At 70.8% G+C, this 115,343-nt stretch carries 100 protein-coding genes, 1 tRNA gene and 1 pseudogene (2 of these 102 cut by a window edge); 49 read left to right on the top strand and 53 right to left on the bottom strand.

Annotated features, from left to right (window positions below; translation table 11 throughout):
• Together OG344_RS11065 and OG344_RS11060 are read left to right on the top strand one after the other, a co-directional pair.
• On the top strand, positions 1–165 hold the final stretch of the coding sequence (locus tag OG344_RS11065; protein ID WP_405088136.1) for a hypothetical protein. It extends 438 nt beyond the left edge of the window; 165 of the gene's 603 nt are visible here — the last part of the coding sequence; the start codon falls outside the window, past its left edge; the stop codon is at positions 163–165.
• Between the two features lie 122 nt (positions 166–287).
• Positions 288–848, top strand: a complete 561-nt coding sequence (locus tag OG344_RS11060) for a hypothetical protein (protein ID WP_327049148.1) — start codon at positions 288–290, stop codon at positions 846–848.
• 90 nt (positions 849–938) lie between these two features.
• Here the strand turns inward: OG344_RS11060 and OG344_RS11055 are convergent, their stop codons facing one another.
• Both OG344_RS11055 and OG344_RS11050 read right to left on the bottom strand, forming a co-directional pair.
• On the bottom strand, positions 939–1,937 hold the full coding sequence (locus OG344_RS11055) for a lysophospholipid acyltransferase family protein (protein ID WP_405088135.1): 999 nt from the start codon (positions 1,935–1,937) through the stop codon (positions 939–941).
• Positions 1,934–2,704: a GNAT family N-acyltransferase gene (locus OG344_RS11050; RefSeq protein WP_327049146.1), complete on the bottom strand. Its 771-nt coding sequence runs from the start codon at positions 2,702–2,704 to the stop codon at positions 1,934–1,936. Before OG344_RS11050 ends, OG344_RS11055 begins: the two co-directional genes overlap by 4 nt.
• Before the next feature lie 148 nt (positions 2,705–2,852).
• Between OG344_RS11050 and serB the strand changes: the two genes are divergently transcribed.
• Entirely contained in the window at positions 2,853–4,076 is a 1,224-nt protein-coding gene (gene serB / locus OG344_RS11045) for a phosphoserine phosphatase SerB (RefSeq protein ID WP_327049145.1), read from the top strand.
• A gap of 6 nt (positions 4,077–4,082) precedes the next feature.
• Here the strand turns inward: serB and OG344_RS11040 are convergent, their stop codons facing one another.
• The 5 genes from OG344_RS11040 to OG344_RS11020 form a co-directional block, all read right to left on the bottom strand.
• Positions 4,083–6,311, bottom strand: coding sequence for an FUSC family protein (locus tag OG344_RS11040; RefSeq protein WP_405088134.1), 2,229 nt, complete (start codon positions 6,309–6,311; stop codon positions 4,083–4,085).
• Positions 6,312–6,467: 156 nt separating this feature from the next.
• On the bottom strand, positions 6,468–6,953 hold the full coding sequence (locus OG344_RS11035) for a histidine phosphatase family protein (RefSeq protein ID WP_327049143.1): 486 nt from the start codon (positions 6,951–6,953) through the stop codon (positions 6,468–6,470).
• A 222-nt stretch (positions 6,954–7,175) separates the two neighbouring features.
• Positions 7,176–9,509, bottom strand: a complete 2,334-nt coding sequence (locus OG344_RS11030) for a sodium-translocating pyrophosphatase (protein WP_405088133.1) — start codon at positions 9,507–9,509, stop codon at positions 7,176–7,178.
• A 456-nt stretch (positions 9,510–9,965) separates the two neighbouring features.
• Positions 9,966–10,394: an ATP-binding protein gene (locus tag OG344_RS11025; RefSeq protein ID WP_327049141.1), complete on the bottom strand. Its 429-nt coding sequence runs from the start codon at positions 10,392–10,394 to the stop codon at positions 9,966–9,968.
• Positions 10,395–10,413: 19 nt separating this feature from the next.
• Positions 10,414–10,764, bottom strand: coding sequence for an STAS domain-containing protein (locus OG344_RS11020; protein ID WP_030506779.1), 351 nt, complete (start codon positions 10,762–10,764; stop codon positions 10,414–10,416).
• A 146-nt stretch (positions 10,765–10,910) separates the two neighbouring features.
• Here OG344_RS11020 and OG344_RS11015 point away from each other — a divergent pair, with 146 nt between their 5' ends.
• Positions 10,911–13,496 (top strand): DEAD/DEAH box helicase, encoded by a 2,586-nt coding sequence (locus OG344_RS11015; RefSeq protein ID WP_405088132.1) that lies wholly within the window; start codon positions 10,911–10,913, stop codon positions 13,494–13,496.
• A 22-nt stretch (positions 13,497–13,518) separates the two neighbouring features.
• Here OG344_RS11015 and OG344_RS11010 read toward each other — a convergent pair whose 3' ends face one another.
• The 4 genes from OG344_RS11010 to OG344_RS10995 all read right to left on the bottom strand — a co-directional run bounded on the left by OG344_RS11010 (position 13,519) and on the right by OG344_RS10995 (position 16,672).
• Positions 13,519–15,102 carry a hypothetical protein gene (locus OG344_RS11010; protein ID WP_405088131.1) on the bottom strand — a complete coding sequence of 528 codons (1,584 nt, stop codon included), beginning with the start codon at positions 15,100–15,102 and terminating at the stop codon, positions 13,519–13,521.
• Between the two features lie 241 nt (positions 15,103–15,343).
• A complete protein-coding gene (locus OG344_RS11005) occupies positions 15,344–15,733 on the bottom strand; it encodes an Rv3654c family TadE-like protein (protein ID WP_405088130.1) in 390 nt (129 codons plus the stop codon).
• Complete coding sequence (locus OG344_RS11000; RefSeq protein ID WP_405088129.1) at positions 15,730–16,242, bottom strand: TadE family type IV pilus minor pilin; 513 nt, start codon at positions 16,240–16,242, stop codon at positions 15,730–15,732. Before OG344_RS11000 ends, OG344_RS11005 begins: the two co-directional genes overlap by 4 nt.
• Before the next feature lie 37 nt (positions 16,243–16,279).
• On the bottom strand, positions 16,280–16,672 hold the full coding sequence (locus OG344_RS10995) for a DUF4244 domain-containing protein (protein WP_405088128.1): 393 nt from the start codon (positions 16,670–16,672) through the stop codon (positions 16,280–16,282).
• Positions 16,673–16,950: 278 nt separating this feature from the next.
• On the opposite strand from OG344_RS10995, the gene OG344_RS10990 reads away from it, so the two are divergent.
• On the top strand, positions 16,951–17,355 hold the full coding sequence (locus tag OG344_RS10990) for a hypothetical protein (RefSeq protein WP_405088127.1): 405 nt from the start codon (positions 16,951–16,953) through the stop codon (positions 17,353–17,355).
• A gap of 249 nt (positions 17,356–17,604) precedes the next feature.
• Here the strand turns inward: OG344_RS10990 and OG344_RS10985 are convergent, their stop codons facing one another.
• The 5 genes from OG344_RS10985 to OG344_RS10965 form a co-directional block, all read right to left on the bottom strand.
• The gene (locus OG344_RS10985) at positions 17,605–18,354 is read right to left on the bottom strand and encodes a type II secretion system F family protein (RefSeq protein ID WP_327049134.1); all 750 of its coding nucleotides are present in this window, start codon (positions 18,352–18,354) and stop codon (positions 17,605–17,607) included.
• A 178-nt stretch (positions 18,355–18,532) separates the two neighbouring features.
• Positions 18,533–19,291, bottom strand: coding sequence for a type II secretion system F family protein (locus tag OG344_RS10980; protein ID WP_327049133.1), 759 nt, complete (start codon positions 19,289–19,291; stop codon positions 18,533–18,535).
• A complete protein-coding gene (locus OG344_RS10975) occupies positions 19,278–20,468 on the bottom strand; it encodes a TadA family conjugal transfer-associated ATPase (protein ID WP_405088126.1) in 1,191 nt (396 codons plus the stop codon). The genes OG344_RS10980 and OG344_RS10975 overlap by 14 nt, the downstream gene beginning before the upstream one ends.
• Complete coding sequence (gene ssd, locus OG344_RS10970; RefSeq protein ID WP_405088125.1) at positions 20,465–21,550, bottom strand: septum site-determining protein Ssd; 1,086 nt, start codon at positions 21,548–21,550, stop codon at positions 20,465–20,467. Before ssd ends, OG344_RS10975 begins: the two co-directional genes overlap by 4 nt.
• An 894-nt stretch (positions 21,551–22,444) precedes the next feature.
• Positions 22,445–23,221 (bottom strand): oxidoreductase, encoded by a 777-nt coding sequence (locus OG344_RS10965; RefSeq protein ID WP_405088124.1) that lies wholly within the window; start codon positions 23,219–23,221, stop codon positions 22,445–22,447.
• Between the two features lie 275 nt (positions 23,222–23,496).
• Here OG344_RS10965 and acs point away from each other — a divergent pair, with 275 nt between their 5' ends.
• The 4 genes from acs to OG344_RS10945 all read left to right on the top strand — a co-directional run bounded on the left by acs (position 23,497) and on the right by OG344_RS10945 (position 27,877).
• On the top strand, positions 23,497–25,473 hold the full coding sequence (gene acs, locus OG344_RS10960; protein ID WP_405088123.1) for an acetate--CoA ligase: 1,977 nt from the start codon (positions 23,497–23,499) through the stop codon (positions 25,471–25,473).
• 322 nt (positions 25,474–25,795) lie between these two features.
• Positions 25,796–26,296 (top strand): phage holin family protein, encoded by a 501-nt coding sequence (locus OG344_RS10955; protein ID WP_327049128.1) that lies wholly within the window; start codon positions 25,796–25,798, stop codon positions 26,294–26,296.
• Complete coding sequence (locus tag OG344_RS10950; protein ID WP_327049127.1) at positions 26,286–27,206, top strand: alpha/beta hydrolase; 921 nt, start codon at positions 26,286–26,288, stop codon at positions 27,204–27,206. Before OG344_RS10955 ends, OG344_RS10950 begins: the two co-directional genes overlap by 11 nt.
• Before the next feature lie 185 nt (positions 27,207–27,391).
• Positions 27,392–27,877, top strand: coding sequence for a DUF309 domain-containing protein (locus OG344_RS10945; protein ID WP_327049126.1), 486 nt, complete (start codon positions 27,392–27,394; stop codon positions 27,875–27,877).
• A gap of 124 nt (positions 27,878–28,001) precedes the next feature.
• On the opposite strand, the gene OG344_RS10940 is transcribed toward OG344_RS10945, so the two are convergent.
• On the bottom strand, positions 28,002–29,186 hold the full coding sequence (locus OG344_RS10940; RefSeq protein ID WP_327049125.1) for a MarP family serine protease: 1,185 nt from the start codon (positions 29,184–29,186) through the stop codon (positions 28,002–28,004).
• Positions 29,187–29,257: 71 nt separating this feature from the next.
• Between OG344_RS10940 and OG344_RS10935 the strand changes: the two genes are divergently transcribed.
• Complete coding sequence (locus OG344_RS10935; RefSeq protein ID WP_405088122.1) at positions 29,258–29,893, top strand: HEAT repeat domain-containing protein; 636 nt, start codon at positions 29,258–29,260, stop codon at positions 29,891–29,893.
• Here OG344_RS10935 and OG344_RS10930 read toward each other — a convergent pair.
• Positions 29,840–30,526 (bottom strand): NUDIX hydrolase, encoded by a 687-nt coding sequence (locus OG344_RS10930; protein WP_405088121.1) that lies wholly within the window; start codon positions 30,524–30,526, stop codon positions 29,840–29,842. The genes OG344_RS10935 and OG344_RS10930 overlap by 54 nt on opposite strands.
• Positions 30,527–30,719: 193 nt before the next feature.
• Complete coding sequence (gene nth / locus OG344_RS10925) at positions 30,720–31,469, bottom strand: endonuclease III (RefSeq protein WP_405088120.1); 750 nt, start codon at positions 31,467–31,469, stop codon at positions 30,720–30,722.
• Between the two features lie 351 nt (positions 31,470–31,820).
• Between nth and OG344_RS10920 the strand changes: the two genes are divergently transcribed.
• Entirely contained in the window at positions 31,821–32,501 is a 681-nt protein-coding gene (locus OG344_RS10920) for a Crp/Fnr family transcriptional regulator (protein ID WP_327049122.1), read from the top strand.
• Here the strand turns inward: OG344_RS10920 and OG344_RS10915 are convergent.
• From OG344_RS10915 to OG344_RS10900, 4 genes are all read right to left on the bottom strand, one after another.
• Positions 32,498–33,301, bottom strand: coding sequence for an MBL fold metallo-hydrolase (locus OG344_RS10915; RefSeq protein ID WP_405088119.1), 804 nt, complete (start codon positions 33,299–33,301; stop codon positions 32,498–32,500). The two genes, OG344_RS10920 and OG344_RS10915, sit on opposite strands and share 4 nt — an antisense overlap.
• On the bottom strand, positions 33,298–34,158 hold the full coding sequence (locus OG344_RS10910; RefSeq protein WP_405088118.1) for an NUDIX hydrolase: 861 nt from the start codon (positions 34,156–34,158) through the stop codon (positions 33,298–33,300). Before OG344_RS10910 ends, OG344_RS10915 begins: the two co-directional genes overlap by 4 nt.
• 96 nt (positions 34,159–34,254) lie before the next feature.
• Complete coding sequence (locus tag OG344_RS10905) at positions 34,255–34,716, bottom strand: RidA family protein (RefSeq protein ID WP_405088117.1); 462 nt, start codon at positions 34,714–34,716, stop codon at positions 34,255–34,257.
• Positions 34,716–34,868 carry a DUF4177 domain-containing protein gene (locus tag OG344_RS10900; protein ID WP_076440089.1) on the bottom strand — a complete coding sequence of 51 codons (153 nt, stop codon included), beginning with the start codon at positions 34,866–34,868 and terminating at the stop codon, positions 34,716–34,718. Before OG344_RS10900 ends, OG344_RS10905 begins: the two co-directional genes overlap by 1 nt.
• A 172-nt stretch (positions 34,869–35,040) precedes the next feature.
• On the opposite strand from OG344_RS10900, the gene OG344_RS10895 reads away from it, so the two are divergent.
• Positions 35,041–36,081, top strand: coding sequence for an ArsA family ATPase (locus tag OG344_RS10895; protein ID WP_405088116.1), 1,041 nt, complete (start codon positions 35,041–35,043; stop codon positions 36,079–36,081).
• A gap of 99 nt (positions 36,082–36,180) precedes the next feature.
• On the top strand, positions 36,181–37,320 hold the full coding sequence (locus OG344_RS10890) for an ArsA family ATPase (protein WP_405088115.1): 1,140 nt from the start codon (positions 36,181–36,183) through the stop codon (positions 37,318–37,320).
• 35 nt (positions 37,321–37,355) lie between these two features.
• On the opposite strand, the gene OG344_RS10885 is transcribed toward OG344_RS10890, so the two are convergent.
• On the bottom strand, positions 37,356–37,652 hold the full coding sequence (locus OG344_RS10885) for a WhiB family transcriptional regulator (protein ID WP_030506755.1): 297 nt from the start codon (positions 37,650–37,652) through the stop codon (positions 37,356–37,358).
• 366 nt (positions 37,653–38,018) lie between these two features.
• Here OG344_RS10885 and OG344_RS10880 point away from each other — a divergent pair, with 366 nt between their 5' ends.
• Positions 38,019–40,154 carry a transglycosylase domain-containing protein gene (locus tag OG344_RS10880; RefSeq protein ID WP_405088114.1) on the top strand — a complete coding sequence of 712 codons (2,136 nt, stop codon included), beginning with the start codon at positions 38,019–38,021 and terminating at the stop codon, positions 40,152–40,154.
• Positions 40,155–40,312: 158 nt separating this feature from the next.
• Here OG344_RS10880 and OG344_RS10875 read toward each other — a convergent pair whose 3' ends face one another.
• Entirely contained in the window at positions 40,313–40,768 is a 456-nt protein-coding gene (locus OG344_RS10875; protein ID WP_405088113.1) for a GatB/YqeY domain-containing protein, read from the bottom strand.
• Positions 40,769–40,849: 81 nt separating this feature from the next.
• Between OG344_RS10875 and OG344_RS10870 the strand changes: the two genes are divergently transcribed.
• Positions 40,850–41,782, top strand: a complete 933-nt coding sequence (locus OG344_RS10870; RefSeq protein ID WP_405088112.1) for a metallophosphoesterase — start codon at positions 40,850–40,852, stop codon at positions 41,780–41,782.
• A 35-nt stretch (positions 41,783–41,817) separates the two neighbouring features.
• Positions 41,818–41,894: transfer RNA gene (locus OG344_RS10865), tRNA-Pro, on the top strand.
• A 912-nt stretch (positions 41,895–42,806) separates the two neighbouring features.
• On the opposite strand, the gene OG344_RS10860 is transcribed toward OG344_RS10865, so the two are convergent.
• The gene (locus tag OG344_RS10860) at positions 42,807–43,409 is read right to left on the bottom strand and encodes a hypothetical protein (protein WP_405088111.1); all 603 of its coding nucleotides are present in this window, start codon (positions 43,407–43,409) and stop codon (positions 42,807–42,809) included.
• Between the two features lie 31 nt (positions 43,410–43,440).
• On the bottom strand, positions 43,441–44,280 hold the full coding sequence (locus OG344_RS10855; protein ID WP_405088110.1) for a hypothetical protein: 840 nt from the start codon (positions 44,278–44,280) through the stop codon (positions 43,441–43,443).
• 55 nt (positions 44,281–44,335) lie between these two features.
• On the opposite strand from OG344_RS10855, the gene OG344_RS10850 reads away from it, so the two are divergent.
• The 3 genes from OG344_RS10850 (at position 44,336) to OG344_RS10840 (ending at position 49,081) form a co-directional block, all read left to right on the top strand.
• Entirely contained in the window at positions 44,336–45,409 is a 1,074-nt protein-coding gene (locus OG344_RS10850; protein WP_405088109.1) for a hypothetical protein, read from the top strand.
• Positions 45,410–45,687: 278 nt separating this feature from the next.
• Complete coding sequence (locus tag OG344_RS10845; RefSeq protein WP_405088108.1) at positions 45,688–47,235, top strand: conjugal transfer protein TrbL family protein; 1,548 nt, start codon at positions 45,688–45,690, stop codon at positions 47,233–47,235.
• A gap of 127 nt (positions 47,236–47,362) precedes the next feature.
• Entirely contained in the window at positions 47,363–49,081 is a 1,719-nt protein-coding gene (locus tag OG344_RS10840; protein WP_405088107.1) for a VirB4 family type IV secretion system protein, read from the top strand.
• Between the two features lie 52 nt (positions 49,082–49,133).
• Here OG344_RS10840 and OG344_RS10835 read toward each other — a convergent pair whose 3' ends face one another.
• A complete protein-coding gene (locus OG344_RS10835) occupies positions 49,134–49,760 on the bottom strand; it encodes a nucleotidyltransferase domain-containing protein (RefSeq protein ID WP_405088106.1) in 627 nt (208 codons plus the stop codon).
• A 41-nt stretch (positions 49,761–49,801) separates the two neighbouring features.
• On the opposite strand from OG344_RS10835, the gene OG344_RS10830 reads away from it, so the two are divergent.
• The 5 genes from OG344_RS10830 to OG344_RS10810 all read left to right on the top strand — a co-directional run bounded on the left by OG344_RS10830 (position 49,802) and on the right by OG344_RS10810 (position 56,361).
• The gene (locus tag OG344_RS10830) at positions 49,802–51,883 is read left to right on the top strand and encodes a TraM recognition domain-containing protein (protein ID WP_405088105.1); all 2,082 of its coding nucleotides are present in this window, start codon (positions 49,802–49,804) and stop codon (positions 51,881–51,883) included.
• Positions 51,880–52,710, top strand: coding sequence for a replication-relaxation family protein (locus tag OG344_RS10825; protein WP_405088104.1), 831 nt, complete (start codon positions 51,880–51,882; stop codon positions 52,708–52,710). The genes OG344_RS10830 and OG344_RS10825 overlap by 4 nt, the downstream gene beginning before the upstream one ends.
• The gene (locus OG344_RS10820; protein ID WP_405088103.1) at positions 52,707–53,963 is read left to right on the top strand and encodes a C40 family peptidase; all 1,257 of its coding nucleotides are present in this window, start codon (positions 52,707–52,709) and stop codon (positions 53,961–53,963) included. The genes OG344_RS10825 and OG344_RS10820 overlap by 4 nt, the downstream gene beginning before the upstream one ends.
• 417 nt (positions 53,964–54,380) lie before the next feature.
• Complete coding sequence (locus OG344_RS10815; protein WP_405088102.1) at positions 54,381–54,587, top strand: cold-shock protein; 207 nt, start codon at positions 54,381–54,383, stop codon at positions 54,585–54,587.
• Between the two features lie 340 nt (positions 54,588–54,927).
• Entirely contained in the window at positions 54,928–56,361 is a 1,434-nt protein-coding gene (locus OG344_RS10810; protein WP_405089071.1) for a DEAD/DEAH box helicase, read from the top strand.
• Between the two features lie 275 nt (positions 56,362–56,636).
• Here OG344_RS10810 and tnpC read toward each other — a convergent pair whose 3' ends face one another.
• Together tnpC and OG344_RS10800 are read right to left on the bottom strand one after the other, a co-directional pair.
• Positions 56,637–57,692, bottom strand: coding sequence for an IS66 family transposase (tnpC, locus tag OG344_RS10805; RefSeq protein WP_405088101.1), 1,056 nt, complete (start codon positions 57,690–57,692; stop codon positions 56,637–56,639).
• The gene (locus tag OG344_RS10800; protein WP_405088100.1) at positions 57,578–59,017 is read right to left on the bottom strand and encodes a tyrosine-type recombinase/integrase; all 1,440 of its coding nucleotides are present in this window, start codon (positions 59,015–59,017) and stop codon (positions 57,578–57,580) included. Before OG344_RS10800 ends, tnpC begins: the two co-directional genes overlap by 115 nt.
• 520 nt (positions 59,018–59,537) lie before the next feature.
• Here OG344_RS10800 and OG344_RS10795 point away from each other — a divergent pair.
• The 8 genes and pseudogenes from OG344_RS10795 (at position 59,538) to OG344_RS10760 (ending at position 68,003) form a co-directional block, all read left to right on the top strand.
• Positions 59,538–60,827, top strand: coding sequence for an epoxide hydrolase family protein (locus OG344_RS10795; RefSeq protein WP_327049112.1), 1,290 nt, complete (start codon positions 59,538–59,540; stop codon positions 60,825–60,827).
• A 316-nt stretch (positions 60,828–61,143) separates the two neighbouring features.
• Positions 61,144–61,581, top strand: a complete 438-nt coding sequence (locus OG344_RS10790) for a VOC family protein (RefSeq protein WP_405088099.1) — start codon at positions 61,144–61,146, stop codon at positions 61,579–61,581.
• A gap of 23 nt (positions 61,582–61,604) precedes the next feature.
• On the top strand, positions 61,605–61,784 hold the full coding sequence (locus OG344_RS10785) for a hypothetical protein (protein WP_405088098.1): 180 nt from the start codon (positions 61,605–61,607) through the stop codon (positions 61,782–61,784).
• Between the two features lie 188 nt (positions 61,785–61,972).
• A complete protein-coding gene (locus tag OG344_RS10780; protein ID WP_405088097.1) occupies positions 61,973–62,440 on the top strand; it encodes a hypothetical protein in 468 nt (155 codons plus the stop codon).
• Positions 62,441–62,590: 150 nt separating this feature from the next.
• Positions 62,591–64,018, top strand: a complete 1,428-nt coding sequence (locus OG344_RS10775) for a dihydrolipoyl dehydrogenase family protein (protein WP_405088096.1) — start codon at positions 62,591–62,593, stop codon at positions 64,016–64,018.
• 424 nt (positions 64,019–64,442) lie between these two features.
• Complete coding sequence (locus OG344_RS10770; protein WP_405088095.1) at positions 64,443–64,829, top strand: C40 family peptidase; 387 nt, start codon at positions 64,443–64,445, stop codon at positions 64,827–64,829.
• Between the two features lie 1,058 nt (positions 64,830–65,887).
• Positions 65,888–66,394, top strand: a pseudogene (locus OG344_RS10765) (transposase); the annotation flags it as partial.
• Positions 66,395–66,530: 136 nt separating this feature from the next.
• On the top strand, positions 66,531–68,003 hold the full coding sequence (locus OG344_RS10760) for an amidase (protein ID WP_327049107.1): 1,473 nt from the start codon (positions 66,531–66,533) through the stop codon (positions 68,001–68,003).
• A 220-nt stretch (positions 68,004–68,223) separates the two neighbouring features.
• Here the strand turns inward: OG344_RS10760 and OG344_RS10755 are convergent, their stop codons facing one another.
• Positions 68,224–68,898 (bottom strand): GntR family transcriptional regulator, encoded by a 675-nt coding sequence (locus tag OG344_RS10755; protein WP_405088094.1) that lies wholly within the window; start codon positions 68,896–68,898, stop codon positions 68,224–68,226.
• Positions 68,899–69,050: 152 nt separating this feature from the next.
• Here OG344_RS10755 and OG344_RS10750 point away from each other — a divergent pair, with 152 nt between their 5' ends.
• Complete coding sequence (locus tag OG344_RS10750; RefSeq protein ID WP_405088093.1) at positions 69,051–71,834, top strand: ATP-binding protein; 2,784 nt, start codon at positions 69,051–69,053, stop codon at positions 71,832–71,834.
• A 265-nt stretch (positions 71,835–72,099) separates the two neighbouring features.
• Here OG344_RS10750 and OG344_RS10745 read toward each other — a convergent pair whose 3' ends face one another.
• Both OG344_RS10745 and OG344_RS10740 read right to left on the bottom strand, forming a co-directional pair.
• Positions 72,100–72,666, bottom strand: a complete 567-nt coding sequence (locus OG344_RS10745; protein ID WP_405088092.1) for a hypothetical protein — start codon at positions 72,664–72,666, stop codon at positions 72,100–72,102.
• Between the two features lie 23 nt (positions 72,667–72,689).
• Positions 72,690–74,117 carry an NAD(P)/FAD-dependent oxidoreductase gene (locus OG344_RS10740; protein ID WP_405088091.1) on the bottom strand — a complete coding sequence of 476 codons (1,428 nt, stop codon included), beginning with the start codon at positions 74,115–74,117 and terminating at the stop codon, positions 72,690–72,692.
• A gap of 179 nt (positions 74,118–74,296) precedes the next feature.
• Here OG344_RS10740 and OG344_RS10735 point away from each other — a divergent pair, with 179 nt between their 5' ends.
• The gene (locus tag OG344_RS10735) at positions 74,297–74,464 is read left to right on the top strand and encodes a hypothetical protein (RefSeq protein ID WP_405088090.1); all 168 of its coding nucleotides are present in this window, start codon (positions 74,297–74,299) and stop codon (positions 74,462–74,464) included.
• On the opposite strand, the gene OG344_RS10730 is transcribed toward OG344_RS10735, so the two are convergent.
• From OG344_RS10730 to OG344_RS10715, 4 genes are read right to left on the bottom strand one after another with little or no spacing between them, the layout of a single operon-like run.
• Positions 74,459–75,124: a VOC family protein gene (locus tag OG344_RS10730; protein WP_405088089.1), complete on the bottom strand. Its 666-nt coding sequence runs from the start codon at positions 75,122–75,124 to the stop codon at positions 74,459–74,461. The genes OG344_RS10735 and OG344_RS10730 overlap by 6 nt on opposite strands.
• Positions 75,102–75,911 (bottom strand): alpha/beta fold hydrolase, encoded by an 810-nt coding sequence (locus tag OG344_RS10725; RefSeq protein ID WP_405088088.1) that lies wholly within the window; start codon positions 75,909–75,911, stop codon positions 75,102–75,104. The genes OG344_RS10730 and OG344_RS10725 overlap by 23 nt, the downstream gene beginning before the upstream one ends.
• On the bottom strand, positions 75,908–76,807 hold the full coding sequence (locus OG344_RS10720; protein WP_405088087.1) for a Rieske 2Fe-2S domain-containing protein: 900 nt from the start codon (positions 76,805–76,807) through the stop codon (positions 75,908–75,910). The genes OG344_RS10725 and OG344_RS10720 overlap by 4 nt, the downstream gene beginning before the upstream one ends.
• Positions 76,804–78,018: a flavin monoamine oxidase family protein gene (locus tag OG344_RS10715; protein ID WP_405088086.1), complete on the bottom strand. Its 1,215-nt coding sequence runs from the start codon at positions 78,016–78,018 to the stop codon at positions 76,804–76,806. Before OG344_RS10715 ends, OG344_RS10720 begins: the two co-directional genes overlap by 4 nt.
• Before the next feature lie 51 nt (positions 78,019–78,069).
• Between OG344_RS10715 and OG344_RS10710 the strand changes: the two genes are divergently transcribed.
• The gene (locus OG344_RS10710; protein ID WP_405088085.1) at positions 78,070–79,269 is read left to right on the top strand and encodes a cytochrome P450; all 1,200 of its coding nucleotides are present in this window, start codon (positions 78,070–78,072) and stop codon (positions 79,267–79,269) included.
• A 9-nt stretch (positions 79,270–79,278) separates the two neighbouring features.
• On the opposite strand, the gene OG344_RS10705 is transcribed toward OG344_RS10710, so the two are convergent.
• From OG344_RS10705 to OG344_RS10695, 3 genes are read right to left on the bottom strand one after another with little or no spacing between them, the layout of a single operon-like run.
• Complete coding sequence (locus tag OG344_RS10705) at positions 79,279–80,133, bottom strand: ABC transporter permease (protein ID WP_405088084.1); 855 nt, start codon at positions 80,131–80,133, stop codon at positions 79,279–79,281.
• Positions 80,130–81,086: an ABC transporter ATP-binding protein gene (locus OG344_RS10700; protein WP_405088083.1), complete on the bottom strand. Its 957-nt coding sequence runs from the start codon at positions 81,084–81,086 to the stop codon at positions 80,130–80,132. Before OG344_RS10700 ends, OG344_RS10705 begins: the two co-directional genes overlap by 4 nt.
• Positions 81,087–81,121: 35 nt before the next feature.
• On the bottom strand, positions 81,122–81,493 hold the full coding sequence (locus OG344_RS10695) for a hypothetical protein (protein ID WP_405088082.1): 372 nt from the start codon (positions 81,491–81,493) through the stop codon (positions 81,122–81,124).
• Positions 81,494–81,815: 322 nt separating this feature from the next.
• Between OG344_RS10695 and OG344_RS10690 the strand changes: the two genes are divergently transcribed.
• Genes OG344_RS10690 through OG344_RS10680 form a run of 3 tightly spaced genes read left to right on the top strand, consistent with a single transcriptional unit; the run spans position 81,816 to position 84,123 of the window.
• Positions 81,816–83,084, top strand: a complete 1,269-nt coding sequence (locus OG344_RS10690) for a cytochrome P450 (RefSeq protein WP_405088081.1) — start codon at positions 81,816–81,818, stop codon at positions 83,082–83,084.
• Positions 83,081–83,941, top strand: coding sequence for a methyltransferase domain-containing protein (locus tag OG344_RS10685; RefSeq protein WP_405088080.1), 861 nt, complete (start codon positions 83,081–83,083; stop codon positions 83,939–83,941). The genes OG344_RS10690 and OG344_RS10685 overlap by 4 nt, the downstream gene beginning before the upstream one ends.
• Positions 83,938–84,123, top strand: coding sequence for a hypothetical protein (locus OG344_RS10680; RefSeq protein WP_405088079.1), 186 nt, complete (start codon positions 83,938–83,940; stop codon positions 84,121–84,123). The genes OG344_RS10685 and OG344_RS10680 overlap by 4 nt, the downstream gene beginning before the upstream one ends.
• A gap of 58 nt (positions 84,124–84,181) precedes the next feature.
• On the opposite strand, the gene OG344_RS10675 is transcribed toward OG344_RS10680, so the two are convergent.
• The 6 genes from OG344_RS10675 to OG344_RS10650 form a co-directional block, all read right to left on the bottom strand.
• A complete protein-coding gene (locus OG344_RS10675; protein ID WP_405088078.1) occupies positions 84,182–84,523 on the bottom strand; it encodes a YciI family protein in 342 nt (113 codons plus the stop codon).
• A gap of 247 nt (positions 84,524–84,770) precedes the next feature.
• On the bottom strand, positions 84,771–87,695 hold the full coding sequence (locus OG344_RS10670) for an NHLP bacteriocin export ABC transporter permease/ATPase subunit (protein WP_405088077.1): 2,925 nt from the start codon (positions 87,693–87,695) through the stop codon (positions 84,771–84,773).
• 86 nt (positions 87,696–87,781) lie between these two features.
• Complete coding sequence (locus OG344_RS10665; protein ID WP_405088076.1) at positions 87,782–89,929, bottom strand: NHLP family bacteriocin export ABC transporter peptidase/permease/ATPase subunit; 2,148 nt, start codon at positions 89,927–89,929, stop codon at positions 87,782–87,784.
• A gap of 241 nt (positions 89,930–90,170) precedes the next feature.
• Positions 90,171–90,983 carry an HlyD family efflux transporter periplasmic adaptor subunit gene (locus OG344_RS10660; RefSeq protein ID WP_405088075.1) on the bottom strand — a complete coding sequence of 271 codons (813 nt, stop codon included), beginning with the start codon at positions 90,981–90,983 and terminating at the stop codon, positions 90,171–90,173.
• Positions 90,980–92,377 (bottom strand): SagB family peptide dehydrogenase, encoded by a 1,398-nt coding sequence (locus OG344_RS10655; RefSeq protein ID WP_405088074.1) that lies wholly within the window; start codon positions 92,375–92,377, stop codon positions 90,980–90,982. The genes OG344_RS10660 and OG344_RS10655 overlap by 4 nt, the downstream gene beginning before the upstream one ends.
• A gap of 17 nt (positions 92,378–92,394) precedes the next feature.
• The gene (locus tag OG344_RS10650) at positions 92,395–94,677 is read right to left on the bottom strand and encodes a TOMM precursor leader peptide-binding protein (RefSeq protein WP_405088073.1); all 2,283 of its coding nucleotides are present in this window, start codon (positions 94,675–94,677) and stop codon (positions 92,395–92,397) included.
• Positions 94,678–95,019: 342 nt separating this feature from the next.
• Here OG344_RS10650 and OG344_RS10645 point away from each other — a divergent pair, with 342 nt between their 5' ends.
• Entirely contained in the window at positions 95,020–97,872 is a 2,853-nt protein-coding gene (locus tag OG344_RS10645) for an AAA family ATPase (RefSeq protein ID WP_405088072.1), read from the top strand.
• Positions 97,873–98,137: 265 nt separating this feature from the next.
• Here OG344_RS10645 and OG344_RS10640 read toward each other — a convergent pair whose 3' ends face one another.
• Positions 98,138–99,394 carry a hypothetical protein gene (locus OG344_RS10640; protein ID WP_405088071.1) on the bottom strand — a complete coding sequence of 419 codons (1,257 nt, stop codon included), beginning with the start codon at positions 99,392–99,394 and terminating at the stop codon, positions 98,138–98,140.
• A gap of 244 nt (positions 99,395–99,638) precedes the next feature.
• Positions 99,639–100,850 carry an MFS transporter gene (locus OG344_RS10635; protein WP_405088070.1) on the bottom strand — a complete coding sequence of 404 codons (1,212 nt, stop codon included), beginning with the start codon at positions 100,848–100,850 and terminating at the stop codon, positions 99,639–99,641.
• A gap of 67 nt (positions 100,851–100,917) precedes the next feature.
• Between OG344_RS10635 and OG344_RS10630 the strand changes: the two genes are divergently transcribed.
• Positions 100,918–102,183 (top strand): ATP-binding protein, encoded by a 1,266-nt coding sequence (locus tag OG344_RS10630; protein ID WP_405088069.1) that lies wholly within the window; start codon positions 100,918–100,920, stop codon positions 102,181–102,183.
• Here the strand turns inward: OG344_RS10630 and OG344_RS10625 are convergent.
• The 3 genes from OG344_RS10625 to OG344_RS10615 are packed head-to-tail and all read right to left on the bottom strand — an operon-like array spanning position 102,128 to position 104,191.
• On the bottom strand, positions 102,128–102,826 hold the full coding sequence (locus OG344_RS10625) for a response regulator transcription factor (RefSeq protein ID WP_405088068.1): 699 nt from the start codon (positions 102,824–102,826) through the stop codon (positions 102,128–102,130). The two genes, OG344_RS10630 and OG344_RS10625, sit on opposite strands and share 56 nt — an antisense overlap.
• 30 nt (positions 102,827–102,856) lie before the next feature.
• Positions 102,857–103,792 carry a M56 family metallopeptidase gene (locus OG344_RS10620; protein ID WP_405088067.1) on the bottom strand — a complete coding sequence of 312 codons (936 nt, stop codon included), beginning with the start codon at positions 103,790–103,792 and terminating at the stop codon, positions 102,857–102,859.
• 9 nt (positions 103,793–103,801) lie between these two features.
• Positions 103,802–104,191, bottom strand: coding sequence for a BlaI/MecI/CopY family transcriptional regulator (locus OG344_RS10615; protein WP_405088066.1), 390 nt, complete (start codon positions 104,189–104,191; stop codon positions 103,802–103,804).
• Between the two features lie 242 nt (positions 104,192–104,433).
• Here OG344_RS10615 and OG344_RS10610 point away from each other — a divergent pair, with 242 nt between their 5' ends.
• Together OG344_RS10610 and OG344_RS10605 are read left to right on the top strand one after the other, a co-directional pair.
• Complete coding sequence (locus OG344_RS10610; RefSeq protein ID WP_405088065.1) at positions 104,434–105,270, top strand: undecaprenyl-diphosphate phosphatase; 837 nt, start codon at positions 104,434–104,436, stop codon at positions 105,268–105,270.
• Positions 105,267–106,394: a glycosyltransferase family 39 protein gene (locus OG344_RS10605; protein ID WP_405088064.1), complete on the top strand. Its 1,128-nt coding sequence runs from the start codon at positions 105,267–105,269 to the stop codon at positions 106,392–106,394. The genes OG344_RS10610 and OG344_RS10605 overlap by 4 nt, the downstream gene beginning before the upstream one ends.
• A 229-nt stretch (positions 106,395–106,623) precedes the next feature.
• Here the strand turns inward: OG344_RS10605 and OG344_RS10600 are convergent, their stop codons facing one another.
• Complete coding sequence (locus OG344_RS10600) at positions 106,624–107,712, bottom strand: M20 family metallopeptidase (RefSeq protein ID WP_405088063.1); 1,089 nt, start codon at positions 107,710–107,712, stop codon at positions 106,624–106,626.
• 18 nt (positions 107,713–107,730) lie between these two features.
• Complete coding sequence (locus OG344_RS10595; protein WP_405088062.1) at positions 107,731–108,747, bottom strand: LacI family DNA-binding transcriptional regulator; 1,017 nt, start codon at positions 108,745–108,747, stop codon at positions 107,731–107,733.
• Positions 108,748–108,951: 204 nt separating this feature from the next.
• On the opposite strand from OG344_RS10595, the gene OG344_RS10590 reads away from it, so the two are divergent.
• From OG344_RS10590 to OG344_RS10560, 7 genes are all read left to right on the top strand, one after another.
• Positions 108,952–109,932 carry a substrate-binding domain-containing protein gene (locus OG344_RS10590; protein WP_405088061.1) on the top strand — a complete coding sequence of 327 codons (981 nt, stop codon included), beginning with the start codon at positions 108,952–108,954 and terminating at the stop codon, positions 109,930–109,932.
• 17 nt (positions 109,933–109,949) lie between these two features.
• A complete protein-coding gene (locus OG344_RS10585) occupies positions 109,950–110,729 on the top strand; it encodes an ATP-binding cassette domain-containing protein (RefSeq protein WP_405088060.1) in 780 nt (259 codons plus the stop codon).
• A complete protein-coding gene (locus tag OG344_RS10580; RefSeq protein ID WP_327049066.1) occupies positions 110,726–111,739 on the top strand; it encodes an ABC transporter permease in 1,014 nt (337 codons plus the stop codon). Before OG344_RS10585 ends, OG344_RS10580 begins: the two co-directional genes overlap by 4 nt.
• Before the next feature lie 23 nt (positions 111,740–111,762).
• Positions 111,763–112,806: a phosphotriesterase gene (locus OG344_RS10575; RefSeq protein WP_405088059.1), complete on the top strand. Its 1,044-nt coding sequence runs from the start codon at positions 111,763–111,765 to the stop codon at positions 112,804–112,806.
• A 33-nt stretch (positions 112,807–112,839) separates the two neighbouring features.
• Positions 112,840–113,589: a glutamine amidotransferase gene (locus OG344_RS10570; RefSeq protein ID WP_405088058.1), complete on the top strand. Its 750-nt coding sequence runs from the start codon at positions 112,840–112,842 to the stop codon at positions 113,587–113,589.
• Position 113,590: 1 nt separating this feature from the next.
• Positions 113,591–114,532 (top strand): nucleoside hydrolase, encoded by a 942-nt coding sequence (locus tag OG344_RS10565; protein WP_405088057.1) that lies wholly within the window; start codon positions 113,591–113,593, stop codon positions 114,530–114,532.
• Between the two features lie 136 nt (positions 114,533–114,668).
• Positions 114,669–115,343 carry the 5' portion of a ribokinase gene (locus OG344_RS10560; protein WP_405088056.1) on the top strand. 264 nt of this gene lie beyond the right edge of the window, so only the first 675 of its 939 coding nucleotides appear in the window; the start codon lies at positions 114,669–114,671; its stop codon lies beyond the right edge, outside the window.

The raw sequence follows: 115,343 nt of genomic DNA, 5'->3' as shown, positions 1-115,343 counted from the left end.
TTCTGGGCCAAGGCCTGGGTGAGCGGATCCGCGCGGGGCAAGCTCTACGGCTATTTCGGCGGAGCCGTGACCGACACGTCACTCAACACCGACCCCAAGCAACTGCTCAACGAGTTCGGCGGCAGCATCAGCTGGGTGAAGACGAAGAGCACAATCACCCGCTGACAATCGGATCCACAATCTTCACGATAAAGATCTTTACGGATGATGTGGGGGGATGGTACAAAATTTCCCCTATTGCGGGGGAACATCCATTTCCCCCCATCGTCCTCAGGAGACACACACCCATGCGTCACCCGATCGTGAAGATCGCCGGCCTCGCGACGGCCGCACCGCTCGCGGGGGCACTGTTCCTCGCCGCGGCCCCGGCGGCCTCGGCCGCCCCGGCGTCCACCGCCGCGGCGACCGCCAAGGCGGAGCCGTACTCGAGCTTCTACGTGGCCGCGAAGGGCCCGAAGAAGGCCAAGGCCGGCTCGCGGATCACCTACACCGTCAGTGCGGTCAACCGGGGCCCGCACCTCGCCGACACGTACTTCGTCGGCGGCCAGCTGCCCAAGGGCATCGAGAGCAAGGTGTACTACGGCGCTCCCAAGGGCACGCAGTGCGCCTTCTTCTCCGACGGGTTCTGGTGCATGATCCCCCGCGCGCTGGAGGTCGACGACGCGGTCTCGTTCTCGATCACCGTCAAGCTGAAGAAGGGCGCCCGTGGCACGGCCCTCGCCCGCGTCGGTGTGGACCAGTGGGACGTCCCCAACGGCGCCGAGGACCTCAACCGGCGCGCCTGGAAGGAACTGGGCGTCAAGCACTGGTACTTCCTCAAGACCGTCAAGACGAAGATCACCCGCTGATCTCGTCGTCCTGAGCCCCACGACGCCCGTCTGCCCCGGCAGGCGGGCGTCCGCCATTCCGAAGACCATCGCCCGGCTACGGCGATCGGCTCAGGCGGCCAGGGCAGGTCTGCCGGAGTCCGGCAGGAGTGCCGTTCTGACCTGGGCCTCGGCGATCCTGGCCAGTGCCGCCCGCGCCGCGCCCGGCCGGGGCCGTTCGCCCTGCCCCGGCTCGCCACGCGCGTCCGCCTGACGGAGGCCGCGCGGGGCCGGCTGCTCCAGGCGTACGCCGGGGAAGACGGTCACCTCCACGACCAGATCGCGGGTCGCGACGATGCGCAGGAGCGAGGCGACCAGGGTGTCGTCGCCGACGAACGACGGCCGGGTGGACGGCGTGGCCCACTCGCCCGCGCCCTCCACGAAGCGCAGCGCGACCGGCCGTACGGGCACTCCCGCGTCGAGCGCGGCCTGGAAGACGGCCGGGCGGAAGCGTCCCATCTCCCGGCCGCACCAGGTGGTGCCCTCCGGGAACGCCGCGACGCTCTCGCCGCGGCCCAGCGCGGCGGTCATGTCCGCGACGACCCGCGGCAGGGTGGACAACGCGTCCCTGTCGACGAACAGCGCGCCGCCGCCGGCGGCCAGAGTGCGGACCACCGGCCACCTGCCCACCTCCGCCTTGGCCAGCGGACGGCAGGGGAGGGTCGCGGCCATCACCAGGGGATCGAGCCAGGAGACGTGGTTGCCGACGAGCAGGGCCGGGCCGTCGTCGTCGCGTACGGCCCGCGCCCGGGCGGAACCTCCGAGGCAGGAGAACCCGCGGCGGGTCACCACCCTGATGCCGAGGGCCCGCAGGAACAGGCGCGACCAGCGGGCCACGGCCGTTCCCCGCCGGGCCGTACGGCCGATCACGAGCGCGACCGGCAGGCCGGCGGCGAGGACCGCGAGCGCACCCGCGATCCGGGCGGCCCGCCGCAGCGGCCCGGCCGTACGCGTCTGCGCCCGCAGGCACGCGGCGGTCGCGCAGGACGACACGGGCAGCCAGACCGAGCGCTCAAGGGCCCCCGAGGCGGGCGGCGAGGGGGCGGGCGGCAGGGGCGTGACCGCGCTCACCGCGTCTCTCCCAGGAAGTGCCGCAGGTAGCGCGGGTCGATCTCGGCCAGCGAGAGCAGCACGAAGAAGTCCGCCGTGCCGAAGTCCGGGTCGTACGCGGGCGCTCCGCAGATCCAGGCGCCGAGCCGTAGATATCCGCGCAGCAGCGACGGCAGCACGAACCGGTCGGGCCGGGGCACACCGGCGTCGCGCCAGGGCGTGCGCGGGGTCACCCGATACTTCTCCGGCCCGAGCGGCACCCGGTCGACCACCCCCGCGGCGATCACGCCGCCGTCGTCGAGCGGCACCGAGCAGCAGCCCGCCAGCCAGGTATGGCCGTGATCGGCCAGATAGCGGGCGATCCCCGCCCACATCAGCGCGACGACCGCCCCGCCGCGGTGCTCGGGATGCACGCAGGTGCGCCCCGCCTCGACCAGGCCGCCGCGCAGGCCCTTCAGCCCCCCGAGGTCGAACTCGGTCTCCGAGTAGAGCCGGTCGGAGCGGCCGGGCGGCAGCAGGCGGTAGGTGCCGACCACGGTGTCCCCCTCGCGGACGAGGAGATGGTCGCAGTACGCGTCGAACCGGTCCGCGTCGTGACCGTTCAGCGGCGAGTCGAGCCGGGCGCCCATCTCGACGGCGAAGACCTCGTGACGCAGCCGCTGGGCGGCGCGGACGTCGGCGGCGCTCTCGGCGAGGCGCACGGTGTAGCGGCCGGCGTCATGGCCTTCGCGGGGGCCGGTCCGCAGAGAGCCGGGCATGAGGGGCCCGGGGCCAAGGGAGATCGTCATAAGTCGTCACGTCCTTCCTCGGGGCAAGCGCCCATCACCATGACGACATGCGGAAATGACGCCGGCGCCTCAGGCCGGGGGCACGAAGGCGTCCGCATTGTGAACCTCGTGCGCGGCCACGACAAGCCGCACAGTAACCTCAAACAACGTGAACCAGCGCACGCTCCTGATCACGCTGACCGGTCCGGATCGCCCGGGCGTCACCTCCCGGCTGTTCGCCGTCCTGGCCGGGTTCCCGGTCGTCGTGGCCGATGTGGAGCAGGTCGTCATCCGCGGCCGTCTCACCCTCGGCGTGCTCGTCGCCTACGCCGGAGGGCCGCCCACCGGCACCGGAGGCACCATCGGCGGTCTGTGGACCGCCGTCGAGCAGGTGGCCGCCGATCTCGACATGGACCTGGAGATCGCCACCGGCACGACCTCCAAGGAGAAGAGACGGCGCGGACGCCTGCACGTCACCGTCCTGGGCGCGCCGCTGCTGCCCGCCGCGATGGCGGGGATCTCCGGGCGGATCGCCGCGAGCGGCGCCAACATCGACAGGATCGAACGGCTGTCGAGCTATCCGGTCACCTGCATCGAGCTCGCGGTCTCGGGGGCGGACCCGCAGGCGATGCGGGCCGAGCTCGCCGCCGAGGCGGCCGCCCAGCAGGTGGACGTGGCCGTCCAGCGCACCGGCCTGCACCGCCGCGCCAAGCGGCTCATCGTGATGGACGTCGACTCGACGTTGATCCAGAACGAGGTCATCGAGCTGCTGGCCCGGCACGCCGGGTGCCTCGACGAGGTCGCCCGGGTGACCGACGAGGCCATGCGGGGCGAGCTCGACTTCGCCGAGTCGCTGGTCAGGCGGGTCGCTCTGCTCGAAGGCCTGTCCGAGGAGGTCTTCGAGAAGGTCGTCAAGGAGGTCGTCCTCACCCCCGGCGCGCGCACGCTGGTCCGCACGCTCAAGCGGCTCGACTACCGCTTCGCGATCGTCAGCGGCGGCTTCACCCAGATCACCGACTCTCTCGTGGCGGACCTGGGCATCGACTACTCGGCCGCCAACACGCTGGAGGTCGTGGACGGCCGGCTCACCGGCCGGGTCGTCGGCGAGATCGTCGACCGGCCGGGCAAGGCCCGCGCGCTGGAGCGGTTCGCCGCCGAGGCGGGCATCCCGCTGAGCCAGACCGTGGCGATCGGCGACGGCGCCAACGACCTCGACATGTTCGCCGTCGCCGGGCTCGGCATCGCGTTCAACGCCAAGCCGATCGTCCGGCAGGCGGCCGACACCGCGGTCAACGTGCCCTACCTCGACTCGATCCTCTATCTCCTCGGCATCTCCCGCGAGGACGTGGAGGCGGCCGACGCCGAGGACGGCATGCCGCCCGCCGCCACCTGACGCCCCTCACCGTACGGCCGCGAAGGCGCCGCCCGCGGCGGCGCACAGCCGTACGGCGTCGGCGTCCAGCGAGCGCAGGGCCTGGTCGGCGGCGGCGGTCCGCAGGAGCGCACGGCGCGATCCGGCGGCCTCCGGCGCCGACTCCAGCTCGGCGAGCCGGCGCTCGGCCTGCGCGCCGACCCACATCGCGTCGTCGGCCAGCCCGCGGCTCACGCCCGCGCCCGGCTCGTACGGCTCCCCCGCCTGCACGGCCTGGGAGGCGGCCTGAAGCTGCCCGGCCACGGCGTCCAGCACGTCGGCGACCGGTCCCGCCCCGATCGGCTCGTCCCGGAGCAGCGAGACCATGGTCAGCAGGTCGTCGCGGACCCGCTGCGCGGCGTCGAGGGCCCCGCCGACGGCCTCCGGTGCGGCGCCGCCCGGTTCCCGCGCGATGTAGCCGAGCGCGCCCGCGACCGTCTCGGCGTCCACCCCGGCCTTCCTGATCCGGTCCTCGGCCCGTTCGGCGCCCGTCCTCCCCCGCGCCAGCTGGGCCAGCGCGCGGGCGGCCGCCGCGTGCGAGCCGAGCATCCGGCCCACCCGGTCGGCGAGCCGCCGTGTCTCGCCGCGCGGCCACAGCAACCGCGTGCAGGCGATCGCGATCGCCCCGCCCGCGAGGGTGAGGACGACCCGTGACTCGGCGATCCGCGCGGTCTGCGGCACCTGGAAGTCGAGCAGCAGCAGCACGCACATCGTCATGAACGTCGCCCAGTAGGCCTGGTGGGTCGGGGCCAGGCCGAACGCCAGCGCGGCCGACACCCCGATCAGCGCCACGAGCGCCCAGTGGCCGGGCGTGAGGTGCAGCACGGCGGCCGAGACCAGCCCGCCGACCGTGCTGCCGCCCACCCGCGCCCACACCCTCGCCCGCGTCTCGCCGTACGTCGGCTGGATGGTGACCAGCACCGCGATGACCAGCCAGTGCGGGAACGCCGGCTTGAAGAGCACGATGACCACCGAGGCGAAGGCCGTGCCGAGGACGACGCGCAGAGCGTGCCGCACCCGGGGGTCGTCGAAGGCGAGCGGCGGGGGCGCGGCGAGCCCGGCGAGCCCGGCGCGACCGGGCGCGGCTGCGTCGACCCTGGTGGCGTCGAGCCCGGGTGCGCTGAACCCGGGAACGCCGAACCCGGGAACGCCGAACCCGGGAACGCCGAACCCGGGTGCGCCGAGACGGCGGGCCTGCGCGGCGGACCCGTCCAGCGCCGCCTGGATCCGCCCCACACTGTGGGCGACCTGACGCAGCAGGACGAGCACGACCTTCTCCCGCTCCCCGCCGGCGGTCCGTTCGCGCAACCGGTCGACCCGGGCGCCGAAGTCGACCACCGGTTCCCGCAGCGGAGGGCAGTCGGCCAGGTAGGCCCGCAGCGCGCCGGCGAGCGACCCGGTCAGGGCGCCGATTCCGGCCTCCTCCACCGCGCGGGGCGCCCGGCGTCGCAGCGTGTCGCACAGGCCGCGCAGCGCGACGATCTCGTGGAACACCCGGCGAAGCGCGAGCGCGACGTCGTCCGCCGCCCGCGATCGTTCGCCGCGCAGCCGCCGGGCCCGGGCCGTGCCGACCTCGGCGAGCGCGTCCGCCACCGCCCGGCGGCGCGCGTCCCACTCGTCTGGGCCGGCCCCGCGGGTCGGCCCGGGGCCGGGCACCGCCTCCGCCAGCGCGGCCAGCGTGGCGGCCACCTCGTTCAGCGCCGTGATGACCGGGCGGGTACGCCGCCACGGCCAGGGCAGGGTGAGCAGGACGGCCGGCAGCAGCCCGCCGAGCAGCTGCAGGCCCGTGTGCGGCAGAGGATCGAGCGGCAGCGGGTTCGCGGCCGTCAGCAGCAGCGTGAGCGCCGGGGTGACGCCGATCGGCCGCACCAGCCCGCCGAGCCCCGCCAGGGCCGAGGCGGCGCCGATCATCATCCAGCTGCTGCCCGACACCAGGACCCCGAGCGACGTTCCCACGCCGACCGAGACCACCACCCCGAACAGGTACGGCGTCCGTACGCTCGCGGGGTTCACGATGGCCCGCGCCGCCACCAGCCACGCGCCGAGCCCGACCGTCGCGCCGCCGGCCGGATGGCCGGTGAGCAGGCCCACGAGCAACGGGACCACCAGGCAGCAGGCTCCGGACAGCCCGAAGCCGAGCGCGAGGCGCGGATCCTCCGGCCTCGGCGCCCGGACGAATGCGAGGTTCCGGAGCGGCAGGAGCAGGCCCCTACCCACGATCCGCGACCGTTATCACCGCGGGGTGGGCCGGGGCCGCTCCGCGTCAGGGGCAGGGCCTCTCTGCGTCAAAGGGGGGGCCGCTCCGCGTCAGGGGCGGGGCCTCTCTGCGTCAAAGGTGGGGCCGCTCCGCGTCAGGGGCGGGGCCTCTCCGCGTCAGGGGCGGCCGACGCGGACCAGCCGTCCCGTCCCCGGCCCGGCCTCCTCCCACGGCACGCCGAGCTCGATCACGGCGTACGCGCAGGTCGGGAAGCCGTCGAGCCGGATGCCGGTCAGCGCCATGACCAGTTCGTGGACACCCGGGTTGTGGCCGACGAGCACGAGAGACGCGATCTCTGCGTCCGTACGGCGCAGCACGTCGAGCAGGTCGTCGGGGAAGGCCTCGTAGATGTCCCGCTCGATCTCGGCCGGGACGCCGGGCGCGAGCAGTTCGGCCGTCCTCCGGGTGCGGACCGACGGTGAGCACAGGACGAGCGCGGGGGCGAGCCGCCGGATCTCCTCGCCGGCCGCCCGCGCGTCCCGCTCGCCCCTGGGGGTGAGGGGACGTTCGCGGTCGGGGAGACCGGGCGCGTGGCCCGCCTGGGCGTGCCGGACCACGACGAGCGTGCGGACGCTCACGGCATCGCCCAGGGCATCACTCATCGCGTCGCTCACGGCATCGCCCAGGGCATCGCTCGCCGCCTCGCTCACGGCATCGCCCAGACGGCGAGACCCACGATCAGGGCGAGCATCGCCACCATGGTCAGCAGGATCAGCGCCAGCGTCCTGCCCCCGTTCGGCTTGTCCATAACGGCCCAGTGTACGGACGAAGGCCCCCCGCTTGACCAAGCAGGGGACCTTCGGTCGAGCGCGGCGTACGGGCCGTCAGTGCGCGACGGGCTCGCTCGCGCGGGCGGCCGTGTCGGCCTCGCCGGACGGGGCGATGGTCGTCGCCCGGCGCTTGGAGACGACCACGGCGCCCACGACGACCGCCACCGCGGCGACCGTCACGACGACACGCACCGTCACGTTGTCGGCGTACGTGACGACGGCCGGGGCGATCAGCAGCGCGACCAGGTTCATCACCTTGATCAGCGGGTTGATGGCCGGACCGGCGGTGTCCTTGAAGGGGTCGCCGACGGTGTCGCCGATGACGGTGGCGGCGTGCGCCTCGGAGCCCTTGCCGCCGTAGTGGCCGTCCTCGACCAGCTTCTTGGCGTTGTCCCAGGCGCCGCCGGAGTTGGCCAGGAACACCGCCATGAGCGTGCCGCACGCGATGGCGCCGGCGAGGTAGGCGCCGAGCGGCGCGTACCCCAGCGCGAAGCCGACCGCGATCGGGGTCAGCACGGCCAGCAGGCCGGGCGTCGCGAGCTCGCGCAGTGAGTCACGGGTGCAGATGTCCACCACCCGGCCGTAGTCCGGCAGCTCGGTGCCGTCCATGATCCCCGGCTTGGTGCGGAACTGCTCGCGCACCTCGTAGACGACCCGGCCGGCGGCGCGGCCGACGGCGCTGATCGCGAGGCCGGAGAACAGGAACACCACGGCCGCGCCGACGATGAGGCCGACCAGCACGTTCGGGGCGTCCACCGAGAGGCTGAAGTCCGCGAACGAGCCCAGGGCGTTCTTCACGCCCTGCGACGCCTTGGCCAGCTCGCCCTCGACCGCCGTCCGGAACGACCCGAACAACGCGGTCGCCGCGAGCACGGCGGTCGCGATCGCGATGCCCTTGGTGATGGCCTTGGTGGTGTTGCCGACCGCGTCCAGGGAGGTGAGCACGCGGGCGCCCTCGCCCTCGATGTCGCCCGACATCTCGGCGATGCCCTGGGCGTTGTCGGAGACCGGGCCGAAGGTGTCCATGGACACGATCACGCCGACCGTGGTCAGCAGTCCGGTGCCGGCGAGGGCCACGGCGAACAGGGCCACGGTCACGTTGCCGAAGCCGAGCAGGAAGGCGCCGTAGACCGCGCCGCCGATCAGCAGCGCCGAGTAGACGGCCGACTCCAGGCCGACCGAGATGCCGGACAGGATGACCGTGGCCGCGCCGGTGAGCGAGCTCTCGCCGATCTCCCGGACCGGGCGGCGGTTGGTCTCGGTGAAGTAGCCCGTGAGGATCTGGATGGCGCTGGCCAGGACCAGGCCGACGAGCACCGCGCCGATGGCGATCAGCCGCGGGTCGGCGGTGAGCGCGGCGACGTCCGGCGACGCGCCGGACAGGTCGGCGAAGCTCGACGGCAGGTACGCGAACGCCGCCACGGCCACCAGCACGGCCGAGATCGCGGCCGAGATGAAGAAGCCGCGGTTGATGGCGGACATCCCGGAGCGGTCGCCGGCGCGGGGGGCGGTGGCGAAGATGCCGACGACCGCGGTGATCACACCGATCATGGGGACGATCAGCGGGAAGACCAGGCCCTCGGTGCCGAAGGCGGCCCGGCCCAGGATCAGGCTGGCGACCAGCGTGACGGCGTACGACTCGAACAGGTCGGCCGCCATGCCGGCGCAGTCGCCGACGTTGTCACCGACGTTGTCGGCGATGGTGGCCGCGTTGCGCGGGTCGTCCTCGGGGATGCCCTGCTCGACCTTTCCGACCAGGTCGGCGCCGACGTCGGCCGCCTTGGTGAAGATGCCGCCGCCGACCCGCATGAACATCGCGAGCAGCGCGGCGCCGAAGCCGAAGCCCTCCAGCACGTTCGGCGCGTCGCCCTTGTAGACGAGCACCACGATCGCGGCGCCCAGCAGGCCCAGGCCGACCGTGAACATGCCCGCGACGCCGCCGGTGCGGAAGGCGATCCGCATCGCGACCCGCTCGCCCGACTCCCGGGCGGCGGACGCGACGCGGACGTTCCCGCGTACGGCGAGCCACATGCCGATGAAGCCCGTCAGGGCGGAGAACACCGCGCCGACGACGAAGAACACGGATCGGCCGATCCGCTCGCCGGTCGAGCCGGCCGGAAGCAGCAGAAGCAGGAACGGAATGATGACGACGAATATCGCGAGCGTCCGGAACTGCCGCGTGAGATAGGCCGCGGCACCCTCCTGCACCGCCCGCGCGATGTTCTGCATCCGCTCGGTGCCCTGCCCGGCGGCGAGCACCTCTCGTACCAGTCCGCCCGCGACGGCCAGAGCGAGCAACGCCACGACGGCGACGACGATCACAAGGGTGAGATGGGAACCGTTCAAAGCTACCGCTGCGCTTTCGCCAGCGGCGTGGTAGGCAGACATCCGTCCTCCTCGGCCAGACGGGGTTTCGGTCCTCCTGCCCGGACGACGCAACGGACGAACCCTCTGGCCGTGCGGCGCACTTCCGGGCGGTTGGCAAGTGCCGCTTCCGGTTGCATCCGCAATACCTTGGCCGGTGCCGGGAGTCTACGCAGCGACGCCGCGGATATGAAGGCCCTCGTGCCCGGGAATCAGGGCAGCGTCGGATGATGGGCGAACATTTGCACCACTATGAAGGTGCTTTGACCAGCGCGGTGAGGATCATGTCCGGTACTGCTCCCCTGGTTGTGGCACATCCTTGCTTTAAATTTCGGACAACCGTAACCTCTGCCGCCGCGCTCCGCGGCCGGTGGGGGACACCCGGACATACCAAAAGATCGAGTGTCACGCCGGGGGCGACACTCGATCTGTGCGGTGGTCGGCGCGCGGAGCCGGAGAACCGGAGCCGGAACGCGGGAGTCAGAAGGCGGCGAGGCCGCCCGAGGAGGCGGGCCAGCTCATGCGGATGCGCATGCCCTTCGGCCCGGGAAGCACCTCGACGTCGTCCGCCAGCCCCGCGATGACCGCGATGCCGAGATTGTCGATCTCGGGCATGAGGCTGCCGTTCGCCTCCAGGACCTGAGGCATCACGTCGTCACCCGGAGCGGCGTCGGTGACCGTCACCTCGAAACGCCCCGCGTCGTCACGTAACTCGATGCGCACGGGCTCCCCGGGGCAGTGGAGGCGGTGCGCCTCCACGGCCCGCGAGCACGCCTCTCCGACGGCGAGCCGCACCTCGTCCAGGATCGCCTCCGCCACCCCGGTGCGTCTGGCGATGGCCGTGGCGACCAGCCTGGCCGTACGCACGTGGGCGGGCAGGGCGGTGAACGTCAGCTCGACGGTGGCCATGGTGCTGGGTCCCCGGCCCTCACTTGTCCCGGCCGTGGGCTTCCTTGGCCTCCTCGACCGAGGCGTAGATCCCGAAGACCTTCGTCAAGCCCGTGATGCGGAAGATCTTCAGAATGCGCTCCTGTGTGCAGACGAGCTCCAGGGAGCCGTCATGCGCCCGCACGCGCTTGAGACCGCCGACCAGCACACCAAGGCCCGTCGAGTCGAGGAAGTCCACCTTCTCCATGTTGACGAGCAGGTGGAAGTTGCCCTTGTTGACCAGGTCGATCAGCAGCTCACGCAGTCTGGGCGCGGTGTAGACGTCGATCTCACCCTCGACATCCACGATGGTGAGATTGTCCTCGGAATGGTGGTCCAACTTCAGATCCACAGATCCTCCAGCGCCTTACTTGCGTAGGTCTCGATACGGGTCCTGCATCCTGGTAGTCCAGAAGCACGACCCCGACGCGCGGCATTCAACCACGCTACGACTCCGTGTCTATACGAAATCACAACTCCGGGCGACTCTCCCCGCAGATGCCAAACGGGAAACCAGTGACTCCGACTTCTTCGTCCTCTGCCCGAACAGGCGACCTTCTCACCCGTCTGCTCGCGGTTCCCGCACGCCAGGGGCGCGTGACCCATGTGGAGCATGTTCCAGCACGTCACGCGGGTGAGGCAAGATGGCCCGACTGGGCCCCCGATCTCCTGGTCTCACGGCTGAGCCTCCAGGGTGTCGAAGGGCTGTGGGAACATCAGCTTCACGCCGCCGAGCTGGTTAAACGTGGCCAAAACGTGATCATTGCCACAGGGACCGCATCCGGAAAATCGCTGGCGTACGTCGTCCCGGCCGTCGCGGAGATCTTCTCCGGCGGCGCCGTGCTGTACCTCACCCCCACCAAGGCGCTCGCCGCCGACCAGCTGAGGGCGTTGCGCAAGTTGCGGCTGACCCAGGTGCGCGCCGCGACGTACGACGGGGACACCCCGCCGGAGGAGCGCCGGTGGGTCCGGCAGAACGCCAACTACGTGCTGACCAATCCCGACATGCTGCACCGGTCGATCCTGCCGAGGCACGCGTCCTGGTCGTCCTTCTGGCGGCGGCTGCGCCTGGTGGTGGTGGACGAGTGCCACGGCTACCGGGGGGTCTTCGGCTCGCACGTCGCCCAGATCCTGCGCCGGCTGCGCCGGGTCTCGGCCAAATACGGCGCGTCCCCGGTGTTCCTGCTGGCGTCGGCCACCGCGAGCGACCCCGCCGCCGCGGGAATGCGCCTGACCGGCCTTGAGATGGCCGAGGTGACCACGGACGCGTCTCCGAGGGGTTCCACCACCTTCGCCCTTTGGGAGCCTCCTCTGACCGATCTACGCGGGGAGAGCGGCGCCCCGGTGCGCCGTACGGCCACGGCCGAGGCCGCGGACCTCCTGGCGGATCTCGTGATCGAGGACGTCCGCACGCTCGCCTTCGTCCGCTCCCGCCGCGCCGCGGAAGCCGTGGCGCTGTCCGCGCGGCACAGCCTGGAGGAGGTCGAGGCGGTCCTCGACGCCGATCCGCCGTACGGCGAAGAGGACCATCCGTGGGAGTCCCCGATGCGGGACGAACCCGGCGAAGCCGCCGCCACGACGGAGGCAGCTGAGGCGGCGAGTGCCCCGGCGGTCGCCCGGAGACCACGGCTGGCCGACCGGGTGGCGGCCTACCGGGCGGGCTACCTGGCCGACGACCGGAGGGTGCTGGAGAAGGCCCTGCGGTCGGGGGAACTGACCGGCCTGGCCACCACCAACGCGCTCGAACTCGGCGTGGACGTGTCGGGGCTCGACGCGGTCCTCATCGCGGGATGGCCGGGGACGCGCGCCTCGCTCTGGCAGCAGGCGGGCCGGGCCGGGCGCGACGGGCAGGACGCGCTGGCGGTCCTGATCGCCCGGGACGACCCTCTGGACACCTACATCGTCCACCATCCGGAGGCGGTGTTCGGGCGCCCGGTGGAGGCCATCGTCCTCGATCCGGACAATCCGTACGTGCTGGCTCCGCACCTGTGCGCCGCCGCTGCGGAGATCCCGCTCGGCGAGCAGGACCTGGAGATCTTCGGCCCCTCGGCGCGGGACGCGCTCGACGACCTCGTGAACCAGGGACTGCTCCGCAGAAGGCCCGCCGGCTGGTTCTGGACGAGCCGGGACAACGCGGCCGATCTCGCGGACATCCGGGGCTCGGGCGGCGCCCCGGTCCAGGTCGTGGAGGCGTCGACGGGCCGCCTGCTGGGCACGGTCGACGAGCCATCGTCGCACACGATGGTCCATCCGGGCGCCGTCTACCTGCACCAGAGCGAGACGTTCGTGGTCGACTCGCTCGACCTCGACGCCGGAGTCGCCCTGGTCACCGCCGCGGAACCGGACTACGCGACCTTCGCGCGGGACGTCACCGACATCCGGGTGATCGAGTCGCTGCGTTCGAGGGTCCTCGGCCCGGGCACCCTGCACTTCGGGTCCGTGGAGGTCACCCGGCAGGTCGTCTCGTACCTGAAGCGCCGCACCCAGACCGGGGAGGTGCTCGGGGAGGAGCCACTCGACCTCCCGCCCCGCACGCTGTGCACCCGCGCGGTCTGGTGGACGCTGCCCGACCCCGCCCTCGCCGGCCTGCGCGGGGAAGGCCGCCCTGCGAACCGCGGAGAAGCGGAGCGTACGGCGGACGCCGGGCGGCGGTCCCCAGGACGCCCGGCGGGCGCCGGGACCAGGTCCGCAGGACGCCCGGCGGACGCCGGAAGTGCCCCGGCCGGGCCCGCGGTGGATCTCGGCGGGGCCGCGCACGCGGCCGAACACGCCGCCATCGGCCTTCTCCCCCTCTTCGCGACCTGCGACCGCTGGGACATCGGCGGCGTGTCCACGGAGCTCCACCCCGACACCGGCCTGCTCACGGTCTTCGTCTACGACGGCCATGACGGAGGCGCGGGGTTCGCCGAGCGGGGGTACGCCCGGGCGGCCGAATGGCTGACGGCGACGCGTGAGGCGATCGCCTCCTGCGAGTGCGACCGCGGCTGCCCGTCCTGTATCCAGTCCCCGAAGTGCGGCAACGGCAACGAACCGCTCGACAAGGCGGGCGCCATCCGCCTTCTCGACGTGCTCCTCGCCACCTGACGGTCACGGCCCCGGATCGCGGTCAGAAGTCGCGGTGGCGCCCGGGGTGGGGATCGTCGTCCTCGTCGGTCCACACGTCGGGCTCGGGCTGGCGCAGCGGCCGGTCCGGAAACTGACCGCTGACCATCGCGCCCGCCTCCGTCCCGGCCGAGACCACCGTGCCGGCCGGAACCAGCGGGACCTGCTCGACCGGTACGCGAGCGGGGGTGGCGCGCCCGTCACCCGGCTTTCGGTGCTCCGGCTCCGGCTCCGGCCCCCTCTCCGGCTCCGGCTCGTCCCCGGCCGAGGACGTGGCGGGGTGCTGTCCGGGCAGCGTGGTCCCGCCGCTCGTGTCCGGCGCGTGGACCGCGTCCAGGTCGGACTGGGTGTCGGCCTCCGCCTCCGGTTGGGCTCCGCGGTTCTTCGGCGTCGCCAGGATCACGGCAGGACGGCGGACAGGCGCGTTCCCCCGGCTCTTCGCGGTGGCGACGCCGCCGGCCGTCGCGGCACCACCCGCGTTCGCGGCACCACCGGCGTTCGCGGCACCACCGGCCCCGGCGCTGAATCCGCCGATGACGGGCTTCGGCCGGGAATCGGCGGCCTCTCCGTCTCCCGCGGTGTCGCCGGTCACGCCCTTGCGGCGCAGCCACGCCCCCAGATTGGCGCCGATGAGCAGCAGGACGACGGCGATCGCCACATACACCCCGAAGCCGAGGCCGCCGCCGAGCGGCAGAAAGGACGACTGGGCGGTCGTCTTGGGCGCCTCGGTCTGCTCCGGCACCAGGACCGGCTCGGTCTGATCGCTTCCGCCGGTCGCTTCCGGCAGGGTGAGCTCGCTGTCCGCGTCCTTCGGCAGCTTGGGCTCCGGGTTCGGCAGCGTGGTGGGGAGATGGGTCCTCGGAGTCTTCGGGGCGGGTGACGTGACCGCCGAGTGATCAGGCCTCTTCGACGGCGACGGCGTGGCAGAGGGGCTCGCGGAGGCCTTCGGCGCCGGAACCGTCACATACGCGAGAGCGGAGGGGGAAGAGGCGATGGTGCCGCCGACGCCGTCCGCGCGCACCGCCCGCACGCTGACGTCCACCTTCTGCCCGGCCATCGTGGCCGGGAGCGTGAGGCTCGCCCGGCAGGTGGAGCCGGGGCAGGCGGAGTCGAGAGCCACGGAACCGGCCTTCCCGCCCTTCGCCGAGGTGATCTCGTACTTCCGGAGGTCGGGCTCGCTGCCCCGCGCCCAGCTGACGAGAACCGTCGTGGCGTTCTTCAGTTGCGCTTTGACGCCGGAGGGAGCCTCCGGCGGGCGGCTGAGGACGAAGGTCGAGGTGGCGTAGGTCTTGTGCGTGACCTCGCCGAGAAGGGTCACCGTGAAGGTGCCGTTGGGGGCGTCACCCGGGTCGAACGATCCGCTGATCGTCTGGTTCGCTCCCCCGGAAGCGATCTCCTGCCGGGATACTGAGGGGCCCTCGACGAACAAAGACATCTTGACCTGGTACCAGTCCGTCCTGGCGGACACGGCCACCGCGCCGGGCGCCTTGATCACCTGCCCGTTCGCGGGCGACAGGATCTCGCCGTCCGCCGCCGCCGGGTTGGCGCCCATCAGCAGCGCGGACGCCACCGCGATCGGAACGATCATCGCCGCGGTACCAAGCCTGGGAACCCTGGTCACGACGCATCCCTTCGTGGAGAACCGTCCACCCACCCCGGCCTCGCCCGAAGGCGTAGGGCGACTGAGAGTACGTGGCACCTTACGTCGGCCACCCCCTCTTGGACGTTATGTCTAAAAACATGTGATTCTATTGCGACACAGTAGTTTCGCATCGCGGAAGATCTGAAAAGCGCCACAAGTGGTTCGCTGCGGAAGCCCCGTTCCCGCGTCATGCCCTCGCACCTGCCGGCCCGGCCGACGCGGACGCGACAGCCGTCGCGGGGCCGAGGAGCGGCACCTCGAACGTTATGGCCACCGCGACCTCCGCGACGCCCTCGGAGACGGAGCAGGACCGCAGGGACGCACGATCGGCCGCCGTGATCACCTTTGCCCGGGCACACGCCTCCCCCGGCGCCGCGAGCGCCCAGCGGGCGGCGCCGAGCGCGGCGAGGTCCGCGGCGCTCTGCGCCCGGTGCCGCGCGACACGCGCGACGCCGACCTGAACGACGACCATCGCCAACAGCCAGACGACGGTCATCAAGATGATCGACCAGATGGTCGCCGAACCCCGCTCCCGGGTGGCACGCGGCACGTCCACACCGGCGGGCGGGCCCCTCATCGGCGCTCCCCCAGCTGGACCTCGCCACGGCGGCGCGGGGAGCGACCACGCGATGCGCCTAGGGGTGGCATTGGCCGGGCGGGCGTGAGCGTGGCGGGCGTGAGCGTGGCGGACATGGGCGTGGCGGGCGTGAGCGTGGCGGCCGTGAGCGTGGCGGACATGGGCGATCCGGGCGGGGGCGGGAGGACTCCGGGTTCGGTGTCGGAGACGGCACTCGCCCTGAGGCGGACCGGAGGCAGGAACGAACGCCAGAGTGGCCGGACGGTCGCGGTCACCTCGACCCGGATGATGCCGGTTCCCGCGCCGACGGACACGGTGGCGTCCGCGGGAGCCAGTCGCAGGACCACCGCGCGCACCTGCTCCGGCGCCTCGCCCCGGGCAGCGGCCCGGGCGCCCGCCCGGGCCGCGTCCACACATCGCAACTGGGCACCCGTGGCCGCCACCGCCCACAGGGAGGCGATCAGGACCAGGACCAGTGCCGGAAGCGCGACAGCAGTCTCCGCTGTCACCGACCCCCGCGTTCGCCGACGCATCGTCTCGGGCATCTCAGGCAGCCAGCTTCAAGGCCTTCTGGATCAGCGCGGCCAGCATGGACCGCACCTCCGCGCTGGTGACGATCTTGTAAAGTAGCGCGGCGAAGCCGCAGGCGGCGATGGTCCCGACGGCGTACTCTGCGGTGGACATGCCCGCGTCGGCCCTCGTCCGGGCCTGCACCACCCACTGGATGCCCAGCCTCCGCGCCCGGCTCGCGCCCCTTCCGGCGGCTCGCCGCATCTCTGCCCATCCCCGCCTCGTGAGGCGCAGCATCCGCCGTACGACATCGCCGAGCGCCGTCCATCGCCCTGGGCGCGCCCGGTGCCGGCCCACCGCCTCCGCCGATCGCCGCCGGGGTCTGCCGCCCGTCCTGCCCGTCCGGCCGGTCGTCGCGTGCCTGCTCATCGGTTCTCCTGACCCGTGTGGGGCGGCTCGTCCGCCCGCGTCGAGGCCAGGTTGCGGCAGGACGGACGACGAAGTCGGGGCCGAACGCGGTTCTGTGGAAAACCGCCGGACGGCCGTCGTCAAGGCAGCCCGCGGCGCGACCGGGCATGCCGCCCGGATGCCGGTTCCGGCCCGCACCGAGCGGGCGACGTCCGGCAGTACCCCCGCGTCCACAGATCACGGCAGCAGGAACGCCGTCACAACGGGCACCGGCGGCCACGTCCACGCGTTGATCCCGCGTGGACCTCGACGCGTTACCGCAGCACGCACCCGGCCACATCGGGTTCGGCCACATCGGGTTCGGCCACATCGGGTTCGGCCACATCGGGTTCGGTGGTGAGGTGTACTTCACCCTGGCGTTCCTGGTCATGTGCGGCACATACATGTTCATCAGGAGCCGGTTGGAAGGCGACCCGAACCCGCCCGTCGGGTACACCCTCGGCTACCGCCGCGCCGACGGCGTCCTGCACACCAAGATCGAAGCTGAGGGAACCGACATCGACAAGCTGATCGATTGGGCCGAGCGCACCTCGCGCCGTCCCGATGTCGCCGAAGCCTGGTTCGCCTACCGCACGCCTGACGAGGGAATCGTGCGCTGGTACTGGGTCGACGGCCAGGAAGACCGCAAAGAGACCGGCCCCTGATCCAGGCTGCCCCATGCGCGGAATCGCCACGCATGGGCGCGCACGGGCGCGCACGGCCCGGACAGCCCGGCGGCGGCACCTGTGGCCGCCCGTTCGCGAGTCCTGAACGTCACCTCACGTCGCGTCGGCGACGTCTTTTCCACAGCGAACGCCGATCCCCCGCGTGTCGATCACCCTGCTCACGAGGGCACACCAAGCCCCCTCGCCCCTAAATATCCACAGGTGTGGATGACGATGTCCACAGGCTGTTCACGGCAGGAGGATCTGACCCGCCAGGCCCGCGACCATGGGGATGACTCCGAGGAAGACGAAGGCCGGGAGGAAGCAGAGCCCGAGCGGCGCCACGGCGTGGACGCCCACCCGTCGTGCCGCCGCCGACGCCGTCGCCCTGGCCGTACGGCGCGCGTCGTCGGCGAGCCTGGTGAGGAGATCGGCTACGGGCGCACCGCTCCGGGCGGCACGGACCATGGCCCTGGACAGGGCGGCGAGCGAGGGTTCGGCCGAAAGCGCGGCCCAGGCGTCCTCCGGGGCGGCGCCGAGGCGCATCTGGGCGCCCACCCAGGTCAGCCGCTCCCCCACCGGGCCCGGCATCGCGGCGGCGGTCGTCTCCACCGCCCCGCTCATCGGCTGCCCTGCCCGCAGGCAGGCGACGATGAGATCGACGGCGAGCGGAAGCTCGGCCTCCATCCGAGCCCGTCGCCGCCTGACCTCGGCGGGCTCGCGACGGCGGACGGCGATGAAGACGCCCGAGGCCGCCGCCGCTGCCGCCACCAGGCCTGGCGCCCCTCCGACCAGGAGGAAGAGCGCGAACCCCACAGGCAGCGCGACGGCCGCTCCCCGGCGGGACGGGCTCTCGCGGGCGGGCGGACGCCCCGTCGCGCCCGCTTCCCCGCGCGGACGCGGCGACGCGATGGCGGCGAGACGCCCGGCCGCCGAAGGTCGAGTGGGCCACGCCAGCACCGCCAGCGTCATCAAGATCCCGGCCAGCACGCAGATCATCCGTCATCTCCTTTCCGCAAGCGGCGTGCGTCGCCGGCCTTCCGCCACCCGAACGGCCGCTCCCGACGCCCGGTGCCCGGCACCGAGCACTCGGGCCGCCCGACCGCCGGCACCCGGCGCCTGCTCCCGGCCCTGCTCCCGGCCCTGCTCCCGGCCCTGCTCGCGGCCCTGCTCGCGGTCAGCGCGGGCCGGAGCCCGGGGGGTCCTCCGCCCGCGTGACGAGCCTGTGGGTCCACCACAGACCGGTGGCGTCCAGGGCGAGCCCGGCGGCCAGGCAGGCGAGACCCGCCGGGCCGCCCAGCAGGAACGACAGGGGGTTCATGCCGAGACCCGCGGCCATCAGCAGTCCGAGCGCGGGCAGGCCCGCCAGCATCCGGGCGGTCGCCCGGGGTCCGGAAAGCTGTGCGGCCACCTCCTCGCGATGCGACTGCGCCTCCCGCAAGGACACACACACCTGTTCCACCAGCGCGGTCAGGCCACCCCCGGCGGCCACGCTCACCCGCCAGCACGCGGCCAGCCGGACCAGGCCCTCCCCACCTCGGACCGGCGCGGCGGCGATCAGGGCGGCCGCGACGTCACCGCCGTCTCGCGCGGCGGCGGTCACCGCCGCGAGCGCCGCGGGGTCGGGCGGACGCACCGACGAGACGGCCCGCACCAGAGCGTCCCCGGGAGGCCGGCCCGCCGCCAGTTCGGCCGCGAGGCCCTGGCACAGCTCCAGGGACGCCGCTCGCCAGGCCGCGGCGGTCGCGCCCGGACGCGGGGGCCTGACGAGCGTCGTCCACAACCGGAGAGGGACCCTCGTCGCCCGCCGGGAGCCGGTGAGCAGGGCCAGCCGCGCCGCCGCGGGCTCCGGCCCGGCCCACAGCCAGGCGGCGAGCGCCGCGGCGAGCACCGCGACCAGCCCCAGGGACAGGAACCGGCAGTCAGCGGGCGTCACGACGGCCTCCCGGCTCCGGGCAGAGGTCCCGCAGGGTGCCGATGGACGGCCCCCGGCTCACCCGGCCCCCGGGGTCGAAGGCCAGCGCCGGAACCGCCGTCACCAGGCCGGACGGCCCGCGTTCGAGGACGCAGATCTCCGCGACCCGCCGACGGCCGCCGCCCGGATCCCGGACGAGGTGGACGACGAGGTCGAGGGCGGCGGCGATCTGGCTGTGCACCGCCTCCCGGGACAGCCCCGCCGCGCAGGCGAGCGCCTCCAGCCGGGCGGGCACGTCCGCGGCCTTGTTGGCGTGCAGCGTGCCGCAGCCTCCCTCGTGACCCGTGTTGAGGGCCGCCAGCAAGTCGACAACCTCATATCCGCGCACCTCGCCCACCACCAGGCGGTCGGGCCGCATGCGCAGGGCCTGCCGTACGAGATCGCGCAGCCCGACCCCGCCCGCGCCCTCCAGGTTGGGCGGCCGGGCCTCCAGCCGTACGATGTGGGGGTGCGCGGGGTGGAGTTCCGCGCTGTCCTCGACCAGGAGCAGGCGCTCGTCCGGACCCGCGAGGGAGAGCATGCTGCTGAGCAGGGTCGTCTTGCCAGTGCCGGTTCCTCCGGTGACCAGGAACGCCAGCCGTGCCGCCATGATCGCCCGAAGGATCGCGGCGCCCTCCTCCTCGGCCAGTTCCTCCACCGTGAACGTCCGCCGCGACGGCAGCCTGAGGGACAGGCAGGTCCCCTCGGCGGCGATCGGGGGCAGCACCGCGTGCAGCCGCACCCCACCGGCGAGCCGGGCGTCCACGTAGGGGCAGGCGTCGTCGAGACGCCGTCCGGCCGCCGCGGCCAGGCGCTGGGCGAGCCGGCGCACCTCGTCGTCCCCGGAGAAGGTCACGCCCGTGCGGCGCAGGCCGTCACCGTCGTCCACCCACACCTCTCGTGGCCCGTTGACCAGAACATCCGTGACGCCCGGCTCGGCCAGCAGGGCTTCGAGCGGCCCGGCGCCGATGAGATGGGCACGCAGGGTGCGCGCGACGGCGAGCACCTCGGCGTCGCCGAGCACCGCGCGTTCGGCCCGCAGAGCCGCCGCCACCTGCGCCGCGGTGGGGGCGGCGTGGGCGTGCGACAGCCGCACCCGGACGGCCTCGACCAGGTCGGCGCTCACGCCGGGCACGGTCGCCGGGCCTTCGCGGCTCATCGGCCGTCCGTTCTCGCCTGTGCCCACCCGGGCCGTCCGGGATCGAGCTCACCCGGCAGCGAGTCGAGCAGGTCCGCGCAGAAGCGCCCGAGAGGGGTGCGGCCGAGCGGCGGCGGGTCTCCCCGGTCCAGGGTCTCGGCCAGCCCGCGCACCTCGGGGAGCACGCCCGCGCACGGGACGGCGAGAGAGGCCGCGACGACCTGGGGGTCCAGCGATCCGGTCCGCATTACCAGGCGCAGGTCGCCGGTCCCGGGACGCAGCAGCGTCACGGTCTGGGCGGCGGCGAGCGCTCCGCGGAGATCTGCGGGAACGACGACGATCGTCGACGCGGCCCTGGTCAGCGCCTCCGCCTCGCCCTCCCCCACATGGCGTGGCAGATCCACGACGACCAGGTCGCAGCCGCGCCGCGCGGCGTCGAGCACGGCGCGCATCGCCTCCCTGGGGATGCGCACGGGCTCCCCTCGATGCGCCGAAAGCACGGTGAGCTCTCCGAAGGTGGGCAAAGCCTCCTGGAGCGCGGCATAGCTCACCCGGCCCTCCCTTCCGGCGACGTCGGGCCACCGGGCGCCCTGCGCCTCCTCCTGCCCGAGGAGCACGTCGATGCCGCCGCCGAGCGGGTCGGCGTCCACGAGCAGCGTGCGGAGCCCGCGACGCGACGCCGTGAGCGCCAGAGACGCGGCGAGGACGGTGGCGCCCGCGCCGCCCTTCCCGGCGGTGACGCAGACGACCGTCCCGGCCCGGCTCGCGGGCTCGGCCGCGTCGCCGAACTCCTCGACCAGCAGCCGCTCGGCCTCGGGCAACTCCAGCACGGTGTGCGCGCCCACGGCCACGCACCTGCGCCACATGTCGGGATCGCCGGCCGTCCGCGTGACGACGACCACGTTCGGCCGGGGCGGCGGGCCGGTCGCGGCGAGGTCGTCGGCCAGGTCGGCCCCGACCACGACCAGCGGCGCCCGGGTCCAGTACGGCCGGGCGTGGGCGGCTGCCTGGGCGACGTCCAGTTCGACGCCCGCCGCGGCGGCGATGCGGAGCAGATCGTCGAGCAGTTCCTGATCGTCGGTTACGGCCAGCGGGCGTGGCATGCGCTTCTCCCTGTCGTCCGGGAGGACCACGATGCGGGAGAGCCGGAACCTCGGCGGGGCGCGAACCGCGTTCTGTGGACGACGCCCGTTCTGTGGACGGCGCCGGGGCCCCGTCGCCACACGGGCGCGGCGCGGACAGTGCCCCGAGAGCGGCCCGAGACCGGCCGGAGAGACTCGGAGACAGTCGAAGAAGATCGGAGAAAAAGGGCGACCCCCGCCGGGGGGGATAGCGGGGGTCGCCGTGGGTCCGGCTCTGGGGGGGTAGAGCCGGGCCGTTATTCCGAAAGCTTCAAACACGAAGCCGGGGCGTGGCAAGAGGTCCACCACTCCCTGACACATGCCGCCTCTGGGGAGAGACGCACCGTATGCTGCCTGATCGGGAGAGGCAGGTCGAGCCCACCACTGATTTGATTAAAATTTTTTCTCCGAGTCAGTGTTACATGTGGACACGCGCGGTCGCAACGGGTGGACAGGGGGGATATCGCACCACCTGCGCCGCCTCGTCCCATGGTTCACACCAGTCACAAACAGGTCAAAGGCACTTGAAGAAGGATAAAACGCCACGAATACCGCATCTTCTCGGGTAAAGCTTCCATACTCGGGGCTTTCCAAACCGAGGATTCGGACGTAGAAAGGGATTACGGACCTGAGGGTCCGCGTACCGCATCGGGTACCCACGCGCGACCAGCCGCGGGAGGCGTGTCGAGACGGGCTTGACCCGCTCCGACAAATACGAGGTGCACGCTTGGTAGCCCGGTGACGTGTACCGGCGACGGCGTCCCACACCAGGGACGCCGTCCGCTTTGTGGACATGCCGAACACCCCGGAACACCCCGAACACCCCGGAACAGCCCTGGAACATCGGACGTGCCGCACGCCCGGAACAGGGGTCGCTCAGCGGGACATGGCCTCGCAGATCGCCGTCGTCTCACGCGCCCCGAGCACGACGGCCGTGGCGCAGTGCCGGATCCACGCGCCGACGCCCTCGCCCGTCCCCTTCTGGTACGACCTCAGGCCCTCCGCGTACGCGTCGCCCAGATCGGCGTGCCCCACCTCGACGGCGGCGAGCGACTTGGGATCGAGCCCGAGGCCGACGAGCGTGAGCCGTTCGGCGGCACGGGCGACCAGGCCGTCGGCGACGCCGAAGGGCCGCAGCACCACCAGCTCGGCGTGCACGATCGCGGCGAGCACGAGCGCGGGCGCCGCGGACGAGCCGGTCACCAGCACGGCCAGCGCCGACATGCGGGCCGCGGTCTCCTCCGGGCCCGGAGCCGGGCCGAGACCGAGCGGATCGGCGGTCGTGGGAACCGTACGCGGCCTGCCGGGGTCGGTCGTGAGGCCCGCGGCCGCCAGCGTGTGCAGCCGGGCGAGGACCTGACGCGGGGCCGGCCGCCACGTGGGGGTCAGCCGTCCGAGCTCGGCCGACGCGCGCAGCGCGCCCTGCGCCACCGGATCGGCCACCTCCCCGATGCGCAGCCGTTCGAGCGGCACGTCGACCCCTTCGAGGGCGGCGGAGGCGCGCGCCCCGCGCAGCGCCGACTCGGCCGTCACCTCGGGACCGCGCCGCCGCAGCACCCGGTGCCGGTAGAGCCGGTCGACGGCCTCCCGGGCCTCCTGTACGGCCTCGGGCACACCGGGCAGCCCGGCGACGACGGCCAGGGGATCGCTCACAGCCCCCGACCATACCCGGCGGGGAGAACGTCGTTCGCCGAGGAGGTGCGCCCGTTCACCGCAGGGGCGCGTACACGATCTCAACGGGCTTCCCACCCGTCACTACGTTTGCCGGTCATACCCCTGTTACCACGGACAACGCGGAGCTACGGCGTGCCTGCCCGGATTACTTGTACTTGACGCCGCTCGCCTGGTGAAGTGGGACACGACATACCCCAGCTTGGCCGAGGCGGCCGAACGAGAGACAACCCGAAGACGCTGTGAAGGAGTACGGAGTGGCCACCGAGATCCCTGGTCAGGAAACCCAGGAGACGCTGTCGAACCTGCTGAGTGAGACGCGCCGGTTCGAGCCTCCCGCGGACCTGGCGTCGGCCGCCAATGTCACCGCGGACGCCTACGAGGACGCCGCCCAGGACCGGCTCGCCTTCTGGGAACGCGCCGCGGAGCGCCTCACGTGGGCGGAGCGCTGGGACACCACGCTGGAGTGGAAACCGCCCTTCTCCAAGTGGTTCGTCGGCGGCAAACTGAACGTCGCCTACAACTGCGTCGACCGTCACGTCGAGGCCGGCCGGGGCGACAAGATCGCCTACCACTGGGAGGGCGAGCCGGAGGGCGACACCCGTACGATCACCTACGCCGACCTGCGGAGGGAGGTCGCGAAGGCGGCCAACGCGCTGGAGGAGCTGGGCGTACGCAAGGGCGACCGGGTCGCCGTGTACATGCCGATGATCCCCGAGCTGCCGATCGCGCTGCTGGCCTGCGCCCGGATCGGGGCGATCCACTCGGTGGTCTTCGGCGGCTTCTCCGCCTCCGCCCTGAAGAGCCGCATCGACGACGCCGACGCCAAGCTCGTGATCACCGCCGACGGCGGATACCGCCGCGGCGCCCCCAGCGCGCTCAAGCCGACCGTGGACGAGGCGGTCGCCGACCGCCCCGGCGTCGAGCACGTGCTCGTCGTACGCAGGACCGGCCAGGACGTCGCGGTGAACGAGCGCGACGTCTGGTGGCACGATCTCGTCGACCGCCAGCCCGCCGAGCACGAGCCGGTGCCGCACGACGCCGAGGACCCGCTCTACATCCTCTACACCAGCGGCACGACCGGTAAGCCCAAGGGCATCCTCCACACCACCGGCGGCTACCTCACCCAGGTCGCCTGGACCCACCACGCCGTCTTCGACCTCAAGCCCGAGACCGACGTCTACTGGTGCACGGCCGACATCGGCTGGGTCACCGGGCACTCCTACATCGTGTACGGCCCGCTCGCCAACGGCGCGACCAGCGTGATCTACGAGGGCACCCCCGACACCCCGCACCGGGGCCGTTTCTGGGAGATCGTGCAGAAGTACCAGGTCACGATCCTCTACACCGCCCCCACGGCGATCCGTACGTTCATGAAGTGGGGCGACGACATCCCCGCGAAGTACGACATGTCGTCCCTGCGCGTCCTCGGCTCGGTCGGCGAGCCCATCAACCCCGAGGCGTACGTCTGGTACCGCGAACACATCGGCGCGAACCGCTGCCCGGTCGTGGACACGTGGTGGCAGACCGAGACGGGCGGCATCATGATCAGCCCGCTGCCGGGCGTCACGGCCGCCAAGCCCGGCGCGGCCATGCGCCCGCTGCCCGGCGTCGTGGCCGACGTCGTCGACGACCAGGGCGAGTCGGTGCCGGACGGCGGCGGGGGCTTCCTCGTGGTCCGCGAGCCCTGGCCGGCCATGCTCCGGACGATCTGGGGCGACGACCAGCGCTACATCGACACCTACTGGTCGCGGTTCGAGGGGATGTACTTCCCCGGCGACGGCGCCAAGCGCGACGAGGACGGCGACCTGTGGCTGCTCGGCCGGGTGGACGACGTCATGCTCGTCTCCGGGCACAACATCTCCACGACGGAGGTCGAGAGCGCGCTCGTCAGCCACCCGAAGGTGGCCGAGGCGGCCGTGGTCGGCGCCACCGACCCGGTGACCGGCCAGGCCATCGTGTCCTTCGTCATCCTCCGCGGCGGCGCCGAGGAGAGCGAGGACATCGCCGCCCAACTGCGCGCCCACGTGGCGAAGACGCTCGGCCCGATCGCCAAGCCGCGGCAGATCCTGGTGGTGCCCGAGCTGCCGAAGACCCGCTCGGGCAAGATCATGCGCCGCCTGCTGCGCGACGTCGCCGAGAACCGGTCGCTCGGCGACGTCACCACGCTCACCGACAGTTCTGTGATGAACCTCATCGCGGACAAGCTGCCCAGCGCCAAGAGCGACGACTGATCCACCGGCCCGCGGGCGGATCGCGGAAGGCGTGGACGAGACGCGTCCACGCCTTCTCCGTCCCGGCTCGGGCCCGGCTCCGTCCCGGCTCGGGCCCGGCTCCGTCCCGGCTCGGGCCCGGCTCCGTCCCGGCTTTCCGGTGGTGACCCGTCATGACGGGGAGAGAGCCGGATCGCCTTCGGCCTCATAATCCCGCCCCCGGTGGGCAGGTCCCCGCATGCCCGCCCGGCGGGCCGAGGTTGTCCACAGGTGAGGGTCTTCCTGTTCGCGTGCGCGGACGGACACGGGATGATGTTTGATAGTCGCAGATAGGAGATCGCTGATGCCCGAGGACGAATCGCTCGGCGCGCTGGTCGCCCAGGCGAGCCATCACATCTCGACCCTCGTACGGTCGGAGATCGAGCTGGCGAAGGCCGAGCTCAAGTTCGACGCGAAGCGGGTCGGGATGGCCGCCGGGATGTTCGGCGCCGCGGCCTTCATGGGGCACCTGTGCCTGATCCTGGCCTCGTTCGCGATCGCGTACGGCCTCGTGGCGCTCGGGCTGGCCACGTGGCTCGCGTTCACCATCGTCACCGTCTTCTACCTCCTCATGGCCGGGCTGCTGGTCTTCGTCGGCTACCGCCGGCTCAAGGGGCTGGCCGGGATGAAGCGCACCATGCGCAGCCTGCGTGGCCTCGCGGGCCCCGAGGAGGCGGAGGAACCGCTGCCGGAGACGGCCGCCGTCCCCGCCATGGCGGGCGAGGCTCCCGCGCCGCCGCCCCACACCGGCCCGACGGCCGGGCAGGTGGGCGCCCACCGGGAGTCCATCCGCGATGTCCCCTGACGAGTCACTGATCGAGGCCGACGGCCCCTGGGCACACCGGGTCGTGCACGCGGGCGGCGTCCGGTTCCACGTGGCGGAGGCCGGAGACGGGCCGCTGATCCTGCTGCTGCACGGGTTCCCGCAGTTCTGGTGGACCTGGCGGCACCAGCTTCCGGCGCTGGCCGAGGCCGGCTACCGCGCCGTCGCCGTCGACCTGCGCGGCTACGGCGGCAGCGACAAGCCGCCACGCGGCTACGACCTGCCCACGCTGGCCGTGGACGCGGCCGGCCTGGTGCGGGCACTCGGCGAGACGAGCGCGATCGTGGTGGGTCACGACTGGGGCGGCCTCCTCGGCTGGACGATGAGCGTCCTCGATCCCAAGGTGGTGCGACGGCTGGTCCCCGTGTCGGCGCCGCACCCGCTGCGCATGCGCGCCGCCCTGTTCACCGACCCGCTCGGGCAGCTCAGGGCCAGCCGTCACGGCCTAGGGTTCCAGCTTCCCTTCCTCCCTGAGCGGAAGCTCGCCCGGCGGAGCGGCGCCGCCGTGGGACGGCTCATCGACAGGTGGGCCGGGCCGGAGTGGCCGGGCGACGGGGCCACCCGCGTGTACCGCGACGCGATGCGGATCCCGACCGTGGCGCACTGCGCCCTGGAGTACTACCGCTGGTTCGCCCGTTCGCAGATCCGCCCGGACGGCTTCCGCTACGCCCGGCAGATGCGCGCCGAGATCGAGGCCCCGACGCTGCAGCTGCACGGCGCGCTCGACCCCTGCGTCCTGCCGCGGACCGCCCAGGGCTCCGGCCGGTTCGTCGCCGCGCCGTACCGGTGGCGGCTGATCGAGGGCGCCGGGCACTTCCCGCACGAGGAACGCCCCGGCCAGTTCAACACCGAGCTGATCTCCTGGCTCGCCGACCCCGAGCCCGACCGCTGATCCCGCCCCCGCCGTACGTGCGCGCCACCCGTGGCCAAGGGCCGGGAACCCTACGCGTGATCTTGAAGAAGCTAGTAGAAATGTGCCCTGAAGTGGCCCAACTTCCTGGTTGATCTATCACGTTCGCCGGGAAGGTCGCTGGTCCTTCGGTCGCCGTGAACCGCCCGCGCGCCCTAGGAGAGACCATGCGTGACCGTGACGAAGCGGGACGTCCCCGCAACGCACGCCCTCGTGACGAGTACGGCAGGCCACTGCCCCGGGGGGCCGAAGGGGTTCCCCGCGTGCCCGACGACTACGCCCCCGGCCCGGAGGAGGCGCTGGAGCAGGCCCGGAGCCTACTCGCCGACGGACGCCCGTTCCACGCGCACGAGGTGCTGGAGGCCCGCTGGAAGACCGGCCCCGACGAGGAACGCGAGCTGTGGCAGGGGCTGGCCCAGATCTGCGTCGGTCTCACGCACCTGCAGCGCGGCAACCTTCCCGGCGCCGCCGCCCTGCTGACCCGTGGCTCCGCCCGTCTCGGCGCGTACGGGTCGACCCGGCCCTTCGGCCTGGACCTGCGGGCGCTCGCCGTGCAGGCCGACGCGATCACGACCGCGATCGACGAGGGAGACGCCGACGCCGACGCCGCCGTCTCCGCCGTCCGCTCCCTCCTGACCCCCGCAGAGCCCTGAAAGCTCGGCCCGCCCTGCCCCTGCGGAGCCTGGCGCGGCCGGCCTGACGCGGCGGGCGATGAGCGGGGGGTGATGAGCGGGGGGCGATGAGCCGGGGGGGGGAGTGCTGGACGCGGCGGGGGGCTCAGTCGCAGCCCTCGGTGCTCACCGGGCCGACCGCGTGCGTGCCGTCCTGGGCGTCGGGCAGGACCTCCTCGGCCGTCATGGCGAAGCCCGTCTCCGGCGTGTCGGTCGCGGCGGCGAAGATCACCCCGAACACCTTGCCGTCCGGGCTCAGCAGCGGCCCGCCCGAGTTGCCCGGCTGCACCTTGCCCCGGATGGCGTAGACCTCGCGCTCGACCTTCCGCCTGTTGTAGATGTCGTACATCTCGGCGCGCTGCTTGACCCTGATCCGCGCGGCGAGCGGGGTGAAGCCCTGGTCCTTCGGATATCCGGCGATGACCGCGCTGTCGCCCCTTCTGGCGACCGTGTCGAAGCGCAGCGTGCCGATCTGGAGGTCGGGGACGAAAAGCACCGCGATGTCGCGTTCGGGGTTGTACAGGACCACCCGGGCGTCGTGCTGGTCACCACGGAAGTCCGTCACCCGCAGTCCCTCGGTTACCCCGGCGACGACGTGGGCGTTGGTCATGATCCGCTGCCGGGCGTAGACGAATCCCGTCCCCTCGATGCGCTTGCGGCAGCTTGGCGCGGTGCCCTGCACCTTGACGATCGCCCGGCGGGCCCGGACCAGGGAGGGGCTGGCGTTGATCAGGGTCTGGTCCGGCGGCGCCACGTTCTGGCCGCCGATGGAGGTGATGACCTGCGGCCAGTCGGAGGTCTCCACGAAGTCCCTGAAAGGCTTCTGCAGGGCCCGTACGCCGTCCGGGATGGCCTCGTCGACGGTCTGCAGCACCAGTGAGCCGTTGATCTGCTCCTTGATGAGCGCGAAGCTCATCGAGACCATGAGCGAGCCGATGAGCCAGGCGATGACCAGGACCGACAGACCGCTGGCCACCGACCCGCCGAACGCGTCGACCGTCCGGGCGGGCTCCCAGGTGACGTGGCTGCGGGCGACGGCGCCGATGGTCGAGGACGCGAACTGCCCGATGGTCGCGGCCAGGAAGACGATCACGATCGCCAGCAGCGCCCGCTCGGTGTCGCCGCTCACGATCGCCCCGGCCAGCGGCGGCGCGATGAACATCCCCAGAACGGCGCCACCGACGAATCCGATGAAGCTGAAGGCCCCGATGATGAAACCCTGCCGATAGCCGGACACCGCGAAGGCCACAACCAGGCCGATCAGGATGAGATCCAGAAGATCGCCGCTCACAACTACCACGGTATCCAGCCACGCCTTTCGTCGTGCGGGCGTCCCGGGAGTCTCATCGATATCGTGACGCCATGGGGGTATCGGAACGGCCACCCGCGGCTGGGGACCGCGACGGCGGCGCGAAGCCCGCGCACGAGCTGATCAGGCTCGCGCTCACCGACACGGACCCGGACGGGCCGGTGAGGTGGCGGATGATCACCATGCTACTGGCGCGCGGCGACCCGGAGACCTTCGCCGTCGCCCGGCGGCTGTGCGCGAGCGCGGATCCGGCGGAGCGGGTGCTGGGGGCCGACATCCTCGGCGAGCTCGGCCGGAACCATCCGTTCAGGGACCGCACGCTGCCCGTGCTCCGCGCGCTGGCGGCGGACGAGGACGATCTGAGGGTGCTCTACTCCGTGCTGATCGCCTTCGGTCACCTGCGCGACGGGCGCGCGCTGCCGTCCGTGATCGACCTCGCGGGGCACGGGCACTCCACGGTCAGGTACGGCGCGGCCTACGCCCTTCCGCACGTCATGGGCGACCCGCCCGACGCCGCGGGACTGGCGGCGCTGCGCCGCCTGGCGGCCGACACGGACGAGGATGTCGCCGACTGGGCCGCGCTCGGCCTCTCCCTGAACGGCCTGGCGCCGAACGCCACGCCCGCGAAGCGAAGCTCAGCGTCGCGCGGCCAGGTCGACGATCTCGGGGGGCAGGTCCTCGATCCGTGAACGGTCCCACGGCCGTTCGAAACCGGCCGCGGTCAGCACGCCGTCGAGCACGCCGGCGGTGAAGCCCCACACGAGCAGGCCGCGTACGCGGAACGCCACGGACGGGACCACTCCGCGCGGGTGGCGCAGCCGCAGCCGGTTGGCGGGGTCGACCAGCTCGGCGATCGGGACCCGCTCGACGGTCTCGACCTCGTCGGGAGAGGCCGCGTGCACGGCGCACGGCGTGTGCCACCAGCCGAGCACCGGCGTCACCCGGTTGTCGCTGTGCCAGATGTAGAGCTCGGGCATGGTGCCGACGACCTCGACGCCGGCGGGGTCGAGGCCGGTCTCCTCCCCGGCCTCCCGCAGGGCCGCGCCGACCGGGCCGTCGTCGCAGGGGTCGACGCCGCCGCCGGGGAACGCGGGCTGGCCGGCGTGCACCCTGCCCTTGGAGCTGCGCTGGATGAGCAGGACGTCCGGGCCCTGCGGCCCCTCGCCGAACAGCAACAGGACCGCCGCCGAGCGACCGGCGCCGTTCGCGGGCGGCCGCAGCGCGGTGGGGACAGGGCTGTGCGCGGCCTTCGCGGCGAGCTGGGACAGCCAGTCGGGAGCCGCGACCAACTCCACCACGACCACCTCCACATCGTCGGGCACATCGTCGGGGCGACCGGCCACACGGGCGTGCGCCGGCCGGGTGTGCCGTACAACCATCGGCGGGGGTGCCAGCTTCCCACCAACTTGCCACCGGTTTCCCACCGGCTTCCCACCGGTTTCCTGCCGGCTCGTCACCGGCTTCCCGCCGGGGACGCGCCGTCACCGGACTCCCCGCCACCGGCGCCGGGAAACGTCAGGAGAACGGGCCCGCCCTGAGCAACTTGCGGGCCTCCTCCGGATCGGTGGGGCCGGTGCCGTACGACGGGCAGAGCGCGGCGAGGGGGCACGCGCCGCAGGCGGGCCTGCGGGCGTGGCAGACGCGCCGGCCGTGCCAGATCAGCCGATGGGACAGCATGGTCCACTCCGACTTGGGGATCAGCTCCCCGACCTCATGCTCGATCTTGACCGGATCGGTCTCGGCCGTCCAGCCGAACCGTCGCGTCAGCCGCTGGAAGTGCGTGTCGACGGTGATGCCGGGCACGTCGAAGGCGTTGCCGAGCACGACGTTCGCGGTCTTGCGGCCCACGCCGGGCAGCTTGACCAGGTCGGCGAGCCTGCCGGGGACCTCCCCCTCGTGGCTCTCGCAGAGGGCCTGCGCCATCCCGATGATGCTGTTGGCCTTCGCCCGGAAGAACCCGGTCGACTTGATGATCTCTTCGAGCTCGGCGCGGTCGGCGCCCGCGTAGTCGGCCGCCGTCCGGTACTTGGCGAAGAGCACCGGCGTGACCATGTTGACCCTCTTGTCGGTGCACTGCGCCGAGAGGATCGTGGCGACCAGCAGCTCCAGCGGATTCCCGAAGTCCAGCTCGCAGTGGGCGTCGGGGTAGGTCTCGGCCAGGATCCGGTTGATCCGCCGCGCTCGCCGCACCAGGCCCAGGCGGGTCTCCGCCTCGCGTCGGCGCCGTCGCGGGACAGCCGTGCTCGCGGCCGGGTTCGTCGCCATGCCGCAAGCGTAGGCCCTCCGGCGACCGCCCACCTCCCGTCCCGCTGCGCCGACCGCCTTGTCATACATGCCGCATATGCTGCCTGTATTTGCCAATTTGTCCGTACGCAGCGCAATACACTGTGCCCGTAGGGGGACGACCGGCCGCCCGAGCCGGTTGAGCGCGGGATGGGCGTCAGGATGGGTTTCGCGAAGATTGTCTAGTTTCGCCAGGCGCGACGCACGCGACTGCGAGCCGGGGCCGGCGCTCGTACGACGCAACAGGACACCCCGTAATGCGCCGGGAAGGGTGTGGGTCACAATGGCTAGCACGGAGCCGGCGACCGAGCGCGCCCGCAGCAAGGAGGCACCGTGAGCACCGAGGAAGTACTGAGCAAGGCGCCGCTGTTCTCCGCGCTCGACCGCGAGAGCGCCGCGGCGCTGCGGACGAGCATCACCGAGGTGGAGCTGCCCAAGGGGCGCACCCTCTTCAACGAGAACGAGACGGGCGACCGGCTCTACGTGGTGCTCGAAGGCAAGATCAAGCTGGCGCGCACCGCGCCCGACGGCCGGGAGAACCTGCTCAGCGTGCTCGGCCCGGGCGAGATGTTCGGCGAGCTGTCGCTGTTCGATCCCCGCCCCCGCACCGCCTCGGCGATCGCGCTGACCGACGTCCGCCTCGCCGGGCTCGGCCACGACGACCTCCGCCCGTGGCTGACCGGACGGCCCGAGGTCGCCCTCCACCTGCTGCGCGCTCTCGCGCAGCGGCTGCGCCGCACCAACGACGTGCTCGCCGACCTCGTCTTCACCGACGTGCCCGGCCGGGTCGCCAAGCAGCTTCTCGACCTCGCCGACCGCTTCGGCCACAAGACCGACGACGGCATCCGGGTGCACCACGACCTCACGCAGGAGGAGCTGGCCCAGCTCGTGGGCGCCTCGCGCGAGACGGTCAACAAGGCACTGGCCGACTTCGCCCAGCGCGGCTGGCTGCGCATCGAGGCCAAGGCCGTCGTGATCATGGACAGGGAGCGGCTCTTCAACCGCTCTCGCTAGAACGTGGTCCTGAGGTAGTCGAGCTGGGCCGCGACCGACATCTCCGCGGCCGGCCACAGCGACGGGTCCACGTCGGCGTACATCATCTCGACGATCTCCCGGGCGTCCCTGGCGCCCCTGCGGATCGCCTCGCGGACCTGCTCCAGCCTCATCCGGCGGTGCACGACGTACGCGTTCAGGACCCCGGCCGGGTCGGGCAGGACGGGGCCGTGGCCGGGCAGCAGCGCGGTGGCCTCCAGCAGTTCCGCGCCCTGCCTGAGCCTGTCGAGGCTGCGCAGGTAGTCGCCGAGGTCCCCGTCGGGGGCGATCATCGTCGTCCCCCGGCCGAGGACGGTGTCTCCGGTGAGCATCGCCCGGTCGCCGGGCAGCCAGAAGCACAGCGAGTCGAACGAGTGCCCCGGCGTGGCGACGACCCTGACCTCCACGTCGCCCGCCGTGACGACGTCGCCGTCGTCCAGGCCCTCCTCGCCCAGGCGGTGCCGGGGGTCGAGCGCCCGCACCGGAGCGCCGAGCAGGCGCGCGAGCGGGCCCGCCCCCTCGCTGTGGTCGGCGTGCCCGTGCGTGAGCAGTACGGCCGTCACCCGGCGGCCGTCCACCCGCTCGGCGACCCGCCGCAGGTGCGCCTCGTCGTGCGGCCCGGGATCGACGACCAGCACGGCGTCCGCTCCGCCGACGATCCAGGTGTTGGTGCCGTCGAGGGTCATCGGCGACGGGTTGGGCGCCAGCACGTTCACTGCGGTCGCCGTGCCCGCGCCGTCCGGGCCCTCCGCACCGTCCAGGGGGATGCGCAGGCCGCTCACGTGCCCGCTCTCCCGGCCTCGGGGAACCGCTCGGGGATCTCCTCGGGGATCTCCTCGGGGATCACCAGCACCATCCGGCCGTCCACCTCGGCGGGAGCGGGCACGATGGTCGTGATCGACCGGGGGCAGGACAGCACATCGCCGATCGTCTCGAAAGCGGCGATCTCGGTCAACGTCCGGAAGGTCGGCGGCATCAGGAACACCGTACGGTCCCGCGCGGCGGCCAGGGCGTCCCCGGGCCGCATCCAGGCCACCTCGGACGCCTCACCGCCCACGTCGCGCGTACGCTGCCCGGACGGAAGCTCGGCCACGAAGAAACGGGTGTCGAACCTCCGGGTCTCCATGACCGGGGTGATCCAGTGCCCCCACGCCTTGAGCAGGTCGGACCGCAGCACCAGCCCCCGCCGGTCGAGGAACCCGGCGAACGACAGCGTGCGCGCGATCAGCGCGAGGCGGTCGGCCTCCCAGTCGTCGCCGGTGGTGTCGGTCACCACGGTCCGCGGGCCCGGCCCGGCGAGGAGCACGCCCGACTCCTCGAACGTCTCCCGTACGGCTGCGCAGACGAGGCCGCGCGCCGTGCTCTCGCCGGTCCGGAGGAGCTCACCCCACTCGGCGGGCGAGGGGCCGGCCCAGGCCACGGCCTGGTCGGCGTCCCTGGGGTCGACCGACCCGCCGGGGAACACGTAGGCGCCGGCCGCGAAGGCCATCGTCGCCTGCCGCCTGAGGAGATACACCTCAAGGGGGTCGTCGCGGAGCAGCACCACCGTGGCCGCGTCACGGGCCGGGACGGGAGCCAGGCGGCCGGCCAGGATCTCCCGCGCCCGCTCGCCGAGACGACCCGGCAGCGGAACCCCCATGGAGCCCTCCCAACCAGAACAAGGATCGGTTCGACCGGCTCCATGCTCCCGTACGCCGTCCCGTGACCGCAATCGACGGGTCCTTTACCACCGCGGTCAGCGGACCTCCGCGACGACCTCCACCTCCACGGCTGCGTCGAGCGGCAGGACCGCCACGCCGACGGCGCTCCGCGCGTGCACCCCCGCCTCGCCGAACACCTCGCCGAGCAGTTCACTCGCGCCGTTGACGACCTGCGGCTGCCCGGTGAAACCGGGAGCGCTCGCGACGAACCCGACCACCTTCACGATCCGTACGACCTGCGACAGGTCGCCGACGATGGATTTGATGGCCGCCAGCGCGTTGACGGCGCAGATCCGCGCCTGTTCCTTCGCCACCTCGGGCGAGACCTCCGCCCCGACCTTGCCGGTGACGCTCAGCTCGCCGTTCACCAGCGGAAGCTGGCCCGAGGTGTAGACGTGGCCGCCCGTCCGTACGACCGGCACGTACGCGGCCAGCGGAGGCACGACCTCCGGCAGCGTGATCCCGAGAGCGGCGAGCCGCTCCTCCGGCGTGGCCATCACTTCGGCCGCTTCATGTAGGCGACCAACTGCTCCGGGTTGGGCCCCGGGATGACGGAGACGAGCTCCCACCCGTCTTCACCCCAGTTGTCCAGGATCTGCTTCGTGGCATGGGTGAGCAGCGGCACCGTGACGTATTCCCACTTGGTCATGGGCAAAGGCTATCGAGGCACGGCCTCTCCGCGCTCGGGGACGACCGGCGCGAATCGGCAGGTGAGCCTTGGGTAGCCTTCCTCACGTGGGCGAGTGGAGCAGGCACGCCGACGGGAACTACCGCGCGACGATCCGCGGAGGCGATCTCGCCGGCCGGCCGGAGGAGGCACGGTGAGTCAGCCGACCAGCAGGCGCGGCGGAGGCGGCGGGGAGACCCGTGACACCGACTGGGACGGCGTGCGCCTGCACGTGGTGAGCGGCAAGGGCGGCACCGGGAAGACGACGGTCGCCGCGGCGCTCGCGCTGGCCCTCGCGGCGGGCGGGCGCAAGGTCCTGCTCGTCGAGGTCGAGGGACGGCAGGGCATCGCCCAGGCGTTCGATCTCCCTCCGCTGCCGTACGAAGAGCGCAAGATCGCGGTGGCGCCCGGCGGCGGGGACGTGTACGCCCTCGCCATCGACCCCGAAGAGGCCATGCTCGAATACCTGGAGATGTTCTACGGCATCAGGCGGGTGGGCAAGGCGCTGACCCGCATCGGCGTGGTCGACTTCGCCACCACGATCGCCCCCGGCCTGCGGGACGTCCTGGTCACCGGCAAGACCAGCGAGGCCGTACGGCGCCGCGACAGGCTGGGCCGCAGGGCGTACGACGCGGTCGTCATGGACGCGCCGCCGACCGGCCGCATCTCGCGCTTCCTGAACGTGACGCAGGAGGTCGCCGGGCTGGCCCGGGTCGGCCCGATCAAGAACCACGCCGACCTGGTGAGGGGCGTGCTCGCCTCCCCGGAGACGGCGGTCCACTTCGTCACGCTTCTGGAGGAGATGCCCGTCCAGGAGACGCTGGACGGCGTCGCGGAACTCCGGGAGACCGGTCTGCCGGTGGGCGGTGTGTTCGTCAACATGGTGCGCCCGGCGCTGCTGCCCGCGCGGGCGCTGAAGGCCGCCGCCAAGGGCCGGTTCGACTCCGCCGAGATCGCGCTCGGCCTGAAGGCCGCGGGGCTGGCCGACGCCACCGCGGGCGCCTCGGCCGTCGCCGAGGCGCTCGCCGCGGAGGTCGCCGAGCACGCCCTGCGCGCGGAGCTGGAGAAACGGGAGCGCGCGGAGCTGGAGCAGGCCGGAACGCCACGGTACGACCTGCCGCTGCTGCCCGACGGCGCCGACCTCGCCGGGCTCTACGAGCTGGCCGACGCCCTGCGCGCCCGGGGCGCCGCGTGAGCCCTGCCGCCCGACGAACCCCTGCCGACCCGACCCGAACCCCTGCCGACCCGACCCGCTGCCGACCGATTTCGTGCCCACCGAGTGAGAGGCTGAGCTGTGACCAGGACGGCGCCCGCGCTGGACATCGACGCGATTCTGGACGACCCGGACACCCGGATCATCGTGTGCTGCGGCTCCGGCGGCGTCGGCAAGACCACGACGGCCGCGGCCCTCGGCCTGCGCGCTGCCGAACGCGGCCGCTCCGTGGTCGTCCTGACCGTCGACCCCGCCCGGCGACTGGCCCAGGCCATGGGCCTGACCGAGCTCGACAACACGCCCAGGCGGGTGAACGGCGCCGACGGCGGCGAGCAGACCGGCGGCGAGCTCCACGCGATGATGCTCGACATGAAGCGGACCTTCGACGAGATCATCGAGGCGCACGCCGATCCGGAGCGGGCGCAGCAGATCCTGACGAACCCCTTCTACCAGTCGCTGTCGTCCAGCTTCTCCGGGACGCAGGAGTACATGGCCATGGAGAAGCTCGGCCAGCTCCGCCGCTCGAACGAGTGGGACCTGATCGTGGTGGACACCCCGCCGTCGCGGTCGGCGCTCGACTTCCTCGACGCGCCGGAACGGCTCGGCCGGTTCCTCGACGGGCGGCTCATCCGCATCCTCACGGCGCCCGCCAAGGTCGGCGGGCGCAGCGCGTTCAAGTTGCTCAACGCGGGCTTCGGCGTGGTCGCCGGCATCCTGACGAAGGTGATCGGAGCCCAGGTGCTCCGGGACATCCAGTTGTTCGTCACCGCGCTCGACGCCGTGTTCGGCGGCTTCCGCCAGCGGGCCGAGCAGACGTACCGGCTGCTCCAGGCGCCCGGCACCGCCTTCCTCGTCGTCGCCGCGCCCGAGCGCGACGCGATGCGCGAGGCGTCCTACTTCGTCGAGCGGCTGGCCGAGGAGCGCATGCCGCTGGCCGGGCTCGTCGTCAACCGGGTGCACCGGTCGCTGGCGCCCTCGCTGTCCGCGGCCCGCAGCTCCGCCGCCGCCGAGGACCTGGAGGCCCGGGGCGAGCACGAGCTGACCGCGGCCGTACTGCGGCTGCACGCCGGACGGATGCAGCTCGCCGCACGGGAGCAGCGCCAGCGGGAGCACTTCACGTCGGCCCATCCCACGGTGCCGATCGCGCAGGTGCCCGCGATGCCGGAGGACGTGCACGATCTGGCGGGACTTCGCCAGATCGGGCAGCTCCTCGCGTCGTGACGTCCGGCCCTCCTCGGGGAGGGACCGGCCGCCGGTCAGCCGGCGATCAACTCGTTGGTCCGCTCGTACTCTTCCTTGGCGGACTCGAGCAGATCCCGCCATGACTCCACATCGGGCCGGCGCCTGAGCAGCGCGCGGCGTTCCCGCTCCGTCATCCCGCCCCACACCCCGAACTCGATGCGGTTGTCCAGCGCATCGGCGAGGCATTCGGTACGGACGGGGCATCCACGGCAGATAAGTTTCGCCCGGTTCTGGGCGGCGCCTTGCACGAAGAGCGCGTCAGGATCCGCACCCCGGCAGGCGGCACGGGAGGTCCAATCCGTGATCCACATGTTCGACCCCACTCCCCTTAGGTGGTCAGTCGTTGTTTCGGCCGACGGGCGCGGGCGTCGGGCCTCCTGTATTGCAGTAGCCGCAGAGGAGACCGTACGCAACGAAACGATCGACGCGACATACCCCGGGGGGACCAAATTCGTGCATGGTCAAGTCAGGCCATGTGGCCGGGAATGACTAGTCCCCCCCTGCCGGGGTAATGCGGAGCCGTGAGGCCGATGCCTGGTGAGGCACCAAACGGACGTACCCTTGGTTGCGTGCAAGCTCACGGTAAAACACTGGCATCTCGGTCAGCCGCCGTCCTGCGCCTCGTCGGTGCCGCGGGAGTCGCGGGCGTGCTTGCGGCGGCGATTGCACTACCCGCCGTGGGCGGTGCGGGCGTTTCGGTCAAGTCAGGCATCGAGACCCTGAGCCTCAAGCCGGCCGAGCTCGACGAACCGCCGCTCCCCGAGAAGACCGTGCTCCTCGACGCGGACGGCAAGCAGATCGCCCAGTTCTACTTCGAGAACCGGGAGTCGGTCCCGATGGACCGCATCGCCCCGATCATGCGGAAGGCGATCGTGGCGATCGAGGACTTCCGCTTCTACGAGCACGGCCCGCTCGACATCGAGGGCACGACCCGCGCGCTGGTCAAGAACATCACCACGGGCGGGGTGACCCAGGGCGGCTCGTCCATCACGCAGCAGTACGTGAAGCAGGTGCTGTTCAACAAGGCGGAGACCGACGAGGAGAAGGCCGCCGCCGTCGCGCCGACCGTGGGGCGCAAGCTCAACGAGGTCCGCTACGCCATGGCGATGGAGCAGAAGTACGGCAAGGACGAGATCCTCAACCGGTATCTCAACATCGCCTACTTCGGCGCCAGCGCGTACGGTGTCGAGGCCGCCGCCAAGCGCTTCTTCGGCAAGCACGCCTCCGAGCTCAATCTGGCCCAGGCCGCGACGCTGGCGGGAGCCGTACAGGACCCGAACGCCACCGACCCCAACCGGGGCAAGACGTTCCGCGACCGGTTGACTACCCGGCGCAACGTCGTGCTCGACCGGATGGCCGAGTTGAAGATCATCACGCAGGCCGAAGCGGACAAGGCCAGGGCCAAGAAGCTGGGGTGGAAGGACAAGCAGATCCCCGGCGGCTGCGAGGAGAGTGACTACCCGTACTTCTGCCTCTACGTGCGCAACGAGATCCTCAACGACACGCAGTTCGGCAAGTCCAAGAAGGCCCGGCAGGACTTTCTGGCACGCGGCGGCCTGACGATCAGGACCACGCTGAGCCCGAAGATGCAGAAGGCCGCGGAGAAAGCGATCAAGAAGTACGTCCACCCCTCCGACAAGCCGGTCGCCTCCGAGGCCCTGGTCGAGCCGGGCACCGGTGCCATCAGGGCGATGGCCTCCAGCCGGAAGTTCGGCACCAGCAAGAAGAAGAACGAGATGTCGATCAACGTCGTCGCGGACGCCGTGCACGGCGGCGGCGCCGGCTTCCAGGCCGGGTCCACCTTCAAGATGTTCACGCTGGTGACGGCGTTGAAGGAGGGCTACAAGTTCAACGACGGCTTCAACGTGGGCGCCACGTACAAGGCCGGCAGCCCGTTCGACTTCAAGGACTGCAAGGGCAACGGGGTCGGCGACATCGTGCACGAGCTGCACAACTCGGAGGGCCACGGCGGGTTCCTCACCCTGCAGACCGGCACCTGGGGCTCGGTGAACACCTTCTTCCTCACCCTTGAGCAGAAGGTCGGCCTCTGCGACGTGGTCAAGACCGCCAAGGATTTCGGCATCAAGCGCGCCGACGGCGGAAAGCTGCAGGAGTTCGAGCCGTTCACGCTCGGCTTCAACGAGATGGACCCGGTTACCGTGGCCAGCGCGTACGCCACGCTGGGCGCCCGCGGCAAGTACTGCCCGCCGATGGCGATCACCGAGATCACCGACCGCTTCAACAAGGTGACCTCGTTCAAGCCGAAGTGCAAGCAGGTCGTCGAGGCCGAGGTCGCGGACGCCGCCACCCACATCCTCGAAGGCGTGTTCACCAAGGGCACCATGACCTCCGTGGGCGGCATCGGCCGTGACGCGGCGGGCAAGACGGGTACGGGCGACGTCTCCCGCACCGTCTGGTTCGCCGGGTTCACCCCCGACCTGGCCGGCGCCGTCAGCCTCGGCGACCCGCGGGGCCCGGTCCGCTACCCGCTGAGCGGCCGCGTCATCGGCGGCCGGTCGTACGGCTCGGTCTTCGGCGCCAGCATCCCGGGACCGATCTGGAAGGCGACGTTCCTGTCGGCGCTCAAGGGCGTGGATCCGTCGTCGTTCACGAAGCCGGACATGTCGCGCTTCGGTGGCTGCGCCCACCAGTGTGCTCCCCCGCCCAAGCCCAAGCCGGACCCCGGCGGCGGCCCTGACGGTGGTGGCCCGGGCGGTGGTGGCCCGGGCGGTGGTGGTGACGGCGGCCGCGGCGGCGGCCGCGGGCCGGGCGACCGGCCGTTCGGCAACCAGCCGTTCGACCCCTTCAACTGAGGTTCGACCGGTCGGGGCCTCCGATGGAGGCCTTCGACCGGCGTCCCCTCCGGTGGGCCGCTCCTCTGCCCGAAGCGCGGCCCGTCGGCGTACCGGGACCCTCCGGTCTTTAGGACCCTCCGGTCTTTAGGGCACTCCGGCGGAGGCCGCCCCGGTGGTCAGGCGGAGAGACGGGCGCGTACGGCCTGGGCGACGCGGCCGCCCTCGGCACGGCCCCCGACCTTCGGGTTCAGGACCTTCATGACCTGACCCATCGCCTTGGGGCCCTGCGCCCCGCTCTCCGCGATCGCCTCCTCGACGAGCGCGTTCAGCTCGTCATCGCTGAGCTGGGCGGGGAGATACTCCTCCAGCACCGCCTGCTCGTCCAGCTCCGCCTGCGCCTGCTCGGCCCGTCCGGCGCCCGCGAACGCCTCGGAGGCCTCGCGGCGCTTCTTGGCCTCGCGGGTCAGGATCTTGACCACCTCGTCGTCGCTGAGCTCGCGGGCCTCCTTGCCGGCGACCTCCTCGACGTTCACGGCCGCCAGCGCCATCCGGATCGTCCGGAGGCGCACCTCGTCACGAGCCTTCATCGAGGCCGCGAGGTCGGCCTTCAGCTTGTCCTTCAACGCACTCATGCGTCCCATCTTGCCGTGCCGGGAGCCCGGTCTTCGCCAGGTTATGCGGGAGACGGCGCGAAGGTCGGGCATCATGGCTGTGTGAGGAAAGCCGCCGCGATTCCCCTGTCAGTGCTCGGCCTCGGCGTCGCCGGTGCCGGTTACGCCGCCGTGATCGAACGGAACTGGTTCCGGCTGCGCCGGTTCGACGTCCCCGTTCTCGCCCCCGGGCAGCGGCCGGTCCGGATCCTGCAGATCTCCGATCTGCATCTCACCCCCCGTCGCCACCGGCTGATCCGGTGGGTGCGGTCGCTGGCGTCGCTCAACCCCGATCTCGTCGTGAACACCGGCGACACGCTGGCGCACCCCGACGCCGTCGAGGCGTACATGCGTGCCGTGGATCCCCTGCTCGACCGTCCGGGCCTGTTCGTCTACGGCTCCAACGACCTCTACGCCCCCCGGCCGAAGAACCCCGTGCGCTACCTCTGGCGTACGTCGAAGGGAGACTCCCGGCAGCACATGCCGAACCTGCCCTGGGAGGAGCTGGGCGCCGCGATGCGGGAGGCCGGCTGGCTGGACATGAACAACACGACGGCCCGCCTGAAGGTGGCCGACCTCGACGTCCACGTGGGCGGGATCGACGACTCCCACATCGACCGGGACCGCTACGACGAGATCGCCGGACCGGCCCCCGCCGACGCCGACCTGCGGCTGGGCGTCATGCACTCGCCCGAGCCGCGCAACATGTCGCGGTTCGCCGAGGACGGATACCACCTGCTCCTGGCCGGCCACACCCACGGCGGTCAGCTCTGCATCCCGTTCTACGGCGCCTTGGTCACCAACTGCGGCATCGACCGCGCCCGCGTCAAGGGGCTGAGCAGGCACGAGAGCTCCTGGCTGCACGTCTCGGCCGGCCTCGGCACCTCCCCGTACGCGCCCGCGCGTTTCGCCTGCCCGCCGGAGGCGACCCTCCTGACCCTCGTCCCGCGCCGGCCGGTCGTGTCTGATGGCACAAGCGGCCGCAAAGTCCGCTAGACTTGCCGAGGCGCAGGACGAAAAGTCCAAGCGACCGGGGTGTAGCGCAGCTTGGCAGCGCGCTTCGTTCGGGACGAAGAGGCCGTGGGTTCAAATCCCGCCACCCCGACCAGGTAGTTGCAGGTCAAGGGCCTGATCGCTGAGACAGCGATCAGGCCCTTGATCGTTGTTAGCGTGGCGTTAGTGGTTTGAACCCGATCACGTAGCCGTTAGCAACCTCAGGCAGCCCTAAAACCCATCCGATCCCGCGCCCGGTTGAACCTCGACCTCAGGTCTGCGATACACGTGCCAGCTTCACGGGCTCACTCTGCCGCTCCCGCAGGGCCAGAACGTGCTGCTGGCGCTGTGGACCGAGCGGAGAGGTTGAGCGTCGTGATGTATCGGCAGTGGCACAGCCGGGGCCGCCGCCACCGGGATGGCGCGAGAAGATCTTCACCCGCGCAATGAGCAGCGGCCCGGGTTCAGGAGCGCCGAGCGCCCCCGTAAGCCTCGGCGCGAGGTGCCCATGCAGTGAAACGTGGTGGGTAGCAGGCATGAGGAAGCCTTCGGGGCGGACCGGCTGCAAGGGGAGGCCTTGTCGGCGTGCCTCACCATGACCATAAGCTTCAACAACTTCGGGCCACCTCTGTGGGCGGTCGAGGGCTTCGCCGCTGACGAAGGCGATCGTCGTCGGGGAGCTCCTGCTCGCGGCGGGTGCGACGACGGCCACATCGGCTGATGTCGTACGCGTCCCTGTGATCTGCACGGTGAGGGCGGCGAGTTCGGCGGTGATGGCGTCGGCTGCGCGCCCTACGACAATGATGATCTGTCCGGCGAATCGGGACCCGATGCTGGGCGGGGCCGATACGGGGGTGAGGCCGTCGAGTAAGGAAACCCGGCGATTCAAGAGTGCCGCGACGGTCAGCCGGTAGCGCGCGCTGCACCAGGCCATGCCCGTGCCGCAGCCTTTATGGAGGCTCTTTCGTTCACTGGCTTTGCCGGGCGAGGTAGGCGACGCCTGGTCGAACCGGACGGCGAAGGGCGGCTACTCGTCGCCCTTGCTTTCGCTCCGGAGCTCCTTGTACATGTCCCTGCACTGCTTGGTGTCCATGTCGTCGGGAGCGCACAGCCGCACGTCCAGGGCGAAGTCGACGGTGTGCTGCCGGCCCGCCGAAGTGTAGAAGACGCGGACGCCCGCGGCCCGCGCGGTGGCGTCGCCGGTCTTCCCGTACTGCAGGCCGAGCTCCGTGCGGAGGATGTCGTCCCGGTCCTTCCCGCAGATCGTGGTGACGGCGGGGCTGCGGGCCGGGAAGCCGAGTTCGGTCAAGGGCCGCTCCTCCTCGCCGAGCATGCCACGCGTACGGCTCTGCCGCCGGGAGGAGAACGCCTGCAGGACGATGCCGCCACTCGGGTCGAGCAGATCGACCTTGTCGATGGTGACCGAACCGGGCCGGTCGAGGCACATCACCCAGCCTCCCAGGGAGTACGGCCGATGGGCCACGGTGTCGGGCAGCACGACGCCGATCGTGACGTCCTCGTCGGATTCGGGTGTCTTGTTGAGATACAGGCGCGGGCCCTCACCCGCGCATCCGGAAACCATGGCCGCGACCATGGCGACCGGCAGGATGAGACGAGTGAGGGCACGCATGACGGAACTCCTTACCCCGATCGGCCGGTTGTCAGTACTTGTGCGCTTCGGCGATACGCGAGGCGGATTGGGCCCAGCCCAACGGTGAATTGCCGCAGATCCGGGTCTTCTTGTGGATGGTCCAGCTCACGGACGAGGAGCTGTTCCAGCCCGACTGCGCCGACACGTGCACCACCCCGAGATCGACGCCGCCGTTCACGGTGGCGTTCTTCCCCGTGGTCTTGGACAATGTGCCACCGGAATAGGTGTCGCACTTGTTGGTGTCCCGGAAGATCACGGGCTTCGCCTTGGTGAACTTGGTGAGCAGGCTGTGCACGCTGTAGGGCCGCCGTTCGGTCGGACCCTCCACCCGCGTCAGGAACGTGCAGACCCGGGTGTAATCCCGGTAGTTGATCTTGTTGTAGACCCAGACGCTGATGAGACCGTCGCGCTCGGCGTGGGCCAGGAGGTCGACCTTGAGCGATCCGCCGCCCGACCACTGCCCGCCGGTGTTCTTGAAGCCGACGCCGAGCTGGTGGTCCACCCCGTACGACTGGGTGACCTTCGCCTTGGCGCCGCTCCAGCCGTGGGCCTCCATGAACCGCTCCTGCACGCCGTAATGCCAGCCGCGCGCCTCTGTGACGCAGCCCCTCGTGGACGCGGCGGTCATCATGCCGAACTGGGCCGCGGCCTGGTTGTAGACGTCCGATCGCTGCTCGACGGCGACAGCGGCGGCGCGGGTGCCCGCCTCGGCGCCGAGGCTGTCATCCTGCCACTCGGGCTCGAGGGAGGGATCGGGATCAGGCTGAATGTCGACATCTGGGTTGATCTCCTCCCCCTCGGGGCCGGGGTCGATCCACTCGGCGGGGGCGTCGGCCCGGTTTTCCGTCACTCGGGCGCTGCCCCCGAGGTCGACGGAGAGGGCCCCCGCCCTTCCCAGAGGTGAGGTGAACCTCGCGGAGCTGCGGATGCTGCTCACCAGCCGGCACGTCAGCGACGAGACGCGTGACGCCGTCTGGCGGGAGCTGGTCACACGGGCGCGGGTGCGTAAGGGAGCGTGGACGGTCGCCGCCGTCGGGATGGGGATGCCCGCCCTGCGCACGATCGCCGCGACGGTCAGCCGGGACCTTCCCTACGGAGACCCGGCCGACGTCGACTCGGAGATCCTGGGCGGCTACCTGCGGGCCCTGCGCCGCCTGGACCTGGACACCACGGACGTACGCGCCCGGCTCTGCCAGGCAGCGCGGTGCGCGGGCGAGCGCGCCGTGCAGCACATCGTCTCGACTGCCGAGCGGCGGCAACTACCGGAGGAGTCTCCTCCCCGCCAACGTCCGCAGCCCTGTCCCGAACTGGTGCTGGCCGACTCGGTGGCCCTCGGCGTGCTCAGCGAGCAGGACGCCGAACTGATCCTCCTGACCCGGCTGGGCGGCATGCCGCTGCGGCAACCGTCCCCCGCGACTCCCCCGCCCCCCGCTTCCTCAGTGAACGAGGAAGCGCCTACGGCTTCCGCGCGGAGCCAGGGAACTCCGGATGCAGCAACCGCAACCGACCCGAAGGGAGGCAGGGACACTACCCCTGGCTCCGCGCGGATTTCCTCCCGTCCCCGACGTGCCGCCACTCGCGGTACCGCCCCGGCCGCTCGCCGCTGGAATGTGCTGCCGTACCGCAGGCTACGGCAGCGGGCGGCACGCATGATCGGTTTCCGCGTCCTGCCGATGCTGGCCGGCGCGGTGCCGTTCGTTGCCGCCGCGGCAACCAGCGCCCTGGCTTCGTCGGTCATCGCCGCTCCGTCGGACCTGAACACGGTCTTCACCAACCTGCGGAACTGGCTGATCGGCCTGCTCGCGACGCTGGCCACGCTGATGCTGACCCTCGGCGGGCTGCGCTACCTGGTGGCGGGCGGTGACCCCGGCGAGGTCCAGAAGGCCAAGGCGGCGTTGAAGGCCGCCGCCTTCGGCTACGCGCTGGCCGTCCTGGCCCCGCTGTTCGTGAGCATCCTCAAGCGCGTCGTGGGCGGGTGAGCCCGGTGACCCCGATCCGCGGAAAGCTCGCCGTGGCTGACCGAGACCGGCCGCAGACGGCAGCCGCACCTGCGCGGCACGCCGCGTCGGCCGGCAGCGCGGCAAGGCGACCGGTTGGGACACCCTCCCGGGTGGCGCTGCGTGTCATTGCCGCTGCCGGGGTGGTTGTCGGTGTCTGCGCCGTGGTGGTCATCACCGCGGCCTCGGCTCGCGCGACGCCGACGCCTCTGCCCTCTCCTGTTCCTGGGTCGTCTCCGTCCTCTCCTGGTGAGCTGCCGGTGCCGGAGGGGACGGGGATCGGCTTCGGCATCGGGGACTGGATCACGGGCCAGATCAACTCCTGGTTCGCGAGCTTGGTGTACCTGGCGATCAAGCCGTTGCTGGACCTGCTCGCGGTGACGCTGCTGGCCACCCCGGACGTCTCCGGCAGCGGCCGGGTCTTCGACCTGTGGCAGGCGACCGCCGCGATCGCCAACACCGGGTTCGTCCTGCTGGCGACCGTCGGCGCGATCAGCGCGATGGGCCACCAGACCGTGCAGACGCGCTACACGGTCAAGGAGGTCCTGCCCCGGCTGTTCATCGCCATCCTGGCCGCCAACACCAGCTTCCTGTTGTGCGGCAAGGTCATCGAGATCGCCAACGCCCTGTCCACGGCCCTGCTCGGGCAGGACTTCGACGGTCGCCGCGCGGCCGCCACTCTCCAGCTGCTGATCATCGCGCCGGGCGCCTCGCAGCAGATCTTCTACGTCCTGCTCGCTCTGGTCGCGGTCGTCTTGCTGCTGCTGTTGCTGATCACGTTCGTCATGCGGGCGGCGCTGGTGCTGTTGCTGACGGTCGCCTCGCCGCTCGCGCTGGCCTGCCTGGCTCTGCCGTACACCGAGGGGCTGGCCCGGTTCTGGTGGCGGGCCTTCACCGGGCTCCTGCTCATCCAGGTCACCCAGTCGCTCACGCTCGTCCTGGCGGTGCGGATCTTCTTCAACCAGGACGGCCGGCTGCTGCTCGGGCTCATGCCGACCGGTCAGCTCGTCAATCTGGTGCTCGCCCTGTGCCTGCTGATCATTCTGATCCGCATTCCCGGCTGGATCTCTCGCCGGATCTTCGCCGGGGTCGGCGGCCACTCGACGATCGGCCGGATGGTCAAGTACGCCCTGGCCTACAAGCTCACCTCGCCCGTTCTGGCCGCCCTGCACCTTCGCCCGGGTGGACGCCGTAGCAGCGCACCTCGGGCCGCCGGGAACGTGGCCGCCGCCCACGCGATGACCGGCCGGGCGCTGCCCGCGCTCGCCGCCGGTCCTGTCGGTACGGCTGCCACCACCGCTGGGACCGCCGCTTCCGCGGCCCGTGGCGGTCCGGGTCCTGCCAAGCACGCGCCCGTGTCCGCCCGCCGCCCGGTTAACCCGGCCGACTGGGAGGCCGCCCCGGTCAAGCACGCTCCGTCCGCTCCCGCCGTCCAGGGCAAGTACCGGAGGCCGCCGCGACCGTCCGGTCCGATTCCCCCGACGACGCCGGTGTACGGCCACCCGCGCGAGACCTACTACGCCAACGGCCCGGCCAGATCCTCGTACGCGCCGAACGGGTCGACCTCACCGAGACGATCGCCGCCCTCGAGCACAACGCCCGCCAGCTCCCGCACCCCGCGCTGTACGCCGCCGCGCTCCAGCACGCCGGCTTCCTCGCCGACATCGCCGAGCGGCACGACCTGCTGCGCCGCCAGGTCCTCCTGGTCGTACGTGAGCCCGCGGCAGGCAAGGCGCGGGAGGCCGCGGCAGCCCGTGCCCTGCGGCGGCTGGAGGAAGCCGCCCGGCTGCTGTCGGCCTGCGGGCTGACCGTCCGCCTGCTCGATACCCCCGCCACAAGCGCGGTGCTGGCCGCCTGCTTCGACCCGGCGGCTCCGCCGCTGCCCGCCGCATCGATGGCGGCCCCGGATCAGGTCATCACGAGAGGAGAACGCTGGTGAAGTTCGCCTTCCGCCGCACGACACAGCGCGCGCAAGGGTTCGGCCCCGACGCGGTCGAGGTCCAGCCCCGGAGCCTGCAGGTCGGCGACAACCATTGCGCGACGCTTGCCGTCACCGGCTACCCCCGTGAGGTCACACCCGGCTGGCTGGAACCCCTGCTCACCTACCCCGGCCGGCTGGATGTGTCCTTCCACGTCGACCCCGTACCGTCCCTGGTCGCCTCCGACCGGCTGCGCAAACAGCTCGCCCGCCTGGAATCCGGCCTGCGCAGCGACCAGCAGCACGGCCGGCTCATCGACCCCAGCGCGGAGGTCGCCGCCGAAGACGCCCAGGAGCTGGCCTCCCGGCTCGCGCGCGGCCAGGCCAAGCTGTTCCGCACCTCGATCTACCTCACCGTCCACGCCACCACCGCCGAGGAGTTGGAGGACGCCTGCGCCCAGGTCCGGGCCCTGGCCGCCTCCCTCCTGCTGAACGCGCGAGTTGCGACCTTCCGGCAACTCCAAGGCTGGGTGTCGGCGCTGCCCGTGGCATACGACAACCTGCAGTTGCGCCGCACCTTCGACACCCCGGCGCTCGCGGCGGCCTTCCCCTTCACGAGTCCCGACCTGACCGCCGACCTCGGCCCGACCACCGTGCTGTACGGCGCGAACGCGGCCAGCGCCTCCCTCGTGGCCTGGGACCGCTTCGCCCAGCCCAACCACAACTCGACCATCCTGGGCTGTTCGGGCGGCGGGAAGTCCTACCTGGCCAAGCTGGAAGCACTGCGCTCCCTCTACACCGGGGTCGAGGTCGCCGTCATCGACCCCGAAGACGAATACGCCCGCCTGTGCGCCGCAGTCGGCGGCGCCTACCTCCACCTCGGCGCACCGAATGTCCGCCTCAACCCCTTCGACCTTCCAGTCCCCACCGGGCGGAGCACCACCGATCGCGAGGGGGATCCGCTTACCCGTCGGTCGTTGTTCCTGCACGCGCTGATCGCGGTCATGCTCGGCGGCCCGCTGGGCAGGGGCGGCAAGGCTGCCCTGGATCGGGCCATCATCTCCGCTTACAAGCAGGCCGGGATCACCTTCGACCCGCGCACCTGGAAACGCCGACCGCCACTGATGAGCGATCTGGTAAGCATGCTTACCGATGATGGTGATCCTGCGGCGGCGGAGATCGCCGCCGGGCTCGCGCCGTACGTCACTGGAAGCCATCGCCGGCTCTTCGACGGCCCGACCAGCACCCGGCCCGACTCCCATCTGATCGTCTTCTCCCTGCGGGATCTGCCCGATGAGCTCAAGGCGGTCGGCACGCTGCTGACCCTGGACGCGGTCTGGCGGCGCGTCTCCGACCCGGGTAACCGCCGCCCCCGCCTCGTCGTGGTCGATGAGGCGTGGCTGCTCATGCGTGACCCTGAGGGCGCGAAGTTCCTGCTGAGGATGGCCAAGAGTGCTCGCAAGCACTGGGCCGGTCTGTCGGTGGTCACTCAGGATGCCGCCGACCTGCTCGGCTCCGACATCGGGCAGGCGATCATCGCCAACTCCTCCACCCAGATCCTGCTCCGCCAGGCACCTCAGGCCATTGACAGAGTCGCCGACGCCTTCCGCCTGTCCGATGGCGAACGTCAGCTCCTACTGTCAGCCGACCGCGGCTTCGGCCTCCTGGCCGCCGACTCCGGCGCCTCCAGGGTGCCTTCCAGGTGTTGGCCAGCGAGCAGGAACACCGCCTCGTGACCTCCTCCCCTCAAGAACTCGCCGAGTACGTGGAGGACGATCTGTGAACGCCTCATTCAACCAATGGCTGGTTCGTCCGCAGGCGCTCACGCCACGGGTGGTCGCCGTACTCGATCGCGAGTGCCTCGTCCAGCCAACGGCGCCGTACGGCGTCCAGGATGGGCAGGACCTCGGCGAAGTCGCGCTCGTCCTTGGAGCGCGAGTTCTTGGCCTTGAACAGCAACTGCACCTCGGGCGCGATCCGCGCGACACCGTCTTCTCGGATTGTCAGCGTCGACAGCGGGCGGCGGATCCGTGCGTCACGCCGGTACACCCAGGTCTCGCCCTCGGCATCGTCCAGCATCACCTGAAGCCGCCACGGCGCGCCGGGCTGCTCACGCACCCAGATGTCGTGCACGTGGTCTGGCAGCACCTCGCCGACCGGCCAGGGTCGCAGCGTTCCCGGCGGGTCAGCCGCGTGTACATCCCAGTCGGCCAGCAGTGCGCGTACGGCCAGTTGGTCACGGCGCAGCACCGCGATGTCCATATCCCCGTGCTCCCGGAAGGAGCGGCCGACGGCCAGTTCGATCGCGTACCCGCCGCTCACCCACCACGGAGCGGCCAGATTCCGGAACAACGCGATCACTTCGGCCAGCGGCGCCGACTCCCACGGACCCCACGATGTCTCGATCCTCGGCACCAGCCCAGCATCACCTACCAGGGCAGGACCGGTGAAGCCCGATGATTCAGGACCTCCTCTACAACCCGGACGCCTTCATCGACTGGCTGCTGGGTTGGGTGAATGCCAACGTCTGGCAGCTCACCTTCGGGCTCTCGGCCGCCGCGATCGTCCTCGAACTACTCAACGCCCTGGTCGTACGGCTGCGCCACCGCGCCGCGTTGAGGGGGGCACGGTGTGTGGAGATCCTCGCTCCGCCGGCAGCGGACATGGCCGGCGCCGAGGCTCTGTGGACCAACTTGATGGGGCTGCTGCGCCCGGCCTGGAAGCGCCTGCTGTTCGGCCAGCCGCACCTGGCCTTCGAGTACGCCTTCGACGTCGGCGGCGTACGGATCCGGCTGTGGGTCCCCGGCACCGTCCCCCAGCACCTGGTGGAACACGCAGTCGAGTCCGCCTGGCCGTCCGCGCGTACAGCCGTTGTGGAGGCGGCCCCGCCGGTCCCGCTGACCGGGCAGGCGACCGGCGGACACCTGGTGATCGCCCGGAGCGAGCTGCTGCCGATCCGCTACGCCGTACAGGCAGACGAGCCCGCGTCGGGTGACGAGCGTGACCGCAAGCAGGCCCGCGAGGCCCGGCGGAACACCATCCGGGGCCGGGCGCATGCCATCGCCTCGTCGTTCGCCCTGTTCGCCGGGCACAACCGGCTGGAACGGCGCCGGCTCGCCCTGCCCGCCGCGCGCTTGGCGTCGCGGCGGCTCGGGCGCGGGTTCCTGCTGTCGGTCCCCGAACTCGCCGCGCTCGCGCACCTTCCCCTGGACGCCGCCGTACCCGGTCTGAGCCGGGCCGGAGCGAGATCCGTACCACCCCCACCGGCGATCGCATCGACGGGCAAGGGCCTCGGCTTCTCCGACGCCGGACACCTACGGCCGGTCGCACTACGCGTGGCCGACTCCTGCCATCACCTGCACGTCATGGGGCCCAATGGCACCGGCAAAAGCACGCTGCTTGCTCAGATGATCCTCTCCGACATCGAGGACGGTCGCGGCGTCGCCGTCATCGAGGCCAAGGGAGACCTGATCACCGACCTACTCGGGCTCATCCCCGAGCAGGCAGCCGACAAGGTCGTGCTCATCGATCCCGACGACCGGAACCCCTGGCCGGCGCTGAACGTGCTCGGCGGTTCCAGCGAGATCGGCGTGGACAACCTCGTCGGCATCTTCCACAAGATCTACGCCGACTACTGGGGACCACGCACCGACGACATCCTGCGCGGCTGCGCGCTCACGCTCGCGCACCACGGCGGCACCCTCGCCGACGTCCCGCTGCTGCTCACGAACTCGGCGTACCGCGCCGAACTCGTCGAAGCGCTCAACGACGGATTCCTGCTGGGCTTCTGGCACTGGTACGACAACCTGTCAGAGCAGGCCCAGGCCCATGTCACCGCGCCGATCATGAACAAGCTGCGGGCCTTCCTGCTCCGGCCGTTCGTCCGCAGCGTCATCGGCTCGGCGAAGTCGACCTTCGACCTCGGCGACGTCCTGGACGGCGGAATCCTGCTCGCCCGCCTGCCCAAGGGCGTCCTCGGCGACGACAGCGCCCGGCTCCTGGGTTCACTGATCCTCGCCCAGGTCTGGCAGGCCGCCGCCCGCAGGGCGAGGCTCGGACACGCCCGTTCGCCCGCCGCCCTGTACGTCGACGAGACGCAGAATTTCCTCAACCTGCCGCACACGCTCAGCGAGATGCTCGCCGAGGCCCGCGCGTATCGGCTGTCGATGGTGCTCGCCCACCAGCACCTGGCCCAGCTCCCCCGCGACCTACGTCAGGCGATCAGCTCCGACGCCCGCAACAAGGTGTACTTCTCGCTCTCCCCGGAGGACGCCCGCGAGGTCGAGCACCACTTCAGCCCGTACCTGACCGCGCATGACCTGGCCAACCTGGACGCCTTCCAGGCCGCCGCACGTCTCGTGGTGCGCTCCGCGGAGGTCCCGCCCTTCACCCTGCGCACCCGGCCACTGCCCGACCCCGACCCCGGCCTCGCCGCACGCGTACGGCTCGCCGCCGCTCGAGCCCACGGGCGCCACCCCGCATCCACCGACCCCCTGTCAGAAGGAGACCCCCGCACGCAACCCAGAGGAGGATCATGAACCAGCACTACACGCCGCGCGTTCTCGACTCGCTCGTCATCCGGCTCAGCGACCACGACCGGCGCCTGCTCCGCATGGTCTGGACGCATGAGGTCCTGACCACCCACCAACTCCTGCAGGTGGCGTTCGACAACGACCACACCGGCCGCCACCGCCTGGTCAAGCTGAACCGCCTCGGCGCGCTCGACCGCTTCCGCCCCCGGCCGCCGCTCGGCTCAGCGCCCTGGCACTACGTCCTGGGAGAGGCCGGCGCCGCCGTCCTGGCCCACGAGGACGGCGTCCCCCTGCCCGAATTCGGGTATCGGCGCGGCCAGACTCTCGCGATCGCATACAGCCAGCGACTCGCGCACACCGTGGGCGTCAACGGCGTCTTCGCCGCCCTGTCCGGCCACGCCCGCCATATGAATGGTTGCCGCCTGCACACCTGGTGGACTGAGACGCGGTGCAAGGCCATGTGGGGCAAACACGCGCGCCCCGACGCCTACGGCCGATGGACCGAGAACAGCCTCACCCTGGACTTCTTCCTCGAATACGACACCGGCACCGAAACACTCGACCGAGTCGCCGCCAAGCTCCGCGGCTACGCCTCACTCGCCGCCGCCAGCGGGATCGACACCCCCGTCCTGTTCCTGACCAGCACCTCGCGCCGGGAAGCCAACCTGCATGACCGGCTGCGCCTTCGTGGCTCTCTCGTGTCGGTGCCCGTCGCCACCGCGACCCAAGGCCAGGAACCGCACGAGGCGATATGGCTACCGGGCAACCGGACGGAAGGACGGCTCCACCTCGCCGAACTCGCGCGCCACTTCGGCCAGGAGGCGCGCCCTTGATCGCAGAGCTCGGAGCCGGCAAATTCATCGCGGCCGGCGGTTGCCTGGTATGCGGCGTCGTCGTCATCGCCGGAATCGGCGGCGGAGCCAAGTACGCCTTCACCGCCCGCGACACGGCCAAGCTCCGAGCCGCGATCTGCGCCTACGCCGCCCCACCTGACGCGGTACAGCGGGTGCCCGTCGCCCGCTTCGGCCTCTCCTCACAGCAGATCGCGAACGCCCAGGAGATCATTAACGTCGCCACCAAACTGGGACTGCCCAGGCGAGCCGCCGAGATCGCCCTCGGCACCACGATTCAGGAAAGCGGTCTTACCAATTTAAGGACAGGCACCGGCTCGTACGGTTTGTTCCAGCAGCAGCCGTCCCAAGGCTGGGGGACGAAGCAGCAAGTCACCGACCCCTCTCACGCGGCCCGCTCCTTCTACACGCGCCTGGTCGAGATCCCCGACTGGGAGCACATGCCGCTCACCCAGACCGCGGCGCTCGTCCAGCACCCCCGTGAGGACCTGCGCGACGCCTACGCCAAGCACGAACCGCGCGCCAAGGCGCTGGTCGCCCTGCTGTGGAAGAGCGGATCGCCCAGGCGAGCAGCCGTGGACACGGCCACGAGCGACGACATCCGGGTCAGTATTCAAGCCGCAGCCGGGCTCAGCGTTCCACGTGACGAGCTCGTCGCCAGTATCACCAGAGACCTGGCCAGCCAGGACTCAGGCGAGCAACTCGACCCGGACGAGATCAAGAAGCGCGCCGACGACATCGTGACTACCGTCGCCGGCCAACTATGCAGGGAACTGAAATCCCAGCTGGGCGATCCCACTGACGGCGATGCGCCGCTCATGCTCCCGTCCGGCCGAGGTGCGATCGCGGTCAGAGCCGCGCTACACATGATCGGCGTTCCCTACTCCTGGGGTGGCGGCGGACCAGGCGGGCCGAGCTTCGGCACCGGCCGCGGGGCCGGAACCAAGGGCTTCGACTGCAGCGGCCTCACGGAGTACGCGTGGAGCAAGGCAGGAGTCGGCATCGGCTCCTCCACCGGCCCGCAATGGCACTCCGGTAAGCACGTCGACCGCTCGCAGCTCCAACCAGGTGACCTGGTGTTCTTCGCCTACAACCCCCACAATCCCAGCACGATCCATCACGTGGGCCTCTACATCGGCGAGGGGAAGATGGTCCACGCCCCGCGCACCGGCAGTCGCGTGCAGATCGCCCCGATGTCCCGCAGCGACCACGCCGGAGCCGTACGACCGCCTTAGAGGGTGTTTGATCCTGCGTGTTCCGTTTGCTTCGGGTTATGCGCCGCGCCAGGTGGGAGTGAATTCGCCGGTGAGGCACCTGAAACCGCATCAGACGGAACGGAAAGGATCAAACCTGGCTTTGCCCCCTCGCCGCAGCTTCGGGAGCGCTGGGCCGAGATGCGGAGGCGGGGTGGGGCGCCGCGCGGATGCGATTCGCCCAGGCGGAGAGCGGCGGGGTGCCTATCACGCCTCAGGTGTGCTAGGTTGGATGTAGTTGCAGTTGTGGTACCCATGATGAACTTGTGTGCGCCTGACGGTATGTAGCGTCAGGTGCATTTTTTTGTTTGCCGGTCTTCTCCGGGTGGGCCTCTATCGCGGCAACGCGGAATTCGTGACAGTGCGGATTTCGGCCACACCTATCAAAAGGAGATCAACATGGCTTCTGGCATCGTGAAGTGGTTCAACGCGGAAAAGGGCTTCGGCTTCATTGAGCAGGACGGCGGCGGCGCCGACGTCTTCGCGCACTACTCCAACATCATCTCTCAGGGCGGCTACCGCGAGCTGCAAGAGGGCCAGAAGGTGACCTTCGACGTCACCCAGGGCCAAAAGGGCCCCCAGGCCGAGAACATCGTCGCCGCCTGACACTGACGCACCACGCAGCTGGGGCCCGCGCCGTAAGGTGTGGGCCCCAGCGCGCTGCTTTCGTGGTACCCGATGCGCCGTGACGGCCTAACAAACCTGTCTGTTCTTCCGCCGCACACCGGATGGACCACTAATGGCTCCGGTTCGGGCATAAGTTCGCTCCAGCTCTCTGATCGGCATCCCAGCCGCCGTTCTTCTCGGCGAATGCCGACGATTTCGACACACGCGCCAGGCTGTTTTCCGTCGGCTCGGCTCGTTTTTCTTCGGCTCGTGTCGCCATTCTTACGCCGCTCATCGCGCCGAGAATCCTTGACACGTGCCGCATCGAGGAAGTTTCTGTATGAACCATGCAACTCGCAAGCACGACCGCTACTCCCCCACCCACACGGGCGGCTCTGCCAACCCCGGCAGGGGCGACCGATCCGGCTCGCCGGCTCTGGGCCGTTCAGGCACCCCCCGGCGTTCCGGTGGTCACGGGCGGCGTCCCGCCGCGCTCCAGGGGGAGTTCGCACTGCCTGTCACCGTCACCCCGGCCCTGCCGGCAGCCGCGACATTCGCCGAACTGAACATGCCGCCCGCGCTGACGAAGATGCTTACCAGCCTGGGTATGAAGGAACCGTTCCCGATCCAGGCGGCCACGCTGCCGAACTCCCTGGCAGGCCGGGATGTCCTGGGGCGGGGGCGCACCGGGTCGGGCAAGACGCTCGCCTTCGGCCTGGCCTTGCTCGTCCGCACCGCCGGGCAACGCGCCGAATCGCGGCAGCCGCTGGCCCTGATCCTCGTTCCCACTCGGGAGCTGGCCCAACAGGTCACCGACGCGCTCGCCCCGTACGCCCGGTCACTGAAGCTGCGGCTGGCCACCGTCGTCGGCGGTATGTCGATCAGCCGGCAGGCCCAAGCGCTGCGCGGTGGTGCCGAGGTCGTCGTCGCGACCCCGGGACGGCTCAGAGATCTCATCGAGCGCGGCGACTGTCGCCTCGATCAGGTCGGCATCACCGTGCTGGACGAGGCCGACCAGATGGCCGACATGGGCTTCATGCCTCAGATCACCCATCTGCTCGACCAGGTGCGCCCCGGGGGCCAGCGGATGCTGTTCTCCGCCACTTTGGACCGCAACGTCGACCTGCTGGTACGCCGGTACCTGACCGACCCGGTGGTCCATTCGGTTGACCCCTCGGCGGGCGCGGTCACCACGATGGAGCACCACGTGCTGCACATTCAAGGCGCCGACAAGCAGGCCACCACTGTGGAGATCGCTGCTCGCGACGGCAGGGTGATCATGTTCCTGGACACCAAGCACGCCGTGGATCGGCTCACCGAAAAGCTACTGGACAGCGGCGTACGCGCCGCCGCGCTGCACGGGGGCAAGTCCCAGCCCCAGCGAACCCGCACCCTCGCCCAGTTCAAGACCGGCCACGTCACGGTGCTGGTGGCGACCAACGTCGCAGCCCGCGGCATCCACGTCGACAACCTCGACCTCGTCGTCAACATCGACCCGCCAAGCGACCACAAGGACTACCTGCACCGCGGCGGCCGCACCGCCCGCGCCGGCGAGTCCGGCAGCGTCGTCACCCTCGTCCTGCCCAACCAGCGCCGTGCCATGACTCGCCTGATGGCCGACGCCGGTATCGTCCCGCAGACCAGTCAGGTCCGTTCGGGTGAGGCCGAACTAAGACGTATCACGGGCGCCCAGGCTCCCTCTGGGATCCCCGTGACCATCACCGCACCGGTTGTGAATCGTCGGGTGGGACGCAACGGCCGACGATTCGGGTAGCAGTTGGATGACCGCCCGGCGGAGAAGGGCCTCGGAGACTTTTGAGATACGCCCAGGTCCTGGGCGTATCCGGGGCCTGGCCGGTGTTCCTGCGAGATTGAACGCCAGGTGCCTGTTGTCGACGACACGTGTTCGGCCATCCCCTGGGCGTATCGCGGGAGATGGCGGCCGCCCAGACCTGTGCGTAAGCATTCAGCCCAAGCGCATTTCGACGTTGAGTGATCACCTTGTGTGATCGTGTGTGGGTGTGCGGGGTTACAGCGTGTGGGGCTGGGTCAGGGTGTTGCCGGGCCGGGTGGCATCCAGGGGCGGCCGAGTAGAGCGTCATGGATGACGGCGACCGCGTTGCTGCCGTGTTTAACGGCGGTGGACAGGTAGCCGCGGATGGCGTACCGGTGTTCGGTGGCCCGCTCCGAGCGGAGCCGACCGGAGATCTTCTGCTGGGTCTTGGCCGGGCGGACGTCACGTTCTGCCTGGTTGGAGGTGGGCGGGACGTTCAGATCGTGGGCGAAGCGCAACACGTCGTTCTCGCGGCCGCGCAGGACTTCCAGCAGCAGGCGGCCGATCGGCTGCTTGACCTGCTTGCCGCCGGGCAGGCGGTGGACTTCCGACAGGCCGACCAGGACCCCGTGCCGGAACCCTCTGATCAGGCCGGCCTTGACCCGCGGGTCGATCTGCGCGGCGCCGGCCTTCCGGGCGAGGTTGGCCTCGTGGATCAGCCCGCGCAGGGCGCGCTGGATCTGCTCGGGCCAGTGCCGGCCCGGGTAGGTCTCGACACAATCCTCAAGATCACGAAGTAGGTGGGCCGCACAGAGTTGATGGGTGTGCGAGCCGAGCCGGGCCGAGTCGTAGTTCTGGTACCGGTCATGCACGATGACCCCGCCCAGATGCGGGATGACCTGCTCGAAGGTGTCCAGGCTACGATCCCCCAGCAGGTACCAGGTGTACAGACGATCGCAGGCGACCATCAGGTACTTCTTGACCTTCTTGGGCCCGACCCGGATCGGTGTCTCGTCACAGCAGACCGCGTAGGCGAGGGTGAGCAGCATCCAGATGCGCCTGTTGGCGGCGGCGACCGCGGCGGCGGCACGCTTCAGCAGCCCGTGCACGAACCCCTGCGACGGCTTCGCGCCGGTCAGCGACTCGACCAGCTCCGCGCAGCGCTGCACCGGAATCGCGTGGGCGACCATCAGGTACACGCACAACGTCTGCAGCTTCACCCCAAAGCTGACCGCGGCCTCCGGCACCCCTTCCGGCCGAGGCGCGCTATGCACCGCACCACACCGGCAGGCCACCGTGTGCAGATCGTGCTGGAACCGCTGCGCCGACACCAAGGGAATCTCGATCTGCTGGTGACGCCCGGTCTGGAATTGGGGTCAACTCCGCCGCCAACTGACCGCCGCCACCGGGCGGTGGCGCATCGCAGCGGGCGGGATCGAGTTCTTCCGGATCGAGAAGGTGACGGTCTCCCGTTACACCTACCGGGGCAACAAGATCCCATCCCCATGGCCCACCACGAACCCCGCCTGACGGCAGACGCCGTGGAGAGCCCGTTACCGAGAGATCGGTACGGCGGGTTCGGCGAGCGGTCCGGGGAAACGGGCTGGTGGCAACACCAATACCGCGCCCCGGGCCGACTCAACATGCGCACGTGGATCCCCAAGTCGGCTTCCTTCAGCGCGGGCTTCCAGACCTGCCGTCGGAACCAGTCGGCCGGGATGTGGCCGTCGGTGTCGCGCTGCCGAGGCTGGCGTGGGGTGTCCTTCCCTTCCTCGCCTCGGCGCTTCGCCCGGTACTGCGCGAAAGCAGCGCGGCAGTACTCGCAGCGGCACTTTCCCGCGTTGTAGGCGGACAACGTTCCGTGCTTGTACGTCTTGCCGTTCTCGTTCGGCTTGGTCCAGCCGAGCGTGTCCACGTCGAGAAGCGCTTTGGTCCGCGAACGAGCCTGCGGAACATGCTTCCAGGTGAAGAACAGGTCGTCGCGCTCCAGGCCTTCGCTCCTGATGTGCTCCTCGAGCTTGTCGACCATCTGCCGGCTCAGCTTGAACCGACGGAACTCCTTGTCCTTGGGGTACTCCTTGGCAATGAAGCGCCCGCCGTCCGGGTGGAACTTCGGGTTGACCTCGACCACTGCGCGGCTCACGGTCAGGATCCGGGTTCTCGTGTTGAGGTCCTTCACTCGAAGTTCGGATAGCTCTCCCCACCGAAGCCCAGTCTCGATCGCGGTCTCGACGAGCAACTGCGTGTCGCTGTCGGGCAGGGCCTGATAGAGCACGTCGAACTGCTCGGGCGTGATCACAGTCCGGGGTTTCACAGCAACGGTCGGCGTTCGCACACCCCGGCCGGGGTGGATGTACGTCACCTGGTCGTTGAGCGCGGTTGTGAAGATGACGCTGAGCAGGACCTTGGCGTACTTGATGGTCGGCGCCTTGACGCCGTCCTCCTTCAGCTTGGCGATCCACGCCCTGACGTGCTCGGGAAGGATGTCGACCATTCGCATGGGGCCGAAGGTCGGCAGGATGTGCCTGTTCAGCGTGTACGTGTAGCTCTGCATGGTCGACGGCTCCACCTGGTGGTTAGGGAGCCAGATGTTCTTCACGTACTCGGCGAAGGTCTGCTTGCCCCGGCTGGGATGGCCGATCTTCCCCTGGTCCATACGGGCTTCGGCCTGCTGCCAGGCCTTGTCGGGATGGGGATGGCGGAGTTCGCCGACGTGCCGCCCGCGAGCTACAAGCCGCCGGTGACACGGTCCGCAAGCGCACCGCCGAGCACACACCGCGCAAGAGGCCCAGATCGCCCGGCACGTCCGCGAGGGTCTGTCGAATCCGGAGATCGGCGCCCGGCTGTTCTCAGCCCGCGCACCGTCGAATGGCACCTGAGCAAGGTCTTCGGCAAGCTCGGCATCAGCTCACGAAGGCAGCTCCGCTCGCCCGCACAGCTGCCCTGAGTCGCGGTCGCGGTGTCCCCGGGCTCCTCCCCGGGGGGTGACCAGGGTTCTTCACGGGTTCGTTCGGCGGCGCAGACAACAACAATGAGTTCAGTCCTGTCCGGCCCCATGAAAGACCTACCGACGCGGGCTCCGAGGGCGGCCCGGGTCAGCTAAAGCCCAATTCGTTCTACGCCGCGTCAACCAAGATGCGGCGGCTGACCTGCCAATTCACCGAGGAGAATGATCCATGTCCGAAAAGATGCCTTCGCCCACGCGTCGTGGCTTTCTTGCTACCACAGCCGCCGCCGCGCTTGCCGCAACAACCTCGACTGCCTTCGGCTCTGCCCCACAGCCGACCGCAGGGCCCAAAGGCAACGCGATCCGCCCTTTCCGCATCAACGTTCCGACGAAGGACCTCGTTGATCTCCGCCGACGCATCGCGGAGACACGGTGGCCGGCCCGGGAGACCGTCACCGATCAGTCCCAGGGCGTCAAGTTGGCGAAGCTCCAGAACCTCGTCCACTACTGGGGGACGGACTACGACTGGCGGAAGGTGGAGTCGAAGCTGAACGCCCTGCCGCAGTTTATGACGGAGATCGATGGAATCGACATTCAGTTCGCGCACGTCCGCTCTCGTCATCCGAACGCACTGCCGCTGATCATGACCCATGGCTGGCCGGGCTCGGTCCTGGAACTCCTGAAGGTCATTGGCCCGCTCACCGATCCCACGGCCTTCGGAGGACGCGCGGAGGATGCCTTCCATCTCGTTCTGCCCTCGATGCCCGGTTACGGTTTTTCGGGCAAGCCGAAGACCACTGGCTGGAATGCCGACCGCATCGGGCTCGCCTGGGACGTGCTGATGAAGCGTCTGGGATACAAGCACTATGTGTCCCAGGGCGGCGACTGGGGTTCGGTGATCTCGGACAAGATGGCGCGTCGGGCGTTTCCGGGACTGCTCGGCATCCACGTCAACATGCCTGCGACCGTGCCGCCGGACATCGCGAAGGCCCTCAACAACGGCGAACCCGCGCCGGCCGGGCTGTCCCCCAAGGAAAAGGCCGCATTCGAATCACTGGACAGGCTCTACAAGAAGAACAGTGGCTACGCCATCATGATGGTGACCCGCCCGCAAACCGTGGGCTACGGACTGACGGATTCACCTGTCGGCCTGGCCGCCTGGATGTATGACAAGTTCGCCGAATGGACTTACAGCGGCGGCGAGCCCGAGCGGTCGCTCACCAAAGACGAGATGCTCGACGACATCACGCTCTACTGGCTCACCAACAGCGCGGTCTCTTCCGCCCAGCTCTACTCGGAGAACAACGAGAACAACTTCAATGCCGTGGACATCTCCATCCCCGCTGCCATAACGGTCTTTCCTGGTGAGATCTACCGCGCGCCTCGAAGCTGGGCCGAGCGCAGCTACCACAAGCTGATCTATTTCAACGAGGTCGACAAGGGCGGTCACTTCGCAGCGTGGGAAGAGCCGAAGCTCTTCAGCGCCGAGATCCGAGCAGCGTTCAGATCACTGCGCTGACGCCATTCTGCAGCTTTTCACCGCGCCCGGTACCCGGCCGGTCGAAATCGTCGGCGCCGACTCCGGCACCTCGCTCTTCATGACAGAGCCGCGCCGACTCGGTGGGGCACTCGGGCCTCGCGGCCCGGCGCGGGCGCGGTGGCGAAGCCGGACCGCGGTAAATGCGTCGATCTGGGCGCGCTCGTAGTGCTCGTCCGGGCTCGAGGATCCACAAGCGCCGGCTTTGACGTTCCGGCGACACAACAGCCAGAAGTCAAAGCCGACCGCATCCCATTACGCACGAGCAACAGAGGGAAAGGTATCTGTGATCATGGATATGAAACTCGAGGTTCTGGTAGTTCCTGTCTCCGACGTCGATCGGGCGAAGCGCTTCTACGAGACGTTGGGGTTCCGGATGGATATCGACCACGTCGCCAGTGAGGACTTCCGGGTGGTGCAGTTCACGCCTCCCGGGTCGGAGGCCTCGATCATCATCGGCACCGGCATCACGCCGGCCGCACCGGGCTCGCTGCAGGGCCTGCAACTCGTCGTCTTCGACATCGAGGCGGCTCGTGCCGATCTCGTCGGGCGCGGCGTCGACGTGTCGGAGGTGTTCCACGATGCGGGAGGCGTGTTTTATCACATCGGAAACGAGCAGCGGGTGACCGGCCCGCATCCGGATCGCGGTGACTACGGGTCCTTCGCCTCGTTCAGCGACCCGGACGGCAACGGCTGGATGCTGCAGGAAGTCAAGAAAAGGGCCCCTGGACGATGAGCGAGAGCGTGGAGGAGTCAGCGATGGCGCTGTCAACGATCGACATCCTGTTGGACGCGCTCAAGCGCGCCGCGGACGCGCACGGCCTGCACGAGGAGAAGCTCGGCAGGCATGACGCTGACTGGCCGCAGTGGTACGCGGAGCACATGACGCGCACGCTGGGCGAGGGCGGATACCGACTCAGCGGCCATTCGGCCCAATAAGTCCGGCCCTTCCGGTGATGCACAGCTGATCACGGATTCGGGGACAGGCACCGGCACATCTCGGACGCGATGAATATGCCGACCGGCGATTCAGCCGGTTGGCACAGCCCTCCCCGGCAACGACGCACGCCAACCGGACGCGTCCCCAGACGAATACACGCGAACAGTCCTTCGCGCAGGAGCACCTCATGGGATTCTTCGATCGCGTTGTCGGCCGTGAGCACCCGACAGGTGCCCGCACCGATGACGAACTCGCCATCGAACGGTACGAACACCTGCTGGCCACCGCCCCGCCCGAGACGGTCGAGCAGGCGCACACCGAGGCGTTCGCGAAGCTCACGCCCGAGCAGCGCGACATGATGTTCGACCGGTTCGTTGAGAGGGCATCGACACCGCGCGAGCGGCCCGCGCATGCGCAGCCGGAAACATTCGCAAAGACGGTGACCCGCACGCCCGGCATGTTCACGCGGATGTTGGGCGGAAGCTACGGCGACTGGAGCTTCAGCAGCACGATGGGAAGCTCCATCCTCAGAGTCTTCGACCACGTCATCGGGTCGGAGCTCGCGATCGCCTTCATGGTGAACGACTTCGGCGGCGAAAACGTCTCGGGCGACAGCGTCGCCGGTAACGAAGCCGGAGACGATTTCGGCTTCTAAGCGTTTCGCCTGGCGTCTCGAGCCAACTGGTGGTCAAAGGCGGACCTTACTCAAAAAACTCACGTGTCTGCGCAGATCAGAGGCTTGTACGGACCTCCGAGCTTTCGGGTTCAGCACGATTGATTGCTACTGCGAGAAGAGGCATCAACAATGGAATCAACCGAGTACGACCTCATTGTGCTAGGCGCCGGCCCGGTCGGTGAGAATATGGCCGACCGCGCTGTGCAGGGCGGCCTGACCGTCGTGTTGATCGAGCATGAGCTGGTCGGGGGCGACTGCGCCTACTGGGCGTGCATGCCCTCGAAGGCGCTGCTGCGCTCCGCTCAGGCGCTGAGGGCGGCCCGGCAGGTCGCAGGCGCCGCCCAGGCCGTGACAGGCGAACTCGACGTGCGGGCCGTACTCGCGCGTCGTGACTCGTTCACGAGCAACTGGTCCGACGAAGACCAGGTGCGGTGGGTAGACGGCGCAGGCATCTCGCTCGTGCGCGGACACGGCCGCATCACGGCCCCGAAGGAGGTCACGGTCACGGCCCCGGACGGCTCGACGACCGTACTCACCGCACGCCATGCCGTGTCTGTGACCACCGGGTCCGACGCGCTCATCCCCGACATCGACGGCCTGCGCGATGCCCGCCCGTGGACGAGCCGGGAGGTGACGGGCACCAGAAGCGTGCCGGCGAGTCTCGCCATCATCGGTGGGGGCATGGTCGCCGCCGAGATGGCGACGGCCTACGGGGGTTTCGGTACGACGGTCACTCTGATCTCGCGCAGCGGTCTGCTCGTCGGCATGGAGCCGTTCGCCGGCGAACTCGTCACGAAAGCGCTGCGTGAACAGGGGGTGACGGTGCTGCTCGACACGGAGACGAAGCGCGTGACCCGTTCGGAGGGCGGCGACGTCGTCGTCGAGACCGGGGACGGTTCCATGGTCACGGCTGAGGAGGTACTGGTCGCGACGGGCCGTACGCCGCGTACGCGGGACATCGGCCTGGACGCGATCGGTCTCACCCCTGGCGAGTGGATCGAGACCGACGACACGATGCTCGTGCCCGGCTTCGACTGGCTTTACGCCGTCGGAGATGTGACGCGCCGGGCGCTGTTCACCCATCAGGGTAAGTACCAGGCGCGTGCGGCGGGCGATGTCATCGCGGCCCGGGCGGCCGGGGTGCCCGTCTCGGACGCCCAGTGGGGCACCCACGTCGCAACCGCCGACCATGAGGCGGTGCCGCAGGTCACGTTCACCGACCCGGAGGTCGCCTCCGTGGGGCTCACGGCGCAGGCCGCGCGCGAGGCGGGCTACGAGATCCGCACGGTCGACTACGAGATCGGCCAAGTCCCCGGGGCGAGCTTGCGTGCGGACGGCTACGCAGGAACCGCTCGGATGGTGGTCGACGAGAAGCGCAAGATCGTGCTCGGCGTGACTTTCGTCGGTCCCGACGTGAGCGAGTTGCTGCAGGCGGCGACGATCGCGATCGTCGGCGAGGTACCACTCGACCGGCTGTGGCACGCCGTGCCCGCCTATCCCACGGTCAACGAGATCTGGCTACGCCTGCTTGAGACATACGGGCGCCCGACCAAGTAGCGACGCCCCGGCCTCACGGGACGGCGGTTAGCCAAGTGCACAAGGTAGAAATCGACGGCCGCACCCAGCGGCCGGCGGGGCGCGCAGTAGGGGCCGACGTGGCCTCGGGTGAGGCCTACCAGTCCTTCAACGCGCGAGCCGGACAGATCGGTGCGGACAAGGTGGCTGTCACGGGAACCGCGACCATCGACGGTAAGCAGGTCACCTGGTCCTACGACGCCGCCTACAACGCGATCAGTTGTGGGACCCCTCAGAAGCCAGGAGGAAAGCCGAAGAGATCGTCACCACTGCCGAAGAGCAGCTGTGCGCTGAGTTCATTCTCCGCGTTTGTGCAGATCAAGTGGCTGATGCTAAGCAAGGTACTTCTGCGGCAGATGCGGTGCGAGGATCACATGGGCGTGTCGTATCGTCGCGCTGCCGGGTGGTGGCGAACATAGTGGGGTTCGCACTGGCTCAGACGGGCAAGCCGTACCGGTGGGGCGCGACGGGTCCGAGTTCCTTCGACTACTCGGGCCTGGTGATGAAGGCGTACGCCGCCGCGGGGGTGCGGATCCCCCGCATCACTTTTGAGCAGTGGCCGTTCGGCGTCCGCGTTTCGGCTGACCAGGAGCAGCCCGGCGATCTGGTGTTCTTCAACAGCGGACCGGGTAGTTCGCCGGGCCGACCGGGCCATGTCGGGATCGTCGTGGGCGACGGCAAGATGGTCGAGGCCCGGTGCACTCGATGCGGGCCGATCACGGTTGCGTCCTACCGGAGCGTGCGGCCGGTGATTGGGTTCACCCGGCCGTCGGCGACCGCGTCGAGGAAGTAGCGGCGCATGGGCCGGTAACCCCAGCTGAGAACGGGAGCTCATCAGAGCTATCCGGCCCGGCTGAGTCTTCCCTTCTTCTTCACTGCCGACATCGGCTCACAACGTCGTCCGCTTGGACCCATCGGCACAGGCTGGACAGCCCCAGTCGAATCCGACATAGCGGATGAATCACCCCAAGGTTGAAACCCATCCAGAGGAGCCCTGGCCGCCGTCGTAGGACCACGGCTTGCCAGCCAAGCCCGGAGAGTGACCTTAATCGTGAACACGAACACGCCGAAGGTGCGCGCACGCCCCTTGCCGGTCGATCTTGTCGACGGGCTCAGTGGCCTGCTCTACCTTCTCCCGCGTGCGCCCCTCACACCCGACGACTGCGATGCACTGTCCGCGGTCCTTACCGCCTGGGCCACCTCCGCCCGTGAGCCGGACCAGAGAACCAACCTCCAAACAACCAGTGAGTAGGTGGATCGTGAAATCCACCAGCTGATACGCCGAGCGTCCCGGCTTCGTTGTTGTCTGGCCCCGCGTGAGCCTCTCTGATGACCGCTCTCACCGTTTTCCTGGTCGATTTCGATGAGGTAGGTCGGGGGTCGATTCGTTCGCGAGCCGGCCCTCCTTACTTAGGGCTCCTCATTCGCGAGATATGCCTGAAGCAGGGTGAAACCCGGCATCGCCTCGTACGGTAGGACTCCCACGGTGAACACTTCCGGGTCGTCGAAAACCGGTTCCCCGCTTGGGCGACGCGCGTACGGAACCCGCCCGTAGTCCACGCCGTCGTCCCGGTCGCAGCTCATCCAGGTGATGGCTTCGTGTTCGCCTTCCCGCAGGGGATGGTTCGACACTGCTCGCGTGTCCACGGTGTCCGCGCTGGAGGCGATCTCGGCCGCCGCGCCGGACTGGGTGGCCCGCGTTTTGGAGGTGCCCGGGTGGGCCGAGCGGTACCGGGCCCGGGTCGACTCCTGGCGGCTGCCGGCCTCACAGACCAAGCGGGACGACACCGCGATCCATCAGGCGCTGGCCCGGCGTGGGCTACTCTCGGCCGAGCACTACCCTGACTCGGGATACCCCTCCGCCGAACTCCTGGTCGCCTCGCGGGAGGAGTTCGGCCTTACGCTGGTCACCCCGGTCTTGCTCGATCACTCCCACAGGCCCGCGCCGGCACCGGCTATGACCGGACCGCCTTCACCATCGATTGGGCGGGGCGGCAGGTCACCTGCCCACAGGGCAAGACGAGCAGTTCCTGGAGTCCCTGCCGTCAGCGGGGCAAGGACGCGATCGTGGTGATGTTCCCCGCTACCGCCTGCGCACCCTGCCCGGTCCGCTCGGCCTGCATCAGCGGCAAGCGCCAACGCCGCCAGCTCACCGTACGTCCCCAACCCGTACAACAGGCCCTGGACGGCGCCCGCGCCGAGCAGACCAGCCGGGACTGGGGGGACAAGTACAAACTCCGTGCCGGAGTCGAGGGCACCGTGCGTCAGGCAGTCGCAGTCACCGGAATCCGCCGCGCCCGCTACCGCGGCCTGCCGAAGGTCCACCTCGAACACGTCTACTCGGCTGTCGCGCTCAACCTCATCCGGCTGGACGCCCGGTGGAACGGACACCCCCTCGACCGGACCCGACCAGCCATCTGGAAAGGGACCAGGGCTGACGCCCCTGAAGGGGTGTTGGCCCCACGCTCTGGCAAGGGATACGATGTCGGCCACCATGGACCTGGACGAGGTGACGATCGAGAGCATCAGAACGCGCTTGCTCGGTGGGGACGTCACCAGTTACGAGCTAGTAGAGGCGTATCTTGCTCGCATCCATGCCGGCGACAAGGCGGGGCCCCGGCTCAACGCAATAGCTACCATCAATGCCAGAGCGCTTGAAGAGGCGGCTGAGGCCGACCGTCAACTCAGGGCGACCGGAACTCTCACAGGTCCCCTGCACGGGGTCCCGGTCGTCCTCAAAGACAACATCGAGACCGCAGGCATCAGAACGGCTTTCGGAACCGAGGCGGCAGCAAACAACGTTCCCAGTAGCGACGCATTCGTGGTGAAGCGTCTACGGGCGGCAGGCGCGATCATTCTTGCTAAAAGCACGATGGCCGATTTCGGAGCCTCCTGGTTCTCGACCTCGTCGCTAAGTGGCTTGACGCGGAACCCCTATGCTCTCGACCGAGACTCCGGGGGTTCAAGCAGCGGGACTGCGGCGGCTGTCGCGGCGAACTTCGCCGCAGTAGGAGTGGGTGGGGACACCGGTGGCTCAATCCGGTTGCCTGCATCCTTCTGCAATTTGGTGGGCCTCAGGGTGACGCCAGGGCTGATCAGTCGGGTGGGGATCGCTCCACTGGTGTTCGAGCAGGACACAGCGGGCCCGTTGGCGCGATCGGTCCGCGACGCCGCCATACTCCTGGACGCTTTGGTTGGCTACGATCCTCAAGATTCACTCAGCGTGAACGGCCGTGAGCGACAGCGGCCATACACAGAGATTCCTACGGGCGGCTTGGATGGCCTGCGTCTCGGGATTCTGACGCAACTTGTGGAGGGGCCAAACAGTTCCTCTGAAGTCATACGGGTCTTCTCGGAAGTAACAAAGACGCTCCAGATAGAGGGCGCTCACCCGGTGCACCTCCAGGTGCCAGAACTGGAATCAGCGCTGGAGATGACGTCCTTGTACCTCGTCAGGTCACGAGCCGACCTGGACGGCTTCATTGCTTCGCGACCAGGGATTGAAGCTGAGAACGTTCATCAGATATATGAGCAGGGCCGATATCACTCTGCGCTCGACTTATTCGAAGCTATTGCAACAAGCGAAAGATCCGGCATACATGGCGCCGATTATGGGGCTCGCGCCGGTGCTCAAGTTCTCTTGCGAGACGGCATCATCGATTTGATGAACCGCAACCATGTTCACGTCCTGGCCTTCCCCGACGTTCAGGTGCCGCCGCCGCTGCATTCCGACGTCACTTCAAGACGATGGAATTCGCTCCGCTATCCAACGAACACGGTTCTTGCGGCACAGACCGGTCTGCCAGCGCTTTCCGTTCCCATGGGCTTCACTGGCGCGGGGCTTCCCGTAGGGCTTGAACTCGTCGCGCGGCCGCTTCAAGAACACCTCTTGCTACGTGCTGGGCTAGCTGTTGAGACCAGGTTGGGTGCACGGCGGCGCCCTTATCTCGGTTCACAGGGCGACTGAATCAGCGAGCGTAGGGCCCCGGTGCAGACTGAACTTTTTTCAACCGGTCCTCGCAGGTTGGAGGGAGGCGGCGGACTAGAGACCTGTACTCCTACCAGGAGCCCCTTCACGTCGCCCCCGCGCACCCCGCCGATCAGTGTCACACTCACGCCGGGTATCCAAACCACCAGGTCAACCAGCTAACTGCTTAAGTCCCTGGTGTTGACCCACCGGCCATGGCTCACTCAGGACCCTTGGCCTCCTTGGCCTTCGTGAAACCAGCCCGCACCCCTTGCTCGGTAACATCGAAGTGGTTGTTGAGTTCCTCTACCACCGCTGTGGCGTCTTCCTGCGAGAACGCGTCCGCCAAGGCGCGGTGCAGTTGGAGGGTGGCCTCGGGGGTTGCGTACGTTGCAACGAACAGCCTGACGTAACGTTCGGCTGCCGTCCAAAGAGGCTCGAGCACACGCCGCGTCCAAGTGTTGGCACCTGGTTCGACCAGGGCCCAATGAAAGTCCGAGTGCCGTTCCCAGTACTCAGGTCGGCTGGGGTCACCGGCGACAGCTTCGAAGGCAGAGAACGCCTCTTCGACACGGGCGATCGACGCACGGGAACCGCGTTCGCGGGCAAGCCTTACGGTGGGCAATTCGATCATGCGTCGCAACTCATAGATCGCCGCGAGATCGTCCAGGTTCACGCCGGCCACAACCGGCGTGTGACGCGCCCGTACGACGATCAGCCCCTCACCTTCGAGTTGCCGAATCGCCTCCCTGATAGGGATGTGGCTTACACCCAGCCCTTGTTGCAGATCTCGCACCCGCACCGGCTCTCCGGGCTGGAGATCACCGCTGAGGATCGCGCCGCGAAGGTGGGCGGCAGCCGCCTCTACGAGGCTCGCACTGTTGATGAGTTCCATGGCGCACCACTCCTAGGCCGTCTCTTGACGATATAGAATATATCTTATATCAACGTCCTAGGTGTGGCGCCCCGCCCCACATCTTCCAAGGGGAGGCACCCATGTCGGCAGTACAGAGCACGTCGGAGCCCTGGAATCTGGAGGAGCCTGCCATGAACCACCACCTGCTCGGGCGGTCCGGGCTGCGCGTGAGCCGGTTGGCACTGGGGACGATGAACTTGGACACCGCGGGTCCGGCGCTGCGCGGCCGACGGCGCGAGCGCGACACGCTCGACCGCTTGCTGCGGGACGTCCGCGCCGGGCACAGCCGAGTGCTGGTGTTGCGGGGCGAGGCGGGCGCCGGCAAAACCGCACTGCTAGATTACCTGACCGAGCACGCCCCAGCCAGCCGGGTAACCCGGGCGGCCGGGGTGGAGCCGGAGTCCGAGATCGCGTACTCCGCGCTGCAGCAACTCTGCGCGCCGCTGCTGGGCCACCTCGACCGGCTGCCGGAGCCGCAACGTGCCGCGCTCGCCACCGCCTTCGGGCTGAGCCTCGGCGACCCGCCGGAGGTGCTGCTCATCGGGCTCGCCGTGCTCGGACTGTTCGCCGAGGTCGCGTTGGAACAGCCGCTGGTCTGCGTTGTGGACGACGTGCAGTGGCTGGACCGGATGTCCGAGGTGATTCTCACCTTCGTCGCCCGTCGGCTGAATGCCGAATCGGTCGCGCTGGTCTTCGCCTCACGTAGCCCGGGGGACGAGCGGATTCTCGACGGCCTGCCGGAGTTACGCGTCGACGGGCTGTCCGACGCGGACGCGCGGGCGCTGCTGGACTCCGTGCTGCCTGATCCGGTCGACGCCCGCGTACGCGACCGGATCGTCGCCGAGACGCGCGGCAACCCGCTCGCCCTGCTTGAGCTGCCGCGCGGCCTTACGCCGGCGGAGCTGGCGTTCGGGTTCGGCACGCAGGGCACAGCGCCGCTGGTGAGCCGGGTGGAGGAGGGCTTTCAGCGGCGTATCGCCGCGCTGCCGGCGGATACCCGCCGGCTGCTGCTCACCGCCGCTGTCGAGCCGATCGGTGACGTGCCGCTGCTGTGGCGCGCGCTCAAGCGGCTGGGCATCGGGCCCGACGCCGCCGCGCCCGCGGAAGCCGCGGGACTGGTCGAACTGGGCACCCGGGTCCGGTTCCGGCACCCGCTGGTGCGCTCGGCCAGCTGGCGCTCGAGCGAGGCCGCCGAGCTGCGCGAGGTGCACCGTGCGCTCGCCGAGGTGACCGATGCTGAGGAGGACCCCGACCGCCGTGCTTGGCATCGGGCGCACGCCACGGTGGGACCGGACGAGGAGGTCGCCAGCGAACTGCAGCGGTCGGCCGGCCGACTGCTGGCCCGTGGCGGCCGATCCGCGGCCGCATCCTTCCTCGAACGCGCTGCCGAGCTCACCCCGGACCCGAAGCCGCGCGCCGCGCGTGCCCTGGCCGCCGCGCGTGCCCGATTCGCCGCGGGCGCCCCCGCCCAGGTGCCGGACCTGCTGGCCGCTGCCGAGCTGGGTCCGCTCGACCCGTTGCAGCGCGCCGGGGTGGAGCGTTTGCGGGCGCAGGTTGCCTTCGCGCTCAACCCCGGACGGGCGGCCGGCCCGGCGCTGCTCGCAGCCGCCCGCCGGCTCGAGGCGCTGGATCTCCCCGCGGCGCAGGAGACCTACCTCTCGGCGCTCGGTGCTGCTGTGCACGCTGGCCGACTCGGCAGCGACAACCTCCGCCGGGCCGCCGAGGCCGCCCGCGGCATGCCCGCCAACGAGGACGTGGCCGGTCTGTTCCTGGCCGGCCTTACGGCGTGGGTCCTGGACGGCTACGCGCTTGCCATTCCGCTTCTCCGCCGGGCCCTGGACGCGCTCACCGCGAATGAGGATCTGCCCCTTCTGTGGCTGGCCGGGCCGGTCGCACACGAGGTGTGGGACGACGCGGCCTGGCACCGGCTCACCGAGCAAGCGGTCGGCTTCGCCCGCACCACCGGCGCGCTTCCGCTCTTGCCCACGGCGCTGGAGTCCCGCGCCAGCGCACTGCTGTTCGCGGGCCGGTTCGCCGACGCCTCGGATCTGCTCGACGAAGCGGACGCCCTCGGACAGGCCACCGGCTTGGCCGCACATCCGTCCGCCTCGCTCGCGCTGGCCGCCCACCGCGGCCGGCAGCTCCCGGCACTGGAGCTGATCGAGGCCACTGTCAAGGATGCCGACGCGCGCGGCGAGGGCTGGCTGCTCGGCCTGGCCGGCTACGCCAAGGCGGTACTGTCCAACGGGCTCGGCCACTATCCGGCCGCACTGGAGGCCGCTCGGCAGGCGGCCGAGTACGAGGACCTTGCCATGTTCAACTCGACGCTCGGCGAGCTGGTCGAGGCAGCCGCGCGCGTCGGGGAGCGCGCCGTGGCGGCGGAGGCACGCGAGCGTCTGGCGGAGCGGACCGGCGCCGCCGGGACGGACTGGGCTTTCGGCGCCCAGGCCCTCGCGGACGCGCTCGCCGGACCTTCCGAGAAGGCCGAGGAGCAGTACCGCAAGGCGATCGAGCGGCTCGCCGCCAGCCGGATCGGGCTGCAACTGGCCCGGGCGCGCCTGCTCTACGGCGAATGGCTGCGACGGGAGAACCGGCGCAACGACGCCCGGATCCAGCTCCGCGCTGCCCACGAGGCGTTCACCACGATGGGGGCGGAGGGCTTCGCCGAACGGGCTGGCCGGGAGCTGGTTGCCGCCGGCGAGACCGTCCGCAAGCGGACCCTCGGCGTATGCGACGACCTCACCTCGCAGGAAGCGCAGAGCGCGCGCCTGGCCGCGGCGGGGCACACCAATCCCGAGATCGGCGCCGTGCTGTTCCTCAGCCCACGTACCGTCGAGTGGCACCTGCGCAAGGTCTTCACCAAGCTGGGCATCAGCTCGCGCCGCGAGCTGGCCGCGGCACTGCGCGACCGGTGACCCCGACAGCCGCGAACAACCCCCGGACACCGGTGGATCACGTGGATCGAAACAGCAGGTCACCAGCACCGTAAGCCTAGGTGCCATTCTGATCTTGATTGCTTCGGGACGAAGAGGCCGTGGGTTCAAATCCCGCCACCCCGACCAGGTAGTTGCAGGTCAAGGGCCTGATCGCTGGAGACAGCGGTCAGGCCCTTGATCGTTGACCGCCGGTCTGAACGCCGCCAGGGGGCACTTGACAGGGGGCGACCCCGGCACCCCCCGCTCAGCGGACCCGGGTGAGATCCATCTGGAAGTTCTTGTGCCAGCTCTGGCCGCCGTCGGTACTGACCTCACCGACCTCGTGCCAGGACGTACGGGTGAACTGAAGGGTGTACCTGATGGTCACGCCCGGCTGGGACAAGGCCCACTGGAACGTGTCGTCGCCGACGACGGGCACGCTCGTGGTGACGTGGCCCTGGGAGAACGCCTCCCAGCGGTACTGCGAGGCGGTGTCGTCGTAGTTGATCACGGCGAGTGCGCTGTCCACGATCCTCGTGGGGTCGGCCTTGTCCCGCCCCAGGCCCTCAACGGAGATCACCAAGCCCTGCACCTGACGCCGGACCCGCTCGGTCTGCAGGAACTCCCGGCGCGTGCCGGAGGCGGTGATGGTCCAGCCCGAGCCGACCCAGCTGCCGACCATGAAGGAAAGCCGGTCCATCGCGGCCTGCTGGGCGGAGAAGTCCGGTGACGTCGCCGGGGTCGCGGGCGCGGCGACGGATGCCGCCGCAGGGGTGACCGCGAGCGCCACCGCGCACAGGAGTGACGACAGTAAACGGATCAGTCGCATCATGGAATTACCTTGATATATCGGTTTCATCGAGTAAAGGCAAGGCCGCGCGCCGATTCCGTGGGAGCCATGGCGCGGCTGATGCCGAGAGTGGGGTGGGTCACCAGATAAAGGCCGGTGGCGGCGTCGTAAAGGTCGTTGGCGTCCATCCGCATCGGGGCCTGGGTGCTGTCCGCGGCGGGCGCGCTTCCGGCTGCCCGCACCTCGGCCGTGTGGGCGGCGGCGATCAGCTCGTTCATGGGGGCGGTACCACCGGCGGAGCTCGCGTCCTTCAGGTCGGACAGCCCGGCCGTGATCGAGGCGAACGCCGCACCGGGCCGCTTCGCGGGCGCGTCCCTGACCAGGTGCTGGGCGAGCCAGAAGTAGCCGGCCCGGCCACGGTACTGCCGGTAGACCGCCGAGACCATAGTGAACAGCCGGGTGTAGGAGTTGCGGTAGAGCGCCTCATAGAATCCGCGGGCCTCCGATTCGCTGACGTCCCCGTTGACCGTCGCCGTGATCGAGGCCGCCGCGAGCAGGCCGCTGTAGAGGGCCAGGTGGACCCCGGTGGACAACAGCGGGTCGAGGAAGCACGCGGCGTCGCCGGCCATGAAGTACCCGGGGCCGCAGAACCGGTCGGCGACGTACGAGAAATCCTGCTCGACACGGACGGGGCCGGTGAACGTGCCGTTCGCGACCAGTTCGGAGACGGTGGCCGATTCGGCGACGAGCGCGTGGAACATCGCCTCCGGCGACTCGAAGCCGGGCTTGCGTTCCAGGAAGCGCGACTGGAGCGTGACGAAGCCGACGCTGTAGACGTCGTCGCGCAGCGGGATCACCCAATACCAGCCCTCGGGAGAGGAGATGATGTTGATGCCGCCACCGGGGGTGGCGGGGAGCAGCGCACCACCCCGGTAATAACCCCAAATGGCAACATTGCGGAAAATATCGTGCGGCTTGCGATTACGCAGGTGCTGGACGGAGAGCACACCCGCGCGCCCGGACGCGTCGACGAGAAAGTCGAACTCCTCCGTGGCGGTCGTGCCCTTGTACTCCCACTCGGCCGCGCACGCCCGGCTGTCCGCGAAGCGCACCCGCCTGACCCGGGCCCCCTGGATCACCTCGGCGCCCTGGTCGGCGGCATGGTCGAGCAGCACCTTGTCGAAGTCGGCGCGGTCCACCTGCCAGGAGCGCACCTCCGGCCCGAACGTCGCGGACCAGTCGACAGTCCAGTCCCGCTCGGTGCCCCAGCGCAGCAGGAGGCCCTCCTTCACCGGGTAACCGCGTGCCTCGATCTTGTCGTGCGCGCCGGCGTAGTCGATGATGGCCCGGCACGACGGCGAGACGGACTCGCCGACGTGATAACGGGGAAACACGTCGCGTTCGAAAAGGCGGACGTCCATCCCGCGCTGCGCGAGCAGCGTCGCCGCGACCGAGCCGGCGGGGCCGCCTCCGATTACCACTACCTTCGTCATGAGTTGGGGCTCCTTCTTTTTTCCCTGCGGATACGTAGTTGCGCAGCGGCGCTGGTCGCATACGTATGCGCGCGGATCCGCCATACGTATTCTTCGACCTAATCTCGGCGTTATTCTGGACCGGACGTTGTCAAGAGCCGATGATGCTGTCGGGGCTGGAACCGCACAGAGGAGCAATCATGGGCTTGAGCAACCTCCGTTTGATCGTGCCGGTCGTCTACGCGCTCGCCGCCGTCATCACCCTGGTGATCGACAGGACGATCGGCGGGATCGTGGTCGTCGTCGGCGCGATCCTGGTCGGCTTGTTCTTCGTGGTCTGGGGCCGTCGCCGGCCCGACGCTTCATAGCGGCGTCACTGCGAACAGCGCACCCCACGGATCCCGCAGGACTGTCGCGCGGCCGTGCTCCGCGGCGATCCCGGCGCCCCGGCGCTCGGCCGCGGCGAGCGTCGCGCGGCCACCGTCCGTCAGGAAGAACGTCATCCATCGCGGCTTCGGCCCACGCCCACTGACGGTCCCGTCGAACTTCGCCGTGTCGAACACGGCGGCGTAGAACGCGGCGGAGCGGGCGGGGTCGTCCGTCCACAGCTCGTGGCGGCACCATGTGCCCGGCTCGTCCACCAGCACGACGCCGTCGGGCCGGTGCCCCTGCCATAACCCCACGGCCGCTCCCGACGGATCCACGGCGAACAGCAGCCGCCCATCGTGCCCGGCGTCGATCGGGCCGAACACCACGGTTCCGCCCCACTTCCGTACCCGCTCCGCCGCGGCGTCGGCGTCGGCGACCGCCAGGTAGGTGTTCCACGACGCGGGCAGCTGCTGCCCCTGCGGCACTCGGCCGAACCCGCCGACGATCCGCTCACCCAGGCGGATGTACTCGTACCCGCCGCTCTCGTCGAATGTCCACCCGAACAGCTCCCCGTAGAACGCTCGCGCGCCCTCGGGGTCAAGCGCGGCGTAGTCCACCCAGCAGGGCGAACCCGGCTCATAGTGCTCGTGAATCGGCACGGGGTTCCTCCATCGCGGTCAGCGTCAGGTGGGTGCCGATGATCGGCGCCGTGATCTCGGGCCGCTCGATGAGGCACAGGTGGCCCGCCATGGGAATCGTCTGGGTCCCACACCGGGGAACCGTGGCGCGCAACAGCTCGGCGCTCGACCGGAACGTCGACATGTCCTCCTCGCCGGCCATGACCAGCGTCGACGCCCTGATGCCGCGCAGGTCCTCCGGGGTGTGGACGTGCCGGCTGAGGCCGTGCATCGCGCCGTTGCGCAGCTCAGCCCATGTGTGCCGGGATACGATCACGCGCAGCCTGGCCCGTAGCTCGGGGTGCCGCTCGGTGCCCCTGAAGATGTCCGGCGGCGACGTCATCCACAGGTCGGCGAGCTGCGCGCCGCTGGCCCCGAGCCGTGCCAGGGCGGCCAGTGCGCGGTAGCGCTCACCGGTGCCGGGCTCGGGGGGCGCGCCGGCGATGGTCGGCGAGCCGATGATCAGCGCGCGTACGGCCGCCGGGTCGTCGACGGCCATCTGCAGGGCGATCATCGAGCCGATGGACTCCGCCACGATCATGCTTGCCGAGTGGGTCCTGGCGAGCGCGATCAGCTCCGCCCCGAGTCCGGGCAGCGAGGTACCGGGCCGCAACGGGCCGGACAGGCCGTGCCCGGGCAGGTCGACGCCGATGTGCCGCCACCCGGGCAGCAGCGCCCAGTGCCGCTCCCACACCGACGAGTCCATCGTGTAGCCGTGGATCCACAGCACCGCAGGGCCGGCGCCGTACGTGCGCAGGTGCAGGGTCATGAGTCCGCCTCCGGCCCGTCTGCGAAGCCGGCGCAGAAGTGCCGGAAGGCCACGACCGGCGTGTCCGCGGCGTCGAACCGCTGCGGGGCGTCGACGTCCAGATGGTCCCAGACCACCTTGTCCTGCTCGAAGGCGTAGCGCGCGCCGTGGATCAGGGCGGGCAGGGAGCCGGTCTGGCCGGGCCGCACCCCGATGGCCACCCGCCCCACGCAGCCCCGCCCGTCGGGGACCGCGCCCGTGATGATCGTGTACGGCTGCCGCTCGTCGCCCAGCTCGGTGACCACCAGGTGCGGGCTGAACGCCCTGGCCATGAAACGGGAGGCGAAGTCCAGCCGCCGTTCCTCCTCCCAGGGCGGCGCCTTGGTGCGGAACTCGCCCTCGATGAGCAGCTCGTCGTGCTCGCCCATCGTGGCGTGCATGCCGCGGACCACCGGCACCAGGTGAACCGTACGGAAGTGCTCGGCGTCGAAGGCGTTCTCCACGACGTACTCCGCGGGCACCGGCACCGGCTGGATCACCGCGCCGACGATCACCAGGTCGGCGGCGATCTGTTTGATCGCCTGCTCGAAGCCCCGGTCGTCGCGGGGGGCGTCGGAGAGCCGGGCGAACAGGGCGGCTCCGGCTCGCGCGGTCCGCAACTCCGGCACCGACAGGCGGCGCGTCGCGTCTCCCAGCGAGATCCGCTTGCCGTGGAACGGGCAGATCACACAGTCACCGCGGAGCTTTCCGCCGTATCCCAGGTGGGCGCCCCTGTGCGGGCAGACGCCGTCGAAGACGCGGACCCGGTCGCCGTCGCGGACCGCGATCAGGCGGCGGTCACCGAGGCGCAGCGGCGTCACCTCCTCGGTGAGCTCCTCCTCCAGCGCGAGCAGGAACCATCCCCCGTGCAGTGTCATCTCTCCAGCGCTCCCATCACCTCGGCGGCGACTCGCTCGCCGCTGGCCATCGCCATGTGGACCATGGGCGGGCCAAGGCGGCCGACGGTGGCCTCCCCGGCGAAGAAGACGGTCTCGCCCATGGGCTCGGCCCAGGCGGCGGCAGCCCAGAGGGCCCCCACCGCCGGGTAGGTGAACGCGCCACCCGTCCAGGGGTCCGCGCCCCAGTCGGCCACATCGATCGCCGTGGGCTCCAAACCGCGGGTCCACGGCATCACCTCGCCCAGCAGCGCGGCCAGCCGGCCGCGCGAGCGCGCCGCCGTACGGGCCGCCCCGGCCGCGCGCTCCTTCGCCAGCACGTGCACCTCCGGGTGCCCCTCGGTGACGCTGACGAACCCGAGCCGTCCGTCGCCGTCGAAGACCACGACCGACTCGGGAGCCGGTCGGGAGTAGGTGACGACCGCGCACCAGGCGTCGCCGAGCCGCAGCTTGTGTGCCGCCGCCTGTTTGACGACGGGCAGGCCGCTGATGGCGAGCCTGCCCTCGGTGACCAGGGGCGGCGGCACGGTGACGACGACGGCTCGCGCGGTCAGCGTGTCCTCCGCGGTCGTGACCTTCGCCCGGCCGGGCGACCAGGCGAGGCGCAGGACCGGGCGGCCCATCCGCATGGCCAGGCCGGTGGCGAGCCACGCCGGCAGGCGGTCGTACCCGCCGGGGAACGCGAACTGACCCCGTCCCACCCGGTCGGCGCGCCGGGCGCGGGCGAGGCCGAGCGCGCTGAGCACGTGGGGATCGGCCACCCAGTTCTGCCGGAACCATTCGTACGCGCAGTCGAAGGGCGTGGTGGGGGGCGCGTTCAGCTTCAGCCACTCGGTGACCGACACGTCCTCGGTCGCGGTGGCGAGCAGCCGCTCCTCCAGCACAGGCGGCGATGCCCCCACGTCGGACAGCGCGGCCATCGGCAGCAGCGCGCCGTCGAGCAGGACCCTGGCCGACCGGCGCGGCACGGGCGCGGGACGCTCCCGGTCCGGCAGGGACATGATGGGGTTGCGGTCACCATGGATCACCTGCGCGCCGAGTTCGAGCAGGGATGGCCGGTGGGTGCGGACGCGGCCGCCGATCCGGTCGGCGGCCTCCAGCACGATCACCGCCAGGCCCGCGTCGTGCAGGCGTGCGGCGGCGGTCAGGCCGCTGATGCCCGCCCCGATCACAACGACGTCGAACTCTGTCACGGTTGATCACCTTGTAGTAGCTTGTCCTTGATCCGATCGGGAGGACACGCGATGTCGCTGCCCCGCCCCCTGCCCGGCGATCTGGCTCATCCGTTCTCGCCGCACGGCCGGGCCGACCCGTACCCGGCGTACCGATGGCTGCGGGCCAACGATCCGGTGCACTTCGACGTGACCTCACGCATGTGGCTGCTGACCCGCCACGCCGACTGCGTGCTGGCGCTGCGGGACCCGCGCTTCTCCGCGGCGCTCGGCCAGCGGGAACGGGTCAGGCAGGACGACCTGCCTCCGTCCATGCTCACCACCGACCCGCCCGAGCACCAGCGGCTCCGCTCGCCGGGCGCGCTGCTGATGGGGCCCGCGGCGGTACGGGGGGTGGCCGGCGGGATCTCGGACGAGGTCGACGCGTTGCTGGCCGGTCTGGCGGGACGGGCCGAGTTCGACGCGACGGCGGACATCGGCGAGCCGTTCGCGACGGGCGCCCTCGCCTGCCTGTTCGGGTTCCCGTCCGCCGACCGCCCGGCCTTCGCCGACCTGGCCCGCCGCACGTCGGTGAACCTGGACCCCCTGGCGGGCCCCCAGGCCGCCTCGGCGGGCCGGACGGCGATGGGAGAGCTGACCGCCTTCCTGGACGCCCGCGCCGACCGCGCCGCCGCGACCGGCGGGGCCGCGATCGCCGGGGACGTCCCCGCTTCGCCGTTCGGGCGGCTGGCGGCCGACAGGCGGCTGTCACGCGCGGAGATGCTCGGGATCGCCTCGTTGGCCGTGGTCGGGGGCTGGAAGCCGCTGGCCGAAATGGTCGGCAACGCGCTGCACCGGCTGCTGCCGCGGCCGGAGGTCGCCGAGATCGTGCGCGGGGACGGCGAAGCGGCGGTGACCGCCGTGGACGAGCTGCTGCGGCTGGAGTCGCCGATCCCGTTCACGGTCCGGGTGACGACCCAGGCGGTGGCTCTGGACGGGGACACGATCCCGGCCGGATCCCGGGTGCTCGCGCTGATCTCGGCGGCGAACCGGGACCCGGACGTGTTCGACCGGCCCGACGATCTGGTGGTGACCCGCTCGCCCAATCCACACCTCGCGTTCGGCGCCGGTACGCATCTGTGCCTGGGAGCTCCGCTGGTGAGGCAGGCCGGGGCGGCGCTGCTGAACGGCCTGCTGAACGCGTACCCCGGGCTGCACGCAGTGGGATCGCCGCCCGTGTGGTCCCCGTCGCTCGTGCCCCGCCGGCTGGAGAGGTTCACGCTCGCCCCCTGATTCCGGCCGTCACCGGACGTTGGGCCCGCGCCACCGGAACGTCAGCAGGCTCAGCACCAGCGCGGCCACGCACCACGCCCCGAGCACCGCCGCGATCCGGCCCAGCTCCCACGTGCCCGCGGGCTCCACAACAGCGAAGCTCTCCGGCAGGAACACCGACCGCAGGCCCTGGGTCATCCACTTCAGCGGGAACCACGCGGCGATCGTCTGCATCCAGGCCGGCAGCTGGCTGTAGGGGAAGAACACCCCGGAGATGAACTGCAGGACCAGGAACGGCAGGGTGACGATCGCGGGGGCCGACCGGGCGTTCGGGATGAGCGCGCTGAACGCCACGGCCAGCAGCGAGCAGGCCGTGGCGCCGAGGACCAGCACCCACATGAAGGTGAGCCAGTGGTCGACGGCGCCGGGCAGCGGCAGATGGAACAGCGTGACGCCGACCGCTATGAGGATCAACGCCTCCAGCACGCCGGTCACCACGACCCGCACGATCTTCCCGATGAAGTACGCGGACTTCGGCATGGGCGAGGATGCCAGCCTGCGGATCATGCCGGTGTCCCGCTCGATCGCGATGCTGATCGCCAGGCCGTTGAAGCTGACGCTCATGATGCCGCAGGCGATGATCCCGGCCACGAACACCTGCTTGAAGTCCGTGTGCGTGCCTGGGACGGTTCCGGAGAAGATCGAACCCAGCACCACGAGCAGCACCACCGGCAGCAGCAGCGTGAAGAACAGCGACTGCCGGTTGCGGAAGAACGACTTCAGCTCCACGGACGACCGGGCCACCGACGCCCGCCACAGACCCGACCCGGTCGCCGGGGTCGTGCGCTCGGCGGGCCTGGCCACGGCCGTTTCCGGAATGGTCATCGATCGGCCCCCTGGTTCTCACGGATGAGCTTGAGATAGACGTCCTCGAGCGTGGGGCGCTGGACCCGCAGGTCCGGCAGCTCGTGTACGCCCGCCTCCGCGGCCCAGGGGAGGATCGCGGCCAGGGCCTGCGTCGGGTTGTGGGTGTGCAGCGTGACGACGCCGTCGTCCGGGCCTGCCGACGGGTCGACCAGCGCGTCCGCGGGCAGCTGCGGAAGGGGCACGCGGACCAGGCCACCGGTGCGAGTGAAGCTCACCACCGCCGGGATGTCGCGCCGGCCGCCCAGGTCGGCGACGGGACCGGTCTCGACGACCCGGCCCGCCACGATGACGGCTGCCCGCTGGGCCAGCGCCTCCACCTCGTCCAAGTAGTGCGTGGTCAGCACGGTGGTTTTGCCCTGTTCTGAGAAGTACCGCACCAGCTCCCAGGCCTCCTGCCTGGCCTCGGGGTCGAGCCCGGTGGTCGGCTCGTCGAGGAAGATCAGGTCTGGGTCGCCGACGATCCCCACGGCGACGTCCAGGCGGCGCAGCTGGCCGCCGGACAGCGTCTGCGCCTGCTTGCGCTCCTGCTTGCCGAGGCCCACCATCTCGATGGCCTGCCCGGCGGGGAGTGGTGCCGGGTAGAACGCCGCGAAGTGGTCGACGACCTCACGCACCGTGAGGTCGGAGTAGGCGCCGGTGCTCTGCGGCACGATGCCGAGCCTCGCGCGCCACTCCGGCGTGTCCTCGGCCGGGTCCCGGCCGAGGACACGTACGTCGCCACTCGTCCTCCGGCGAACCCCCTCGAGGATCTCGACTGTGGTCGTCTTTCCCGCGCCATTCGGCCCCAGCAGGGCGAAGACCTCACCGGGTCGAACGTCCAGGTCGACATTCTCCACGGCGTGGGCGGCACCGTACCGCTTCTGCAGCCCACGCACATGAATGGGGTTCGTCTGATCAACGTCAGTGGCCATGACCTCTTCTCCGTCTCGTGTACCGCCGGAAATGATCAGGTGCAGCAGCAGCAGGGGCAGCAGCAGCAGTTGATGTCGCCCGCCGCGATCGCGTCGAGGTCGCCCTCGCTCAGCTCGGCCATGTCGATCTGCGGGGTCTCCGGGACGTGGAACTCGAAGTTCCCGGTCTCAAGGCCGCGCTCCCACAGGCTGACCTGCACGTCGAGGTTGCTGTCGTGGGCGCCCTCGGGGACGTTGCGGACCAGCTGGATCGTGGCGCCCGCCGGCACCTCCAACCCGGCCTCGGCGAGGGCTTCGCGCGGGTTGCTGTCGAGCTTGGCCGAGAATTCCTCGCTCGACCAGGCGGTGATCAGGATGCGGGTGTAGGCGTTTACGAATTCCGTCCGCTCTCTGGGATTCAGGGCCATTGATTCCTCCTGGAGCCTATCGCCGTCGCGGCGCGGCGCGCCGTCTCGGAACGAAGTCTTACACGCCCGAATTCCGCTGCCCAGACTTAATTTCCGAAGGCTTCAGATTAAGCATTGAGAGACCTTCGGCCGGAGAGTAACCTACAACTGGATCAGCAGGAAAAATACGGCCCTCGAGTACGTATTCCGATCCCTCGAAATACGTACAACAAATAGCGGACTGCGTAATTGATTCGGAGAGTCCATGGCCGGGACGTACGTATCACCGTCACTGTCACCCCGACTGCCGCCCGGGCCAGGCGGCACCCAGAGCCTGCGCGCCATGCGCGACGTGCCACTGGAGTTCGTCACCGCGATGGCCGCGTACGGTGACGTCACCCGGCACGACGCCGACGGCGAGCCGGTCTACATGCTCAACCGGCCCGACCTGGCCCGCCACGTCCTGAAGGAGAACGGGGCCAACTACACCAAGGACCGCACCCCCGACGACGCCATGCTCCGTCCGCTGCTCGGCAACGGGCTGCTGACCAGCAACGGGAAGGAGTGGGCGGCGCAGCGCAGGATGTGCGCGCCCGCCTTCCGGCTCACCGAGGTGGAGCGGTTCGACCAGGTCGTCACCGACGCGGCCGGCCATCTGCTGGACCGCTGGAGCGACGGGCCGGACGGCCGGGCCGTGCGCGTCGACCACGACCTGACGGCGCTCACTCTCACGGTCCTCGTCAGGGCCATGCTCGGCACCGACGTCGGTGCCATCGGCGCGGGGTTCGGCCGCGCCGTGGACGCGGTCAACCGCTTCATCGGCCACTACGTACCGACCGGCGACCCGGACCCCGCGGACACGGCCAGGCGGTACGCCGGGTTCCAGCGGGCGCGCGCGTTCCTCGACCAGGTGACCCGGGTCATCATCGCGGCCCGCCGCAGCGGCGGAGGTGACGGGGACGACCTGCTCGCCTCGATGCTCGCCGCCGGGCACGCGATGTCCGACATCGACCTGCGCGACCAGGTGCTGACGATCGTCATGGCCGGCCACGAGACCACGGCGAAGGCGCTGACCTGGACGCTCTACCTGCTGGACCGGCACAGGGACGCGGCACGCGCGGTGTACGCCGAGATCGACGAGGTGCTGGGCGGGCGGCCGCCGACCGCCGGGGACCTGCCACGGCTGGCGGCGTGCCGGCGGGCGATCCAGGAGGCCATGCGGCTCTACCCACCCGTCTGGCTCATCTCGCGCCGCTCCGTCGAGGCCGACGTCATCGACGGTTACGACGTGCCCGCCGGGACGCTGGTGTGCATCAGCCCGTGGACGCTGCACCGGGACCCGAGGTACTGGGACGAGCCGGATGCGTACCGGCCCGAGCGGTTCACGCCGGAGCGGCTGGCGCGTCAACTCAGCCATCAGTACCTGCCGTTCGGCGGCGGGCCGCGGATCTGCATCGGGCGGCACTTCGCGCTGGTCGAGGCGGTGCTCGCGCTCGCGGTGCTGCTTCAGCGGCTGCGTCTGGAGCTGGTCGAGGGCTTCCCGGTCGAGCCGGAGGCGCTGGTCACCCTGCGGCCCAGGCACGGCATGATGATGATCCCGAGGCCGCGATGACGACGTCTCCCGTACGCGTCGACGCGGGCAGGGCCGGCTCGTACGACGCCGCCAGCACGACGTGGGGCGGCCTGGACGGCGAGCTGGCCCGGCTGGAGGCCCAGGCGGCGCTCTCCTTCGACGAGGAACTGCGCCTCCTGCGCGACCTCGGCCTGACCAGGGCCGGGCCACTGCTTGAGCTGGGCGCGGGCTCTGGCGCCGTCACCCATAGGCTGCGCGCCGCCGAGCCGGGGCTGCCCGTCGTGGCCGCCGACATCGACGCGGGTCTGCTGGCGCACGCCGCCGGCGCCGGGGCGCCGCTGCTGGCGGGCGACGCCGCCCGGTTGCCGTTGCGTACGGGATGCGTCGGCGGGGTTCTGCTCCGCTACGTACTGCAGCACGTCGCCGACCCGGTGCCGGTGCTCGCCGAGGCGCTGCGCGTGCTGCGCCCCGGCGGGGTGCTGGCCGTCGTCGAGGTCGACAGCATGCTGTGGGGGCTGGCCGATCCGATGTACGCCGAGGTCAGCTCGGTGCACCGGGCGATGGCCGCCGCCCAGCGCGACGCCGGGGGCGACCGCCAGATCGGCAGGAAGCTGACCCGGCTGCTCCGGCGGGCCGGTTTCGCCGACGTCGCGCTCCGCCCCTTCGCCACCACCAACGACGACCGTCCGACGGACGCCTTCGCGCCGCACCTCGGGCCGGAGCGCCTGGTTCCGCTCGTCGCGTCGGGCGCGCTGTCGATGGCCCAGCTCGCGCTGGCGGCCGACAGGTGGAGGCGGTTCCTGGCCGACCCGGACGCGTGGGTCATGCTGCTCGGCTTCATCGTCACCGGGACCGCACCGGGCGGCCCGGACGTATCTCATGAGAGGAAGCAATGAGCCCGTTCTGGAAGATCTTCATCGCCATCTTCTGCTACATCGCCGGCATCGTCGGCCTCGGCCTGGCCGTGCTGAACGCCAGCGAGAAGCCCCCCGCGACGACCCTCGCGGTGGTTTACGGCGTCGTCGGGGTGGTGTTCCTCGCCGGCGGCATCGTCCTGAGCCGCCGGCCGCGTTACTGACCGCGCGGGCGGCTGTCGCCGGGGCACCCTTCTGGCCCGGCGGCGGCCGGGGCGCCGCTCAGGCGGGATCGCAGAGCCGGATCTCCACGATGTCGCCAGGGGCGTACGGCATCTTCCTGGCCCACGCCTCCGCCTCCTCGGCGGACTGCACGTCGATGACCCAGACGCCGCCGATCTGCTCGCGGCCGACAGCGTACGGGCCCGTGACGGCGGGACCCTCGGGACGGACCAGCTTGGCCGTGCCCGACCGGGTGAGTCCCGCGCCGAACTTCACGACGACACCCCCCTCGACCATCGAGCGGCCGAACTGGCGATGCGCCTCGGCCATCTGCTCTCGCTCGTTCTCGGTGAAGGAGTCCCAGAGCATCTCGTCGCCATGTATCAGTAGAACGAAATCCACTCGTCGTCCTCTCTTTCGGATCCTGCTCCGCGAGCGGATCGCCGCATGACGTGCCGGCCCCGGCGGTGCGATGGGGTGCGGTGCGGGCGGGGCCACCGAGGCAGGTCCGTCCACGCTGTCATCCTGCACGTTCGCGGCGACGCAGCTCAACCCGGTCCCCCGGCCTGCGCGGCAGGCGCTCCGACCAGGCGACGGCGTCCTGCTCCGACTTCCATCGCCCATCCTTGCTGACAGTAATGTTTATCAGTCAGATCTGCCGTCTGGCCAGACGCGCGAACAGGCCGTCGGAGTCCGCGAGCAGTTCGTCGTAGCCGCCCTGCTGCACGATCTGGCCGCCGTCCATCACGACGATCTTGTCGGCCTCCCTGATGGTGGACAGGCGGTGGGCGATGACGATGCGGGTGGCGTTCATCTGGCGCGTGCTCTCGGCCACCACGTTCTGCGCCGGGTTGTCCAGGGCGCTCGTGGCCTCGTCGAAGAAGACGATGCGCGGCCGGGACACCAGGGCCCGGGCGATCATGATGCGCTGCCGCTGTCCACCGGACAGGGTGTTGGTCCCCTCCGACAGGACCGTGTGCATGCCCATCGGCATCGCCGCGATGTCGTCGGCGATGCCGGCCATGGCCGCGGCGTCCCAGGCGTGGTCGATCGTGTGGTTGGTGCTGCCCACGATGTTCTGCCGGATGTCCCCGGCGAGCAGGGCGCCGTTCTGCAGGACGACGCCGCACTGCCGCCGCACCGCCCCGATGTCGAGCTCGGCCAGGTCCTGGCCGTCGTACAGAACGGTGCCCGCGACCGGCTCCTCGAACCCGAGCAGCAGGCGCAGGACCGTGGACTTTCCGCTGCCCGTCGGGCCGACGATGCCGACGAACTCCCCCGGCTCGACGGACAGGTCGATGTCGCTGAGCACGAGCGGACCGTCCTCGCCGTACCGGAACGAGACTCGGGACAGGCTGATGCGGCCGGACAGGTCGCCCGGGTCGGCCTTACCCGGGCGCTCCTCGGGCTCGGCCACCAGCACCGGGCCGAGCTTCTCCAGCATCGGCACCACGCTCATCGCGGTGATGGCGGCGCCGGTGAACTGCAGCACCGAGGCGATGAGCAGGTTGAACGCGGCGAAGAACGCGAGAAACGCGGGCACGCCGAGCGCCCCCTGCAGCGGCCCGCCCGCGACCGCGAAGATGATCAGCGTGCAGACCAGGGGGAACCCCGCGTTGAACGTGGTCACCAGGTTCTGCAGCCGCCGGGCCGACGCCGACGTGCCGCGTGTCCGCAGGAACTCCCGGGTCCACACGCTGAACGCCTGGTCCTCGGCCGCCGCCACCCGCAGTTTCGGGACGGCCGCGAGCAACTGGAACACCCGTGAGGACAGCCGCTGCTCCTGCTCGTACAGGCGGCGCTGCAGGCGCACCTCGAAGAAGCCGGCGACGACGCACACCAGCACGCTGATCAGCACGAGCAACGTCGCGATCAGCGCCATCCGGACGTCGTAGAAGTAGACGAGCACGAGGTTGGCCAGCCCGGCGAAGAGCCCGAGCGTCGCCGTGGTCATGACGCCCGACAGCATCTCCTGCGCGGCGCTGACGCCCAGCACCGTGGTGCCGAGCTCGCCGGTGGAGTAACGGCCGAAGAACGTGGCGGGCAGCGACAGCAGGCGCGTCCAGGCGCCCGCCTGCAGCCGGGCCGTCGACCGCCCCTCGATGCGCAACGCGGCGACGTTCTGCACGATCGACAGCGCGGCGGCCACGAACGCGCCCCCGATGACCAGCAGCGCCCCCTCGACGATCAGGTCCCGCTGGGCGGCGGCCACGAACGTGCCGAGGACGAGCCCTGTCATCGCGGGCACCAGCAGGCCGATGATCGCCACCAGTGTCCCGAGCGACGTCAGCACCCAGAAGTCGCGGGCGTTGCGGGCGAGCCCGAACCGCAGCAGCCCGGCCACCGAGCGCACCTCTCTCGGCAGCGGCCGGTAGAGCACCTCGGCCCGGTTGGACAGCGTCGCGGCGACCGCGCGGGTGACCGGGGTGACCCGGTTCTGGCCCGGCTGCGCGACCACGTAGTGCGAGCCGATGGGCAGCAGCGCCACCGGCGTCTCGTCGCCCTTGCGGAAGCCGACCATCGGACCGAGATCCCTCTTCCACCAGGCGCCGTCCAGCCGCACCGACCTGGTGCGCACACCGGACGCCAGCGCGATCGCCTGCAGCGGGTCCGTCCGGGCGCCGTGACTGCTCCCGGGCGGCGGCGCGCTGACATGGAAGCCCCCGTGTGACGCCACCAGCCGCGCCGCGGCCAGCGTGGGGGAGTCGGCGGTGACGTCGGCCAGCCGCACCCGCGCCTCGGTGTCGCGCACCAGCGCGTCGAATCCCTGCCGGGCCGCGCGCAGGGTGCCGGCCTCCCGCTCGTTCCTGCGGGCCAGCATCCCCTGCTCGCGTACGCCCTGCCGCTCGACGCGGCGGTCCACCGTGTAGAGGAACCGGGTGGTGTGCTCCACCCACCGGTGCCAGATCGTCTCGTCGGCGAGGAGTTCCCAGGTGGTCTTCGCGCGCAGCCGGGCGGGCCCGAGGGAGACTAGCCAGTCCCGCTCGGTCACACAGATCTCGGCGCCCCCGGTGAGACGGCCGGCGAGACCCTCGGGATTCTCGACAGTGCCCTCCTCGACGGTGACCCAGCACACGCCGTCCACCGACCGGGCGGCCACGCCACCGGCCAGCTCGGTGGACTCGCCGGGAGACAGGGGAACGAACTCGCGTGGTGGCAGCCTGTCCCGCATCGCCTGCGCCAGCGACACGATGCCGGCCTCCAAGCCGTGGACGAACTGCTTGACAGCGAGGCCGTACTCCGCGGTGGGCTGCGTGCCGGACCGGCCGGTCGCCGACAGCCCCCGCAGCTTGGCGAGGGGCATGCTGGACACCCGGGTGCCCGGCACCGGACGGCCCACGATGCTGTGCCTGGGACCTTTGGGGGCGCCGAGCAGCAGCGCGCCCTGGCGCAGCCGGCACAGGAAGTTCCACCGGCCCACCGGCCGGCCGTTCTCCAGCCGTACGGCGAACAGGTCGACCGCGCCCTGCTCGACGAGGAGCACCTCCCGCAGGTCGGACAGGACGAGCAGGCGGTCGGCCGAGTAGTCCACGGGCGTCGCCGCCCTTGTGAAGAACGGCGCGAAAACGGTCACCGGCGCACCATCTCTCTCGCAGGCTCTCTCACCAGCACCGCTGCGGCGCTTCGGACACGGCGGCGCCCCGGGGCGGTTCGGTCACGTCAACCTCCGTTACGTTGGGCGTTCTCGATGAGCTCGGCGTAGTGGCCCCCGAGGGCGACCAGCTCCTCGTGGCGGCCACGCTCGACCACCTCACCCTGGTCGAGCACGAGAATCTCGTCGGCGTCCCTGACAGTGGACAGGCGGTGCGCGATGATCAGGCAGCCGCATCCGCGCCGACGCAGGTTGTCGGCGATGATCCGCTCTGTCTCCGGGTCGAGCGCGCTGGTCGCCTCGTCCAGAATCAGCAGGGTCGGCTGCACCGACAGCGCCCGGGCCAGCTCCAGCCGCTGCCGCTGGCCGCCGCTGAAGTTGCGGCCGCCCTCCCGCACGGTGCTGTTCAGTCCTCCCGGGCGGGCGCCGATCAGATCGAAGATGGCGGCGTCGCGGAGCGCCTCGACCACCACCTCGTCGCTGATGTCGTCGCTCCACAGCGTGAGGTTGTCTCGTACGGTCCCCTCGAACAGGGTGATGTCCTGGTCGACGTACGCCACGGACGCGGCGGCGACCGGCCGGGGCAGTTCCTCCCTTGGACGGCCGTCCAGCAGCACCCGCCCCGACCCCGGCGGATACACCCCCGCCGCGAGCTTGCCGACGGTGGACTTGCCGCTGCCCGAGTTCCCGACGATCGCCACCCGACGGCCGGACACCACGGAGAACGACAGGTTCTTGATCACCGGGGCGGCGATGGCGTTGTAGCCGAAGGACACGTTCTCGAACTCCAGGCAGCCGTCGAGGCGCCCGCGGCCCGGCGTCTCGGGCCGCTCCCGCCGCTTGAAGGCGTGCGCGACCGGATAACGCTCCACGTCGTACAGGCGGCTGATGTCAGCCGAGATGTCCTGGAGCCGGCCGCCCAGGTTGGTCAACTGTGTCACCGGCCGCGACAGCGCGCCGAGGAGCGTCTGGAAGGCCACCAGGATGCCGACGCTGATCACCCCGTCGACCACCCGTAGCCCGCCGATGAGCAGGATGAGCCCGCTGTTGATCCCCGCCAGCAGCGGGGGCACCACGGTGAGCGTGGCGGTGGCCACGCCGAGCCGCTGCTTGGCGCTGACGACCTTGGCCAGGAACCCGGCCCAGCGCTGGAACGCGGTCGGCTCGGCGCCGGTCGCCTTGACGGTCTCGATCAGCTGGAGGGTGTTGAAGGTCGTGGAGGTGAGGTTGCCGAGGTCGGCGCGGAGCGCCGCCGCCGCGTCCTTACGTGCCCGGGAGACGTGCCGCAGCACGAGGATGTTGAGCAGCGCCATGGCCACCCCGACCAGGCCGAGCAGCAGGTCGTACCGGATCAGGACGGCGGCGTAGAACAGCACGAGCACCAGGTTGACGACGGTGATCGCCAGGTCCCGGGAGAGGATCTCGGCGACCGTGTCGTTGGCCTGGACCCGCTTGGCGACCTCGGCAGGGCGGCGCTGCAGGAAGAATTCCACCGGCAGCCGCAGCAGATGCCGGAAGAACCGGGCCGAGCTCACCAGGCCGAGCCGGATCTCCAGCCTGAGCAGGTAGTGCCGCTGCACCGAGGTGAGCACGAACGCCGCGAGCGCCGTCACACCCATCGCCAGCAGCAGCGGCAGCAGGTAGCCGGGCTCGCGGCCGGACAGGATCCGGTCGATGTAGACCCGGCTGAACGCCGGCCCGACAATGCCCGGCACCACCAGCAGCAGGCTGGCGAGCAGGACCAGCGGCAGGGCCCGGCCCGACGGCATCCACCGCGACAGCAGCGCCTGGCCGACACGGGTGGGATGACCGCTGGGCGTGAAGTCGGGGCCGGGCTCGAACGTCAGCACCACCCCGGTGAACCCGGAGTCGAAGTCGGCCCAGTCGATCATACGGGGGCCGCCGGCCGGATCGTTGACCGCGACGGCCTTCCTGCCGAACCGGGTCCGCACCCCCTCCACCACCATGAAGTGCTGGAACGCCCAGAAGATGATGGCCGGCTTGACGACGGTCGCCAGGTCCTCGGCCTCCATCTGGAAGCCTCTGGCGATCAGGCCGTAGCGGCGGGCCGCGGCGATGACGCTGGAGGCCTTGGCCCCGTCACGGGAGACGCCGCAGGCCGACCGCAGCTCCTCCAGGGGAACGAACTTCCCATAGTAGGCGAGGACCATCGCGAGGGCGGCGGCGCCGCACTCCACCGCCTCCATCTGGATCACGGTCGGCGTGCTGCTGCGCCACCGCCACCGGCGCCGCCGAGGGCCACCCCGTGCGGCCGGGCGCCGCGGCGCCGGCGCGTCGGCGGACCCCGGAGACTCGGGAGTCCGGGGCGGCATTGCCGTGGCCTGGCTCATCGTTGTCTCCTCCGGAGGAGGTTCTCTCTGGTCGTGCTCGCCGCACCGTGCGGACGTCCGATCCGTGGTCGCCGCCGGTCGGCGCTCATCCGTGCCATGCCGCGCCTCAGCGTCCGAGGAGCAGGTCGAAGAGCGTCTGACTGCCCAGACCGATCGAGCCTGTGACGTTCACCTGTGACTGGAGTCGCACCGGCGGCCCCGCCTTCGTGGACCAGGCGTATCCGGACGCCGTGCGCGGATCCCGGTCCAGGTCAACGATCACCAACCGGGGCGGGGTGCCCTTCAGGTACGCCCGCGCCGCCGCCTCCCCACCGACCAGGTCGGACAGTTCCTCAAGCACCAGCGGATACGTGCCGACCGACGCGACCCGGCCGCGCAGCAGCCCGAACGATCCCGGCGGCGCCGTGGAGACCGCGATGTCGACCGCCCGGCCGGGGACCACGCCCAGCGTCTGGTCGGCCGGCACGAACAGCATCGCCACCAGCCGGTCGTCCGGGGCGTCGGTGCGCTCCACGGTCAGCAGGTTCTCGCCGACGGCGACCATGTGCCCGTCGTCGACCGCCGCGGCCACCACGTGCCCGGTGAACGGGCTGGTGACCAGGTGCGGCTGACCGCTCACGGGGGTGATCTCGGCCACGAGCTGGCCCTGGGTGACCGAGTCGTCGGGGTGGACGAACAGCTTGCGGACCATCCCCGAGTAGGGGCTCTGCATCAGGGCGGTACCGCCGGGATGGGTGAGCAGGCCGGCGGCGGACACGTTGATCGGCAGCCGGCCGACGAAGGCCCACACGGTGACACCCGCGACGACGATGAGCACCACGAACGTGGCGATCCAGCCGCGGGGGGAGGCCAGCAGGGTCGGCGAGTCGAGCTCGTCGGGCTCCCGCATCCGCTGCAGTGCCTTGAACCGGAATCTCATGCTCCCCGCCTGCTGCCGACGACCAGCTCGCCGACGCTTCCCTCGGTGAGATAGTCGAGCCCGCTCGCCGTGGCGAAGTCGGTGGCGTCTCCCCCGCCGAGGCCACACACCGCGAGGCCCATGGCGGTGCCGACGAGGTAGAGCGTCTGGTAGAGCACGCCCACGTGCTTGAGCACAAGGGAGTAGGCGATCGTCTCGTACTTCCACATCACCCGGCCGAACCGCGCGCTGACCACGAGCAGCACCTGCGGGTCGGCCTCCATCACCGCCGCCGCCCTGGCCCGGTCCACCAGGATCCCAGTCGCCGGGCCGGGCTCGGCCACTCGCTCCAGTGCGTGGTCGGCCGTGTCGTAGTGCCACAGGCCCGGTTCGACGCCCTGGCAGGAGACCACCAGCGGGTAGAGCTCCAGCTCGTGGACGGATCCCCCGGACGGGTACGGCCGGTCGGCGAGCTGCTGCCCGTCGTCCCCGGTGAAGACATCGCGCCGCCGCATCGACCGGTACAGCAGCTCGCCGAGCTCCCTGACCGTGATCGGCTCGGCGGGGTCGTGCTCGCGCACGGAGCGGCGGCGCTCCAGGGCTTCGGTGAGGGGCGGGTCGGCCTTGGCGACCAGCTCCAGGTCGGGCCGCGGCAGCGGGATCCGGGAACCGCCGAACGCCGGAGGAGACGCGGGCTCAGGCCCGAACCGGGATCGCAGCGGGTAGGACCCGCCATACCTCGCGGCGACCCGGGGGCCCCGGCTGTGCGCGTGCAGCCACAGGTCGCGGGGGGACCACTGGGCGTGCGAGCGATCGTCCTCCTCTCCGGTGCGGGTGAGCAGGCCGGCCCCGGCGAAGAACCGCAGCGCGCGCTCGTCCCCGGGCAGTTCGGCCGGGGTGGTCCAGTCGGCCAGCGCGCCGAGGAGCCCGGCGGCGGCCGGGGCCAGCTCGACCACGCCGGGGTGCCGCGGGGAGCGCACGGTGAGCACGCCGTCCTCGGCGGTGGCGACGGCGAAGCGCGACAGCCGCACCCTGGTGTCCGGGTCGAGGGGCGCGGCGGGCTCCACCGGGCCGGTGCCGGCGGGCCGCAGCCGGACGCCGTCCGCGGCATACTCCAGCAGGCCGTTCATCGCCAGTTGGCGCAGCAGCATGTTCCACCGCAGCAGCCCCGCCAAGCCGTCGCCCGCGACGACCGTCGCCGTGAGATCCGCCTCGGTCACATCGGCGGTGGCCAGCGCCGACAGCGCCGCCTTCGCTCCGGGCGGAAGATCGCGCAGCCGCAGCGTGCCCGCCGGCCCGCTCACCCCCAGCCGGCCGTCGGCCTCCGAGAGCTCGGCGTCGCGCCGGAGCCGGAGCCCGTCCGCCGGGCGGTCGTGAGCCGGGGTCGCGGCTCCGGGAGCCGTGTGAGTCACCATGTCCCTCCAAAATCCGGCTAGAAGAAGACACTCGTGGGGTTGAGGGCCTTCTCGGCGGTCGGCTCCGGCACCCAGCCGAGCGCGACCGGCACGTCGTAGAGACGTCCGGGGCCGAGGCGCCGCCAGAAGTGCCGCATGCCGGGCGCGATCACCCGCACCACGTTGAGCTCCAGGTCGGGGCGGGTCTGGTCGAGGACGACGATCTCGATTCCGCACGCACTGGCCCGTGCGACGCAGGTTTCGACGTCCGCGGCCAGGTTGCCTCCGCCGGAGCGGGGATGCTCGGCGAGCGAGCGCGTGCCGAGCGCCGGGTCGGGGACCAGCCACGGCTCGTCCGCCAGCCGGGTCTGCTTCCACCAGGCCAGGGAGGCGATGTCGTCGTCCAGGTAGACGGTGTTGCCCTGCTCGTCGCGCCGCTCGACGGACGGCAGGAACTGGTTGACCTCGGTGAGCGTCCTGATGGCCGCGATCCGCGGGTCGAGGTGGGCGCCGAAGCCGACGATGATGTCCTCGACCGGGTGGTCGATCCGGTGCGAGACCCCGACGAAGGCCGGGATGCCGAGGTCGCTCGTGATGTCGAGCAGCCAGATGCTCCGCCCCATCTCCGCGTAGAACTCGCGCAGGGTGTCGACGTAGGGGTCGCGCAGCGAGTCCAGGTCGAAGGCGGGGCGCCGAGCCCGGTTGTACCACCACAGGGCCACCGCGTCGCGTTCGACGAGCTCGCAGAAGCCCTGCAGGATCGCCTCCTCCATCGAATTGCCCGACGCGTTGCCGTTGGAGTCGCCGACGCAGTAGAAGTGCCGGTCCAGGTCGGGATGGCCATACCAGGCGTAGCCGGAGGGCACCAGCCGCTCGCGCTCGTCGGTGAGCGACCAGGCCGCCGACCAGTCGATCGGCAGGTCGGTGCGGAACCGCTCGGGCACCAGGTGCAGCCGGTGGCTCGGGTCGGCGTTCCACTTCTCCCGGTCGGCGTACTGGGCCTCGGAGAAGTGCAGCAGGGACTCGGGGTGGACGGCCGCGGCGGTGTCGAGGTCGGCGTACGCCGCCTTGCGGACCGGCTCCTCGCCGCGCCACACGCCCGAGTAGCGCTCGATGGCCTCGCACAGCGCGCTGACCCTGGCCTGGATCTCGGTGCGGCCCTTGCCTCCGCTCTGTCCGCGCAGGTTGCGGCGGAGCAGATCCATGTTGTCGCCGATCATGGCGAAGTTGTGGCCCGCGGTGAAGCTGTAGGTGACGCCGTTGTCCTGCTCGGCGAACGTGTGGAGCCGGGTCACCGCACCGATGAGCGGGCTGATGTGTTTCTCCAGCCGCGCGTACGTACGCGCCGGCGGCTCGATGCGGTAGCCGCCGTCGGTGACGTGCCGCGCGTCGCGCGACGACAACACCACCTTGGGACTGCGCTCGCTGATCAGCGACGCGTCGCCGCAGGCCGGGCACTGCGGCAGCCGCACCAGGGTGTGCTCCATGGCGCCCAGCGTCCGCAGGTCGATCGTGGTCATCCTGGCTTCGAGCCGGGACGGGGCGCCCGTCGCCGCGGTCCGGGCCAGCTCCACCGCGAGCAGCCCGCCAGCCACGGCCGCCCCCGCCGGGACCGCCTCCTTCGCCGCGTGGTAGGCCGTGCCGCCCCCGTGCTTGCCTGCGAGATACCGCTCGACCTGCCTGTTTCCGCTGAGCCGCTGGGAAAGGCAGGCCCAGCAGCCGGTGCGCCCCGGCTGGATCACCGGGCCGATCCACAGCATCACGCCGACCGGCTTGACCAGCACGTACGGATGGTCGGCGGCGAGGTAGGCGGCGTTGAGCCGGGCCAGCGCCGGGTCGAGGTAGTCGTCGACGACGACCACGGACAGGGCGCCGCCTGGTGCCTCGGCCTCCTCGTCCACGGTCGCCGTGCGGACGCGCAGTCCGTGGGCGGCGAGTTGCGCGACGACCGGCCCCGGGTCCACGCCGTCGCCGGCGACGACGGTGAATTCGGTGCGCGACAGGGCCTGCCGAGCGTTCGCCGGGTCGACGCCCTGCGCGTCCCAATAGGCGAGAGTGTGGTCGGGCCAGTCGGGCCGTCCGTTCGCCAAGTGGCCGAACGCCGCGAATTTACGGATCGCGAGGAGGACCTGGGTAAGCGGCAGCTCTCCGGTCAGCTCCTGTGCGATGTCAGCGATCGTGTGACGTCCGTCCAGGTAGGGCAGGACCTTGACGGCCCCTTCTCCCTGAACGAGATAATGCTGGCCTTCGGCCAGGAGGAACACCTTCGATCCGTCGACCACCTGGGCCGTGAAATGCGCCTTGAGACGTGGGTGGTCCATGGCCCTCCCCGGCAATACTCACATTGTCATTGATCGCACCGTTTCATCGGAGCCGGAGGAATGTAAAGACGCAATTCTGGTGTACGCATTCATGAGGTATTTCTGTGCGAAGCATACGGATACGTACGTGAAATGCGTACATCCCGGGCCGTCCCGATCCCCCGTTTCGGTCTAGATCTACGCAGTTCACGCGGACGAGCGCACCCCCTGCATGAACTTCGACAATCTGTCCACCTAACACCCGGTAAGTCCCTTTCGTGGCAAATAAGGTATTGACAAGTGGCCAGTTGTACGCGGCATGATCGTAGTAGCAGACGTAGCCGCGCATCCCGCGGGGGAGCGATGTCCTCAGGGCAGCCGGTGCTGCACCGTGACTTCGAGCTGGATACGATTCGGGGAGCAATTTCCAGCCTGTCAGCGGGGCAGCCCGCCGTGATCGTGATCGCCGGTCCCAGGGGGGTCGGCAAGACCACGCTGCTGCAGGCTGCGCTGACGGGCCGACCCGACCTCGGCTCCGCGCTCATGGCGCGCGGCCACCCCGCGGAGCGCGACTTCCCGTTCGGCGTGGTCCGCCAGCTGTTCGACCCGCTGATCGGCGGCACCGCCAACCGGCCGTCCGTCGAGCCCGGCGCGCTGACGCTCCCGGGGAGCGGATTCGGCCCGCCGTCCGCCGGGCTCGTCGCCCCGGACCTGCTGCAGAGCCTGTACGGGGCGACGCGCTCCATGACCCGCGCGCAGCCGCTGATCATCGCTGTCGACGACGTCCACTGTGCCGACCCCCAGTCGGTTCAGTGGTGCTCCTACATCGCCCGCCGGCTCGACGGCCTGCCGATCCTCATGGTCCTCACCGTGGAGTCCGACGATCTCGCCGGCCGCGACATCATCCGGGACATCGACGCCCTGCCCTACGCCCACGTGCTCAGACCGGCCCCGCTCTGCCCCGCCTGCGCCCGGCGGCTGCTGGAAACGGCGCTGGGCGGCCCCGTCGACGCCGGTGTGGCCGACTCCTGCCACCGGCTCGTCCAAGGGAACCCGCTGCTGCTGTGCCGGCACGCCGACCGGCTGGCCGCGGCGGGCGTGCGACCGGGCGAGGCCGAACTGTCGCAGGTGCTGAAGATCGGGGCCGCGTCGATGACCGAGACGGTCGCCGGCTGGCTCGCCGACCGTGACCCCGCGAGCCTGAACCTGCTGCGGAGCCTGGCCATCGTCGCCCCTGACGACGGGCTGGAGATCGCCGCCATGCTCTCGGGGTTCGGCCAGCTCGTGGCCGAGGAGGCGGGCGAGACGCTACGCCGCACCGGCCTGCTCGTCGGCAAGCCGGCCGACTGCTTCGCCCACCCGCACGTCCAGCACACGATCCTGGCCGGTATGGACCCCGCCGACCGTGAGGACCTCCACCGCAGGGCGGCGTCCCTGCTTTACCGCCTCGGTGCCCCGGTGAACCGGTCCGCCAGGCATCTGATGTCGGCCGGAGCGACCGGCGACCCCTGGTCCGTCACGGTCCTGCGCGAGGCCGCCGGGGAGGCGGCGGCCGAGCACTCCTGGGACCGCGCGACCCGCTATCTGCACCGCGCGCTCGCCGAGTCCGGCGACGCCGACGCCGTCCTCGACGTCACCGGCGAGCTCGGCGCCGTGGAGATGCACCGCGACCTGCCCGCGTGCCTGCGGCACCTGCGTACGGTGGCCGGCCGGGTGCGCGCGTCACCGGCCAACCTCCCGGCGATCGCCCCGTTCGCCGACGTCGTGGTCACCGCCAACTCCTCCGAGGCGAGCGGCATCTTCGCCGACGCCCTCCAGACCGCCGTCGAGGCCACCCCGGCCGGCGCGACGAACCTGATGCTCATCCTCGTCGCGCAGATCCTGTTGTCCGGGCCGTTGGGGGCGGTGCCGCGCGCGCTGCGAGAACTCGGGGGGTCGCCGGCGCCCGTCACCTCGGCCGCGCGGGAGTTCCTCAGCTCGCTCGCCCTGGTCACGGGCGCACGCGGGCGCAACATGAACAGAACGCTCACGCTTGCCCGGCGCTGTTCCAACGGCAAGGGCGTGGTGCCGCTCGGGGCGGTGCTCCCGCTCATCTGGAGCGACCGGACCGACGAGGCGTCGTACTTGTCCGAACGCGTGGTCACCGAGGCCCGCACCGCCGGCTCCGACACCCGGCTGGTCCTGTCTCTGCTGGTCCGCTCCGAGGTGCGCTATCAGCTCGGAAGCCTGAACGGCTCGCTGCACGACGCCAGGGATGCGATCAGGTACGCGTCGGACGCCCATACCGACGGGTTCCGCGTCGCCGCGGTGGCCTCCTCCGCGCGTGCCCACGTCGAGCTGGGCGAACTGGACGCCGCCGAGTCGCTGCTCGCGTCGGTCGACCCGTACGGGGACTGGCATCCGCTGATCTCCGGGTATGCCATGGACTGCCTGGGCCGGCTGCACCTCGCCCGAGGCAGGGCCCGCGACGGCCTGCGAGTCCTGCTGGAGTGCGGGCGGCGACTCACCTCGTCCGGCATCGCCAACCCGGCCTGCGTGCCGTGGGGGACCAACGCGGTCCTGGCGTACGTGCTGTTCGGCGAGCGGGCCTCGGCGCGGATCGTGGCCGAGCAGGAACTGGAGCTCGCGCACGCCTGGGGCTCGCCGACGACGATCGCCCGTGCCCTCAGCACCGGAAGCGTGGCGTACGAGGGAACCACCCGGCTCAAGATGCTGCACGAGGCGGTGGATCTGCTGCACAACGGGGCCAGCCGGCTGGAGTACACCCGGGTGCTGGTCAGGCTGGGCATCACGCTGCTGCAGACCGGTGACGACCAGAAGGCCCGCGACACCCTGGCCGCCGGGCTCCGCCTGGCCGACGACTGCGGCGCCGTACGACTCGCCGGCCTGGCGGAAAAGCACCTGACGGCCACCGGCACGCGCAGCCCACGCGTGCGGCAGGACAGCGAGCACCCGCTGACGACCGGCGAGCGCCGCGTCACCGACCTGGTGCTGCGGGGCATGAGCAACCTGGAGGTGGCCACCGCTCTGTCCATCAGCAAGCGTACGGTCGACACCCACCTGGCCCGGATCTACCGCAAGCTCGGCATCCACTCCCGTGCCGAGCTCGCCGCGATCCTGACCGCCCTGTCGTCGTCCGGCCTGCCCGCCGATGACGCCGAGCAGCGGTCCGAGCCGCCGTACGCCGGCCCGATCGAGATCCAGACGGTGATCTGACGGGCCGAGCCATCGGTTCTGGTCGCACTACCCGCGACAAGGAGCACTCGCCATGGCCATTCTCGTCACCGGAGCGATCGGCGCCGTCGGGCGTCTCGTCGTCCAGCGGCTCCTCGCCCAAGGCGCCGAACTGATCCTCCTGACCCCGGTGGGCGGCATGCCGCTGCGGGGGCCGACCGGCGCGCGCGGCCAGGGTCCGGCGCCGACCGGTATGGGTCGGCGGCGTCCGGTTGAGTGCGGTGGCGTGATTGCCCGGGGGCGCGGTTCAGCCCTGCTGTTGCTTCAGGGTCTTCTCAAGGGTTTGCAGCGCCGCGACACACTGTGCCTGGGTCGGGTTGCCTGCGCGCAGCGCGGTCAGCGCCCCGTCGATCGCGTTGTCCAAGGCGTGCCAGTCCTGCGGAGAGCGGGGCTTGAGGCCTGCCTCTGCGGCGTCCCAGGCCACCTCGAGGTCTTTGATCCGCGTTTTCGCGCCGGCGAGGTCGCCCTTGGCGGTCAGCGCGTTGACATCGTCGATGATGACCGCGAAAGAGGACAAGTCCCCGAGCTTGGCTGACACCACCTGCCGTGGCTTTGTCGCCTCCGCCGCTGTCGAGTCCCCTGCCGCCGCGCCAGGGGAGTCAGCCGATCCGGTCGCCGCCACCATTGAGCCGGGATTCTGGCCGGCGGCCCCGGCTGACAGCCAGCCGCCGATCCCGACGACGGCGGCAATGCCGGCGGCAGCCCATGCCAGGTCCGACGGCCGGCCCAGGCTCGCCCGGCCCGACTTGCCCCCGGTATCCGCGGAGTGCGCGCGGCGGGCCCTGGTCGTGGCCACCTGCTCGCGCGCGACAAGCGCGACGATAACGGCGAAGAACAACACGCTGGTCCGGGTGGCGCCGAGACCCAAACCACCGAGCGAGTGGTCCTGGGTGAGCAGATCACCGACGGCGGCGCCCAGCGGGCGAGTGAGGATGTAGGCGGCCCAGAACGCGGCCACCTGCCAGGCCTCGATCCGCCACAGCACCAGCGTGACGAGGAAGGCGCCGCCGAAGATCAGTGCACCGTTGCGGAACCCGAGACTCAACGCCTCGGTGGACAGGTCGCCGGCCGCGGTGCCCAACGCGAAGGTGGTCAGAATGGCACCCCAGTAGAACGCCTCCCGCCGGGGCGTGTTGATCGCAGTGATCGACAGGGTCATCTCCTGCCGATACCAGACGGCGAAAACTACGGCGAGGAGCACCGCGAACAACGCCGTGCTGACATAAAGACTGACCCCGAGGGTGTCGGTGAGGAAGTCGGTGATCTGCGTACCCGAGATGCTCACCAGTACCACGGACAGCCAATAGATCCACGGGGTGTGGCGGCGGGTGGATGCCTGCAGCACCAGGGCCGCTGCCAGGACGATGAACACCAAACCATCGGTCACTACCGGGCCCAGCCCGACATTGACTGACAGGTAGTCCGCGAACGTCTCCCCGACCGTCGTCGAAAGGATCTTGATGACCCAGAAGGTCGCGGTGACGAGGGGCACCTTGTTCGTCATTTGTCGCAGCCGAGGGGGAGCAGATGTGGCTACCATGCGCACACTCCAGACAGGAAACGGGACGCCGTCATCGGCGAGGTTCGTTGGCACCGCACCCAGCAGGACTCGCCCACTCGCGCGAGTAGTAGTAAGTGAGTGGAAGCCGCCTCGTGCTTCTCCTGGTGAGCATGAGGCAACGGTAGGAGGGCGATGATTAACGCCCGCTCAGCGCGAGATGAGCGGCGTTCTTACCCAAGGGCGCCGTTCAGGCCAGCGTCAGCGGTCGTCGGCGGTTGAGGAGGGCCACTCCCAGGGCGCACCCACATCCCAGCGCCACGAAGGCCGTCCACGGCAGCCACCGGTACGTGGATTCCCACATCAGACCGGTGAGCAGGTTGCCCACGGCGGTCGCGACGCCGGACAAGGTCGAGTAGAGGCCGTAGTGCGTGGCGACGAGACGCCCACGCGACAGCCGTACGATGACGTCCATCTCGAACGGGCAGATCAGCATCGTCCCCACGGCCAGCAGCGCCGCGCCGGCGAGCATCGGCAACATCGCGAGATGTTCGGCCACCTCCTCGTTGAGTACGGAGGGCACGACGGGCTGCGGAAACGCGACCAGAGGCACGAACGCCAGCGCCATCACCACGAGACCGGCCGCCAGGCAGTGTGGCGGTGACCACCGCTTCGCGGCCCACGCACCCACCCGCCCCTGCAACGCGATCGCCAGCACCGCCGACAGCGCGAACAGCTCGCCCATCCCGAAGTCCTGCTCGGGCCCGAGCGTGCGGCCCATGACCAGCGGCACCGTGACGTAGATCTGGAACGGCAGCAGGTACGACCCGGCCATGGCGAGGGAGAAGACGAGGAAGCAGCGATTCCGCAGGACCCTCCGCCATCCGGCGCGGTCCTCCCCGGGGGCCGCGACGGCGACGGCGGGAAACGCGACCGCCTGGACCATGGTGAGGACGGCGAACACCGCGGCGGCGGCGAGCGCCACCATGCGGAAGTCCACCGCGGCCAGCACCAGCCCGGCCAGCGGGCCGAGCAGCAGCCCGGCCTGCCCGGCCACGTTGAAACGGCCGAACAGGATGGTCCTACGGTCGCCTGCGACCGTCGCCAGCATGGTGCGGATGCCCGGGTCGAAAAGCGCGCCCGCGAAACCGGTCGCCGCCGAGGCCAGCACCAGCGCCGGCACCCTGTCGGCGAACGCCAGCAGCCCGAACCCGACCGACCTCAGCCCGCACCCGGTCACGACGGCGGCCCGGCACCCGAACCGGTCGGCCAGCTGCCCGCCGACCAGCGCCAGCCCGCGCTGACTCGCGTTGCGGATCCCGAGGATCAGTCCCACCGCCGACGCGGTCAGACCGAGGCCGTGCGTGAGGTGCCCCGCGAGGTACGGCATCAGCAGCGTGAAGCCGAACTTGATCGAGAACTGGCTGGTCAGCAGAAGCCGGACAAGATTGCTGTCACTCATGGTGACGAGCAGGTTACCCACCGCCCGGTTAGCGCCCCGCTTACCTTCACGGGGCCACCATGGGCGGATGAGGTCGTTGCGCAGCCGTCTGCTCACCACGATCACGGGCGTGGCCGTACTGGCCGTCTCCCTGTTCGCGGTGCCGCTGGCCCTGGCCGTCACCCGGCTCTACCACGACGGAGCGATCGAGTCACTGGAAATGGAGGCGACGTGGGTGGCCTCCACCTTTTCCAGCGCCGCCCCGGTCTCGCTCCCCACCAGTCTTCCCCGCGACCTGACCGTCGGCGTCTACACCACGGACGGGCGGCGACTCCTCGGCTCGGGCCCTGCCCGGTCGCCGCTCGGGGAGGGGGTCGAGGGTGGCTACCTCATCGCCACCGCGCCCATCCCGTCCGACGAGATGCCGGGGGTCGTCAGGGTCGCCACCTCCTACGACACGGTGGCCGGCAAGACGCACATCGCGTGGCTCGTCATGGCCGGGCTGGCCGTACTCGTGATCGGGTTGGCCGCCGCGTTCGCACGGCGTCAGTCGGCGAGGCTCGCCGCGCCGCTGGAGAATCTGACACGCTCCGCGCAGGCCCTCGGCGACGGCGACTTCACCATCCGGGCGCCGCGATCCAATGTGCGGGAGGCCGACCAGGCCGGGCTCGCGCTGGAAGCCACCGCCCGCCGGCTCGGTGACGTGCTCGATCGCGAGCGCGCCTTCAGCGCCAACGTCTCCCACCAGCTCCGCACCCAGCTCACCGGGATGATGCTCGGGCTGGAGGCGGCCCTGGCCCGGCCGGACGCCGCCCTCACCGACGCCGTTCACACCGCGCTCGGGCGAGGCGAGCGGCTGCAGACCGTGATCGACGACCTCGTACGGCTCACTCGTGACAACCGTACCGGGTCGGCGCCGCTCGACGTGCCCGCCGTGCTCGATGAGGTCAGGGAGTGCTGGCAGGGCCCGCTCGCCGCCCAGGGGCGCCGTCTGACGGTCAACGTGCCGGATGACCTGCCGCCCGTCTCCGCCTCCACCGCGGCGGTACGGCAGATCCTGCGCGTGCTGCTCGACAACGCTCTGGCCCACGGTGAGGGCGAGGTCACCGTCGAGGCGGCGGACCTCGCCGACGGCATCGCGATCGAGGTCGCCGACCGCGGGCCGGGAGTCCCCGAAGGCGTGGACGTGTTCGCTCGGCGCGCGGCCGACGGGCACGGCATCGGCCTGGCGCTGGCCCGCTCGCTGGCCGAGGCCGAGGCGGGCCGCCTGGTCCTGCGCAGGACCGTTCCGCCGGTCTTCAGCCTTCTGCTGTCTCCGGCAGCTCGTAACGGTAGCCCCGGCCCCGTACCGTAGCGATCCGCTGCGGATCCTCGCCGTGATCGATGAGCTTGCGGCGCAGCGCGAACACATGCACGTCGAGCGTCTTGGTCGGCCCGAACCAGTTGACGTCCCACACCTCGTCCATCAACTCCTCGCGGGAGACGACCTCACCGGCGCGGGACGCCAGCGCCGCCAGCAGGTCGAACTCCTTGGGCCGCAGCGCAACCTCCTCGCCCCCGACGTACGCCCTGCGAGCCGGCAGGTCGAGACTGAGCCGCCCCACCTTCAAGGTCCGATCGTCGTCCCGAGGCGCGGCCTGGCGGCGCAGATGGGCACGTAGCCTGGCCAGCAACTCGGTCAGCCGGAACGGCTTGGTCAGATAGTCGTCCGCCCCCGCATCAAGCGCCACGACCACCTCGAACTCCTCGGTACGCGCCGTCAGCACCACGATCACCGCCTGCGGCGCAGCCGCCCGCAACCGGCGGCACACGGTGACACCGTCATCGTCCGGCAACCCAAGGTCCAGCAGCACCAGATCGGGCATGACCGACCCGCCCAGATCAAGCGCCGTCGCCCCCGTGGCCGCGAGGTCGGTCCGGTAGCCCGCGACGGTCAGCGCCGCCGCCAGCTCCGGCCCGATCACCGGATCGTCCTCCACTACAAGCACCCGCGCCATGCCCTCAGCCTCTCACCGGCACGGCCGCCGTCACACGCCGATGAGTTCCAGCAACAGGTGCAGGTCGAGGGTGGCGTCGGCGATGGAGTAGGCGACAACGGCGAGCACCGCACCCGCGGCGACGGCGATTTCGGGACGGTGACGCAGGGGCGGTGCGAGCAGGGCGGCGACCCGGCGGGGCACCGGCCCGGCGCCCCGCGGCAGGCCGCGATGGCCGAGGATGCCCAGGGCGTGGCCAGGAAGACGACCACCAGGGGTGTGAGGGGCGGCCAGGGCGGCTTTGCCGACGGTGCGGGCGACCCGGACGCGGTCGCCGGTCGCGGCGGCGGCGCGTTCGTCGGCCCACCGTTCGACGGTGTAGGTGACGGCGGCGGCGAGCGGGCGCAGGAGGGGGTTGGCGGCGGCGCCCAGCCCGGCGAGGGCGAAGAAGAGATAGTGATGGGCCGCCAGGTGGGCTCGTTCGTGGGCGAGCAGGATGTCGTGTTCGCCGTCGTCCAGCAGGTGCAGCATGCCGGTGGACACCACGACGCGTCCGGGCAGCCCCGGCAGCGCGTACGCGTCGGGAGTATCGTCCTCGATCACGACCAGGCCGTCGTGGGCAGGCATGCAGGCGGCCTGCTGGGCCGCGGCGGCCAGGGAGCGGGCGCGGGTCCACAGCATCCGGGCGGCGGCGAGTACGGCACCGCCGAGCAGAAGGCCCGCGATCATGGCGACCCACAGGTAAGTGGGGTCATCCCGCTGGACGGCGTGGACCGACCAGTGACCGAGGTCGGCGAGCAGGGGGACGCGGATCAGCCCGGTGACAGCCAGCAGGCCCAGCGACAGGGTGCTCGCCGCGCCCAGCACCAGTGCCGAGACGGTGAGCAGCCAGGTGGCCAGCCGGGGTTCGCACCGTTCTGACAGGACTCGCGCGCCGAGTGGAGCGAGCAGCGACAGCAGCAGCGGAAGGTAGACGGCGATGCGCATCCGGATCCTCTACTGGTCCTGGTGCGGGTCGGATCCGAGAAGCCGGCGCAGGAGGTCGGCGTCGGAGGGGGACAGGCCGTCGGCGAAGCGGGCGAGTACGGCCTGCCGGTCGGGCCGTTCCTCGAGGACGCTGCGCATGCGGCGGGCGGCGAACCCGTCCTCGTCGGTGACGGGGGCGTAGGCGTAGGCCCTGCCGCGCGGGTGCCGGACGAGGAGCTGCTTCGCGTACAACCGGGTGAGGATGGTCACCACGGTGCTGTAGGTCGGCTCGCCGCCGAGACGCTCGGCGACCTCTCCAGGGGTCAGCGCCGTGTCCGCTCGCAGCAGTACGTCGAGGATCTCGGCCTCACGTTCGCCGTTGGCGCGCCTGGGGCCTCGCCCTTGTGGAGTGGCGCTCATGGGTTGTCGTTTCCCTTGTCCGTCTTCTACAGTCGTGTAGAACTTCTACGGCGGTGTAAAAGCTGCCGTGTTCCGAGTGTGCCACGCACCTGTCCCGGAGGACAGGGGCAGGCCGGGAAAGGATCGCCGGGTGTGAACCACGTGCGCATACGCAGGCGGAGCCCAGCCGGGAGTCCGACCCATGACGATGCGGTTGCGCTGCCCGACCCCAGCACCTCCCTGGAGAGAGAGTCAAACCGCCGATGAGTGATATCAGTGTCCTGCAAGCCGTGGTGCTTGGTGTCATCGAAGGGGTGACGGAGTTCCTGCCGGTCTCCTCCACCGGCCACCTGAAGATCGCCGAGGGCCTGATGGGCGTCCCCGTGAGCGACGCCGCGGTGGTCGCCTTCAGCGCGGTGATCCAGGTCGGGGCGATCGCCGCCGCGCTGGTCTACTTCTTCCCCGACATCGTCCGCATCGTCTCCGCCTGGTTTCGCGGCCTGTTCCGGCCCGCGGAGCGGCAGAACCACGACTACGCCTTCGCCTGGTGGGTCGTCTACGCCACGATCCCAATCGTGGTCGTGGGGCTTGCCGCCAAGCCGCTCATCAAGGGCCCGCTCGCCTCGCTGTGGGTGGTGGCCGGCTCCCTGCTGGCCGGCAGCGCGGTGATGTGGCTCGCCGACCGGATGGGCCGCCACAAGCGCGGCGAGGCCGACATCGGCCTGAAGGACGCCATGCTGGTGGGCTCCTCGCAGATTCTCGCCCTGCTGTTCCCCGGCTTCTCCCGCTCCGGGGCGACGATGTCCACCGCCCTTCTCCTGGACCTAGACCGGGTCGCGGCCACCCGGTTGTCATTCCTGCTCGGCATCCCCGCCCTGACGGGGGCCGGCCTGTATGAGCTCAAGGACGCCGTCGGCGCGGGGGTCGGCGTCGCACCGCTCGTGGTGGGCACTGCGGTGTCCTTCGTCGTCGCCTACGCCTCCATCGCCTGGCTGCTTCGGTACGTCGCCAGGCACTCGTTCAACGCCTTCGTGATCTACCGGATCGTCGTCGGGGTGCTGCTGTTCGCGCTGCTGGGCGCCGGAGTGATCAACGCATGACCGCGGACGTGGCCGTCCGGCGGAAGGAAGCGCGGAGCCGTCCGAGCGCGCGGTTCCCGTGGCTCGCCCTGGTGGCCGCGGGGTACGCGGCGGCCCAGCTGGCCCTCGTCACGCCTCTCCTCGGGCTCGGCTGGGACGAGACGGTGTATCTGTCCCAGGTCGATCCACGCAATCCGGCCGCCTACTTCAGCGCGCCGCGTTCGCGGGGGATCAGCTTCCTGGCGGCTCCCGTGCTGGCCGTCACCGGCTCCACGCCGGTGATCAGGATCGTGCTGGCGGTGCTGTCGGCCGTCGCGCTCTATGTGGCGTACCGCGTCTGGCGTCCGCTGCTCGGGCCCGGCCGGACCGCGCTCGCCGCCCTGCTGTTCGCGGGCCTGTGGGTCACCGTGCTGTACGGCCCCCAGGCCATGCCCAACCTGTGGGTGGCGCTGTCGGCGGTGGCGGCGACCGGCTGGTTCCTGCGCGCCCAGCGGCCCGGCGCCTCCTGGGACGTGCTCCTCGGCCTGGGCGGCGCCGTCGCGGCGGCCACCCTCTTCCGGTTCTCCGACGGCGTCTGGCTCGCGGCGCCGCTGCTGGCCGCCTGCGGCGTGGTGCCCGCCTGGCGGCGCCCGGCCCCCGCCCTCGCCGTCGCGGGCGGGCTCGCCGCGGGCGCCGCCCAATGGGTCGCCGAGGCGTACGTGCGGTGGGGCGGCGTCGGCGCCCGGCTGCACGCCTCCAGCGCCACCGAAGGCGGCATGGGCCTGCTGCACGGTCTCGGCCGCCCGCCCGGTGCGCAGGGCCGCCGCGCAGGCCGTCAGCGCGAGCACGGGAAGGACCAGCCACCACAGCGTGGGCGCCGGGTGCGTCAGCGGGACCGTGCAGGGGCGGCACAGCAGGGGCCCGTTGAGGCTGCGCCAGGCGTCTCCCCTGGGCCGTCCGCCCGGCCCCCGGCCGGGTCGTCGTCGCGGAAGCCGCCCTGCAGCGCCGCGCCGCGACCGAACCCACCGCGGCGCTCGCCGACAGAAGCTCCCCACCTCCCGGCTACGCCCACGCGTGGAGGGCCCACCGGCTCCGGGGCACCGGCTACACCGCCTACCTGCCTTAACCCGGCTACGCGATCGCCGTACTCGCTCCGCTGTTCGTGAGCATCCTCAAGCGCGTCGTGGGCGGGTGAACCGCACGCGGAAAGCTCCGTGGCGGACCGAGACCGACCGCACACGACGGTTTCTCATTCGACGGGCGGCCGAACTCCGCGTCGTTCTTCTCGGTGGCCTGCACGTTCATGGTTGAACCCGTCGATCGCCAGCTTGCGCAGTCCCCTCCAGTACGCCCACGGCGCCGCCGCCCGGCTGGTCGCCGGGGGCCGTCACACGATCAGGCGAACCGCGCGAGGGCGGCGGTGTAGATCTCGACGGCTTCCTCGATTCGGTGGACCAAGCAGTACTCGTCGGTGACGTGCGCCTGCTCGGGCTCACCCGGGCCGCACACGACCGTGGGCGCCCCGCCACAGGCGGCGGCGAGGATCGAGGCGTCGGTGAAGTAGCTGGCGGCCGGGCGGTCGCCGGGCGCACCCGCTCCCGCCTCGACCAGGGCCCGGACGAAGGGATCGTCCGGGTCCGTCCAGATCGCGGGCAGGTCCACGAGCACGTCGAGGGTCGCCTCGCCGCCGAGCGCGGCCTGCAACCGCTCGCGGAGCCGTCCGTGGTCCTGACCGGCGACGGTGCGCAGGTCGATGGTCGCGGCGGCCAGGTCGGGCACGGAGTTCACGTTGATCCCGCCGCGCACGGTTCCCACGTTCACGGTGGACGGGCCGAGCCAGGGGTGTTCCGGCACCCCGGGGTCGAACTTCTCGACGACGCCGATCACGCGGGCGAGTTTGTAGATCGCGTTGTCGCCGAGGTGCGGCATCGAGCCGTGCGCCGTCGTGCCTCGCGTGGTCGCCTCCAGCCAGAGCGCGCCCTTGTGCCCGAGCAGCACCCGGTTGGCGGTCGGCTCGGCCACCAGCAGGGCGCGCGACCTGCTCACCAGGCCCTCGGACACCATGCCGGCCGCGCCCTCGCAGCCGGTCTCCTCGCCCACGGTGAAGACCATCTCCAGGGCGACCTTCGGCCCGGCGCGGCGCACGTGCCGCTCGGCGGCGACCACCAGCGCGGCGACGCCGGCCTTCATGTCGCTCGAACCGCGCCCGTACAGGCGGTCGCCGTCGATCTCCGCGCCGTGCGGCGCGTGCCGCCACGCCTGCCCGCCCAGAGGCACCGTGTCGAGGTGCCCGGTCAGCGTCACCGGTTCGCCCGCCCCCCAGCGGGCGATCAGCCCGGTGCGGCCGGGCGCGTGCTCGTGCGTCCGCACCGCGAAACCGGCGTCCGACAGCCGTCTCGCGAGCGGGCCGGCCACCGCGACCTCGCCCCCGCCCACCGAGTCGATCCTGATCAGCTCGCGTGTCAGCTCGACCGCCTCGTTCACGCGGCCTCCTTCTCTCTCTTACTCTGCGACGCCGGCCGCCATCGGCCGGCTGGTCTGCCGTACGACGAGCCGGGGAGCGATGGCGATGCGCTGCGCGGGCCGGGGGTCGCCTGCCTTGACCTGCCCGAGCAGGCGCACGGCCTCCGCCGCCATCTCCTCCACCGGCTGGCGCACGGTGCTGAGCGGCGGGTCGCACATCGTCGCATGTCCCACGTCGTCGAACCCCACCACGGCCACATCCTCGGGGACGCGCGCCCCGCCGAACCGCAGCGACCGCATCAGGCCCACGGCGATCTCGTCGTTCGCGCAGACGACCGCGTCCGGCAGCCGGCCGGCGTCGAGCAGCCTTCGCCCGGCCTCGACGCCCCATTCGAGGGTGAACTCACCCAGCAACGGCGGCAGGATCTCCATACCGGCCCGCGCCGCGGTGCGTTCGAACCCGCTGAGCCGCAACCGGGCGGAGCTGCTCACCAGCCGGCTGCCCGCGAAGACCACCGAGCGGGCCCCGCCCGCGATCACGTGCTCGGCCGCCAGGGTGACCCCGGCCTCGTCGTCCACGCCCACCCAGTCGGCCCCGCCGCCCTCGATGTAACGGTCGACCTGCACCAGCGGCACCCGGCGGGCCGCGTCCAGCACCGCGGGGACGCTGGCCTCGATGTCGCACGGGCTGATGATCAACCCGTCCACGCGCCGGGCCAGCAGGGTCTCCAGCCTGCGCGCCTCGACCTCCGGACTGTACTGGGACGCGCACAGCAGCAGGTCTGTGCCGGAGTTCTGCAGCTCGCGCTCCACGGCCTCCACGATCGTGGTGAAGAACGGGTTGCCGATGCCCGGCACGACCATGCCGATGGTGCCGGTGGTCTGGTCGCGCAGCGCCTTGGCGACCGCGTTCGGCTGGTAACCGAGTTCGGCGGCGGCGCGCGCCACCCGCTCGCCGACCTCGGGCGTGACCTTGCGCCGCCCCGAGAGGGCACGGGAGGCCGAGGCCACGGAGACGCCGGCCGCTCGTGCCACGTCGTGAATCGTCACGCCCATCGTGTAATCGATTTCCCTTGATCTTTGCCAACAATCGACCTTGCCGAGCGTTGCGATGCCAGGATCACACGGAACGATAGAGGTTCTGTGAGGAAAACGCACCCTTGACGTGCTTTTTTAGGCCCACTAGCATGCCCGAAACTCGGGTAATCGATTACCCAATCGATCTCACTCCTTCCCGGTCCCCCGAAAGGCTCATCTCTCATGGCGCGATCCACGAGGCTCATCCGCCTGACAGCGGCGACGACGATCCTGGCCACCGGCCTGCTGGCGGCGGCCTGTGGCGGTTCAGACGACTCCGGCTCTTCCGGGGGCTCGGGCGGGGACCGGCCGCGGGTCGGGCTGGTGCAGATCAACCAGCAGGCGATCTTCTTCAACGAGATGAACGCCGGCGCCCAGCAGGCGGCGAAGGAGGCGAACGTCGATCTCACGATCTTCAACGCCAACGACGACCCGGCCAAGCAGAACGAGGCCATCGACAACTTCGTCCAGCAGCAGTTCGACGCGGTCATCGTGGTCGCCATCGACGTCGAGGGCATCAAGCCCGCCGTGAAGATCGCCAAGGACGCCGGGCTGAAGGTCGTCGCCGTGGACGCGATCGTCGACTCGCCCGCCGTGGACACCCAGGTGGGCGTGGACAACGCCGCGGCGGCCCGGCAGGCGGGCGACTTCGTCAACAAGTGGGCCCAGGCGCAGGGTCTGACCGCACCGAAGATCGGCGTGGTGGGCGCGCTGAACTCCTTCATCCAGAACATCCGCAAGGACGACTTCAACAAGACCGTCGAGGGCGCGGGCGCCAAGATCGTGCAGACCGTCGACGGGCAGAACAAGCAGGAGGCCGCGATGACGGCCGCGGAGAACCTGCTCACCTCCCGCTCCGACATGAACATCGTGTACGCCACGGGCGAGCCGGCCCTGCTCGGCACGGTCGCCGCGGTGAAGTCGCAGAACGCGGCCGACCGGGTCAAGGTCTTCGGCTGGGACCTGACCAAGGAGGCCGTCAACGGCATCGACGAGGGGTTCGTCGCCGGGGTGGTCCAGCAGGACCCGAAGACCGAGGGCTACGAGGCCGTCAAGGAGGCCCAGGCCCTGGTCGGCGGCGCCCAGGCGAAGAAGAAGATCGACGTGCCCGTGACGATCGTGACCAAGGACAACGTCGACCCGTACCGCGCCACGTTCAAGTGAGCGGCGAAGGGACTCGCATGACGGACCAAGAGGCGGGTCGCGTTGATCGGGTGGTCATGCGCGACATCCGCAAGCGCTACGGAATGGTCGACGCGCTGCGTGGCGTGACGCTGCGCGTCGGCCCTGGAGAGGTGGTGGGGCTCGTCGGCGACAACGCGGCCGGCAAGTCCACCCTCATGAAGGTGCTGGCCGGCGCGGTCGTGCCGGACTCCGGCGAGGTCGTCTTCGACGGCCGGCCGGTCGCCTTCGCCACCCCGAAGGACGCCCGCGAGCTGGGCATCGAGATGGTCTACCAGGACCTCGCGCTCTGCGACGACATCGACGTGGCCGGGAACCTGTTCCTCGGCAGGGAGCCGCGCAAGGCCGGCGGGATGATGCTCGACCTTCGCAAGATGCACGCGGACGCCCGTCGGCACCTCGACGCCCTGAACATCCGGATCCCGCTGACGGACATCCCCGTCGGAGGGCTGTCCGGCGGCCAGCGGCAGGCGGTCGCCATCGCCCGGGCGGTGACCTTCGGGCCCAAGCTGCTCATCCTCGACGAGCCGACGGCGGCGCTCGCCGTCGCCGAGGTCGAGACCGTCCTCGAACTGATCAGGACGGTCTCGGCCCAGGGCGTCTCGGTGATCCTCATCACGCACCGTCTGCAGGACCTCTTCCGGGTCTGCGACCGGCTGTGCGTCATGTACGAGGGCACGCTCAGGGCCGACCTCGACGCCCGGAGCACCAGCCTCGAACGGCTCGTGTCCGAGATCGTCGCCCACGACGAGGGAGAGAAGGAGGGGAGGCGACGGTGACCGCCACCGGGACCGGAACCAGCCAGCGGGTCGTCACCACCAGGTCGGCCCGGGCCAACGCCCACATCGGCCGGCACGCGCAGACGATCGCGATCGCGGCCGTGCTGGTCGTCCTACTCATCTTCTTCGCGTTCTCCGCCGACCGGTTCGCCACGACGGGCAACCTGCTCAACCTGTTGCGGCAGATCGCGCCCACGCTGGTCGTCGCGACCGCGATGACCTTCGTGATCAGCACGTCCGGCATCGACCTGTCGGTCGGCTCCACGGTCGCGCTGACCGGGTCGCTGCTCGCGATCGTGCTGCAGCATGGGTGGAACCCCACCCTCGCCCTGGTCGCGATCCTCGCGCTCGGCGCCCTGATCGGGTTCGTGAACGGGTGGTTCTCCTCCTACCAGAACATCCCGCCGTTCATCGTCACGCTCGCGATGTTGTCGATCATGCGGGGTACGGCGCTGCGCGCCACCGAGGGCTACTCGACCCCCATCAGCGGAGATCTCTGGATCGTCCAGATCGGCCAGGGCCGCATCGCCGGGGTGCCCGTCCCGGCCATCATCGCCGTGGTCGTCGCGCTGATCGGCTGGCTCGTCCTCACCCGGACGCCGTTCGGCCGTTACGTCATCGGTCTCGGCTCCAACGGCGAGTCGCTGCGCCGCACCGGCGTGAACACGCGGAAGGTCGGGCTGACCGTCTACGTGCTCGCCGGCCTGGCGGCGGCGGTCGCGGGCGTGCTCATCGCCACCCGCCTCAGCTCCGGCTCGTCCAACGCCGGGTCCGGCTTCGAGCTGGAGGTCATCACGGCCGTCGTGCTCGGCGGCACCAGCCTCTTCGGCGGCCGGGCGAGCATGCTCGGCACGATCCTCGGCGCGCTCACGCTCGGGGTGATCGCCAACGGCCTGGTGCTGCTGCACGTCTCGCCGTTCTACGTGCAGATCGTCCAGGGCGGCATCCTGCTGCTGGCCATCTTCGCCAACAGCAAGGTGTGGGCGAAGTTCGGAGCGATCCGGAAATGACGTCCTCAGCCCGGCCTCCGGCCGTGACGACCGTGCTCGGCCCGGTGTCCGCCGACGACCTCGGGATCACGCTCTGCCACGAGCACCTGCGCAACGACGGCGCCCGCGCCTGGCGCCCCGCGCCGGAGGGCGACGCCGAGGGTGAGCTGATCGGCCGCGACCGCGTGCGGATGGAGTTCCTCGGCAGGCTCCGCCACGACCCGTACCTCTCCCGGGACAACGTGTCGCTGGACGACACGGGGACCGCGATCGAGGAGGTGCGCAGGTTCGCCGAGCGCGGCGGGCGCACGCTGCTCGAGGTGACCCCCGAGGGGATCGGACGGGCGCCCGCCGAGCTGGTCGCGATCGCCCGAGCCACCGGGCTGAACGTCGTCATGGGCTGTGGCTTCTACCTGGAGAAGACCCACCCCGCCCGGGTCCGCTCGATGACCGCGGCCGACGTCGCCGACGAGATCGAGCGCGACCTCACCGAAGGCGTCGACGGGGGCGTGGACGGCGTTCGGGCCGGCGTGATCGGCGAGATCGGCGTCTCGCCGGACTTCACGGCCGAGGAGGAGAAGGTGCTGCGCGGCGCGGCCCGGGCACAGGCCCGCACCGGCGTGCCGCTCTCGGTCCACCTCCCCGGCTGGGTGCGGCACGGCCACCGCGTGCTCGACGTCGTAGCCGAGGAGGGCGGCCTGCTCGGCGGCACCGTGCTCTCGCACCTCAACCCCAGCGGGGCGGACCGCGACTACCAGGTGTCCCTCGCCCTGCGCGGTGCCTACCTCGGCTACGACATGTGCGGCATGGACTACCTCTATCCGGGCGAGGGCCAGTCCCCGTGCGACGAGGAGAACGCCGCCGCGGTGGCCTGGCTGGTCCGCGCCGGGCTCGGGCACCGGGTCCTGCTCTCCCAGGACGTGTTCCTGAAGACCATGCTCGTCCGCTATGGCGGCACCGGCTACGCCCACATCCTCACCCACTTCGTCCCGCGCCTGCACCGGCACGGGCTGACCGCCGACGACACCACCCGGCTGCTCGCGGACAACCCGCGCGAGCTCTTCCTCGCCGCCGCGCGCGGCCACTGATCAGACACACAGAGAAAGAAGGAGACGATTTCCATGACCCGCGTGCTGGTCGCCGGCGAATCGTGGGTGAGCGTGTCGACCCACTACAAGGGCTTCGACGCGTTCACCTCGACCACCTACCACACCGGAATCGATCCGCTGCGGGACGTCCTGGTCGCCGACGGCATCGAGGTCGACCACCTGCCCGCGCACGACGTGCCCGCGTTGTTCCCCGGCACGCCCGAGGCGCTGGCCGCCTACGACGTGGTCGTGCTCTCCGACATCGGGGCCAACAGCATCCTGCTGCACCCCGCCACCTGGCTGTCCAGCGAGAAGACCGTCAACCGGATCGACCTGCTGGCCGACTGGGTGGAGCAGGGCGGCGGCCTCGCCATGGCCGGCGGCTACCTGAGCTTCCAGGGCTTCGAGGCGAAGGCGGCGTTCGCCGGCACGGCGGTCGAACGGGTGCTCCCCGCCCGGATCTCCCGCTACGACGACCGCGTCGAGACCCCGCAGGGCGTGCCCGGCCTGCTCGCCGACGACGCCCACCCCATCGTGGCCGGACTCCCCGCCCGGTGGCCCGACCTGCTCGGGTACAACCGGTTCGCGCTGCCCGAGGACGCCACGCTGCTCGCGACCGTCGCCGGCGACCCCCTGCTCGCCGTACGGCAGGCCGGAGCCGGGCGCACGCTCGCCTGGGCCTCCGACATCGCGCCGCACTGGTGCCCGGACGAGTTCGTCTCCTGGGACGGCTACCGCACGCTGTTCACGCGGGCGGTCCGCTGGCTCGCGAAGGAGATCTGACATGCCGATCCCGGTGATCCTCGACTGCGACCCCGGGCACGACGACGCCATGGCCATCCTGCTCGCGGTGGCCCACCCGGCGATCGACCTGCGCGCGGTCGCGACGGTCGCGGGGAACCAGACGGTGGAGAAGACCGCGCTCAACGCCCGGCGGATGCTGAGCCTGGCCGGCGTCACCGGCGTTCCGGTCGCCGCCGGCTGCGACCGTCCCCTCGCGGCGCCGCTGGAGATCGGCGACTACGTGCACGGGGAGAGCGGCCTGGACGGCCCGGCGTTCGGGGAGCCGAGCGTCCCGCTCGACCCCCGCCACGGCGTGGACCTCATCCACGACACGCTGGCGGCCGCCGCCGAGCCGGTGACTGTGGTGGCCATCGGCCCGCTGACGAACATCGCCACACTGCTCCGCCGTCACCCCGAGGACCGCGAGCGGATCAGGGAAATCGTGATCATGGGCGGCTCGACCGATCGCGGCAACCACACGCCGTACGCGGAGTTCAACGTGTACGCCGACCCGGAGGCGGCGGCGGAGGTGCTGGACAGCGGGGTGCCGACGACGTGGGTCGGGCTCAACGTCAGCCACCAGGCGCTGGTGACCGCCGATGTGCTCGCCAGGATCGAGGCGCTCGGCACCCCGCTCGCCCGCGTCTGCGTGGAACTGCTCACGTTCTTCGGCTCCACCTATCACGAGACCTGGGGGTTCCCCGCTCCGCCGCTGCACGACCCGATCACGGTGGCGTACCTGATCGATCCCACGGTCCTGACGTACGAGCGGGTGGGCCTGCGGATCGAGCTGGACGGCCCGCACACCCGGGGAGCGACCGTGGCCGACCTCCACCGCCGGATGGACTGGGAGCCCAACGCGAACGTCGGGATCGGGCTGGACCGCGACCGGTTCTGGGATCTCATGATCGGCGCGATCGAGGCGCTCGGCCGGGCCTCCTGAGGGCCGGAGAGCCGGCGGGAGCGCGCGGCCGGACGGGGCCGGCGGCGCGTGCCGGCCGCTCACCGCTCGCCAGCCGCCCCCGCGGCGGCCGAACGCCGCGACCTCAGCACTGACAGCTCGAAACAGGAGAAACGTCATGGAACCGCACGGTGTCGTCGTCGTCGGGAGCATCTCCGCGGATGTCACCGCCTTCACCCGCCGCTTCCCGCACCGGGGAGAGACAGTCCTCGGCGACGACGTCGCCGTGGTCCTCGGCGGGAAGGGCGCGAACCAGGCGGTCGCCGCCGCGCGTGCGGGAGCGCCCACCTGGCTGGTCGGCTGCGTCGGCACGGACCCGTTCGGCGGGATCGTCTCGTCGGCGCTGCGCTCCCACGGCGTGGCGTTGACGGAGGTCCGCTCCGTCGGCAACCGTACGGGCGTCGCGCACATCAGGGTGGACGCGTCGGGTGAGAACGACATCGTCATGGCCCCTCTCGCCAACGCGGACCTCAGCGCCGAGATGGTGGACGAGAGCATCCGGGCCGTGCGCGGCAAGGCGAGCGTGCTTCTCCTCCAGCTCGAAATCCCTGCGGAGGTCGCCTGTCACGCGGCCGAGACGGGTGCGCGGGCCGGCCTGACCGTGGTGCTCGATCCCGCGCCCGCGCAGCCGCTGCCCGACCGCGTCTGGCCGCACGTCGCCGTCGTCACCCCCAACGAGAGCGAGGCCGGGGCGCTGGCTGGCCTGGAGGTCGTCGACGTCGAGTCGGCCGAGCGGGCCGCGGCCTGGTTCCTCGAGCGCGGCGTGCGGCACGCGCTCATCACGCTCGGATCA

It is taken from the genome of Microbispora sp. NBC_01389, assembly GCF_045040095.1.
GTDB lineage: Bacteria > Actinomycetota > Actinomycetes > Streptosporangiales > Streptosporangiaceae > Microbispora.
The sequence above is the reverse complement of the archived record's forward strand: the minus strand, read 5'-3'. Positions and strand labels throughout refer to the sequence as shown.

Bases quoted from the DNA above. Each gene is read 5' to 3' on its own strand.
- OG344_RS11015 (WP_405088132.1), top strand. From the start codon at position 10,911: ATGCCAAACGGGAAACCAGTGACTCCGACTTCTTCGTCCTCTGCCCGA.
- OG344_RS10785 (WP_405088098.1), top strand. From the start codon at position 61,605: ATGGCGCTGTCAACGATCGACATCCTGTTGGACGCGCTCAAGCGCGCC.
- OG344_RS10950 (WP_327049127.1), top strand. From the start codon at position 26,286: ATGTCCCCTGACGAGTCACTGATCGAGGCCGACGGCCCCTGGGCACAC.
- OG344_RS10735 (WP_405088090.1), top strand. From the start codon at position 74,297: ATGGGCTTGAGCAACCTCCGTTTGATCGTGCCGGTCGTCTACGCGCTC.
- OG344_RS10660 (WP_405088075.1), bottom strand. From the start codon at position 90,983: ATGAGATTCCGGTTCAAGGCACTGCAGCGGATGCGGGAGCCCGACGAG.
- OG344_RS10700 (WP_405088083.1), bottom strand. From the start codon at position 81,086: ATGGCCACTGACGTTGATCAGACGAACCCCATTCATGTGCGTGGGCTG.
- OG344_RS10795 (WP_327049112.1), top strand. From the start codon at position 59,538: ATGTCCGAAAAGATGCCTTCGCCCACGCGTCGTGGCTTTCTTGCTACC.
- OG344_RS10695 (WP_405088082.1), bottom strand. From the start codon at position 81,493: ATGGCCCTGAATCCCAGAGAGCGGACGGAATTCGTAAACGCCTACACC.
- OG344_RS10720 (WP_405088087.1), bottom strand. From the start codon at position 76,807: ATGACACTGCACGGGGGATGGTTCCTGCTCGCGCTGGAGGAGGAGCTC.
- OG344_RS10740 (WP_405088091.1), bottom strand. From the start codon at position 74,117: ATGACGAAGGTAGTGGTAATCGGAGGCGGCCCCGCCGGCTCGGTCGCG.
- OG344_RS10725 (WP_405088088.1), bottom strand. From the start codon at position 75,911: ATGACCCTGCACCTGCGCACGTACGGCGCCGGCCCTGCGGTGCTGTGG.
- nth (WP_405088120.1), bottom strand. From the start codon at position 31,469: ATGGCGACGAACCCGGCCGCGAGCACGGCTGTCCCGCGACGGCGCCGA.
- OG344_RS10630 (WP_405088069.1), top strand. From the start codon at position 100,918: ATGAGGTCGTTGCGCAGCCGTCTGCTCACCACGATCACGGGCGTGGCC.
- OG344_RS10945 (WP_327049126.1), top strand. From the start codon at position 27,392: ATGCGTGACCGTGACGAAGCGGGACGTCCCCGCAACGCACGCCCTCGT.
- OG344_RS10900 (WP_076440089.1), bottom strand. From the start codon at position 34,868: ATGACCAAGTGGGAATACGTCACGGTGCCGCTGCTCACCCATGCCACG.
- OG344_RS10975 (WP_405088126.1), bottom strand. From the start codon at position 20,468: ATGAGCCGCGAAGGCCCGGCGACCGTGCCCGGCGTGAGCGCCGACCTG.
- OG344_RS11025 (WP_327049141.1), bottom strand. From the start codon at position 10,394: ATGGCCACCGTCGAGCTGACGTTCACCGCCCTGCCCGCCCACGTGCGT.
- OG344_RS10830 (WP_405088105.1), top strand. From the start codon at position 49,802: ATGATTCAGGACCTCCTCTACAACCCGGACGCCTTCATCGACTGGCTG.
- OG344_RS11030 (WP_405088133.1), bottom strand. From the start codon at position 9,509: ATGTCTGCCTACCACGCCGCTGGCGAAAGCGCAGCGGTAGCTTTGAAC.
- OG344_RS10640 (WP_405088071.1), bottom strand. From the start codon at position 99,394: ATGACGAACAAGGTGCCCCTCGTCACCGCGACCTTCTGGGTCATCAAG.
- OG344_RS10985 (WP_327049134.1), bottom strand. From the start codon at position 18,354: ATGATCTGCGTGCTGGCCGGGATCTTGATGACGCTGGCGGTGCTGGCG.
- OG344_RS10615 (WP_405088066.1), bottom strand. From the start codon at position 104,191: ATGAGCGCCACTCCACAAGGGCGAGGCCCCAGGCGCGCCAACGGCGAA.
- OG344_RS11010 (WP_405088131.1), bottom strand. From the start codon at position 15,102: ATGATCGTTCCGATCGCGGTGGCGTCCGCGCTGCTGATGGGCGCCAAC.
- OG344_RS10590 (WP_405088061.1), top strand. From the start codon at position 108,952: ATGGCGCGATCCACGAGGCTCATCCGCCTGACAGCGGCGACGACGATC.
- OG344_RS10815 (WP_405088102.1), top strand. From the start codon at position 54,381: ATGGCTTCTGGCATCGTGAAGTGGTTCAACGCGGAAAAGGGCTTCGGC.
- OG344_RS10775 (WP_405088096.1), top strand. From the start codon at position 62,591: ATGGAATCAACCGAGTACGACCTCATTGTGCTAGGCGCCGGCCCGGTC.
- OG344_RS10605 (WP_405088064.1), top strand. From the start codon at position 105,267: ATGACCGCGGACGTGGCCGTCCGGCGGAAGGAAGCGCGGAGCCGTCCG.
- OG344_RS11060 (WP_327049148.1), top strand. From the start codon at position 288: ATGCGTCACCCGATCGTGAAGATCGCCGGCCTCGCGACGGCCGCACCG.
- OG344_RS10635 (WP_405088070.1), bottom strand. From the start codon at position 100,850: ATGAGTGACAGCAATCTTGTCCGGCTTCTGCTGACCAGCCAGTTCTCG.
- OG344_RS10995 (WP_405088128.1), bottom strand. From the start codon at position 16,672: ATGAGCAGGCACGCGACGACCGGCCGGACGGGCAGGACGGGCGGCAGA.
- OG344_RS10685 (WP_405088080.1), top strand. From the start codon at position 83,081: ATGACGACGTCTCCCGTACGCGTCGACGCGGGCAGGGCCGGCTCGTAC.
- OG344_RS10585 (WP_405088060.1), top strand. From the start codon at position 109,950: ATGACGGACCAAGAGGCGGGTCGCGTTGATCGGGTGGTCATGCGCGAC.
- ssd (WP_405088125.1), bottom strand. From the start codon at position 21,550: ATGCCACGCCCGCTGGCCGTAACCGACGATCAGGAACTGCTCGACGAT.
- OG344_RS10655 (WP_405088074.1), bottom strand. From the start codon at position 92,377: ATGGTGACTCACACGGCTCCCGGAGCCGCGACCCCGGCTCACGACCGC.
- OG344_RS10680 (WP_405088079.1), top strand. From the start codon at position 83,938: ATGAGCCCGTTCTGGAAGATCTTCATCGCCATCTTCTGCTACATCGCC.
- OG344_RS10800 (WP_405088100.1), bottom strand. From the start codon at position 59,017: ATGGACCAGGGGAAGATCGGCCATCCCAGCCGGGGCAAGCAGACCTTC.
- OG344_RS10620 (WP_405088067.1), bottom strand. From the start codon at position 103,792: ATGCGCATCGCCGTCTACCTTCCGCTGCTGCTGTCGCTGCTCGCTCCA.
- OG344_RS10910 (WP_405088118.1), bottom strand. From the start codon at position 34,158: ATGGGGGTTCCGCTGCCGGGTCGTCTCGGCGAGCGGGCGCGGGAGATC.
- OG344_RS10710 (WP_405088085.1), top strand. From the start codon at position 78,070: ATGTCGCTGCCCCGCCCCCTGCCCGGCGATCTGGCTCATCCGTTCTCG.
- OG344_RS10790 (WP_405088099.1), top strand. From the start codon at position 61,144: ATGAAACTCGAGGTTCTGGTAGTTCCTGTCTCCGACGTCGATCGGGCG.
- OG344_RS10825 (WP_405088104.1), top strand. From the start codon at position 51,880: ATGAACCAGCACTACACGCCGCGCGTTCTCGACTCGCTCGTCATCCGG.
- OG344_RS10750 (WP_405088093.1), top strand. From the start codon at position 69,051: ATGAACCACCACCTGCTCGGGCGGTCCGGGCTGCGCGTGAGCCGGTTG.
- OG344_RS10745 (WP_405088092.1), bottom strand. From the start codon at position 72,666: ATGATGCGACTGATCCGTTTACTGTCGTCACTCCTGTGCGCGGTGGCG.
- OG344_RS10570 (WP_405088058.1), top strand. From the start codon at position 112,840: ATGACCCGCGTGCTGGTCGCCGGCGAATCGTGGGTGAGCGTGTCGACC.
- OG344_RS10955 (WP_327049128.1), top strand. From the start codon at position 25,796: ATGCCCGAGGACGAATCGCTCGGCGCGCTGGTCGCCCAGGCGAGCCAT.
- OG344_RS11035 (WP_327049143.1), bottom strand. From the start codon at position 6,953: ATGAGTGATGCCCTGGGCGATGCCGTGAGCGTCCGCACGCTCGTCGTG.
- OG344_RS10625 (WP_405088068.1), bottom strand. From the start codon at position 102,826: ATGGCGCGGGTGCTTGTAGTGGAGGACGATCCGGTGATCGGGCCGGAG.
- OG344_RS10885 (WP_030506755.1), bottom strand. From the start codon at position 37,652: ATGTGGATCACGGATTGGACCTCCCGTGCCGCCTGCCGGGGTGCGGAT.
- OG344_RS11050 (WP_327049146.1), bottom strand. From the start codon at position 2,704: ATGACGATCTCCCTTGGCCCCGGGCCCCTCATGCCCGGCTCTCTGCGG.
- OG344_RS10645 (WP_405088072.1), top strand. From the start codon at position 95,020: ATGTCCTCAGGGCAGCCGGTGCTGCACCGTGACTTCGAGCTGGATACG.
- OG344_RS10760 (WP_327049107.1), top strand. From the start codon at position 66,531: ATGGACCTGGACGAGGTGACGATCGAGAGCATCAGAACGCGCTTGCTC.
- OG344_RS10755 (WP_405088094.1), bottom strand. From the start codon at position 68,898: ATGGAACTCATCAACAGTGCGAGCCTCGTAGAGGCGGCTGCCGCCCAC.
- OG344_RS10650 (WP_405088073.1), bottom strand. From the start codon at position 94,677: ATGGACCACCCACGTCTCAAGGCGCATTTCACGGCCCAGGTGGTCGAC.
- OG344_RS10780 (WP_405088097.1), top strand. From the start codon at position 61,973: ATGGGATTCTTCGATCGCGTTGTCGGCCGTGAGCACCCGACAGGTGCC.
- OG344_RS10810 (WP_405089071.1), top strand. From the start codon at position 54,928: ATGAACCATGCAACTCGCAAGCACGACCGCTACTCCCCCACCCACACG.
- OG344_RS10565 (WP_405088057.1), top strand. From the start codon at position 113,591: ATGCCGATCCCGGTGATCCTCGACTGCGACCCCGGGCACGACGACGCC.
- OG344_RS10935 (WP_405088122.1), top strand. From the start codon at position 29,258: ATGGGGGTATCGGAACGGCCACCCGCGGCTGGGGACCGCGACGGCGGC.
- OG344_RS10705 (WP_405088084.1), bottom strand. From the start codon at position 80,133: ATGACCATTCCGGAAACGGCCGTGGCCAGGCCCGCCGAGCGCACGACC.
- OG344_RS10875 (WP_405088113.1), bottom strand. From the start codon at position 40,768: ATGAGTGCGTTGAAGGACAAGCTGAAGGCCGACCTCGCGGCCTCGATG.
- OG344_RS10610 (WP_405088065.1), top strand. From the start codon at position 104,434: ATGAGTGATATCAGTGTCCTGCAAGCCGTGGTGCTTGGTGTCATCGAA.
- OG344_RS11005 (WP_405088130.1), bottom strand. From the start codon at position 15,733: ATGAGGGGCCCGCCCGCCGGTGTGGACGTGCCGCGTGCCACCCGGGAG.
- OG344_RS10905 (WP_405088117.1), bottom strand. From the start codon at position 34,716: ATGGCCACGCCGGAGGAGCGGCTCGCCGCTCTCGGGATCACGCTGCCG.
- OG344_RS10860 (WP_405088111.1), bottom strand. From the start codon at position 43,409: ATGCGTGCCCTCACTCGTCTCATCCTGCCGGTCGCCATGGTCGCGGCC.
- OG344_RS10690 (WP_405088081.1), top strand. From the start codon at position 81,816: ATGCGCGACGTGCCACTGGAGTTCGTCACCGCGATGGCCGCGTACGGT.
- OG344_RS10595 (WP_405088062.1), bottom strand. From the start codon at position 108,747: ATGGGCGTGACGATTCACGACGTGGCACGAGCGGCCGGCGTCTCCGTG.